Source organism: Pseudoalteromonas sp. SCQQ13 (assembly GCF_015864415.1).
Lineage (GTDB): Bacteria > Pseudomonadota > Gammaproteobacteria > Enterobacterales > Alteromonadaceae > Pseudoalteromonas > Pseudoalteromonas nigrifaciens.
The window spans coordinates 115,344-230,686 of sequence record NZ_JADYXG010000001.1 but is presented as its reverse complement, the minus strand read 5'-3'; the positions used below and the strand labels follow the sequence as shown (position 1 = coordinate 230,686).

Genomic DNA, 115,343 nt, shown 5'->3' with positions numbered 1-115,343 from the left:
CTATGAAACTCAACCAGCTACAAATATTAGACGCCATTGTACAAAGCGCAAGCTTAAGTGCAGCGGCACTTAAGCTACACAAAACGCAGCCAGCGCTTACGTTAGCAATTAAAAGTTTAGAGACAAAAATAGGCTTTGCGCTACTCGACCGTTCGCAATACCGTTTACAATTAACCGAAAAAGGGCGGATTTTTCATCGCCAAGCTAAGCAACTACTCAATAACAACGAAGAGCTTGCACAACTTGCAAAAGAGCTAGCACTGGGCAATGAAGCGCAATTTAGAATTTGTTATGAACAAATATGCCATGTGCAAAGCTACAATGAGATCATAAGTAATACTTTTAGAGTATTTAATAGCACTGAGTTTAGTTTAACCAGTGGTAAACGTTTTATTTCGTTGGAGCAGGTTAATAATGGCCAAGCAGAGCTTGGCATAGGCCCTTGGTTTGACTTGTTTCATGCTACCGGCGATTTAGAAAGCTTGCCCATAGGCAAGCTCGACATTGGTATTGTTAGCGCAAAAAATATTATACCCAACATACTTAGCTACAGTGAATTACAGTCGTACCCGTGTTTAGCCATGTTTGAAAGCGGCCTGAGTATAGACAGTGATAGGCTGTCTTATTCTAAAGGCCCAGCAATGATGAAAATTGACGATATATCGAGCTTAAAATCGTTTTTATTATCGGGCGCTGGTTGGGCTATGATCAGCTTAGAGCATTGCGCTGAAGAAATTAAATCGGGGTTATTACAAAAAGTCACCATAACTGATCGCGAGCATGAATTTAGCACGCAAATTCGTGTTTTTAGGCAGCACTCTAGCCATCATGGGCCAGTAGCACGTACTATTTGGCAGCAGTTTACTCAACTTAGCCAGGCGTATTTGAAAAAACATGGAAATTGATAAAGAAACGCTTATTTATACCGTTATTGGTAGTATTCCTAAAGGGCAAGTTGCAAGTTATGGGCAAGTAGCCGCTATTGCGGGGTATCCGCAAAATGCGCGTTTAGTGGGGCGGTTATTAAAGCTAATGCCCAACGACTCAACAATACCTTGGCATAGAGTAGTAAACAGCCAAGGTAAAATATCGTTTCCTATAGGCAGTAATAAATACCAAGAGCAGCGACAAAAGCTGTTATTAGAAGGCATTGCATTTAAAAATGAGCGAGTGAATATGCGTGTGTACCAATGGCAGTAATATAACAAGTTTAATCTGCCTGCTGTTTACTTAGCCACTTGCTTAATGAGTGCGCTGTTAAAATAGTGCTAGCGTTAAAGTGTTTATAACTAAGTGCTTAACGCAATAAAAAGGGCAAGTTAAATGCTTGCCCTAGTTTGCGTGTAAAGTGCATGCTTTACACTAAGTTTTTGCCTTTTTGTTTCGCATTTTTAAGATCTTTAATAAGTGAGCAAAGTAAAATAACAAATACACCAAATGCAATCACAGGCCAAATTAATACATAAATAGTAAGTAATGTTGTAGACATAATTTTTCCTTATTTATTGTCACTAAATTCAACAACACGTTGCTTAATTAAAGCAAAATCAAACGCGCTTTTGTTGCTGGTTAAGGTAAGCACTACACAAATAATAGCGCTGGCACCGTAAGCGGTCAGTGAGCTTAGCAATACAATATAGTCGCGTAAAAAACCTAAAGTAAAAAACAGTAGTATTACGGCTGTTATTGCGCCCAAAATTAACCCCGCAGTGCGGCCAAAAAAGCCAAAACACATTAAGCCAATAACAACACCGCCGCCTACGCTTGCTATTACCTCAAAAAATAACGCGACAGCGCCAGTTAATTCCAGCCACTCAAAGCGTGCTATAATAAAGAGTAAAAACGCGCCGGTTACCGCGGCAGTAAACGCCAGATTTGTCACCTTATTCCAATATAAGCTAGAAATAACCGGAAACACAATTGCGCCCCACAGTGCGCCAACAAAAATTAGCATAGAGAGAATATCGAGTTTAAGGCTTGCAAATATAACGCCTAACATGGTGGCAACAACCATGGTAAAGCGGCCAACCCAAAGCATTTTTTTAGGGTTAGGATTGTTTTTACTTAAATGTTTACCGTATACGTCGGTCATTATAATTGCCGATAAGGCTGACAAGTCAGAATCGGCGGTGGATGAAAGCGAGCCAATAATCATCACAAATAATACTAACACCATAATAGGCGACAGGTAGGTTGCAGCCATCTGTGGAATGAGGTTATTTAAATCACCGTCTATAGGTTGCACGCCGGCTAGTAACGCCAGTAAACCCAGCATACCTAAGCCTATAACAATAGAGCCATAACCTATGGTTGCGGTAATAAAGCTCGGTTTTATTAAGTCTTCGCGTACAGCAAATAAGCGTTGGGCAATAGTTTGATTACCAATAGCGTATGCAAGAACTGCAACAAAAAAAGGCGCGCCTTGCTCTAAAATGGCAGTAGTAGAGAAAAAGTCAGCTTGTTCTATTGTTAAATTACTCATGCCTTGAGTAAATAAGTCGGGGCCGTCGAGCTCAAAAAATAGCATAGGAATAATAACCACAGCGGCGAGCATCATAGCCATTAACTGGCCAAAATCGGTAAAAACCGAGGAGCGAAACCCCGACCAAAAAGTGTATATAAGCACGCCAGAGCCTGCAATTAATACCCCTTCGGTAAAGTTCAGTGGTGATAAAATATCTACTAGCGCACCGGCTGCAGTAAAGTTAACCATTAAACTAATTATACTGCCGACTATGTTTGAGGAGGCTAAAATCATTTGGCTAGCACTGCCATGCCGCGCATGCATAATTTCGGCTAAGGTACGCGCATTTGGCGCAAGCTCTCTAAAGCGCTTACCAAAGGGGTAAATAAATAAAATCATCAGTGCGCCCCAAAAACCGTAATGGATTGCCCCCGATAAACCATATTTGTACCCCGAGCTTGCAGCAGCATAAAACGATGCTGCCCATATCCATGTGGCTGTCATACTCGCTGCAGACATGCTAAATCCAACGGATCCGTTGGAAACCATATAGCCATCGGCATTTTCTTGTTTTTTGCCAATACTTAGCGTGAATAAAAAGGTTAAACCATAAAAAGCAAATAAAACCAGCAGTATAGTGCTGGTACTAAACTGAAACATTTTGACTCCTTCGCCGCGTCACTCGTCATTACAATAGAGGTAATAAGGTGACGGTTATTATTTATTTTACGCAGTTAAAAACGCACGTAAATAATTAGAGGGCTACTAAAAACTTTATAAAATAGCTTAATAAAACTAGTAGCAAAAAATAGCTGATACGATCATCAGTAAAGAATAATGTAAGCAAAAACGCCCACATAAGAAATTAATGTTAACACAAATGGAGGATGTTATGTGATTTAGCTTGGTTTACAGTATTAAATGCTGAAATTGGTGCTGCTCAATATTTAATATAAATCAATTTTCCGCTAACGAATAACAACCAACAGGACGGCTATTTAATGTAATTACACAGCCAGTTTTCAGTGTTTGGTTAATACAGCAATAGCAACTTAAGCCTTATCGTTACCCTAAAAGGAAGTAAAATGTCGCTCTACCCATTTAAAAAATATTCAGCCACAGTGCCCACCCAGTGGGTTGATTTTAACGGCCATATGAATACAAAATATTATGGTTTAGTTATTTACGATGCGCATATAGATTTTACCGAACATCTGGATTTAGGTGAGCGATACCGTTATGCAAATAACTGCAGCAAAGCATTAGTAGAGAGCCATTGTATTTTTGAAAGGGAGTTGTGCGAAGGCGATGAAATTGAGGTTGTGTCTTGGCTGTTGTACGTTGATGAAAAACGTATTCATACATTTCATGAAATATATTGCACCAATAAAGGGTATCGCGCCGCTGCGGGCGAGCACTTAGATTTGCATATTGATTTAGCAACCAGGCGAGTATCTCCATTTCCAAGTGAGGTGCTAGAGCGTTTAAAGGTAATAGAGCAGCAATTTTGCCAACTACCCAAGCCCGTTAAAGTAGGCAGTACAATTAAAATACCCAGCATAACTTGAACTATGGATAACAAATCTATCTCAAGCAGCTATTTTCGGCGCTAACTACGTTAAAATTACTTGCAATAGGCTAGCTATTGGCGCGTTAATTCGCCTTGTTTTCACTGAAAATCTCTTAATCAGAGTTCATGTTATATATTTCACGTTGATTTTATTTTAGCGGCAGGTAGAGCATAAGCTGCCGCTAAAGCGAAACACAAAGCGGTTAATTTTTAGCGTTATTTATTTTTAACTGTTCTTTTTCTAAATATGTTTGGCTGCCAACCCCAATGCAGCGCGCCCAAACGTAAAAATACGGTAATAAACAAGGAGCCTAAAATACACCATATATAAGACACTCCGAGTAAAAACAACGCTGCATAAGTTAAACCGCCCGACAGACACGCAGTAGAATACAGCTCTTCGCGCATTACTAGCGGAATTTCTCTGCAAATTACATCGCGCATTAGCCCGCCAAATATACCGGTAGTCATACCCATGGTAATGGCAACTATCATGGTAGTGCCTTCAATTAACGACTTTTCAATGCCGACAATGTTAAATATAGCCATGCCTAATACATCAACTAGCAGCATGTAATAATTAGATACGTGCGGTAAATGGCGAATAAACACCACCGCAATAAATATTGCGCCATAGGTGGCGTATAAATAATCGGGCTCTGCAATCCAAAACACTGGCTGATTTAATAATATATCACGCAGTGTACCGCCGCCAAGCGCAGTAACTGAGCCAACAACTACAACACCAAAACCCCCAATGTTTTTTTCGTGGCCTAATAAAGTGCCCGATATAGCAAAAAAGGCCACCCCAATTAAACTCATAAAATGAAAGTATTCAAACGCCATGGTGTGGTTTCCTTACCATAATTAGGAGAGGTAGAATTAATAAACAGTGTAGCGTATTTAAAATTTATTATTGCTGAACACACCCCCACAACAATAGCTTTAATATGAAATTACGTAGGTTGGTTTAGGCGCAGTGAACCCAACGAAAAAAGGCAGCATCAATTAATCTAGGCGTTTTGCATTATCGATTGGCTTAAATAATTGGCTAAACTAAGCATCAATTTAATAAATAAAATAAACCTTATTCACGATTTTATCGGCTTTATCAGAGGACGCTTTCCCTTCAATACACATAACGACTAATGCCCACATAGTGGCAAACGCAGCCGGCAATAACAAATAAGTGCCAAATGGCGTGGCTAAATTGGGTGTTTTTGGCGCTGTAAAATACTGTGCCTAGGCTGTAAAAAATGCCGCCGGCGAGTAGCCAATATAATGCGTTTACATTAATAACTAAGTAAAGCGGATAAATAATGGCGAGTGCAAACCATCCCATGATTAAGTAGGTGGCAAGGGAGACTTTTTTATTACCATTGTGAACTAAAACTTTATACGCTACGCCAGCAAGTGCCACCGACCAAATAAAGGTGAGGGTTGCCCAAGACCAAACACCTGTTAACGACAGGTGTAAAAAGGGAGTGTAAGTACCGGCAATAAGAATATAAATAGCGCAGTGGTCGCACTTTTTATAAAATGCCCTGAGCCTAGGTTGTACACTGGCGTGATATAAAGTAGATGATAAAAACAAAATAAAGATGCTGGCGCTATAAATCGTTGCACTTATATAGGCTTTAGTGCTACTTGATTGATTAAACAGATCCCACATTACCCAGAAAGCAAATAACACACCTATTGCATGGCTAATTACATTGAGCTGTTCTTCTTTACGCGAATAGGGCGCATTCGATGACATAACTGATCCTACCACTTTTAATTGTTTTCAGTGTACGTGTGTACGCTGAATCTTTCAATTATTATAAGCAAACATAAGGGCAAACTTTCGCTTGCTTTAAAGGCTCATTAATTCAATATGTTTTACTACAAAATAGGCTGAACACTCAACTGTTACTTAAAGGAAAATTATGCAAAAAAGCTTTAAAGCAGCATTACTTAGCGCTTTAATTTACCCAGGTGCTGGGCACTTTGCGTTAAAAAAGCATCTAATAGGCGCTATTTTTGCGGGAGTATTTTCGGTTTTACTACTGTTAACTTTACAAGAGGTGTATGCAATGGCGCAATGCATAGCTAATGACATAGTAAACACAAGGGGCGGTGCTAGCTTTGATGGTATTTTGGCTGCAGTAAAGCACCCATCAGCGCACTGTGCAGCATTAGGGCAATACCAGTATATTTACTTAATGTTGGTTATTTGGTTTTTGAGCATAGTAGATGCTTACAGGTTAGGTAGAAAGGTGGTTAAATAAACAGCGGTATTGGCGCATAAATACAGCGTGTTATATTAACTAAAATTTAGCTGAAAAGTTAAATTAATTAGTTATATTAACCAACGCTGAATTTCATTTTCGGCTACTACTATTTAAATATATTTTATAAACAATGGGTTATATTTTTAATTTAATGTGGCACATCCCTTGAGTATGTAATTGAGTCGAAACAATACACAAACAAGGAAATCCATTATGAAACATTCAATTAAAATCGCTATGGCAAGTTTATTAGTATTAGGTTCGTTGCAAGCAAACGCAACCGAAGTTGACCTTGATGTAACTGATATCCTCACACAAACAATTACCAGCTATATATCGCAAACCACCATAGAGCTTGAAAACTCAATAAAAGACACGCTTACTTTTAATACCGAAACTATGCTTAATAGCTGGTTAAGTGAGCCATTAATTACCGATATTCAAGCTGGAATTAAAACCGAAAATACCGTTAAACCAGTGCAATAATATACGTCAATTATAAGGAATAACCCTATGAGCAGTGAATTTGGATTATTTGCTTTAATGCTGGCGCCTGTTGTAAGTATGATCAGCGCTTATTATTCGGTGCAATTACTTAAAAGTATGGGAGCGTGGTTTAATATTTAACATTGGTTTAATAAAAGCTGATCGACTTAGTTAAAGCGCACGTAAATGAATGCAGAATGTTTTAAACAAGTAGACTTTATGAAACGTGCGATTTTTCCATTACCCTTATTTATCCTCCCTGACGGTTATACGCGTTTGCGCATATTTGAACCTCGCTATTTAAATATGGTTAAAAGCGCATTAAAAGAAAACATTGGATTTGTGCTTTGTAGTTTTGAGCACGACACGCCATTTAATATCAGCGCCCAAGGTTGCCTAATGAACATTATTGACTTTGATCAAGATGATAATGGCATGCTACTTATAGATGTATGTGCTACTCAAAGTGTGCAAATAAACGATGTGTTTCAAGACGAGCAAGAACTGCGCTACGGTTTAATGTCGAACTGTAATACGCCTTATTGGTACACAGAGGCAAACAATAATATTGGCGAGCATAAACGCCTACAAGATACGCTGCGTGAAGTGTTCACTAATAACCCAGAGCTTAGTTCGTTATATAAACAAACCTATTTTGACAAGCTTACTTGGGTTGCTGCTCGATGGCTTGAGCTGTTACCTATATCTATTGAGAAAAAACAGCAACTTGCGTTTGAAACTAACTTTGATAACTTACTAAGTTTCCTCCATACTGTGATTAATAACGAATTTGCCTAATTTAATTTGATCCTTATTTAATTATTGCCCGTATTTACATGTATTAAAGCAATAACGGGATAAATTACTATGGTAAGTCAACAACAATCATTACGTTGTGAACCTAATACAGGTAAGTACACTGCCATGCCAGAAACGCCAAGTAAGGAATTGATGCAAGCATTAATTGATGTTGCACAAAGCCGCGATAAAAAAGCATTTGCTTATTTATTTGAATATTTTTCGCCAAAAATTAAACGTTTTGGTATCAAGCAATTTGGTATTGAAGCTCAAGCAATGGAGTTAGTGCAAGAAACACTAACATCGGTTTGGCGTAAAGCACATTTGTACAATAGTGACAAAGGGGCTGCGACTACTTGGGTTTACACGGTAATGCGAAATGCTTCGTTTGATATGCTGCGCAAAATGAAAAGCAATAAAGAAGAAAACATCAGCGAAGATATTTGGCCGTTATTGAACGAATCGCAAAATACGCATCACGAATACACAGATCATTTAGAAGATAAACAAATTAAACGCTACCTTGAAAAGCTACCAGTAGCTCAGCGGGAAGTAGTAAGAGGTGTTTATTTTCAAGATATGTCGCAAGAACAACTTGCACAACAACTTAATATTCCAGTAGGCACGGTAAAATCACGGTTACGTTTAGCCTTGCAAAAATTACGTAATGAAATGGGAGATCAGCATGATTAAACATCACCCGAGTGATACTTTACTGACACAATATTGCAGTGCATCACTTAGCGCATCGTTAAGTTTAGCTGTGTCTATACACGTAGATATGTGCCCAGTATGCCAAGAAAAAGTAACAAAGCTTGAAGCTGATAATGCAGCTGAAGTGTTTAACGATGCATTACCTTCAGAGGCTAAGGATGATACTAGTGGTTATTTTGAGCAAGAAAGCTCAAGCTTATTTGATTTAATAACCAGCGATACCAGTATTGATGAAGTATACGAAGTTGAACCAATTGCTGTTGAAATAAACCAGCAAAACTATCAACTGCCGCGTGCTTTAACACGTATTTCGCACAGCAAATTTACTCAAGTTGGCAAACTAGCCCGCTCGCGCGTTGCCCTAGATGATGGCCCATTACGTACCAGCTTATTGCACATTGCTGCGGGTGGAGAAATACCAGAGCATACTCATACCGGATTTGAGATTACTTTGTTACTAAACGGCGAGTTTAGCGACGAAGAGGGTAGCTACGTACCGGGTGATTTTATTTGGCAAGATGGCAGCCATCTGCACACACCGGTAACAAAAGAAGGCTGTTTATGCTTTACAGTAGTCAGTAGTGCGCTACATTTTAATAAAGGGCTGAGTAAGTTACTTAACCCAATTGGTAATTTAATTTACTAATATAAACAGTTTATTAGGGATATTATGCAAGCTGATACAATTAAAATAGGCATTAGTGCATGCCTAGCAGGCGAAAAAGTGCGTTTTGACACAGGCCATAAACGCTCAAACTTTTGTATGGATGAGTTTGCAAAGCATGTTGAATATACGCGCTTTTGCCCAGAGGTGGCGGTGGGTTTACCTATTCCAAGGCCAACTATTCGCCAAGTACGAGTAGGCGATACAATAAAAGTGTGTCGCCCTGATGGTTCTGGCGACGTTGGACCACAACTTACTGCTTACGGTATTAAAGTAGCTACCGAACAAGCGAAAGAGTTAAGCGGCTTTGTGTTTTGTGCTAAAAGCCCAAGCTGTGGCATGGAGCGCATTAAAATATACAACGAAGCGGGCACTGGTAACACATCAGAAGGTGTTGGTTTTTTTGCAGAGCAAATAATGAAGCACAATCCATTATTACCGTGCGAAGAAAATGGCCGTTTAAACGACATGCACTTGCGTGAAAACTTTGTAATGCGAGTGTATACGTTTAAAAATTGGCAAAAATTAATACAACAGCCATTGAACGTTCATCGCTTAACCCAGTTTCATGCGCAATATAAATACTTGTTAATGGCGCATAATTACCAAGCTTACCGCGATCTAGGTCATTTGTTAGGCACGTTTTTAGGTGATGACGTAACCGAGCTTGCTGATAAGTACATTTTAGGTTTGATGAATGGACTTAAAAAGCCAGCCTCACGCAAAAATAATTGTAATACCTTAATGCATTTACAGGGCTACTTTAAAAAAGATTTATCGTCAGTCGAAAAACAAGAAATGCGAGAAGCAATTGATGAATACAGCGATGGTTTAGTGCCTCTTTACGTGCCACTTACTTTGCTAAAGCATCATTTAAAGGTGCACCCAAACGAGTATCTTGAAAAACAAGTATTTTTTAATCCTTATCCTAATGAATTAAAACTACGCTACGGTATTTAATGAACACATTATTTTGGTTTAGGCGCGATTTGCGCCTTTTTTCTAATGAGGCGCTAATTCAAGCGCTTAATAATGGCGCTAACCACGCTATTTTTTTTATCTGCGAAAAACAATGGCAGCAGCATCAAGCAGCGCCAATACAAATTGACTTACTTAAACGTCGCATTACTTACCTGCACCAGCAACTTGCTGAGCACGGCATTACCTTACACATTATTGATGCGCCATACTTTGCTGATTGCGAAACTCAACTCATTGATTTTTGTAAGGCTAATAATGTTAAGCATGTAATTGCCAATACCGAGTATGAACTAAACGAAGTAAACCGCGATAAAGCCATTTTAGCAAAGTGCGATGAGCTTTCTATTACGTTTACCTTGTACGAAGGCGATTTAATTGCCCCGGTAGGCAGCGTTAAAAACCAAAGCAACGAAATGTACAAAGTATTTACGCCATTTAAACGCGCTTGGTTAAAGCAGTACATTGAGGTGCATTTTTCTTTGCCGCAGTGGCCTGTAGAGCACGTTAGCGGCGGTGCGCAGTTAAGCAAAAACGAAACAAATTTACTCAAAGGCGATAGCAGCTCTGAAAAATGGCCCGTTGATGATAAAACATTGGCCACTGTGGTCGATAACTTTATTTGCGATAAACTAACAAGTTACGACGATCACCGTGATATTCCCAGTATTAAAGGCACCTCAGGCCTTAGCCCTTATTTAGCGCTAGGTATTATTAGTACTAAGCAATTATTAATAAATATACAACAGCGCTACCCGGATATTTTAAGCACTTCAAAAAGCAAAACCTTTACTTGGGTTAATGAGCTTATTTGGCGTGAATTTTATCGGCATTTAATCGCGCAATTTCCAAAGCTTTCGCGTGGCGATAATTTTAACGAAAAGTATAACGCGGTAGTTTGGCGTAGCAGCGATGACGAATTTAAAGCATGGTGCGAAGGCCGCACAGGTTACCCGCTTGTTGACGCTGCGATGAGGCAACTATTGCAAACCGGGTGGATGCATAACCGTTTACGCATGGTGGTTGCTAGCTTTTTAACTAAACACCTACTTATAGATTGGCGCAAAGGCGAGCGCTTTTTTATGCAACACCTTATAGATGGCGATTTGGCCTCTAATAATGGTGGTTGGCAGTGGGCGGCAAGTACGGGGTGTGATGCACAGCCTTACTTTAGAGTTTTTAATCCTATAAGACAAAGTGAACGCTTTGATCCAAACGGCGAATTTATTCGTAAATACATACCAGAGCTTGAAAACGTGCCAGATAAACACATTCACTTTCCACATAGTTATTTAGCCTCATTGGGGCAAAGTGATTCGTGTTATTGGCCAGCAATTGTTGATCATAAAACGGCGCGAGAGCGTGCCCTAGCAGCATTTAAGGTATGATATGGATAACCAGTTACCAGTAGATAAGTTTGTAGATATATATCAAAAACTTAATAATAGTAACCTTGATTTATTAAGTGAAATTTACTGCGACGATATACAATTTACCGACCCAATGCACAACATTAATGGCATTGTTGAGCTGCGCAAATACTTTGCTAATTTGTATAGCAATGTTACGCATTGCCAGTTTGATATAACCGACTCATTTAGTGTTGCCAATAACGCCTTTGTGTATTGGAGTATGCATTATGTGCATCCTAAATTAGCCTCAGGAAACACCATTACTGTGCAGGGGCACAGTAAGCTTACATTTAACGGTGACAAAATAATTGAGCACCGCGACTATTTTAACGTAGGCGAGCTACTGTATAAGCATATTCCTTTATTAGGCCGTATTATTAAGCTTATAGATAAAAGGGCGGGTTAATTATGATCACACTTATTACCGGTGCTACCTCAGGTATTGGCGAACAATTAGCAATAAAATATGCCGAGCAAGGCGATACTGTTATTGCTTGCGGTCGTAACAGCGAAAAGTTAGCTGAGCTTGCTAAGCATAACAACATTCAAACCTGCCAATTTGATGCCACAAATTTACAACAAATAAAATCTGCTACCATTGGCTTTGCTCATTTTGATCGGGTCATACTCAATGCTGGTAACTGCGAATACGTTGACGATGCACGAAATTTTGACAGCGCCTTATTTGAGCGAGTCATTAGCGTTAATTTACTGGCTATGGGGTATTGCTTAGAAGCTTTATTACCTAAAATAAATAGTGGTGGCCAGCTGGTGTTAGTCAGCTCAAGTGTAACCTATTTAGCACTACCGCGCTCAGAGGCGTATGGCGCTTCTAAAGCGGGTGTAAGCTACTTGGCTAAAAGCTTAGCAATTGATTTAAATGACGTTGATGTAACCTTAGTGCATCCTGGTTTTGTTAAAACCCCTCTAACTAATAAAAATGACTTTCCTATGCCTATGGCCGTTACAGCGCAAAAAGCGGCAGACTACATGATAAAAGGCATACACAAGCGTCGTAAAGAAGTGCATTTTCCGTATCGTTTTACACTAATATTAAAAGCACTGCGCATATTACCATTGCCGCTGTGGCTCAAAATTGCAAAAGGACTAGCGCGTTGAAAAAAATAGCTATAATTGGCACTGGCGTTTCAGGTTTAACCTGTGGGCATTTATTGCATAAGCACTATGATGTAACGCTATTTGAAAAAAACAATTACATTGGTGGCCACACGGCTACGGTTGATGTGCAAGTTGATGGTATTGAACACGCTATTGATACTGGTTTTATTGTATTTAATAACAGAACCTACCCTTATTTTGAAAAGTTATTAGCGCGTATTGGCGTTGATAAGCAAGAAACAGAAATGAGTTTTAGTGTGCATAACGATGCAACAGGTTTTGAATACAACGGCCATACCTTTACGAGTTTATTTGCACAGCGTCGTAATATTTTTAGACCAAAGTTTTGGCGTTTACTGTACGACATAGTTAGGTTTAATAAATTATGTAAAACAATACACGAGCAAGGCAGCTATAAAGCCGATCACTCATTAGGTGAGCTACTAAGTGAGCATAATTTTAACGACTTTTTTAAATATCATTATATTTTACCTATGGGCGCTGCTATTTGGTCTACCAGCATTAAAGAAATGCAAAATGTAGGCGTTGAATTTTTTGTTAAATTCTTTTTTAATCATGGCTTATTAGATGTAGTAAACAGGCCGCAATGGTATGTAATACCCGGTGGTTCTCGTCAATATATTAACCCGCTAATTAGAGGCTTTGCCGACAAAATTAAACTCAATACAGATATTAAATCAGTAACTAGAGCTGCCGATAAAGTAACCATAGTGTTTGCTAATGGTGAGCAAAGCGAGTTTGATAAAGTGATATTTGCTTGTCATTCAAATCAGGCGTTAGCGTTATTGGGCGATGCCAGCGAGCAAGAAAAGTCAGTGTTGGGCGCTATTCCTTATACCGAAAATTCAGTGGTGCTTCATACCGATACTAATTTATTACCCGACAGAAAAGCAGCCTGGGCTAGTTGGAATTATTTACTCAATAATAATACCGATAAAGCGGCTGTTGTTACGTATCAAATGAATATACTTCAAGGGTTACAGTCAGATACGCAGTTTTGTGTAACATTGAACCATCTACAAGGAATAGAAAAGAGTAAGATATTACGTGAATTTACTTACCATCACCCAGTATTTAACCAAGAATCGATAGCCGCGCAGCAACAAAAGCATAGCATTGACGGGAAAAATAATAGCTATTTTTGTGGTGCGTATTGGTATAACGGTTTTCACGAAGATGGGGTACATAGTGGCGTAGACGTTGCCAAACAGCTTGGGGTTGAATTTGACTAGCGCTGTATATTTAGGCGATGTAAAACATCGCCGTTTTGCGGTTAAAAGCCATAGCTTTAGTTACCCTTTGTACATGATGTGGGTTGATTTAAATAACCCACAGCAATTAAACGGTGTGCATAGCCAATTGGGCAGTTCAGGTTTTAAAGCTCTTAAATTTAACCAAGCAGACTATCTAAATAAAGACCCGCAATTAAATACCTTTTCGTTAGTAGAGCGCGCGCGCAAACACCTTGCAAAGCTAGGTGTTAAACAAACCTTTAGCCATGTTTATATGCTGGGGCAATTACGCTGTTTAGGTATTTACTTTAGCCCAGTAAATTTTTATTTTTTTGGCGATAACGATACAAAATTTAGTTACATGATCGCAGAGGTTAGCAACACACCTTGGAATGAACGCCACTATTATTTAGTTCCGTTAGAAAAAAAAGTGAACTTTAAGAAAACCTTTTCCGTATCACCTTTTATGGACTTGGACATGAACTACCACTGGCATATTCGACAAACGCAGGATAAAGCATTAATACAGATTAAAAATATACGCGACGAGCAGGTATTATTCGACGCTACACTAAGGTTAAAACGCCACGAATTAACTGAGCAACAAGTAAGTAGGTTGCTTAAACGTTTTCCGGCGATGACTTGGTCAATTTTTAAGGGTATTTATTATCAAGCATTAAAGTTGTTTATTAAAAGAGTGCCTTTTTTAGGCCACTCAGGTAAGCCATAAAGCAAGTTGTTATGTTGTTTAAGAGTAATAATATAGGTGATTTTATGGAAAAAGCGACGCATTTACGTTGTCAAAATAATCGAAGCTGGCTTACTAATTTATATAAAAAAATAGTATTTAAAGCCTTTTCATCGATTCAAACAGGGCAAATAACGTTAGTTGATAATAACGAACGCAGTACTTTTGGCGATTTATCGTCAGCTGCAAAAGTAACGATTACTGTTAATAATAAAGCAATGTACAAAGCATTTTGTTTGTCGGGTAGTGTGGGCGCAGGCGAGTCTTATATTTTAGGACAATGGTCTTGCGATAACTTAACTCAGCTGATCGAAATATTTGCGATTAATCAAAATCAATTAGATGCTTTTGAAAAAAAATTTTCTTTTTTCAGTAATATTGTCAATCGCTTAAATCACTTAAAAAACAAAAACTCAGAATCGGGTTCGAAAAAAAATATTATTGCTCATTATGATTTAGGGAATGATTTATACGAATCGTTTTTAAGCAAAGAAATGCTCTATTCGTGTGCAGTCTATCCCGAAAAAGAAGCAACCTTAGAGCAAGCTCAACAATATAAGTTACAACGAATTTGTGAACAAGTTGAACTACAAAAAGGCGACTCGGTAATAGAGATAGGCACCGGATGGGGGGCATTCGCAATTTATGCAGCTACTCATTACGACTGCTATGTTACTACCACGACTATATCTGATGAGCAGCACGACTATGTTGAACAAAAAGTGAAGCAACTTGGGCTTGAACATAAAATAACTTTGCTTAAATTAGACTACCGTTCACTTAAAGGGCAATACGATAAACTGGTTTCAATTGAGATGATTGAAGCGGTAGGGCACGATTACCTACCAAGCTTTTTTACTCAATGTAGTGCGTTATTAAAAGATGATGGCGCTATGCTTATTCAGGCGATTACTATTGGCGATCAGCGTTATAAACATTATTTAAAAAACTCAGATTTTATTCAGCAATATATTTTTCCTGGTGGTTGTTTGCCATCGTTAAATGAAATGAGTGAACAAATTAAAAATAATACCGATATGGTTATTCATACCGTAAACGATATTGGTGCCCATTATGCACGTACACTTGCCGATTGGCGTACGCGCTTTATACAAAGCTGGCCAGACTTAGACAGCTCTAAATTTGATGAGCGCTTTTATCGTTTGTGGTTATTTTACTTTGCTTACTGCGAAGGTGCATTTAGAGCACGTGCAACTAGTACCGTGCATTTAATGGCGCGTAAACCACGTTTTATCAGTACTGATGATGAAATTGCACTCGGTTATTAATTTTGTGTTATTTCAAGCAGTGTGGTTTTTATCCTTACTGCTTGAATCAAGCTCTGTTGTGTTTAGTAGCGCTATTATTGCGTTGATGTTTTATTTATCAAAACAAAAGAAGCACGACGCATTACTGGTTTTAGTGGCTTTGCCCTTGGCTTTATTGAGCGAGTTTATTGCCGTTAAAAGTGGCTTATTAGAGTTTAAAGTATCCCCATTTCCTGTTTGGCTTGCCTTATTGTGGTTTGCATTACTGCTTAGCATAAACACCTCAATGCGCTTTTTAATCTCACTAAAACTTTGGCAAGTATTTATTATTTGCCTTGTGTTTTCCCCTGCAAGTTACTGGGCCGGCGCGCGCTTTGAAGTGCTAAATTTAGGCCTGCCACTATTGGAGTTTTGGCTGGTATACGGTGCTCTTTGGGCTGCTGTATTTACTTTAATTATTTTAGCTAATTTAAAACTTAAATTACTTATTACTCGCTGATCCTCGCCCTTGCCGCTCCCGTATGATTATTCACTTACCTGAAGGGATTTACCATGAACGCTATATTTAAAGTACTGTGTATTTGTTTACTCACAACGAGTTGTGTTGCTGTGGCACAAATTAGCTTAACGAAGGTAGGGGATGCGCGGATGGAGTATTTATTTTGGGATGTATACGACGCTACATTATTTACTACAACAGGAGAGTATAAGCTAGGCGATAATCCGATTAAATTTAAGCTGACTTATTTGCGTGACTTTGCTGCTAAAGACATAGTAAAAGCGACCAACGAGCAGTGGCAACATTTAGGTAAAAAACAGCTAACAACGCAATATAGCGATAAATTATTAGCGATGTGGCCAAATATAAAAAAAGGCGAGTCGTTAACGCTCGTAACAGACAAGCAAGGGCTTAGTGTTTTTTATCATAATGATAAACACATTGGTGAAATTAATGAGCCTGGCTTTGCCGCTGACTTTTTGGCGATTTGGCTGAGCGAAAATACCTCTGAGCCCGCACTTCGAAAGCAATTATTAGGAAATTAATATGACGATTTTAAATTATGCAAAAGTAACCTTTGCCGCTATATGTGCGCTGTTATTGGTAAGTTGCTCTGCCCCCAATGTCGAACATTACAATAACACCTCTCCAGAATTTGACTTTAAAACGTTTTTTAGCGGAAATTTAAAAGCCTATGGCGTTGTACAAGACTATAAAGGTGAATTAACCCGCAAGCTCGTGGTTGACATGCATGCAAGCTGGGAGGGCAACCAAGGCGTTATAGAAGAAGATTTTATTTATGATGATGGTGAAACTCAAAAACGTATTTGGAAAGTAACACTCAATGATGACAAGAGTTTAACCGGCACTGCAGATGATGTTTTAGGCACAGCTAAAGGGAAAAGTGATGGCAGTGTATTTCATTGGAATTACGATGTTGAACTGCCGTACGATGGCAGCACTTTAACGGTAAACTTTGATGATTGGATGTACTTGGTAACACAAACTCGCTTGATAAACCGTACGTCTATTGTTAAGTTTGGTATCGAAGTTGGGGAAGTTACCTTGGTTATCGAAAAAATATAGCTTATGACTTTGTGGCTTAACTTGCGTTAAAATTGCACTTAAATTAAGTCTTTGTTAACTCAACACGCTGTATTTTACCGATAATTATTTTAATTTTACGCATTTTATAAGATTTTAAGCAAAAAATGCAATTTGCTGTTGCTAACTCTTCAAAAATGCATAAAGATAGGTTTTGCGAAGGCAAAATAATAACGAATAGGAATCAAATAATGAATAAAGCTCAATTAGTTGAAAAAATTGCTACTGATGCAGAAATCTCTAAAGCCGCTGCTACACGCGCTCTTGACGCGTTTACTGGCGCTGTAACTTCTTCTTTAAAAGAAGGTGATTCAGTAGCGTTAGTTGGTTTTGGTACTTTTTCAGTTAAAGAACGTGCAGCACGTACTGGCCGTAACCCACAAACGGGTGCTGAGATCCAAATCGCAGCGGCAACTATCCCAAGCTTTAAAGCAGGTAAAGGTCTTAAAGATCAAGTAAACCTTTAATTGTAGGTTTATCTAATTAAATGAAAAGAGGGCCTTTTAGCCCTTTTTTTTATGCCTAAAATATTTGCCAACCTTGATAACATTATAATTACATTTAATAATTGTAATAAAGTTAATCCACCTTTATTAAGGTGGATTAACTTTTTAGTTATTTATTTGGCTTTTAGGGCTTTATCGCCACGGCCAATGCCAACTGCCCCAGAGCGCACTACCTCAATAATGTCGGTTTCGTGGCGTAGCGTATCTAAAAATGATTCAATTTTATCTGTGCTACTCACTAACTGTAGGCTATAACTTAGCCGGCCCATATCTAAAATAGTCCCTTGGAATACATCTGCTACGCGGGTAACCGCTGCGCGTGTTGTTTCGTCTTGGGCAAATACTTTAACCAATAATAGTTCACGCTCAATATGACTCATTTCGGTTAAATCAATAATTTTTAGTACATCAACAAGCTTGTTTACCTGTTTGGTAATTTGCTCTACTACACGGTCATCACCCATAGTGGTAATAGTAATGCGCGATAAAGACTGATCATCCGTTGTGCCAACTGTTAGGCTGTCGATGTTATAAGCACGCTGCGAAAATAATCCTACAATACGCGACAGTGCTCCTGGTTCGTTTTCTAATAATATAGATAAAATACGACGCATTATGCTTTTACTCCTTTACGTAGCCACATCTCATCAATGCCACCAAACTTAATTTGCATTGGGTATACATGTTCTTTTTCGTCTACAAGAATGTCTAAAAATACTAAACGATCGTTAATCGACATGGCTTTGTCGATAGCCGGTTGTAACTCATCTAGGGTGTTTACTTTAATACCTACATGGCCGTAGCTTTCTACTAATTTAACAAAATCAGGCAAAGACTCCATGTAAGATGATGAATGACGCCCGCCATACACCATATCTTGCCATTGGCGTACCATGCCTAAAGAGCGGTTATTTAATGACACGACTTTTACCGCTAAGTTATATTGTAAACACGTAGCTAGCTCTTGAATATTCATTTGAATAGAGCCGTCGCCAGTAATACATACCGATTCTTTATCCGGAAAAGCAAGTTTTACACCCATGGCAGCCGGTAAGCCAAAGCCCATAGTGCCAAGGCCGCCTGAGTTGATCCACTGACGCGGATGTTTAAACGGGTAATACTGGGCTGCAAACATTTGATGTTGGCCAACATCAGAGCTTACATAAGCGTCGCCATTGGTTGCTTTATAAACTGCTTCAATAACGGCTTGCGGTTTAATTGCATCACCATCGGTGTTATAGCTTAAGCACTTTTGTTCGCGCCAGCTGATAATTTGACGCCACCAATCTTCTTGGGCGCTGCGATCAATTTGAATAGGGCTCTTGTCAATACCAGCTTGTAGCTGCTCTAGTACGGTTGCAAGACAGCCAACTACCGGAATGTGAGCTTTAATTGTTTTAGAAATAGACGTTGGATCAACATCTACATGCACTATAGTGGCGTTGGGACAAAATTTTTGCACATTATTGGTGACCCGATCATCAAAACGCGCCCCTAATGCTAATATTACATCGGCATTAGCCATGGCTTTATTGGCTTCAAGGGTGCCATGCATACCTAGCATGCCTACAAAGTTTGGATGCACACCTGAAATGCCACCTAGCCCCATAAGGGTATTGGTAATTGGCGCATTTAGTGACTCTACCAAGTGAGTTAATTGCTCAGAAGTGTTTGAAATTACAATTCCGCCGCCAGAGTACACTACCAGTTTTTTTGCTTCTAGTATGGCGGTAACGGCTTTGCGTATTTGTTTTGAGTGGCCTTTAGTGTTTGGGTTGTAAGTTCTTAAATCGGTAGATTTAGGAAATTCATAATCAAACTTTATCTCAGGGTTTAGCATGTCTTTTGGCAGCTCTACTACCACTGGGCCTGGGCGGCCTGTGCTGGCAATATAAAAAGCTTTAGCTAAAATAGTTGGGATATCTTTTGCGCTTCTGCAGTTAAAGCTGTGCTTTACTATAGGGCGCGAGCAACCAACGATATCAGTTTCTTGAAAAGCATCATCACCAATCAAGTTGGTAGGTACTTGTCCTGATAGCACGACCATTGGAATGGAGTCCATATAGGCTGTAGCAATGCCGGTAATACAGTTTGTAGCACCTGGGCCTGATGTTGCCAGTACTACGCCTACATCGCCAGTAGCACGCGCATAACCATCGGCCATATGTGTGGCGGCTTGCTCATGACGAACTAAAATATGTTCAATGTCGTCTTGCTGGAAAAGCGCATCGTATAAATCTAATACTGACCCCCCAGGGTAGCCAAATATGTATTTAACCTTTAATTCTTTTAATGCCTGAACAACTAGTTCAGAACCATTATATTGTTGTTTGCTCATCCTCATTCCTCTGCCGTTATTTTTATGCATAAAAAAACCCCCGCATGGGGCGGGGGTTTTTAAAAAGCAGTATCACCTTTCAATACATCCCCGCTGGGCTTATAACTAAGACCAGTACGAGTACGACTAATAGGCGAATTGTAGTATTCATAATTAATTACTCTATTACAAAGCGTTAATACTGCTTTAAACTAAAATTGTGTATGTGGTTATTTTTAAGGGTTTTGAGGGAGTATGTCAACCGCGAAATGGCTTTTTTGCATTGTTTTTTCTCATCATGCTATTTTTGTGCTGGAATTAGTTGTTTTTTGAAGTTTGAAAGTGGATAAAAGGAGGTTTTATGCAGTTTTATAAGTTGGAATATTAAAAAGCCAGCAATTGCTGGCTTTTTATATCAGTACGCTTACAAGTACTTATGTATGTACTTTATACTTTATATTACAAACGGTCGATAACAGCTTGAGTAAAGTCTGTTGTACCGTGGCTGCCGCCTAAATCGCGAGTAGTACGATCGCCTGACTTAATCACATCAGCAACTGCACTTCTAATGCGCTCTGCGGTGTCGCCCATGTTTAAATGCTCAAGCATTTGAATAGACGCTAAAATTACAGAAGTAGGGTTAGCTAGGTTTTTACCTGCAATATCAGGCGCACTGCCGTGTACTGCTTCAAAAATTGCAGTATCTTCGCCAATGTTAGCACCTGGTGCCATGCCTAAGCCGCCAACTAAACCAGCACATAGGTCTGATAAAATATCACCAAATAAGTTTGTGGTTACTATTACGTCAAACTCTTCTGGCGTCATTACTAGTTTCATACAGGTTGCATCAACAATCATTTCGGTTGATTCAATTTCTGGGAAACGTTCTGCAACTTCACGCGCTACTTTTAAAAATAGGCCTGATGTAGATTTTAAAATATTTGCTTTATGTACCGCTGTTACTTTTTTACGGCCTTCACGTACTGCTAGCTCGTAAGCAAACGTTACGATTTTTTCTGCGCCTTCGCGAGTAATAACAGATTTTGCTTCTGCTTCGTTACCATCTTCACTTACAATTTGACCAGCGCCAGAGTACATACCTTGGGTGTTTTCACGAATAGTGATGATATCAATATCATCATAACGTGCTTTTGTGCCTACAAACGATTTAACAGGACGTACGTTTGCGTACAAACCAAATTGCTTACGTAGTGTTACGTTTATAGAAGTAAAGCCTTCACCAACCGGCGTTGTTAAAGGACCTTTTAAGGTGATTTTGTTTTTAGCGATAGTATCGATTGTGTCTTGCGGAAGTAACTCACCTGTTTTTTCAAGTGCAGCTAGGCCAGCATCAACAAATTCATAATCAAAATCGCATCCTGCGGCTTTTAGTATTTCAAGTGCTGAGTCGATAATGCTAGGGCCGATGCCGTCGCCTTTGATCACTGTTATGGTTTGTTTGGCCATTAACTTATCCTTTAAAGAGTTTGATTTGCACATAAATTGTGGCTCCGAGGGAGCAACTGCTTGTTAGAAAATTTATGTGAACGAGCTTGAGAATTCAAGGGCGCATTTATACCAATTATTAAGTCATTTTGCCAGTTTATACTATTAATACTGGGTATAACCGCTGTTTATAGTTAAAATAAGTAGCTTAGATACTATCAAACAAAGCTAATGTTTGAAGTTTGTCATAAAAATCGGCTTGATTGTCCCAGCCCTGGGCTATTAATTGCTGCTTAAGTGTTTGCTGTTGCCAAGGTGTTAATGCTGTTTTTGGCTTAAACACGCTTTGCGCCACGACTTTAAATGCTACCCATAACTTACTTTGCTCAGTGAGTTCGTTTTTAGCTACTTGTTCGGCATCTAATAATGCAAAGGTCCATGGGTTATCACTTAAAAGCGCTGATAACTGCTGATTTAAATGCTTACTATCCATGCTTTCTATGCCAAAAAATGCGCACATAGGTGTATCGGATGATTTATTGGGGGCGTGCGCTATAGGCGTCTTTCTTGAAAGTTGCGTACTACAATGTATTAATAAGTAATGCGCGTAAGCATATAAAGGCAAACAAATATGCTCAAACTGATATTGCTTATTGTTATAGACCAATAGCCTCATTATATCGACCATACATTTGAGTCGATTAACTAAAAAAGCATGTAAAGGATGCGGAATAGCAAAAACTAGTTGCTCAAACACCACGCGCTGTATAATAGCTGGGGCATTATTGTAGCCAACCATAGACAAACTATGCGTTAAATTTTTAGCGGCTTGATGCTCTTTGTTATACGGTTTAACTGCTTGGCATAAGCTTTTAATAACATTAGGGTGTGGGGCTAATAAAGTATTTATATTGTTAAAGCTATACTCTTGTTGCAGTTTAATAAGCCCAATTAGATCATATAATGTGTTTTGGGTACTGGGAGTTGCGGCTTTTATATTTACATATTCAGTATCCCACACTTTATAAAGTATACGTTTATCAGCGCATAGCCATTGTACTGCGTTATCGTTAAGCGTTGCTTTTACCCTGTACCAAACTATTTTGTTCTTTAAGCTTTTAATAAGTATGTGGCGCTGCTCGGCGTCGGTTGCTAAATAAATCATTGCTTGTTCGGCATATAAAACTCGGCTCCCGGGGAGCAAAGGACCAATATGCGCAATTAATGATTTTAAGAGCCGCTGAGCAAATAAATTTGGGGTTCGCAAATATAAGTCGCCTATCGCTTTATAAAAATTTATTTGCTGATTTGCTGCATTACACGTGAGGTTAACTGCCAAAATATTAGCTAACGCCACAATTATTGTGCCGCCATCGTATAACATTATTTTAGGGGTGCTTACTAAAGCGTGTTTATATTTACTCAGTTTAGCTAATACTTGAGTAATACTATGAGCAGGTTGCTTTGCGGTTAGTAATACGCGCGCTGCAAGTTTGTGGCGTAATTGCCATATTTGGCTTTCGGTACTGGTAAACGCTATTTGTTTGGACAGTTTATTAAGTTGAGCGCCTACGCACAAGTGCTCAATTAATGACGCACTAATATACAGCTCACTTAGTTCGTCATCGTAATTTTGGCTTACGCACAGTGCGGTTGTTAAAATACATTGGTTAATTACAAGGTTGGTAGCAAAGTCGTACTGAGTTTTATAAAGCATAAGTTGCGCTTGTAGAGCACTCGGGTTTTGCTTATAAAGGGTTCGGTATTGCTCTGCAAGTTTGCACACTAGCGGATAAAAGGTAGGCCATTGTTTTTTATTATTGTATGAAGCTAAAAATAGCTGCGTATGCTCAAGCAACCTTTTTAGCTTTATTGATACAGGCTCATCCATTATGCCGTTTCCCTAACCTGGTTTTAGATATTGATCGTAAGCACTGGAACCCCATAAAATGAGCTGCCCGTTTTTAAATAATAAGCCGGTACATTCATCTATAGTAGTAATGCCGTCAGATGTTTTATGCTGGGTACGATAAAAAACAATTTGCCATACTTGGTCCTCATCACGCTTAGCAAAGGTAAGATCTGGGCTACCTAAATATTCGAGTACACTATTGAGGGTTGCAGTGTCTTCTATTTTTAGCTTTTCGATATAGCGTTTATTATAGGCTTCTCTGTCTTGCCAAATCATAGCTTGTGGATCATCTTTATAAAAAACGATCACTAACGTGGCTATTAGCGCATACAGCCCTAAACCTAAAATTAAATATCTAAAAAACTTTTTGAACATTACTTACTCTACTAACCATCACTGCTAATAGTATACGTATTGTCGTACGGCAGTGCTATTAACTTGCGACTAATTAAGCCTTAACTGCTTTAAACTAAAGCCTAAGTTTATATCGGTGCGTAAACTAACCAGTTGCTTTGAAATAACATACATATCCATATTCTCAGTTAGCTTTTTACGTAAGCTGGCACTAAGAGCATCGTCATTGAGTGCATCCTCGACAGAGCTATAGTTATTAACTAGTAGCTGCGCCGATTTAGTGCCTATGCCTTTTACGCCCGGAATATCATTGGTTTTATCGCCAGCAAATGCCCAAAACTCTACTAGTTTTTTTTGCTCAACGCCAAAGCGTTGCTTAATACTATCTTGATCTAAATAATGTTTTTTAAAATAATCATACACAGCTATATGCTCATTTAAAAAAGGTAAAAAGCCTTTATCAGTTGAGACAATCACACTGCTGATGTTGTTATGTGATGCCTTATTTGCAAGAGTTGCAATAATATCATCAGCTTCATCGTTTATTGGTTCAAACACTACAATACCAGTTTCTTCAATGGCGGCTTTAAATTGCACTAATGCATCTTTAAGTATTTGTGGCATAGGAGCACGGGAGTGTTTGTAATCTTTATAAAAATGATAGCGCCAACTTTTATCGCCATCAAATACGGCAATGGCATGGGTTGCTTTAGTGCTGCTTAAAAGTTTTGAGCAGGCATGCGCTACACGTGCGCAGCTTGCTTTAAGCATCTGCTCATCACTGTGATGTTTTTGATTCGCGTCAACCGCGTAAATGCGCCTAATTAAATTAAGCGCATCAATAAGTAATAAATGGGGTTTCAATACAGAACTCACGCCTTGATTGTGTAGCAGGGGACATATTTACTGCCGGGTAGTTTCATTCTTCCCTCGTCAACATAAGCTTGTAATAACTTATCCATTGCTTTCATTAAACTAGGCTCGCCACTTAAAATATAAGGCCCATGTTGTTTAATTGCTTTTACGCCTTCTTCTTTAACATTACCGGCAACAATGCCCGAAAATGCGCGGCGTAAATTTGCAGCTAATAACTGTTTTGGTTGTTCTAGGTGCAAGTCTAGGTTCGCCATTTGTTCATGTGATGGTATAAACGGCTGTTGAAAGTCATTTTCTATTTTTAATGTCCAGTTAAAATAGTATGCATCGCCTTGGCTTTTACGATAGTCGCGAACATTAGCCATGGTCGACTTTAATTTTTGCGCTACTAATTGTGGGTCATCTATAATAACTTCAAATTTACTGAGCGCTTCTACACCCAGTGTCATTTCAATAAAGTGGCACAGCTCTTTAAAGTAGGCTTCACTTTGTTTGGGTCCTGTTAAAATAACCGGTAGGCACTGCTTGTCATTTTCTGGGTGTAATAATATCCCTAATAAATAAAGAAACTCTTCAGCAGTACCAGCGCCACCAGGAAAAATAATGATAGCGTGAGCTGTGCGTATAAAGGCTTCTAAACGTTTTTCTATGTCGGGTAAAATGACTAATTCATTTACAATTGGGTTAGGCGGCTCTGCTGCAATAATGCTGGGCTCGGTTAATCCTAAATAACGATTGTTTTTAATGCGCTGCTTAGCGTGGCCAATAGTAGCGCCTTTCATTGGACCTTTCATAGCGCCAGGGCCACAGCCGGTACAAATGTTTAAGCCGCGCAGGCCCAGCTCATAGCCTACTTGTTTGGTATATTTATACTCAACTTCACTAATAGAATGCCCACCCCAACATACAATCATGCTTGGTTCGCTGTTTACTTTTAGTGCATCGGCATTTCTGAGCATATCAAAAACCATGTGGGTAATGGCTTTTTGTTCTTTAAGATCTTTTTCGTATTTTTGACATATAAATAAAATATCGCGGATCACAGAAAATATATGTTCGTGAATACCGGTAATAATTTCACCATCAACAAATGCGGTATCAGGTGCGTTAATTAGTTCTATTTTTATGCCGCGCTCACGGCTAACTAAACGAATATCAAAGTCTTGGTATTTATCGTAGATGTCGCTACTTTCATCTGTATGGCTGCCTACATTGAGGACGGCAAGCGCGCAGTTTCTAAATAATCGATAGCGTTCACTAGCGGAAGATTGCTCTAATAAATCAACTTCTAATTGCGACAGTAAATCTAAAACCCCAGTAGGGTTTAACTGTATTAACATCGGCATTCTCCTTGCTGCTTAATACCAATTGAATACAAGCGTTGATTGCTCTAGCAGGTTAAACTCATTTTGGGCACTTGAACTTATATAAGTAATATATAAGGCGCCGTACTTTTTTAGAGCGGTTGCTATAATTAACGACTCATTTAATACAATTGGTATAAAATGTAAAAAACTAGCTAGTTATAAAACTCAAAACAATTGAGCTATATAACATTATTTACGTATACACAGACGATCCCGACCTGCGTTTTTGGCTTCGTATAAAGCATCGTCTGCTCTATCAAATGCCTTTAATAATGTGTCACCTTGTTTAAACTGAGTTGCACCAAGTGACACTGTAATTTCTATTTGCTTATCTTTAAACTTAAACGGGATCTTTTTTATATTCTTTTTAAGCTTTTCGAGTTGGGGAATGGCATGCTGTAAAGAAGTACCTGGCATTAATAGTACAAATTCTTCGCCGCCATAACGCGCTATAAAGTCAGTTTTTTCTATCGACTTTTGCAAGGCTTTAGCAATAACTTGTAGCGTAATATCTCCAGCAGTATGACCAAACCTGTCGTTTATTGACTTAAAATAATCTACGTCAATTACCACCAGAGTAACATCGGATGCTTGCACATTAAATAAGTGCATTTCGTGGTTATAGCGCTCATCGAAGGCGGCCCGGTTTGGCAGTTTGGTTAGGCTATCGAGCAGGCTTTTGAAACGTTGATCGTTAAGGCGTTTTTTATATTTAGTGAGTTTATTTTCTAAGCTACCAATACGATTATTTATTTTATCAAAGCTGGTTATAAGTACTTTGCGATCTTTGCGTTCAAGTTCTTCTTTGGCAATAAAATCTTCACCGAGGGATTTTAATTCATGATCAACCAATTTTCTTAACGATGAAATTGAAGTGGTACTCTTAGTTTGTTCATTAAGATTATTAATTTTAGTTTTAATACGTTTATTTAATACGTCAAACTCAATTCCCATAGATTCGGAATGTTTACTGGTCGAAAAAATCGAATGGTGTAACTCTTCTAAGGTTTTATTTAAAGACACTAAAAAGCTTTGCGCTGATTGGCGCTCGTTATTAATGTTTTTTACAATAATACTAATAATTTCAATCGCGGCAGCGAGTAAGTCATCTACTGTATTACTTTGTAAAATAGTGGTTCTTATCGATTGAATTTGCTCAGCTGCTTCATCTTCAAGTACCAGCTGGTGGGCAAGTTCTAACAACTTTTTAGCAATTGCTGGAGTATCGGTATGTTGTTCTGCGGGTAATGCATTAAATTTAGTGTGCAACGCTTGGTTATAAATAGTAATTAATTGATTTAATAGCGGTATAAAACCATGGGTTGACTGAACGGCATCAAGTTCATTATCTAACAAGTTACGCAGTGTTCTGCGTGTGTTGTCAGGTAAACCATTGGTTTTTTGTAATTGTTTACCTGCATTTTTTACACTTGTGCGTAAATCGCGTTGATGAGCGAGTTGAATGGCTTCTTGGTTTTTTAAAAGTACTAAAATATCATTAATTAACGGCGATAAGTGCTCAAAGCTAACTCCTTTATTAAGTGCGCTTCTAAATTTGGCTAGGCGATTATCTAATTCAATATCAAGACCCTTACAGCTTAAAGATAATTTAGCTGCAAAATTTGACAGAGTATCTACTTGAGTTTTCCTTGCGCTCTCAATTACTATTCGTTGTTCAATAGCTTGTTTGAGTTTTTTGTCCATAGGATTAGATTTATCAGGCACCTAAACATACCGCCATTGTGTTAATTAGTATCAGTTAAGTTTACAACAAATTTATATTAAGTGTAGTTATCTCATTAAAAACTTTGTGTTTTTAATGGGATATTGCCAATAAACGTATCTAAAAGTCTATTTATCGCTTTTAATTCACTTTTAAATAGCGCCTTGTTAGTCTTCTTTACACACTAAGTTATCTTTATGAGCCATTATGAAAAAGCTATTAGCGCTGTCTATTTTAGCCGCATGTTCTGCCCCTACGTTTGCTGATGTAAATTATTCATTAAACATTTCTCAGCCACAGCACCACTTAGGTAATGTTACGGTAGAGTTTCCCAAAACGGCACAAGCGCATTTAGACATTAAATTACCTGCATGGCGCACTGGGCGTTACGAAATATTAAATTTAGCCAATGGGGTGCGTTACTTTGATGCAAAAGACAGTACGGGTAACCCCCTAAAGTGGGAAAAAATTGATCACAGCACCTGGCGTGTACATTTAAATAAGCCAACTAAAGTTAACTTAGCATATCAAGTATACGCAAATGAGCTTGGAAAACGTGCGCGCCATATTGATGACAGCCATGCATTTATTGATGCATCAGGCTTTTTTATGTTTAGTGACTCATTTCGCCAAGAACCCGTTACGGTTAATTTAGAGGTGCCTAAACAGTGGCGCTCTGTTTCTGGAATGCAGAATAACAAAGGTAAAAATACATTTAAGGCGGCAGATTATGACGTACTTGTAGATTCACCAATCGAGACAGGTATTAACCAATTACACACCTTTAAAGTTGATGGCCGTGAATACGATTTAGTTATATGGGGTGACGGTAATTATGATGTAGAGCTCATGCTAACGGATCTAAAAAAATTAGTGGCTACTGGCAATGTAATTTGGGATGGCTACCCGTATGAGCGTTATGTATTTATGGTGCATGCAACATCGGGAGCGGGTGGTGCTACTGAGCATTTAAATTCGACTATTATTCAGCGCCCGCGAGACCGATTTGCGAAGCGCGAAGATTACTTAGCCTTTATAAGCACTGCGGCACATGAATTTATTCATACTTGGAACGTTAAAGCATACCGCCCAGCGGGCCTTACACCTTACGATTACACCAATATGAATTACTCTAAATTACTTTGGATAGCAGAGGGCTCAACCAGCTATTTTGAAGATCATTTATTAGTGCGTTCAGGCATTCAAAGCACTGATGAGTTTTTTAACCTAATGAGTAAAACAATTAATCGTCATCTACAAACACCTGGTCGCGAAGTACAAAGCGCCAGCGAAACCAGCTTTGATAAGTGGATAAACCAAGGCGGGGACCACGCGCGTAATTACTCTACTAACATTTATTCAGAAGGCTCATTGTTATCACTTGCTTTAGATATTGATTTACTAGAAAAAAGCCAAGGTAAAATAAGTTATCGCGATGTACACAAGGCACTTTATAAGCAACATAAATTACCTGCAGGTTTTACTTCTTTAGATGTACTCAATATTTTAAAAGACCTAACCGGGCGTGATTACAACACTTGGTGGCAAACTAATGTCGACTCGCCAGCTTCACTAAATTTTGACGAGTTACTCAATAAAGTAGGTTTAACATTTGAGCGTCCAGAAAAAGCGAAAGCCTTAGCTAGTATAGATGCTGTGGCAAAAAATACCGGCCAACTTCTTACGCTTTCGCATGTTAAACGCGGTGGCAGTGCATGGCAGGCAGGCTTAACAACAGATGATAAAATTGTTGCTATTAATAAGCATCACGTTGGTAAGGATTTAACCAGCAGCCTAGAAATGTATAAAGCAGGGGATAAAATTACAATTGATTATATTCGCCGCGATGCACTTGCTAGCACCAGTTTAGTTTTATCAGAAGATTTTGATAAACCTAAAAAGGTGATTGCTAATAAGCAAGCATCGAGTGAACAAAAGGCGTTGTTCAAAGCATGGATAGGTGTTGAGCATCCTAATAACGCTAAAAAAGATTAACATTAATGAGTTAAAAACTAATAACTAAAAGGAGCAACGGCTCCTTTTTATTTTTACACTCTTATATTGCCGCATTACCTAAAAGCATTTATTCGCTCCTTTAAGTGTTAATTTAATTATTTCGTTCTATTATAAATATTAAGTATTATTTATTAATTGATCAGAATGAAATCTAAAAATAATATACATACTTTAGCTCACCAATATGTTGTTAATGACCCATTACATCAATTATTTGATGCTGTGAATGCTATTTCTGTGCAGGGGTATGATGAACAACGCCGTGTTATTTATTGGAATAAAGGCAGCGAAGTGCTTTATGGTTATACGAATGTTGAAGCAACAGGTAAAAAGCTTGAAGACTTAATTATACCAAGTGATTTACGAGAGGCCGTGGTTGCTGGCCACGGAAATTGGATTAATAATGGCATAGAAATTCCTGCAGCAGAGCTAACTCTTCGTGATAAAAATAATAATGATGTTTCGGTGTTTTCAAGCCATGTAATGTTTATAAATCAATATGGCATTAAACAAATGTATTGTATTGATATTGACTTAACCGATGTTAAACAGGCGCAAGAACAGGCTATGTTCAGAGAGAAAATGTTGGAAACAATATTTGAGGCTATTCCTGATCTATTTTTTGTAATGCAAGAAGATGGCAAAATCCTTGATTATCAAGCCAGTAGCAGTAGTAGCAGTAATCTTTATGCTTTACCTCAGCAATTTATTGGTAGCAGTATGTTTGATTTATTACCAGACGATGTTAGCAGTAAGTTTAGAAAGAATATTTCCCAAGCCTTAAGCCAAAAACAGATGGTGAGCTTTCAATATGAACTAACCATGCCATTGGGAGTTGTGTACTTTGAGGCAAGAATTAACCATGTTTCTCAATATCAGCAAGTTATGGTTATTATTCGAGATATTACCGAGCAGCACAAGGCAGAAGAGCTGATCCGTAAACAAGCTTATTATGATAATTTAACCTCATTACCTAACCGCTTTTTAGCACTTGACCGACTATCGCATATGCTTTTTGAAGCACAAAGAAACAAGGGGCATGTGGCTGTACTTTTTATTGATTTAGATAACTTTAAAAAAGTAAATGACTCGTTTGGCCATGAACTAGGCGATAAGCTACTGGTTAAATCAGCTGCAAGATTACAGCAAGTCATTCGCAAAGAAGACACCATAGGGCGTTTAGGAGGAGATGAATTTATTGTACTATTGCGGGGTATTAATAGTCATTATAACGCAATAGATATTGCAGAAAAGCTACTGAAAAGTTTTACCTCGCCATTTAAAATTGAAGGGAGAGAACTTGTACTCACCATGAGTATTGGGGTTGCTATGTACCCCGAAAATGGCGATACAGCGTCTGATCTTTTACGCAATGCAGATACGGCAATGTATCAAGCAAAAGCCTTGGGACGTAACAGTTACTCGTTTTTTACTCCACAAATGAATGTAGTAATTCAGCGCCGCCTTGCGATAGAGGAGCAGATGCAAGGTGCGTTACAGCGTAATGAATTTGAACTATATTACCAACCGCAGTTAGATGTTAAAAATAAACATGTTACCGGCGCGGAAGCTTTGCTACGTTGGTATAACCCAGTGCTGGGGAATATACCGCCCGATGAATTTATTCCAATAGCCGAGCATAATGGGTTGATTATCCCCATTGGGAAGTTTGTTATTAAGCAAGCCTTACAGCTTTTAAAAAAATGGCAAAATAAGCAGCTAAATAAAGGGCAACACCATAAATATACTATGGCTGTTAATTTATCCCCAAGTCAATTTAGAGACACAGCGCTACTTAGTTTTATAAAAGACACTCTTAGCGAGCTAGATGTAAAGGCTAAATATTTAGAGTTAGAAATTACCGAAGGGGTGTTAATGAATGCTAAATTGAATATAAACGACACTTTGCAAGAAATAACTAAATTGGGCATAAAGCTATCAATGGATGACTTTGGTACTGGGTATTCATCATTAAGCTATTTAAGGCAGTACCCATTTAAGGTTTTAAAAATAGATCGCATGTTTATTAATGGCATTACATCCAAAAAAGAAGACTGTAATTTAGTCAAAGCAACTATAGCCATGTCGCATAGCTTAGGGTTAACCGTGGTTGCAGAGGGAGTGGAAACGAAAGAGCAGCTTGTTTTACTTGGTGAGTTAAATTGTGATTTTGTTCAAGGTTACTATTTTAGTAAGCCATTACCTGAGGAGTTGTTATTGGATTTTTCACCAAGGTTTTTATAAATAATCACATATTATATAAAGTAGTTATAAGTAAATACAAAATATAGCTGCCACAGTTTGCTATTAACGCTATATATGAGGGTTTATAGGGCACATTGTAACAATTTATTACCACGGTATTGACCTGCATAATACTTCACGAGTAACCTGTTATAGAAACAATAAAAAGGACTCTATAATGCGTTTAACACCTCTTGTCGCTACAATAGCATCAACTTTAGCAATTACACTCTCAAGCACTGCAATTGCAGATGAAGGCATGTGGCAACCACATCAGCTTCCAGAATTAGAATCAATATTAAAAGCCAAAGGGCTTGAAATAGATGCTAAATCTATTTCAAAATTAACCGAATTCCCGATGAATGCGGTAATTAGCCTAGGTGGTTGTACGGCATCATTTGTATCGCCAAAAGGTTTGGTGGTAACAAACCATCACTGTGCTTATGGCTCTATTCAATACAACTCAACAACCGATAATAATATTTTAGAAAATGGCTTTTTAGCTAAAACTCCAGCGCAAGATTTACCCGCAGCTCCTGGCTCTCGTGTTTATGTTACTAAAACCGTAACTAACGTTACCGACAAAGTAATTAAAGACACTCAAAAGTTAAGTGCTAAAGCACGCTACGATGCCCTTGAAAAAAATGAAAAAGCACTGGTGGCTCAGTGTGAAGCCGATGAGAGCTATCGTTGTAATGTGTATTCGTTTCATGGTGGCTTAGAGTATTACCTCATTAAGTCGCTAGAAATAAAAGATGTACGCCTAGCATACGCTCCGGCTATGGGCGTAGGTAAATATGGCGGTGATATAGACAACTGGATGTGGCCGCGCCATACCGGCGACTTTGGTTTTTACCGTGCGTATGTAGGAAAAGATGGTAAACCAGCACAGTACAGCGAAGATAACGTACCTTATGAACCCGATTCTTACTTAAGTGTAAGTGCTAAAGGTGTGCAAGAGGGCGACTTTGTAATGGTAACAGGCTATCCAGGGCGTACTAACCGTTACCGTATTGCTGCAGAAGTAGATAACGTATTTAACGACAGCTATCCTAAAGCGCGTGAACATAATTCAAAATATGTAGCACTTATTGAAGAAAACGCAGAGGACGGCAGTAAAGCGCGTATAGCTTACGAAAGCACTATTGCAGGTTACAATAATTACATTAAAAACTATGGCTCAATGATAGAAAGCTTTAAAAAAGGCACCATGTTTGAGCGCAAAAAACAGTTTGAGCAAGAACTAACTCAATGGATTAATAGTGATAAAACACGCAAGCAGCAATATGGCGATGTTTTAAATGAGCTATCGGCATTAGTAGCGCAATCGCAACTGCATAGCGAGCGCGATCGTATGTTAGGTTATGTACACAGATCACAAATGATCAGTACCGCTCGCAGCTTATACCGTTTAGCGTATGAGCAACAAAAGCCAAATGCAGAGCGAGAGTCTGGATACCAAGAGCGTGACTTACCGCGCATTAAAGCTGGGCTTGAGCGTATGACGCGTCGCTTTGATGCCAATGTAGATAAAGCTATTTTACTGCACTTTTTAGAGCTTTATGCCGCACTTCCGAAAGAAGAGCGCTTTAGCGAGGTTGATAAGGCATTTAAACTACAAAATGGTTTTGATAAAGCGAAACAAAGTGCATTGCTTGAGCAAATGTATACTAAATCAACACTAGATAACGAAGTTGTACGCAATTCATTGTTTGAGCAATCGTTTAGCCAGCTAAACCAAAGCCAAGACCCATTTGTGCAATACGCTAAAGCAATATTTAAAGTAATGAAAGCTGAGGAAGATAAATCAAAAGCACTTGCAGGCAAGTTACAAGCTGCTCGCCCGCAGTTAATGAGCGCTATTATTGCCTTTAATAAAGCACAAAATAAGGCCGTATATGCAGATGCAAACAGCACATTACGAGTAACTTACGGCACGGTAGGTGGCTACTCACCTCAAGATGGCTTGGTAGCAACACCCTTTACATCGCTTGAAGGGTTACTAGCTAAAAACACCGATGTTGACCCATTTAATGCACCTAAAAAGTTACAAGAGCAAATTAAAGCCAAGCTTTATGGTGATTACACCGGCGGCATGAACACAGTACCTGTTAACTTTTTATCAAACGTAGATACAACCGGCGGTAACTCAGGCTCGCCAACACTCAATGGTAAAGCCGAGCTGGTGGGTTTATTGTTTGATGGCGTATATGAAAGCATCATTGGCGATTGGGATTATAACCCAGAACTAAACCGCTCAATTCACGTAGATTCTCGTTACATGCTATGGGTAATGGACAAGGTAGATAATGCCCAAAATTTATTAGATGAAATGAAAATAGTAAAATAAGTTAAGCGTAAAAATAAAGCCGAACCTTTATTTTAGCTGAACTTTATAGCAAATAATAAAATGCCACTTGTTATTAACAGGTGGCATTTTTATATTAAAGAATGAGAAAGGAGATTGAATTGTGAGCTATAATTTAAGCACAACACTTTTTATACTTTTTACCACTACCGCATAAACAAGGAGAGTTACGCTCAGGGACTTTATCGAATACTTGCGGTGTAGACTTAACCAGCGCGAATTCAAGCTCTCTTATATCTTCATCACTTTGAGTATTAAGCTCTACTGTAGCAAATAACTTATGTTCTTGTACTATTGCTTCTACTTCTAACTTGCGCTGTGGTGAGTTAACCACTAACGATAATGGATGAAGCTCGCTGCCCACTTTTTCATTGCGTTTAGGACTAAAACCGTTACTGTTATTTTTACCCATTATATCGGGCTTACCCATAAAGAAAAATTTAGACGGCGTATCCTAACAGCTTAGACATAATATAACTAAGATGTACGCACTATTAGCCAATTTAAATAGTGAAGTTAAAAGTTGCGTCAATAAGCATAACGACCTTTCAAGCAATCAATATTAAACAAAACACTTAAATTTCAAGTGAGCATATCCATGGAAAGCTTAGAAATTGGATTATTAATATCGGCAAGTATTATTATACTTATTGGTTATTTGCGCATTATTACAGATGAAAAAGGTAAAATAAATTTAAATAATTATAGGCTAACAGGGGGAGTATTATTGGTGTGCAAAGGGATATATAAAGGCACGTGCGACTTGATTGCAGGTGAAATATCACAAAATATGCAATCTGCATGTACTATTTATTTAGGTGTAATACTCTTTATTATTGGCTTTAGTTTATAGCTCAACTGGTTATTGCTTTAAAAGTTAACAGTGGTTGTTTTTAAAGGTTAAAAATTTCAATCGCCATTAGTATATTTCAAGTGCACTTAGTAGCATATAAGTGCTAATTTAACGCTAAGTAAATTAATAACAGGGAATATACTAATGAAACTAGAATCTTTAGCGCTGCATCATGGCTACGAATCAGAATCAACCACAAAGTCTGCAGCAGTGCCAATTTATAATACGTCATCTTATACGTTTGATAACACCCAGCATGGTGCTGATTTATTTGATTTAAAAGTACCTGGTAATATTTACACCCGTATTATGAACCCAACTAACGCAGTATTAGAGCAGCGTATCGCCGCTATGGAAGGGGGCGTAGGCGCACTAGCTGTAGCCTCTGGCATGGCAGCAATTACTTACGCAATTCAATGTTTATGTGAAGTTGGCACCAACATTGTTAGTACTAGCCAAGTATATGGCGGCACTTACAACTTATTTGCACATTCATTACCACGCCAAGGTATTGAAGCACGGATGATCAAAGCAGATGACTTTGAGGCCTTTGAAAACGCAATAGATGATAATACTCGAGCAGTATTTTGTGAATCAATTGGCAACCCTGCAGGTAATATTGTTGATATTGCCCGATTAGCCAAAATAGCACACAGTAAAGGTGTGCCCCTTATTGTTGATAACACAGTAGCAACGCCGTACTTATGCCGCCCATTCGAGCTGGGTGCCGATATAGTGGTGCATTCATTAACTAAATACATAAATGGGCACGGTACTGCCATTGGCGGCATGATTGTTGACTCAGGTAAATTTGATTGGAAAGCAAATGCTACGCGTTTTGCCATGATGAACGAGCCCGATCCGTCTTATCATAATGTTGTTTATACCGAAGCCTTTGCAGAAGCTGCGTTTATTGGCCGTTGTAGAGTGGTCCCGCTTAGAAATACCGGTGCGGCACTTGCACCAAAAAATGCATCAGACATTCTAATTGGCCTTGAAACCTTAGGTTTGCGAATGGAACGTCACTGCGAAAATGCACAAAAGGTGGCTGAGTATTTACAAAAGCACCCTAAAGTTTCATGGGTTAACTATGCAGGCTTAGCGTCAAGTCCATACAACGCAATGTGTAAAAAAACAACTAATGGTAAAGCATCGGGTATATTAAGTTTTGGTATTGTAGGTGGCTTGGAAGCAGGCACTCGTTTTATCGACGCACTCAATATGATACTGCGTTTGGTAAACATCGGTGATGCTAAGTCGCTAGCGTGTCATCCTGCATCAACCACGCATCGTCAGCTTAATGATGAAGAACTCGCTAATGCAGGTGTGAGCCGTGATTTAGTGCGTTTATCGATTGGTATTGAAAATATCGACGATATTATTGCAGATGTAAGTCAAGCGCTCGATAAAGCGTAAGCTATTTATAAGTAATAACATCGTTTAAAATGCCTCTATACACTGAGGCATTTGTATTTATTGACTCATTGAAAAGCATATAATTAAGTATCTAACTTGATAAGTAAACGGTCTAAGCAAGCCAGAATAGTATAAATAATTATCAATAAGGTTATATTTATCTAGCAAAATAGCTTAAAAGTGGCTAACCGCAATTATAATTGTTATGTTACGTGTAACATAATAAATTAATTACCTGTGATGAAAAAAAATAAACGCTCTTCACTTCAAAATATAGCAGATGCAGTTGGGGTCACTAAAATGACGGTAAGTCGTTATTTACGTAACCCAGAGAAAGTATCAGCAACAACTCAAATCAAAATTAAAGCAGCTATAGATTCACTTGGCTATATTGCCAATAAAGCCCCAGATTTATTATCTAATGCCAAAAGCTACTCTATTGGTGTGCTTGTCCCATCGCTAACTAATCAAGTGTTTTCGCAAGTTATTCGCGGAATTGAAGATATTACTGAGCCTGCAGGGTATCAAACAATGCTCGCGCATTATGGCTATAGCCCCGAAATTGAAGAAAAGAGAGTTGAATATTTATTATCATATCATGTAGATGGGCTAATTTTATCGGAAACAACGCATACCGACAGAACCCGAAAAATGATTGCTATGGCGGGTATTCCTGTGGTTGAAATAATGGATATTCATCACACTCCAATACACCAAGCGGTTGGCTTTGATAATGCTAAAGCTGCTTTTGAGATGACCAATGCGCTTTTAGATAAAGGCTACCGGAATATTGTTTACCTTGGTGCAAGGTTAGATATGCGCACACAATTGAAGTTTCAAGGCTATAGCGACGCAATGTTACTAAGGGGGTTTACTCCTAAAAGTGTGATGACAAATGAAGCTTCGTCGTTTAGTTTGGGCGCTGAATTATTGCAAAAAACACGTACTGAACACCCAGATACTGACTGTATATTTTGTACTAATGATGATTTGGCTATTGGTGCTATTTTTGATTGTCAAAGAAATAATATTTCTGTTCCTCAGCATATGGGGGTTGCAGGCTTTCATGGCCATGATATTGGTCAATCTATGGTGCCTCAGCTAGCCAGTGTGATCACGCCGCGTTATCAGATTGGTAACCTTGCGGGGGCTAAATTACTCAGTCGTATTAGTTCAACAACAGATCTTGAAGCACCCGATGAGCAAATATGTGATACCGGTTATGTGATTCATTTAGGCGAAAGTGTTTGATTAACTATGTCACTCATAAAGCAACCAAATATTAAACCTAGAATATTGAGTTGTAAGTGAAATATGGTGCTTGCCTCCATCAGACAGTAAAAGCTATAACACTCGAAGTAAACACCGATGCTGCTATTTAAGCACAGCATCGGACATATTCAGGGTTTTATGAATAAAAATAATTTATAAAAAGAGGGAAATAATCATAGCTACAATAGCACCCGTTGTACCAATAATGGTCTCCATCACCGTCCATGTTTTCAGCGTTTGCATTTCAGTAAGGCCAAGGTAGCGATTAGCTAACCAAAAGCCAGAGTCATTTACATGCGATAAAACGATTGAGCCTCCACCAATGGCGATAGTAACCGCAGCAAGCTGAGCGCCATCTAGTCCAAGGGGCTCTAACATAGGTATAATTAAACCGCATGCTGTAAGCATAGCAACAGTTGCAGAGCCTTGAATTACGCGTACTGCGGCTGCTAATATAAAAGCTAACATAACAATCGGTAAGCCAGATCCCGCAAGCATATTACCAAGCGCTTCCCCTACACCCGAATCAACCAATACTTGTTTAAATACTCCCCCAGCGCCTGTTACCAAAATGATAACGCCAGCAGGTTGTAAGGCACTACTGCAAATTTCCATAATACGATCTTGAGGCACACCACGTTTTACACCCAGTAAATAAAATGCCATTAAACAAGCTGCAAGAATTGCAGTAAATGGGTGACCGATAAACTCTAACCAATGATGTAAGTTAGATTGTTGCTCAACAAAACGAGAGCCAATCGTATTTAAGGCAATCATTAATAATGGCAGTGCAATTAAACCTATAGCTAAGCCAAAACTAGGCTCGCCCTCACCGTCTCTAGTATTATCATTGTTTTGGGCGTGTTCAGGTAGTTCAACATGAATTGACTTAGCAATTAGCGATCCCCAAAGAGGGCCGCCAATGATCATAGCTGGAATAGCAGCAAGTAAACCAAATAAAATCATATAACCGTAATCGGCACCAAGTTGAGATGCCACTAAAATAGGGCCTGGCGCAGGGATAAGAAATGCCTGACAAGCAGCAATACCAGCAAGCAATGCGATACCTATTTTAATAACACTACCACCGCCTTTACGTACCACTGCAAATGCAATACCAATTAAAAGTACCACAGCAACATCAAAAAATAGTGGTAAAGCACATATAAAACCAGTAAAGGTGAGCGCCCAGTTAGCGTTTTTCTCGCCAAAACGATGTAATAACGTATGAGCAATACGGTCAAGCGCTCCAGTCTCTTCCATTACTTTGCCAAACATAGCACCTAATGCAACCACTACAGCAACAAAGCCTAAAGTGCCGCCCATTCCTTTTTGGATAGTTTCTGCGATCATTTGTGGGCTCATTCCAGAGAATAGTCCGGCTATCATCGAAACTAAAATTAAAGCAACAACCGCGTGTAGCCTTACTTTCATGACTAAAAAAAGTAACAGTAGAATAGAGCCTACCGCGGTTAGTATTAAAGATAAATCTGACATATATTTCCTACTTAAATCCAACTCAAATTATGACGGTTAACTTGTGTTTAATTTCATATTATATTAAGTTACGCGTAACATGTTACCAGTAACTTAATATAAAAATTCATTCAAAGCTAATGAATTTTTAAAAAATAGAGTGAGATTAGCTAAATGAGCCAAATAAACGCGGGTCGAATATTTATTATTATGGGTGTATCAAGCACCGGAAAGTCGAGTATTGGTTATGCGCTTGCGAAAAAGATGGACGCTAAATTTATTGATGGCGATGATTTACACCCCAAAGCAAATATTTTGAAAATGTCATCAGGGCAACCTCTAAATGACGAAGATCGTGTGCCGTGGTTAGAAAGAATTCGTGACGCTGCGTTTAGTATTGAGCAAAAAAATGAAGTGGCCGTTATTGTTTGTTCAGCCTTAAAGAAAAAATACCGAGAGCAAATATGCGAAGGAAATGTGAATATTACTTTTTTACATTTACAGGGAAATTTTGAATTAGTTAAGCAGCGAATGCAAGATAGAAGAGGCCATTTTATGCCTACTGAGCTATTAAAAAGTCAATTCAAGACATTGGAAATCCCCCAAGCAGATGAGTTAAATGTAATTAGTATCGACATTAATAAATCATTTAAGCAGGTTGTAAGCGCTTGTTTTCAAGCTACGCAAACCGATATAAATTTAGCTAGCGGGTAACCTATAAGGTATAAATACAAAAATAATGAGTAATAAAGTAGATGCCATTTATTTCAAACGTTCAATAACAGGCTAAATTTAACAACAGTTAGTTTTAGTCTATTATTGAAGTTAAAGTTTTATAACCCAGATGGTTAGCTTACCTATTAAAACCCCAGCTATTCATTGATTAATCGGCTCGTGGGGTTGCTAAAATCACCTTTTTTTCATCTTCAGATAAAATAATCCACTCAAAAATTTCATCGTTGGTACGTCCGCAGCCAGTACATAGGCCACTGCGCCGCTGGCAAACTCCAATACAATCGGTTTTAAGTTTAGTCTTGCTAGTTTTTGTTTGAAAACCCATAAAACCCTATAAAAAATTATTGTTTAGTAGCTACTGATTTGCCAATTTCTAATGAGGTAGACCACGATTTTAAACTAGATAACGTTTTACCGGTGTAGATTGAAATAACAGGGGTGTTTTCATCAAGTACGAAAGTAGTACGAATCGAGTTTTTTGACTCTTTTTGGCTTTCATGCCAATTGCTTTCAAGCAAACATTGGCGAGTAAAAGCCACTGCTTTTTGATGATCTGTTACAGCAGCTACTTGCTCTTTGTAACTATTTTGACAGCGGTAAATAACATTATCATGATCAAATGCAGTAATTTGGCACTGTTGACCCACTAAATGATAGTTAGTACTCCAGCTATCCATAAATTTTGTGGTTACTTTGGTTGTTTTTAGCGATTCAAAACGGGTATCGTATGCACCAAGTAAGGTTTGAATTTTATTACATGGTGTAAGTTGATCTATAGCGGCTGTTTGCTCAGTAACAACGCTAGAACAACCTGAAATTACCAAGCTAGTAAATACGACAGAGGCTAACTTCTTCATTCAATATTATCCTTTTAATTAATGAATTTAGTGCGCTATGTGCTAAAGCACACTAAATAATTTAAGCGTGCTTTTATAAAAGTTGTTGGTATTAAAGTTACAACTTACTTGTGGCGACCTATTAAGCATTTAACTACGTCTTCAAGGGCTAAGCCTTGGCGTTGTAATAGCACTGTAAGGTGATAAATTAAATCAGCAGACTCGTTTGTTAGCTCATCGTTATCGTGTTTCATTGCAGCAAGGGCAACTTCTACGCCTTCCTCGCCTACTTTTTGACAACTACGGCTTAAATCTTCTGCAAACAAAGACGCTGTATAGCTTTTAGCTGGGTCGTCGTTTTTACGCGCTACAATAACATCTTCAAGTTGCGCTAAAAAGCTTAGGCTTGGTTTTGCATCATCGCCAAAACAGCTTTGTGTGCCTAAGTGGCACGTTGGGCCTTCTGGGTTGGCAAGTACTAAAATAGAATCGTTGTCACAATCGGTGTGTACTGACACGACATTTAAATAGTTTTGAGATGACTCACCTTTGGTCCACAAACGCGATTTTGAGCGCGAGTAAAACGTTACCTTGTTACTTTCAAGTGTCACCTTTAGTGCTTCGCTGTTCATGAAGCCTTGCATTAAAATAACACCAGAACGTGCATCTTGAATAATAGCAGGGATCATTTCACTTTTAGTGAAATCAACTTGAGTTTGGTTGTCGAGTGTTAATATCATAATCTTGCTGCCACTTGGTTATTAGTTAAAAATTGTTTTAGTTCACTAATGTTAATCACATTTTTATGAAAAACACTGGCTGCAAGTGCGCCATCAACTTCACTTTGTTTAAACACATCTACAAAATCTTGCATAGATCCAGCACCGCCTGAGGCGATAAGAGGAATATTACACAGTTCGCGTATTTTACTTAATTGCTCAATATCATAACCGTTACGTACGCCGTCTTGGTTCATACAGTTTAATACTATTTCGCCTGCTCCTAAGTCTTGTACGCGTTTAACCCATTCTTGTGTTTTATAACGGGTACGGCTTGACGCATTAGGATCGCCAGTAAGTTGGTACACTAAGTATTCACCGGTCACTTCATCGTAAAAGCTATCTATACCGACCACTACGCATTGCTTACCAAACTCATCGTGCAGCTCTTTTATTAGCTCAGGGCGAGCAATAGCAGGGCTGTTAATGCTGATTTTGTCTGCGCCGCGTTCAAGTACGCGAGCGGCATCGGCAACCGACTTAATTCCGCCAGCCACACAAAAAGGAATATCAATATGACGGGCAATACTCTCTACCCAATTTACATCGAGTAAGCGTTTCTCAACACTGGCACTAATTTCGTAAAAAACAAGTTCATCTGCACCGGCCTCGCTGTAAGCTTTTGCCATAGTTAAAATATCACCAACTACTTCATGGCCTTTAAATTTTACGCCTTTGACTACTTGGCCGTCTTTAACGTCGAGACATGGAATTATGCGTTTTGATAACATGGGAAAGTCTCGCAGGTAGTGTGTTTATTTTTGAAAGTCATAGCTACTATTCTTTTCGTTAATATTTTGCATTAATAACAACAACACTAAAAACATTATTGTCAGCAAAAAGTCATATTAATAATTACCTACAGTATATATATATCTAAGCGTTATTTATAGGCGAAATATCTTATAGTTAATTACTTTTAAAGCTATTCAGAGGATTGTATAAATAACAAAAAGTGAGAACTTACGGATGCTAATTCCATGCTGTATTAATGTGTTAAATTATAACAAATGGGCAATAAGCAGCCGCTAACTTAGCGCTTTTTAGGATATACATAGTGAAGCTGTAGGAATATTTGAGTTTTTCAGTTCAGTTCATTTAAGTTATGTATTGTTAAAATTAAATGCTCAACTTAAATTGACTTGTGGTTGGCTGTTATTAGCATGATCATGCTTTTTACTTTTATGTTCATACATTCTTTTATCCGCTTTGTTAAGTAATTCATCTAAGTCTGCTGCTTCGTCGGGATATATAGCATAGCCAATGCTTACTGTAACTAAGAGTTCGTTGTGCTGCAAAACAATAGGTAACTCAATCGCACTTAAGTATCTGGTTATTTGTTTTTCTATTTGGTTTAGGCTTTCAATGTTGGTGCTTATAACAACGAATTCATCCCCGCCAATACGGGCGATACAGTCAGTTTTACGGGTTATATCTTTTAAGCGGTCGGCTATTACGGTTAATACACAGTCGCCAACTATATGGCCGTGAGTATCGTTTATTGGCTTAAGCTTATCTAAGTCAAAATATAAGCATGCCACTTTACTGTTTTCTTGTTTAGCTTTTCTAAACTCACATTCAGCAAACTTTGTCAGGGTGTTGCGGTTTGCAAGCCCGGTTAAATAATCGGTTTGAGCTAGTTTTAGTACTTCTTTTTCAGCGATAATACGCTTTGAAATATCAAAATTAATACCGACTATGCTATCACCATATACTCGCCCATCGGCGTTTATATAACGTATTGCTCCACAGGGCAGTATAATTTTAAACTCAGCATGAAACTTTTCATTGGTTGCTATTGCTTTGGTCAGCCTATTGGTAACATCATCATAATCATCGGGATGAATTGTTTTTGACCACTGAGCATAGTTACAAGAAAAAGTACCCTTTTTAATGCCATAAAGTGTGTGCATCCAGTCATCCCAAATAAGCACATCGGTTTTAAAATTCCATTCCCATATGCCAATATTAGCCGCATCTGCTGCTAATGCTATTCGATGATGCAAGTTATCTAGCTCAATTCTAGCTTCTCTGAGCTCAGTAATATCTTCAGAAATCCCGAGTAAAAACTTAGCCTTACCCATATTATCTTTTATAATCACTTTGTGAGTACGTAAATAGCGAGTTGCTCCATTTATGGTAACTGGCTCTTCGTTAATTGTTATCGAATTGTTTGAGTTCAATACTTTGCGATCTGCTTTTGCAAAAAATTTTGCTTGCTCTGCTGGGAATATATCAAAGTCATTTAATCCTATAAGTTGCTCTTGTGATTTGCCAAGTAATTTTTCAGCTGATTTATTTACATGGCTATAACTTAGATGCTTAGCTTCTTTAATAAACAAAATGTTAGGTAGGGTATCAAATATGGTTTGTGTAAAGGCTTCTTGATTTTGAATATCGGTTAAATCTTTAATAGTAGCTACTAAAGGGGCGTTAGTTAGCTCACTTATAGGGTTGATTGCGATTGTTATAGGAAACTCTTGCCCACAATTTTTGCATCCCTGTAATAATTGGCTTTTTCCAAAGTTGGATTGATCTTTATTAAATGAATGATAAAATTTTGCATGCTTTTTTGGCAGCAATATAGCAATGTTTTTGCCAATTAACGCTTGTTGATCAAAACCAAATACTTTAGTGGTTGGAGGGTTAGCAAATTCGATAATGCCTTGGCGATCAAAACATATCACTACGTCTTGTACTGTATTTAGTACTGCTTTTAATTTTGCCGATAACAAGCTTCTGGCGCGTAATTCAATACTGCCTACTAAAAATAAGCTCAATACTAGCACTACAAATATAATCACTTGGGCAAGTTGTGCACTGTTGTCATTTGCAAGGTAGGTTGTATGGCTAGATTCAAATACATACATAGAGAGCATACCAATATAATGCATACCTGAAATAGCACTGCCCATTACCAGCGCTGCTAAGAAGTTAACCCGCTTTTGTTTATTTTGCGTTGTTTGGCGTAATTCATTTATTTTTAAAGCTAAGCCCGAAAGTGCTACGGCAATAAATACAGAGAACGTAAACAGAGTGGGCTCATAAGCCATATGCGCTGGCATTATCATGGCTATCATACCTACGTAATGCATACTGCCAATACCTAAGCCCATAAGTACACTTCTAAACCATAAGTGTTTAAAACGCTCTAAATTAGGGGATATAACAAAATAACTAGCAAATATACTGGGTAAAATTGAAACTAGTGTTATAGGTATATTGTATCTTACAGGAATAGGGAGTTGGTAGGCTAACATGCCAACAAAATGCATTGCCCAAATACCTGCACCTAAAAAGCAAGATGACAGTAGGGTCCTAAAAAGCTTTTCGTTTTTAAGTTGCGCGCCTTTAATACGAGCAGAAAGTAAAAATGAAATATAAGATGCAAATACCGCTGTAAATACAGACGCTAAAACAAGTATGGGGTCATATTTGGCTGTGATCACCGCTGCTTTGAGCATTTCTGGCGTTACAAAATGCAGCGTTAAATGATTAGTCAATGCGGTCCCTCACCTTGATTATAAGCTCTAAGGGCCTATTTATGAATAACTTAAGTATAGTATACAAATATAGTGTTGACCATTAAATGCTTAACTGAAAAATATTACTTTGGGTTATTTTAGTACCGTTAGTATGAGGGCTTTTAGAGGTTTTATAACGGGGGAATAGAGTTAAGCAAGTTGGTTATGTTAAGTAAGTTGCGATATAAAATGAGTTTGTTGGATTAACTATGGTGTTAGCTTTAACGTATTGATAATTAAAGGTATGAAGTAACATTATTTTAATACTTCAGAGGTAAGCACTTTTTAAGTGCATCAGTACTTACAGCGAGTGGGCCATGGTGCTAATAGCGAGGCAGTTGTTAACGCTCGCCATAGAAGAGATATTAATTATGCTGCCATAATCGCTATTTTTCATGTGAGGAGCCACTAATTGACAAAGTCGGCACATGGTAAACACATTCATATCAAATACGCGTTTAAATTGGCTACTTTAATGTCGCAAGGGTTTTATTTACCTGTACCATCGCCGCCAACAGTGTTAACAAGTACGCCGATGGGCACTTTATTAAAGTTATGAAGCTAGTTATTTATCAACAGCATAGAGCGATATTTTATGTTGTGGGTTGGGTATAAAAAAGCATGCGGCCAGATAATATTTTACATTAGCTGGCCGTATATTTTATTTACTTTGCAATATTTAGTTTATTACCTTAGGCATTAACTGGTGTGCGTTCATCTTTTTTAACGCCCATAAAAATAGCGTAAAGCACAGGTATAACAATTAAGGTTAGTAATGTAGCAAAGAGTAGGCCAAATACTAATACAACCGCCATTGATTGGAAAAACGCATCAAAATAAAGCGGTATTACCCCAAGTACTGTTGTTAGTGTTCCCATCATTACTGGTCTTACTCGGCTATTAGCCGAATCGACAATGGCATCATAACGTGGTTTACCTTGCTTAATTTCCATATCCATTTGATCAACCAATACAATGGCATTTTTAATGAGTAGACCAGATAAAGAGAGCAATCCTAATATCCCCATAAACTCAAGTGGAGTTTGTGTTGTTACTAAGCCAAATACCACGCCTATAAGAGCCAGCGGTACCACAAGCCAAATAATAATAGGTTGTTTTAAAGCATTGAATAACACCACTACAATTAGCACCATAGCTAAAAGGCCAAGTGGTAGTGTTGATGCAAGCATTTCATTTGACTCTTTTGATTGCCCATACTCACCATCCCATTCCAATGTGTAACCGGCAGGTAAGTCAATCGCTTCTATTTGTGGCCTTACTCGATTAAATAATTCAGATGCAAGCTGCCCAGGAAGTGGATCGGCTTGAGCCTTAATTGTCCACATTCTATCTTCGCGCTTTAAAATACCATCACGCCATACGGTTTTAAATCCATTAGTAACTTGCTCTAATGGGATTGTTTTACCTGTGATTTGGCTAGGAATTTGAATGTTGCCTATATCATTAACATTCGAGCGCTCTTTTAGGGGAGCTCTAACAATAATAGGAATTAACTCTTCACCTTCTCTATATTGGCCAACCGTTTTACCAGAAAAGTTTTGTTGTAACGCTTCAGCAATTGCTTTGCGTGTTACACCTGCACGCTGGGCATTAATTGGCGAGTATTGCGGTTCAATAACCCTAACTTGCTGGCGCCAAGTATCTTTAATTGAGAGTGCACCGCCGTCATCAATCATGATTGCTTTCGCTTTATCGGCTAATTCACGAATTACTGCGGGTTCTGGCCCTTTAAATGTTGCCTCAATTTTAGAACCACCTCCGGGTCCCATTACAAAGCGCCATACTTTGCCTTGCGCTTCTGGGAAGGTGTCATCTATATACGCTTGTACTTTAGGGATCATAGTATCAAGCACTTTATAGTCATCTACTTTAGCTAATATTTGGCCGTAAGAACTGTTTGGTGATTCTGCTCCATAAATAAGCATAAATCGTAAACCGCCACCACCAATTAAGGTTTGTACGCCCTCAATACTCTCTTGCTGCTGAATAAAGGATTCAAGCTTGATCATATCTTTTTTGGTTTTTTCGATATCAGTTCCTTGCGGTAACCAAAAATCTACTACCATTTGTGGTGTTGTAGAGGCTGGGAAAAACCCAGATTTTACAAACTGAAATCCCCACATTGATGCACTAAAAGTAAATATCACTACAGCAACTGTTAACCAGCGATGATTAAGCGAGCTAACAACAATGGATTGATAAGCCGCCATAATCATATTAGGCTTAGCTGTTGTAGAGGTGTCTTTATCTTGTTCTTTAAACAAGCAAAAACAAAATAGTGGCGTTAGGGTAATTGCAAATAACCAACTGTAAAGTAAAGAAATTAAAATAACCCAAAATAAATGCCCAGTAAATTCGGCAGTATCACCCGGTGCTAAACCTATAGGTGCAAAGGCCACAATACCTACCAAAGTGCCGCCTAATAAAGGCCACCTTGTTTGCTTTACAACTTCAGATGCTATTTCTAGCTTTTTGCGCCCTTGTTTAGTACCAACCAGTATTCCCTCGGTGACAACAATGGCATTATCAACCATCATCCCTAAAGCAATAATTAATGCCCCAAGTGAAATTCGGTGCATGGGTATGCCGCTAAAGTCCATGGTTGCTAGTGTGGCAAAAATAGTCAGTAGTAATACTGCGCCAATAACAAGCCCAGAGCGCAGCCCCATAAATACAAGTAAAGTAACAACAACAATAATTAATGCCACAATTACATTTACTACAAAGTTATCTACCGATGCCTGAACAACCTTACCTTGATGATAATATTCATGCACTGTTATACCAATGGGTCTCACGTTTTCAGCTTGTTTAACGCGCTCATCTACGCGCTCAAACACTTTAACAACGTTAGTACCAAGCACACTGGCAACCCCTAAAGAAATTGCCGGTTGCCCGTTGTAACGTACAAGTTTAGTTGCTGGGCTTTGAAAACCACGATATACATTAGCAATATCTTTTAAATATATAGCTTTACCGTCATTGGTGGCGCTCACTAATAGGTTTTGTATTGTTTCAATAGAATTAATAGAGCCGGTGGGATCTATAAAAATACGTTGATCACCAATTTGCGTATTACCGGCACTTATTACTGTATTTTGCTTATCTAAAATTGAATAAATATTACTGATTGAGCTACCTAAAGTGGCCAAATCTTCACGGGCTATTTCAACAAAAATACCTTCTTGCTGAACACCGGTCATAGCTACTTTAGCAACGCCTTTAACCTGTAAAATATCACTTTGTAGGTTTTTAGCGTAGGCATGCAGCTCATCAGGAGAGTAACCCTCGGCTGTAATTAAATAGCTTAAACCATATACATCACCAAAATCGTCAAATATTTGTGGCGTACCTGTACCTGGTGGAAGGGAAGGGCGAGCATCATTAATTTTATTTCTTAGTTTGGTCCATATAATCTGTAGCTCAGACTTTGTCGGCGAAAACTCCGATTTAATCTCAACTTTTATCTCAGACATACCCGATGAAGAGGTAGACGATATGGTATCAATTTCCTGCAATTCTTGAATAGCACGTTCTAAAGGCTCAGTTACTTCTCGGGCTACCTCTAAAGGGCTCGCACCAGAGTAAGGAACAAACACTTGTGCGGTACGAATTATAAATTCAGGGTCTTCAAATCGTGCCATGTTTTTATATGAAGAGAAGCCAAAGCCTAACGTCAGTATAATAATTATGGTACTAATGAGTTTGTTATTAATAGTCCACTTTGCTAAATCCATTACTCAAGCTCCTATGACTTAGTCCAAGCGCGTACTTTCATACCATCGGTTACATAATTTGCACCGGCACCAACAATTACATCGCCGGCTTTTATACCACTGGTAACAACTAGTTCTTCACCAATACCGTTTACTAAGGTGACAACCGTTTTACTCACGATCATAGATTCACTTACTGTCCATACATAGTGCTGGCCATTTTCTTCAAAAATAGCAAATGTAGGCAGAGTAATTTCATTTGTAGTCGACTTATTATCAAATTCGATACGTAAACTGGCATTCATGCCGGGTAAAATATTTAGGTTTTGCGGTACAGCAAATGAAAACCTAACTTCATAAGTTTGGCTAGACGTATCAGCTTCTAAATTAGCGCGACGAAATGTAGCAGGAATAGGAGTATTAGCAGCTGATTCTAAAAGTACAAAGGCACGGCTGCCTGTACGCGAGTCAACGGTGGCAACAATAGAAGATGGAATATTAACAACCACTTCCATTTCGCCTTTACCAAATAAAGTAACTATATGCTGGCCTGCATTTACATTCTCAAGCGCCTCTACTGGTACAGCGGCTACAATTGCATCATAAGGGGCAACTAAAGTACTGTCTGTCAGTGCTTTTTTTGCTGAGTCATAGCGAGATTGAGCAACTTCTTTTTTCGATTTTAGCTGCTCTATATCTCTAGCCGAAATTACGCCATCTTTAGAGAGCTTAATTCCGCGATTAAAGTCATTATTAGCTGTTTCATACTGTATTTTTGTAGAGTTTACTTCGTTAATAAAGTTACGTTTTTCTAACGATGCCAGTTCGTCACCTTTTAATACGGATTGCGCTGCAATAACATTTAGTTTGTCTATTTTACCGCCAACTTGAAATGCCAACTTTGCGCTTTTTATCGCATCGACAGTAGCAGGATAAGTAAGAATGTTTGATTGCGCAGTATCTTTAATGGTAATTAATTTAACAGGCTTTGGGGCCTTTTCAATTTTTGTATCGACCTCAGGCTCAGAGCAGCCCGACAGTAGTACTGCTAATGCAATGCTTAGCGTATATCGATTTTTTACTACGTGTTTTATATTCATATTTTATGCCTTTTATAAAAATCAGGTACGCTTAAACTATATAAACCGGTAAACCTACAACAAACTGTGTAACTATTAATAAGCTTGATAACCTTATTACTTATAAGGAGTATCACCATTGCTTTTATTAACTTTCCCAACGACTTATGAATAATTATACCAAATCGATTGAGTGTAATTCTGTATTGTTATGTTGTTATTAGAAGTAAACGCTATAAAGCCAAATACTGCAATTATAATTGTTATTATAATGTTAATTTAATATTTGTTATACAAAGAGTATACTTTAGCGCATATTATTAAGAATATCATTGTAAATTCAATGCGTTAATATATCTGTGCGTTAATGTTTTTGTTTGTGCGATTGTGTAACTCAGTGATACAGGTAAGTATATTATGTTGCAAAATTGCGAGTTTGAAAGAGCTTACTATATTGCTAGGGCTACTTTAAGTACTGTATGAGGCTAGGTTAAGGACTTTACCTGAGGTGTTGCTTAATAATTAAGTTAATGAATAAAAGCACAGTATAGGTACTGTGCTTTTTTGTATATATATTAGATTCTTAGCGTGTTACTGCTAGTGCTTCTTCCACACTAAAGGCGCCATCGAGCAGTGATTTACCTAAAATAATACCGCCAATACCCAACTCTTTGAGCTTTTTAATGTCATCAAGTGAGCTTACGCCACCAGATGCTTGTACTTTAATAGTTGAGTTATGCTTAATTAAATCCTCGTACAGCGCGAACGATGGGCCGGTCATGGTGCCATCCTTACTGATGTCCGTACATAAAAAATCGATAACACCTAAGTTAGCATAAAAATCTACTAGCTCAAGTAAACCAAACTCAGATTCAGTTAGCCAACCATGGGTTGCCGGAGCCCAGCCAGTGGCTGTTTTATTTACATCAAGGGCAATAACAAAGTGCTCTGCGCCAAACTGCTCAATCCAGGCTTTAACTTGTTCGCGTTTTTCAACCGCCATTGAGCCAATAACCACTTGGTTTGCGCCGGCTTTTAGCCAATCACTTACATCTTGCTCACAGCGAATGCCACCGCCAACTTGATACGGCACATTAAGTGCTTTTGTAGCCGCTTGAATGTGTTGCCACTGTTTTTTACTTGGATCGCGGGCACCTTCTAAATCAACTAAGTGAAGTTTACCTGCGCCGCTGTCGGCGTATTCTTTTAAACGCGCGCCTAACTCGAATGGGTAAAACTGTACAGTCTCGTATTTGCCTTGGTATAAGCGCACAATTTGATTTTGTAATACGTCTAATGCTGGAATAATCACAGTGTGTCTCTTTATTAATAGATGAGGGGCAGCCTACAACTGCCAATCAACAAAATTTTGTAATAAACGCGCGCCTATTTTAGCGCTGCGCTCTGGGTGAAACTGCATGCCGGCATAGTTATCTTTGGCCACTATGGCCGAAAAACGTTGTCCGTACTCGCCACTTACTAATGTGGCGTTGTTTACCGTGTGCGCAAAGCTGTGTACAAAGTACACTTGCTCGTCGGGTGTTAGTCCTTTTGTTAAGGCATGCTCTTTATTTATGGTTAAATTGTTCCAGCCCATATGCGGTGACGTAAGTTGACCTACATCAAGCGCTTTTACATGCCCAGGTATTTTACCTAAGCACTGCACGTTACCTTCTTCGGTGCTTTCGCACAGTAACTGCATACCTAAGCAAATACCCATTAGCGGGCGCTGGTATTCGTTTATAGCGTGTTGCCAACCGTTATCTACTAAGCGTTTCATGGCAACCGAAGCATGGCCAACACCGGGTAATATAGCGCGCTCAAAACCCGCTAACTGCTCTGGAGAGGTAATTACAGTTGGCGTTTGTCCTAAACGTTCAAAGGCAAAACGCACTGAGTTTATATTAGCGCACCCGGTATTTATTATCGCAATCATAAACACCCTTTAGAGCTAGCAGTTTGCTGGCTAATATCTTGCGCTATTGCCATGCGCAGTGCGCGAGAAAATGCTTTAAATAACCCCTCTACTTGATGATGGCAGTTACCGTCGCTTACCGATAAAATTAGGCTAATTGCGGCGTTATCGCTTAAGCTTTTGAAAAAATGCTCAACCATTTGTACATCTAAATCGCCTGCTTTTTCGCGGCTAAAATTAGCGTTAAGTACAAACGAAGCACGCCCCGATAAATCAATTTGTGCTTCGGCTTTACATTCATCCATTGGCAGGGCAAAACCATAGCGAGCAATTTGCGATTTAGTGCCTAAGGCTTGTTTAAGTGCAACACCTAGAGCAATACCTATGTCTTCAACAAGGTGGTGCTCGTCTATGTGCAAATCGCCTTTGGCTTTAATGTTTAAACCAATGTTGGCGTGGGTGCGAATTTGATCAAGCATATGATCAAAAAAGCCAAGGCCGGTATCTATACTGCCGTTTTTAGTTTGATCTAAGTTTATTGCTACATCTATTTGAGTTTCTTTGGTATTACGTGTAACGCGGCCCTCGCGGTTTGCGGTAGTTAGTTTAGTAACTATTGCACTCCAATCGCCATCGTACAAAATACCTTCGCAACATAAATTTTGCGCCAGGCCTATATCAGTTTCACGGTCGCCAATTACAAAAGAGCGCGCTAAATCTACTTTGCCTGAGCGCATTAGCTCGGTAAGTAAACCTGTTTTAGGTTTACGGCAATCGCAGTTTTGCTCGTCAAAGTGTGGGCAAATTAATACCTCGTCAAAGTTAATGCCTTGGCTTTGTAGTATGTCCATCATTTTGTCTTGGGCTAGATCAAAATCCTGTGTAGGAAAGCTGTCGGTGCCTAAACCATCTTGGTTAGATACCATTACTAAGCGATAGCCTGCTGCTTGTAATTGTAATAATGCGGGCATTACACCGGGTAAAAACGCCAGCTTTTCAAGGCTGTCTACCTGTTTATCGGTAATTGGCTCTTCAATTATGGTGCCGTCGCGGTCAATAAATAAATAGGGGTTACTCATGATACTTCCTGTTGTGCTGAAATTGCTGAGGCTGTTGGCAATGCTAGGCCATCAAGCCAAATTTTTACTTGTTTAAGTTCTTGTTCGCTACCAATTGAAATGCGTAGCCAGTCGCTTTCACCATATAAGGTAAAAGCGCGCATAACCAAACCTTGCTCAAGTGCGATTTTAAAATAGTTTTTATCGGCTAACTTTAAAGTAACAAAGTTACCTTCACCAGTGAGAATTTTTAATACAGCAGGCGATTCACTTAGCCACTGTACAAGTTTAGCTTTTAAAGCGTTTAAAATAATCACTTGGCGGCGCATTGAGGTAATTGCATCGGGAGCAATTGCTTGCGCTGCAATACTTGCTACTACGCCAGATACCGGATACGGCGCTATTACTTTACGAATTGGCGCAAGAGTTGCTGCTTGTGCAAGCGTAAAACCGGTTCTAAGGCCTGCCAGTGCAAATGCTTTTGAAAGGGTACGTAGCACCACTACATTACTAAATTGGTTTATTAATTTTGTAGCGCTTTGCTCTGGGCAAAATTCTATATAGGCTTCATCAACAATAACCAATGCTTTACCCGTTAGTGCTGTTGCAATTGCGGTCACTTTATCAAGTGGGGTTAAGCTGCCTGTGGGGTTATTTGGGTTACAAATAAATACCAATTTTGAGCTGCCAACCGCATCTACTATTTCATCAACACTGCCATTTAATAATACCGCTTGTGTTAGTGCGTTAATGGCGACATTGTGTGTATCGGCAGTGACTTTATACATGCCGTAAGTTGGCAAAAATAGCGCAATGCTGTCTTTTGCGCTTTCGCAGTATGTTCGCACTAAAAGCTCTATGCCTTCGTCGGCACCACGGGTCATTAGCACGTTTTCGCTTTCAAGCTCTGCATACGCCGCGTAGCGATCAATAACCAGTTGTGGTTGTGGATCTGGATAGCGGTTTAAATCTTCAACACTCAGCTGGATGGTTTTAGCATACGGACTTTCGTTGGCATTTAACCAAGTTGTGCCGCTTAACTTTTCACTTTTAGCTGAGCTGTAAGCAGCAAGCGCTGCAATATTTGCTGGTAATAAGTTATTAGCTTGCGTGCTCTCATTGCTCATTTTTAATTGCCTCTAAGCGAATTGAAACCGCATTTGCGTGAGCATCAAGGCCCTCGGCATTTGCAAGGGGTAAAATAGCTTTTGAAAGCTGGGTTAAACCACTTTTAGTAATTGTTTGCACTGTGTAGGTGCGAAAAAAATCAAGTAAGTTCAAGCTAGAATAGCTTGCGCTATAACCATAGGTTGGCAATACGTGATTAGTACCTGATGCATAATCGCCTGCCGATTCAGGCGTATAATCGCCCACAAATACTGAGCCCGCATTTTTAACTTTATCTAGGTAGGGTGTGGAGTCTGCTAGTTGCAAAATTAAGTGCTCAGGGCCGTACTGCGCTGATACGTCAAACGCTTGTGCGACTGAGTCAACTAAAATAAGTGACGAGTTAGCCAATGCTTGCTCGGCGGTTTCTTTGCGGCTTAATTTAGCAAGTTGGCGAGTAAGCGCCTGCTGAGTTTGCTCTATAATACTTTCGCTGTTACATAATAAAATAACTTGCGAGTCAGCACCGTGCTCTGCTTGTGAGAGTAAATCGGCGGCTATAAATTCTGGGTTTGCACGTTCATCTGCAATAACTAATACTTCAGATGGGCCTGCAGGCATATCAATGGCCATGCCAGGTACAGTTTGCGCCACAAGTTGCTTAGCCATAGTGACAAAGCTATTACCTGGGCCAAAAATTTTATTTACTTTAGGCACTGACTCTGTGCCATAAGCCATTGCTGCAATTGCGCCTGCGCCACCACTTTCTATTAGCGTGGTAATGCCGCATAATTTTGCTGCGTATAAAATAGCGGGGTTAATGGCTTTATCGCCTTGTACGGGGGTAGCAAGTACAACGGTTTTTGCACCGCTTAATTGGGCTAATACACCTTGCATAATAACCGATGATGGCAGCGGTGCACTGCCACCGGGTACATATATACCTACAGCTTCGATGGCTTGATATTTCAGTTCACACACAACGCCCGGTTGGGTCGATAATTTAATATCTTCAGGTAATTGCGCTTCATGAAAACATTTTACATTTGCATAAGCGGTATCAATGGCATACTTAAGCTCTGCACTGAGCGCCTGCTCAGATGCGTTTATTTCATCAAGCGGCACACGTAAACGTGGATTCGCTCTATTATCAAACTCTTTAGCCATGTCTAGCAAAGCCTCGTCGCCTTGCTCTTTTACTTTAGCTAAAATAGTTTTACATATAGCTTCAACCTTAGCGCTGGCCGAAACCGCAGGGCGTGTTAGCGCCGCTGCTTGTGCTTGTGAAGATTCCTCATTCCAACGAAGCATGTTACTTACTCCATCATTTTTTCAATAGGCATAACTAAAATTGAGTTAGCACCTAGGGCTTTTAGCTGCTCCATGGTTTCCCAAAATAAAGTTTCGCTGCTTACCATGTGCAGTGCTACATAATCATCACTACCGGCAAGGGCAAGTAGGGTAGGTTGACCAGAGCCAGGCAAAATTTCGCAAATTTCTTCAAGCTTATTTTTTGGCGCGTGTAGCATAATGTATTTGCTTTCTTTAGCTTGTCTAACACCACGTAGGCGCGGCATAAGCTTATTAATAAGTGCTAATTTATCGGTATCTTGTAGGTCTTTATTTTGAATTAAACAAGCGTTTGATTCTAAAATAGTATCGCCTTGCATTAATCCATTCGCTTCAAGCGTTGCGCCAGTAGAAACCAAGTCACAAATTGCATCAGCAAGGCCTGCACGTGGCGCTACTTCAACCGAGCCGGTAAGCATAACCGTGCTGGCGTTAATGCCTTCGCGTTTTAAGTACTGTTTTAAAATTTCAGGGTAGGTTGTAGCAATGCGCTTGCCTTCAAACCAGCTCTTGTCTTGCTTACCAAGCTCTTGTGGCCACGCTAGTGCTAGGCGGCAGTAGCCAAAGTCTAGTTTAGACAGTTTAGTTACTTCGCTTGGGATACCTTGGCGTAAACGCTCAGCTTGCACTTCTACTAGTACGTTTTCACCCACTATACCTAAATCACATACGCCTTCCATTACTAAGCCCGGAATATCGTCATCGCGCACACGTAATACATCAATTGGCATATTAGTTGAGTGTGCAATTAAGCGTTGTTCACGAAGGTTAAGTTTGATACCTAGCTGTTTAAGTAGCTCTTGGCAATCTTTTGAAAGGCGGCCGCCCTTTTGGATGGCGATACGTAGACGATTACTGTTGTTCATTATTCATTTTCCTTTAATTTAAAAACTAAAAACCCCGAGGCGGAACCTCAGGGCGAAAATGAATCAATTTTTTATGACTCGCCAGAGGTTCCTTTTAGGAATAACCTCTCAGCGAAAGACCTGACAGGTTATTCCGATGAATGGTGGTGATGTACTGATGTCAGGTTTAAGCGCATTTTATTGTCCTATTTAACAAACGTTTATATAGTTAACGTGTGTTGTTATGTATCTCGATTTGTGCGTATTATAAAAACATAAAGCAGCATAATATGGCAAGCCTTTTTTTGCATAATTAAAGAATATGTTATAACCGCCGATATAAACTAGGATTAATGTATATTAACTTAAGCTTTAAAAGCTCATACCATAAATTGATTTTGGTATTGAAGGAGGATGTATGGATATTATGATCCCCTACTTAGGGCCAATTACGCGTTTAGCGCTCGAGCCTAAAGGGGCTTTTTATATTGCGGGCGTAAAACAAGGTGCGAGTACTGACAAAGTCGCATTAGACGAGCGTAAAAAACGTGAGTTAGAAAAAAAACAAAAGCTTTCACTTATCAACGAAAACACCGATAACTCGGGTATTAAAAAAGATGAAGACGGTACGCCGCACCTAGATACATGGGCATAAGTTGTTAAGCTGCGTTATTAAGCGCAGCTACAAAACAGATCAAATACGCCCCAAAGTAGGCGCTATTTGATCATGTATATAACCAGTTAACCGCAGCAAAGTAATAGCTTAATTAGCCGTTTTTTTAGTTTGCTCTGCAGATGCAATACTGCTGTGAATAAGTGGTGAAATAGTTAAACCTTGAATAATAATTGAAAAAATCACCACTACATAGGTCACAATTACAATTAGGTTATGTAAATCAGAGCCGCCAATAAAAACTTCTTCACGGGGTATGGCCGCTGCCATGGCTAATGCTAAGCCACCTCTTAATCCGCCCCAGGTTAATATTTTAACGCTATGCTTGTCGTAACTTCTAAATTGTTTAAACAATACAAAAGGGGCACCTACACTAATAAAACGGGCTATAAGCACAGCAGGTATCATCAGCAAGCCTACGCCAATTTCACTTAGCGTAATGGGCATGGTCACTATGAGCATGCCAATAATTAAAAACAGTAGCGCATTTAAAAAGCTGTCCGTGGCATGCCAAAAGTCTTTTACATAACGGGTATCATCGGGCCCGGTGCGTTCAGTGGCTTTAGAGCGAGTAATATTACCTAACAAAATACCGCTGGTTACCATAGCAAGCGCGCCCGATATTTCCCATAAATTAGCCGCTGCAAATCCTGCGCTTGGGATAGTGAGAGTAATAAGCAAGCGAATATTTACGTCGCGACTATTAATAATTAAAAAGTGGCCAACCAGTGCAATAGCCAAGCCAAACGCTATACCACCAAGGGCATCAACAAAAAACAGCTCGGCTATATCTTTAAAGTTTGCATCGGTACCATAAAAGGCTACTGAAAAAATAGTGGTAAATATAACTAAACCAATCCCATCGTTAAAAAGCGATTCGCCCTCAACTTGTACCGAAATACCCTCAGGTGCACGCATTTGCTTAATGATAGCCAGTACTGCAATTGGGTCGGTGGGGCTAATTAATGCACCAAATAATAAACAGTATATAAAAGGCACTGGCCAGCCAAAGGCTGCAAATAAGTAAAAACTTAAATAGCCAACTATAAAAGTAGAAACCAAGGTAGAAAACAAGACTAAAACGGTTATTTCCCAGCGTTGTTTTTTAAGAGCTTGCAGGTTAATTTCCAGTGCGCCGGCAAACAACAAAAAGCCTAGCATGCCTTTAAGAAGTAACTCATTAAAGTTAATACTCGAGACAATTTGGGTCATAGCTAACGCGTTTTGATCGCCCAAAAGCTTAACGGCAATGATCAACAATAATGAAATGACAACCGAGCCTGTGGTAATGGCAATAGTGGTTTGCATTTTAAGAATATATTGATTTGCAAATGCAATAAAAATAGCAAGTGCAGAAAGAAAGCAAATGAGGTACCAAGCATTCATCGATTAACCTTAATTAATTATAAGCGACACACAAAAAGCGAGTTTCAAGGCTGCTATGGTACTCCTGTCATATTATAGTGTCACAATATTTATAGGCGAATTAGGCGTTTAATTTAACTTTACTATCGCAACTGGTTAATAGTAAATGAGCCATTGTTAATAGTGTTGTCATAACTTTAAAGCTAAGTTAGTAATAACGTGTCTTGGTAATTTAGGATGAATAATTAAAATGAAGATTTTATTTTATAAATAGCGTCATAAAAGTAAAACTACTTTGTAATTACTTGCCCTTGGTGGTTAGCTTACGTAAAATCGCGCTATTATTTATTGTAAAGTGATTGGTATTATCAAACAGCTGTTTAGTGCAACCGGGCCTTTGGCGTTATCTTTAGATGGGTATACACCACGACAGCCACAAATAGATATGGCCGTTGCCGTTGCTGATGCGTTAAAAAATAGCTCACAACTAGTAGTTGAAGCCGGTACGGGCACAGGAAAAACCTTTGCCTATTTAGCCCCCGCGCTTAAATCAAAAGGTAAAACCATCATATCTACGGGCTCTAAAGCCCTGCAAGAGCAGTTATATCATCGCGACTTACCTCAACTCGTAAAAGCGTTAAGTGCTTCTAAAAAAACGGCATTATTAAAAGGCAGAGCAAACTACTTATGTACTTATCGACTTAATCAGCATGTGGCTCATGTACCTACCGACGATTCTGATGTAATGCACCAATTAGCTATGGTGGCTAAGTTTGCCAGCGAAACACAGTCAGGCGACTTAGCCGACTGTGTTGGTATAGAAGACGATGCAAAAGTATTACCTTATGTAAACTCCACCGCAGACAACTGTTTAGGCAAAGAATGCCCCGACTTTCAGGCTTGTTATATAAGAAAAGCACGCTTAAATGCGGCTGATGCCGATATAGTGGTAATTAACCATCATTTATTTTTTGCTGATATGGCGGTAAAAGACAGTGGTTTTGCAGAGCTGATGCCCACAGCAGATGCTTATATATTTGACGAAGCACACCAATTAAGCGAAATTGCTAGTGATTACTTTGGCGAAAGCGTTAGCACTAAAAAGCTGGTGGATTTAATAAACGATTTACGCGCCATTTATCGAGCCGAAATCCCTGACATGCTGCAGCTAGGTAAAAGCTTAAATAAACTCGAAACCAGTGTTGCCGATTTACGCCTGCAGTTTGGCGTTGATGGCAGCCGTGGTGATTGGCGCGCCAAGCTCAGCGATAAGCAAATTTGCGCCGCGTTGCATCGGGTTATTAGCGACCTAGACTTTGTTTATCAGGTATTAAAACTTTGCTTAGACAGAAGCGATAAAATAGAGCACCCGTTTGAACGTGCACTGGCATTTAAAGGCCAGTTGGAGCGGGTATTCGATACTACACAAACAGGTTTTAGTTATTGGTATGAAACCACCCGCCGTTATTTAACTATTAATATAACGCCATTAAATGTATCAGTTAAATTTGCTAAAATGATGGCCGATACAGGCGCAGGGTTTGTATTTACCTCGGCTACATTGTCCGTCGATAATCAGCTTAGCCACTTTAACGCCAGCCTTGGACTAACACCCAAACAAAGCATGATGGTAGATAGCCCGTTTGATTATCCAAACCAAGCACTGCTGTGTTTGCCGCGTTACTTACCTGAGTCGCACGCAGACAATATGCCCCACGCAATTGTAAAATTAACGCTGGAACTGATTAAGTCGGCTAAAGGACGCTGTTTTGTGCTTTTTACAAGTTACCGTATGATGCATTTAGTAGCCGAAGGGCTTACTACGCAAATAGACTACCCAGTTTATATGCAAGGACAAATGTCGAAACGTATTATTTTAGAAAAGTTTACCCGTCATGGTAATGCAGTGCTATTAGGGACGGCTTCATTTTGGGAAGGGGTTGATGTACGCGGCAGTACGCTAAGCTGTGTTATTATTGATAAGCTTCCATTTGCCGCACCAGATGACCCTTTACTACAAGCTAAAATGCAAGACTGCCAAATGCAAGGAAAAGATCCCTTTGCACATATACAATTACCACAAGCAGTTATTGCGCTTAAGCAAGGAGTAGGGCGGTTAATACGCGACAGTAAAGACAAAGGCGTACTTGTAATATGCGATAATCGCTTAGTTACACGCCAGTACGGGCAAGTATTTTTAAAGAGCTTACCGCCAATGCGCCGCACGCGAAGCTTAGAAGATGCCAATAAATTTTTACAACAAATTAATTAGAGTAATAAAATGATCAAAAGTAATATTCTTGCCCTTGATGCGTCTACCGAAGCGCTATCAATTGTTTTACATTTTAAGGGGCAAACATTTCATCATTTTGAAGAATGCCCGCAGCAGCATAGTCAAAAAATACTGCCATTAATAGATCAGCTATTAACCAGCGCAAACTGTAAATTAAAAGACTTAGACGTAATTGGCTTTGGTCAAGGTCCTGGTAGTTTTACGGGAGTACGTATTAGTGTAGCTATTGCACAAGGCCTTGCATATTCAACTAAATTGCCACTTGTAGGGGTATCTACGTTAGCTATTATGGCGCAACAAGCGTTTGAGCAACACGGCCATGAAAGTGTTTATCCCAGTATTGACGCCCGCATGGGAGAGATTTACTTTGCGCATTACCAAGTACAAAACGGCTTAATGCAATTAGTTAATCAAGAATGCGTAATTAAACCTGAGTTGTTAAATCAAGATTATATAGCCAATAGTGCACCACAATCGGTTGCTGTAGGTACAGGGTTTAAAACATACCCTGATGCGTTGAATGATTTTGATAACGTAACTATTAATAGCGAGATCACACTGCCTGATGCACGCTACATGCTAGCATTTGTAGAGGTAGGCTTTTTAGCGGGTAACGTTGTAAAAGCAAGCGATGCACAGCCTAAATATGTACGCGATACTGTTACTTGGAAAAAGCTTCCAGGTCGAGAGTGAAAATTAAATAACGAGTATTTGCAAATTGGTTGTTTTTAAATCATAATTTTAAATAGATTAAGATTGGAGACGCGTAATGACGCTGCCTATTGGTTCAGGTTTTTTTACCGGAGATATTCCGGGTAGAGTTAGCTCTACTAAAGTAGTTACTAATAAACCACAAGGTTTGTTAGAGCATACTGCTGCGCCAAAAACGAATACCGATTATGTTAAAAACAGTCGTGAAGGCGTAGAGTTAGCCAATCAGTTTTTTAAAGCGAACGCCGCAAATACACAATATAATCAAACTATTTACGACCAACCCTCAGCACAAGTAAGCAAGGCTATTTCCACTTATACCGAATTTGCAAATTTAGAACGACGTGCTGAAGTGCAAGATTTAATTGGTGTAGACATTTACGCTTAAATTACTCAAATATAAAATTTAAAAATAAAAAGCCCGAACATATTAGATGCTCGGGCTTTTTGTTTGTTACATATTCATTGTTTCTAATACGTTATTTTTCTATAAATGCAATTAGCTTATCGGCAATGTCAGTATTGTTTTGTGAGCCCGTAAATTGCTCGCTACCTTTACCATAGGCAAATACTTGTACATCAACTGCTGTGTGGCCACCAGTTGTCCAGCCAGTAAAGCTGGCATCGTTAATAATACTTTTAATGGCTAAATTTAAAGGCTTTTTACCCATTTTTTTAGCTTGCTCAAGTTTAATTTGGTGCTCAGCACTAAACTCAATATTAGTATTAGCCGACCAAACTGTTTTTAAATCACTGGCATCCATTAATAGCGAGGTTAATTTACCAGCCGAGGCTTTAACGCCTTTAACTATTTCGGTATCCCACTTGTATTGTCCGTGGGCACCAAGTGTTAAACCACCTGTTGAGTGATCTGCGGTAACAATTAAAATCGTGTCTTGGTTTTTATCAACGTATGCTTTTGCTTTTTCGACCGATTTAGCAAAATCGTCCATTTCTGCCATAGCACAGGCTATATCGTTAGCATGGCCACACCAGTCAATTTGGCTACCTTCAATCATCACAAAAAAGCCTTCTTTGTTTTGGCCATCTAATAAATCAAGTGTTTTAGTGGTTAATCGTGCAAGGCGATTGGGGTGCTCATCAATTGCGTATGGAAGGCCTTTTTCGGCGTATAAACCAATGGCAGGGAGCTGCGTAATTTGGCCTAGGTTATTAATGTCGTCGGAGTATTGATAACCAGCGGCTTTAAATTCTTCAATTAAGTTACGGTCCTCACGAATAAAATATTTAGTCCCTCCACCTAGCATTAAATCAACGGGTAGCTTGCCCGCAATTTTATTGTCAATGTAATCATTAGCAATTTCATCGTAGTTACCGCGAGATTCATTATGAGCTGCAAAGCTTGCCGGTGTGGCGTGGTTAATTTGCAAAGTAGCGACAAGTGCCGTGGTCATACCGCGCTCTTTTGCAATTTCTAACATCGTTTTAACGGGCTTTTTATTGGTATCTACGCCAATAGCACCGTTATAGCTTTTATGGCCGCTGCTTAACGCTGTAGCGCTTGCTGCGCTGTCGGTAACATAAGTATGATCGTCTGGGTAGGTGTGTGCCATGCCAGTTAAAATAGTATCGAATACAGTGCTTTCAATTGCTTTAGTGTTCGAATCGTCTTTAAAGTAGCGATAAGCAGTTGTATAAGCTGGGCCCATACCATCGCCAATCATATAAATAATATTTTTTGGTGCCGAATCTGCATAAGCACCTGTTGCGCTGCATAAAAGCGCCAATAAACTGAGCTGTTTTTTCATGTTTGTACCTTTTAAATGTACTTAATTTAATAGCTTGGAGTTATTGTATACAGTTAATATGATAAATAAATTAATATCGATGAACGACTAAAGCAAAGTGTTAAAGTTATATTGCGCTTAAGCTTTATTAAATCAGGATCACATAAACTAACTTACTTGCTTAGTTATAATTACTCCTTTGTTTTAAATTAGTTGGTAGCAAATACCTATCATTAAAGGTTACATTGTCTATAACTACTGAAGGATAGATTTAAAAACACCTTTTAAAACACGTTAGAGCTAACAGTTATAAATAATCATTAATAAAATTAATAGGGGTGTGCTGTGGAACCATTTAATATTCAAATCAATAATTTAAATATTCATGGTTTAAAAACGGGGAGTGGAGATGAAGTTGTAATTGCGCTACATGGCTGGCTTGATAATAGTGCAAGTTATATCCCTATGTTAGCAAATGCCAAAGTGCAGCAAACGTGGTATTGCCTTGATTTTGCCGGACACGGATTGTCGTCATGGCGTAGCGACGACGCACACTATTATTTTGTAGATTATATTGATGATATATATCAGTTTATAAATACTCTAGGGGTAAAAAAAATACATTTAGTAGGGCACTCTATGGGAGCTATGGTGGCGGGTGTGTTTGCAAGCTGCTTTAGTGACTATGTAACGTCTGTAACATTTATAGAAGGAATAGGGTGCGTAACAACCCCAAGTGAAGAAGTAACGCAACAACTTAAAAGTGCTATTTTAAACCGAGACAGGCTAAAAAATAAAAAGCCAAGAGTGTATCAATCGAAAGAGCAAATACACCAAGCACGTGCGCAAACAACAGACTTAAGTAGCCAGCTTATTGAGGTATTAATGGCGCGCAATATTAAAACAATTAAAAATGGATTTGCATTAACAACCGACCCAAAGCTTAAAAATCATTCAGGTTTTAGGTTTGATGAGGCGCAATGTATTGGTGCAATAAAAAATTTAATTGCGCCATGTCAGTTAATACTAGGGGATACAGGCTACACTTTTGTAAAACAAAATTTAGAAAACTATGCTAAATATTACAATAGCTTAAATGTAATAACTGTAGAGGGCGGGCATCACTGTCATATGCAAAGTAGTGCGCACTGTTTTGAACAGATTCAAGCATTTATGGTGCAAAGTAGCGTGTGTTAATTGTATATTAGCGTTAAATGTGGGATTATTCTTCATTAGAGTATTTGCTCAATTGTCAAAGTGCCTTACTTAGATTAAGGTTAATAAAAATATAACTATAAACAGGGGCTAAGAGTGGAAAAAATTTGGCTTAAGCGCTACCCAGAAGGTATGCCTGAAACTATCGATCCTGAGCACTATGCCTCATTACTCGAAGTGTTTGAAAAAAGTTTTACCGACTACAAAGATTTACCCGCATTTACAAATATGGGTAAAACCTTGTCTTATGATGAAATTGATACTGCAACTAAAAAAGTTGCGTCTTATATTCAAAATGATTTAGGCCTTAAAAAATGTGACAAAGTGGCAGTTATGATGCCTAATTTGTTACAAACGCCCATTGCTATTTTAGGTATTTTACGTGCAGGCTGTGTTGTTGTTAATGTAAACCCACTCTACACAGTGCGTGAACTTGAGCACCAACTTAAAGATTCTGATACTTCAGCAATTTTTATATTGGCTAATTTTGCCGATACACTCGAAAAGGCATTACCCCATACCGATGTTAAACATATTGTTGTTACCCAAGTAGGTGACATGATGGGTGGCATTAAAAAGCATGTTGTAAACTTTGTTGTTAAGTACATTAAAAAGATGGTGCCAAGCTACACTTTGCCAAATACCATTAATTTTTGCGACTTACTTAAAGCCGACGAAAATGCCTATGTACGCCCAGAGGTTAACTTAAGTGATTTAGCTTTTTTACAATATACCGGCGGAACAACGGGTGTATCTAAAGGCGCAATGTTAAGCCACGGTAATATGGTAGGTAATCTTGAGCAAGTTTCAGGATGTTTAGACCCAGTGCTTGAGCGCGGTAAAGAAGTGGTAATAACTGCGTTACCGCTTTACCATATTTTTGCATTAACGGCTAACTGCTTAACATTTATGAAGTACGGCGGATTAAATGTACTTATAACTAACCCACGCGACATGCCTGGTTTTATTAAAGAATTAAGTAAAGCTAAATTTACTGCTATTACGGGTGTAAATACTTTATTTAATGGTTTGTTAAACACGCCAGGATTTGCCGAACTTGATTTTAGTCACTTAAAAATGTCATTAGGCGGCGGTATGGCTGTACAACGCCCAGTTGCTGAAAAATGGCAAACAGTTACAAAATCTAAATTAATGGAAGGGTATGGTTTAACCGAGTGTTCTCCTTTAGTTACCGTTAGTCCTTATGACTTAACGGCATATAATGGCTCAATTGGTTTACCGGCTCCAAGTACCGAAATCAAATTAATTCTTGATAATGGCCAAGAAGCAGCAAAAGGTGAACCAGGAGAGCTTTGGGTTAAAGGCCCGCAAGTTATGCTTGGTTACTACAAACGCCCAGATGCAACCGCTGAGAGCTTACAAGATGGCTGGTTTGCTACCGGTGACATAGCAACTTATGACGACGAAGGTTTCTTTTATATAGTCGATCGTAAAAAAGATATGATTATTGTCTCGGGCTTTAATGTATTCCCTAACGAAATTGAAGAAGTTGTTGCCATGCACGACGGGGTGCTTGAAGTAGCAGCTATTGGTATCCCTCACGATACGAGTGGTGAACAAGTTAAAGTTTTTGTTGTAAAAAAAGACCCTTCTTTAACTGAAAAAGATATAATAAAACACTGTCGTGATAATTTAACTAATTATAAGGTGCCTAAGCTTGTTGAGTTTAGGGATGAGTTACCTAAAACTAACGTAGGTAAAATACTCAGAAGAGCCTTGAAAGATTAGCAACCATTAAAAAAGCCGACATATGTCGGCTTTTTTATTGTAGGAGACTAAGTGCACTACCAATTAATTGAAACCCAAAATCAGCTTAATACTTTTGTTGAGCAAATTAAAAACAAGCCCGTTTTAGCCATAGACACAGAGTTTATGCGTCGCCGTACTTTGTACCCAGAAGTTGCACTTATTCAAGTTTATGATGGCGAGCATTTAGCACTTATAGATCCACTGGCAGAACTGTCATTATTCGATTTTTGGCAAATTTTAAAAGATCCTGCTGTTTTAAAAGTATTTCACTCTCCTTCAGAAGACATAGAAGTTTTTCAAAAGTACGCTGGGTTTGTTCCTACGCCGTTATTCGATACTCAATTTGCACTGCAAATTTTAGGCGAAGGAAACTGCATGGGCTTTGCCCTTATGGTAAAAACCTTACTGGATATTGAAATAGATAAAAGTGAATCACGTACAAATTGGTTGCAACGGCCATTAACAAATAAACAATTAGAGTACGCTGCTGCCGATGCCTATCATTTATTACCCTGTTTTAATCTTATTATTGACAGTGTAAAAGCCGCCGATTTATTTAATATTGTTATTAGCGAAAGTGAGTTAGTGGCTAATAAGCGTGAATTTCAAACCCCAGATGAACTGCTCTATAAAGACATTAAAAATGCGTGGCAACTAAGGCCACATGAACTTGCAATATTAAGAGAGCTGGCTGTTTGGCGTCGAAATAAAGCAATTCGTAAAAATTTAGCACTTAACTTTGTATTAAAAGAACATAATATGACAGAAATTGCTAAACGAGGCCCTGCAAGTTTAAATGCATTAAGGCAAATTCCGGGCGTTGAGGCGATAGAAGTGAACCGCTCGGGAGTCGAAATACTAAAGTGTATTGAACAAGCAAAAGCATTACCTGAGGAGCAACACCCAGCAATTTTAAAGCGTTTAATAGACTTTCCTAGTTACAAAAAAGTAGCGAAAGAGATAAAACAAAAAATTAATAAAGTTGCCAAAGAACATAATATTCCAGAGGATGTAATGGCTTCTAAAAAGCAGGTTAATCAACTAATTAGTTGGAATTGGAAATTATCTGCAGCACAAAAAGGGCAGCATATTAAACCAGATTTGCTTAGTTCTTGGCGCTATTCTTTTGTAAAAGATACGCTAAAAGAATGGGATGTTTGATCGTATTTAAGTCTCTAAGGTTAGCTTACATAGATAACTTACTTAATAGTGTATTGAGCTAACAGGTATAAATACTAAGCTATTATAAGTGCACCTATTATTGGGAGGCAGTTATAATAGCTTTATTAATTTATTTGCTATTCATTTAGTGGTGTTTTTTATATACCACTGTTATTAAAGTGCTTTTTATGAAAGTTGAAACAATAAAACGTAAACTATTAGAACTATGTAAACCAGCTTGGATATTAGCTATTTTGGTTGCTTTTAATGGTTACTGGCTAATTAAACCTGTTGTTGCACGTATGCTCGAAATGCTACCGGGTGTATTAAACTGGTCGCTCGATTGGTTAAATTTAATTGATAAAATAGGAATAACAGAACTACCGCGCTTTATTTTAGGTGCAGGCTTAATAATAATGTCGGTTGGCTTAGCTTTAAAAGCACGTTTAGCGTGGGCTTTTTCACTGATACTATTAATAGTGGTCGCGGTTATTAGTATTTCATCGTCAAGCTCTGGGCTAATATTATTGTCTTACACTATGGTTGTGAGCATGTTATTACTCGTATACTGGAAAAGCTTTGATGGCTCTAGTATTACCGCTGGTAGTTTGTTTGCTCTAACCAGTACAGGCGCATTAATGCTTTATGCTGTGTTTGGCACTTTGTATTTAGGCAGCGAGTTTAGTACCCCTATTACCGATTTACCCACTGCATTTTACTTTTCTATTGTGAGCATGTCGACGGTAGGCTATGGCGATCTTTACCCTGTAACGTCTACAGCGCGATTATTTACCGCATCAATTATTGTTATGGGTATTACCGTTTTTGCTACTTCGATCAGTGCTATTATAGGCCCTGTGATTGGTGGTAATCTTAAAAAAATTGTTAAAGGTAGGATTTCGAACGTAATGAGAAAAAATCATTTTATTATTTTAGGTATTTCACCCACCGCACACAGTGTTTATGCCGGTTTGGTAGAGCGTGGCGATGCAGTTACTTTAGTGTGCCCAACAGGGTCTGAACACGAATATCCGGTAGATGCAGACATTGTTTATGGCGACTCAAGCTCAGCCGATATCTTAATCGAAGCGGGCGCTAAAAAGGCAAATTATATTTTAGCGTTACGCAATGATGATGCTGAAAATGCGTTTAGTATTTTAGCGGCTAAAGAAGTTGCTGGCGAGGACACCAAAACAATTGCTTTGGTTAATTCAAGTAAACATATTCCGCAAATTAAGCGCGTAAAACCTGACGTAGTATTTTCATTGCAACTACTCGGTAGTGAGCTGTTAGTGAGAACGCTAAAGGGTGAAACCATTGATAATAAACTGATCACTAAATTGTTCTTTGGTGATGCAGAATAAGCGCTTTAAATACTCAGTAAAATGATTAAATAGCATAACTAAAAAAGTATTGTGACCCAATAAAGTACCTTTTTACATTGGCTTGTGGGTCACAATATTTTCCTTTTCTAGCGCGGTTATAATGCCATTTCCTGTAAAATCATATCAAGGTTAGCTTTAGATTTAGCAACACTTTGCATTGGCGTTAAACCATGCGGGTATTCTTCTTGCTCTAATACCAGCCATTGAGTACCGCCGTGCTGAATTAATGACTTTATCAGTGACTGCCAAGAATAACTATTTTCACCAATAATAGGACTTAGACCATCATTTTTATGGGTACGAATTTTTAAATGGGTTGATATTGTACGTTGCGGATAATTTTTCACGTAAGTGAGTGGGTTCTTCCCTGCATAATTAACCCAACCAATATCGAGTTGCAGTGGCATATTAGCCGGTGTTTGGGTCGCAATGTAATCCCAATAAGTAGCGCCTTTATAATGGTTAAACTCTTGATCATGATTATGAAAGCCAATCTGCATATCGTAACGTTGGGCTATATTATTTACTGCAATTAGTTGCTTGGTTAAAGCAATTACACCAGTAGGGTGCCATGCGCGTTCATCCCATGGTACAAATAATAACGATACGCCTAAGGTTTTATAAAATAGAAGGGTGTCTGAAATGCTCTCATTCGTTAGTACTTCAAAGCCAATATGCGCACTGCTAGCAACTAAATTTAAATCACTGAGTTTGCGTTTTAGCTTGCTCGGATCATTGCGGTAACTACCAAAATCACCGGCAAACTCTACACCTTGAAAACCCATATCTGAGAGAGATTGTAATGTACCTTCAAAGTCTGCTTTTAATGCATCTTTAACCGACCAAAGCTGTACACTTACAGGCGGGAGTGCTTTTGCTGTTTTAGCACTCACTTGCAACGCACTGCAGCTTAGCGTTACAACACCAATAAACAGCAACGTTTTTAGTTGCCAAAATTTTGTATTAAACATCACAAAATACCTATTAAATAAGCAAAGAGGTTGTTTGCTCTTTGCTTTCGTTTCTTTTATGTAGCCATCGTTAGATTAATAGCATTAATTTAAATCAGTCTTTATAAGCGTATTCGCTTAAGCCTAGTTCTGCTAACACATGTTCTAAATGTGCTTTGGCTTCATCGCTAGGGCCAGGGTAATCACCAGCAATAGGTACATTACCTAAGTAACCGATATCTTTACAGCCTTGTGGCGTGCAAAAGTAAGCACCTAGCACCAAGTTTTTAAAGCGTAAAAAAGCATCACTTATACGTTGAAACTGAGCGGGTATATCTTCACTAACATAGGCAATATCATTTAATATAGCGGTTTGTTGCTCACTATTTAATTGCACAAAATTAGTTTTAAAACGAAGTGCTGCCTCATCGTCAATCCACGCTAATCCATGCAGGATAGCGACTCTATCTTTTTGCTGGCCGTTATAAGGTGCGCTTACCCATTCATTAATTACACTTGGTACCTGTACTTGTGAAGCACTTGGATTATTACCCTCTTGCGGTACTATGTAATCTGCAAGTACAGCGACGAGTGTCAGCTGGGCATTCGTTAAGGTGAGCGGCCAAGGCGATTCTGGTGGGAGCACCATATTTGGATCTGTACCATAACCTTTACCTGCTACTGGGGCTATGTCTATATCAGGCCAATGGCCAGCTTTGCTCATAGAACCATCGAGTGCTTTAGTGCAACCAGCACTTAGTGACACGGCCGATCCTGCGGCGAGTAGCCCAAGCCATTTTAATGATTCACGACGTGACATTCCTGAAGCGTATTTGTTAGAGTTGATGCGATCTTGTGTATCCATGTTATAGCACCCCTTTTTCAATTTGTTTTGCAAGCCACGTTGAGTTACGCATTGCGAGTGTCATTATTGTTAAAGTACAATTTTTATGTGGATTTGATGCAAATACACCGGCATCCATAATAAATAGGTTTTCGCATTCCCAGGTCTGACCCCATTGATTAGTAACAGACTCTTTTGGCGAGCTACCCATTCTGGTAGTACCTACTTCATGAATAATTTCACCACCTTTAGAAATTGCTTTTTCTGCAGACGGTAATTTACCGACCTTAGCTCCCATATTTTCTAAAATTTGTTTTGCTGTTTTTAAGCCGTGTTCAATTTGCTTAAGCTCTCGGTCTGACCATCTAAAATGGAATTTAGAAACGGGGATCCCCCATTTATCTTTAACGGTTTCGTCAATTTCCATGTAAGTGTCTTTGTTTGGGAGCATCTCGCCACGCAGCGCAAAGCCAACATAAGAGCCATATGCATCACGAACTTGTTGCTTAAGGGCAGGCCCATAGCCTTGTTTATCACCCGACACACCTGAACCTGGCTGATTAAAGCCGCTACTTATTTCAAAGTGGTAGCCACGTGGAAAGTCAAGCTCACCTTTGGCATGTGCTTTGTGTCCCCACCAAGGAATAAACAAGTGGTTGCCAGTATGGCCATCTTCGTTATAACGCGGGCGTCCTTTTAAAGCAGGAATTTGCGCGCCTAACCAAGCACCAGTAGAGTCCATCAAGTTACGGCCTACCTGATCGCTCGAGTTAGCTAAACCTTTAGGGTGCTTGGCTGTTTTAGAGTTCAGCAAAATACGCGCTGATTCACATGCACTGGCAGCAAGAATTACCACATCAGCTGAGAGAGTATGCTCAGTTACAGATTTTTTCTCAACATAGGTCACACCCGTTACTTTACCAGCGTCATTTACCGCGACAGATTTAACCATAGCGTCGGTAACAATTTTTAAATTACCGGTCGCCATTGCCATAGGTAGTAGGGAAGTTGTGGTTTGAAAAGCAGCACCAATAGAGCAGCCGCTACCACAAGGTGTCGCATAAAAACACGCCATGCGATCATCTTTATTACGTGTAAGTACGGCTCTGTGCATAGGGACTGCAGCAATACCTAATTTTTTAGCACTGGCTGCAATTAGTAACTCCGGCACTCTGGGTGTTGGTGGCGGCTGTAAAACACCGGGTGCAGAAGGAGGCATATCGTCTAAACCTGTATTAGTTCCACAAATACCAACGAGTTCTTCAGTTTTGTCATACCAAGGTGCAATATCTTCATACACAAACGGCCAATCGGCGCCTTGGCCGTCTTGACTCTTACCTTTAAAGTCGTGTTCACTAAAGCGCAACGAATAGCGTCCCCAGTGATTGGTTCGCCCACCGAGCATACGTGCTCGCCACCAATAAAAATCGGTACCTTTGGCATTTGTGTAGGGCTCGTCTGGTACTTGCCAACCACCATCTACGGTAGCATCGTAAAAACCAAAGCTTTTATCTTTAGTGCCTGCTCCCATTAGAGGGGCTTCGCTATTGCGGCGAAACATTGGGCTTTCCGTTTTCGGATCGTAGTCTCTACCAGCTTCTAATAATAAAACTTTATGGCCTAGTTTAGTTAATGTATAAGCGGCCATTGCACCGCCAGCACCCGAACCAACAACCAGTACTTTATGATCGAATTTAGACATAGTTATAGCTCCTTAATTTTTATATTTTTAAACCAAACTTTATCACCATGATCTTGCAGACCAATATGCCCTTGCTCAGCCGTTGCAAAGTTTTCCCACGTAGCAAATTTACTATTGGCCACTAAGGTGTTCCAGGTAGTACTGCCAATTACAATACTGGTAGTACTGATACCGTTTTGCCATACCTGTAAGTGCATATCCTGCATGCGAATACGTACATGGTTCCAGTTATTTGCAAGTTTATGAGCTGCTTTTGGTGCTGCAAAAAGATCGTAAATAGAGCCAGATAAATGAGAATCTATTTTATTATCTGAGTGTTCTACATTATCTAAAATTTGAATTTCTGGCGCATGGGAATAGATCATACTGCCAGTTTCGTCGGCTAATACAAAAATACCGCTGTTGCCTTTTGTAGAGATCTTCCAATCCATTTGTAATTCGTAGTCGCGGTACATTTTTTTAGTGAGAATATCGCCGCCACCTTGCGTTAGGGTCATGGCGTTATCTTCAATTTTCCATGCTGAGTTAACCGTGTCACTTTTAAAGTTACGCCACATAGACATATCTTTACCATTAAAAAGTGATTGCCAGCCGGCTTTTTGCTCTTCTATGGTTAGTTGGTTATCTGGTGTATGGGCAAAAGCACAGCTACTAAAAGCCAGTGCAAGTGACAACATTTTGAATGATTTAAGCATAATGTAACCTCGTTTATTTATTTTTAATGATTGCTAGACGCGTTTTTTAGCGTTTTATTTTTATTCATAACCAGATGAAACCCAGCAAAAACCACAATTAATATAATAGGGAAAATAAGCAGGTTTCCTAACACTGTTTGCCCTGCTAATACTTGAGTTTGCTGCACCGTTAAGTTTGCCGCTTCGGCTTCTTTACTTGCGGCATCAATCCAATGACCGATTACCGGGTTCCACATGCTAACTGCAAACATGCCGGCACCGCCCATTAATGACATACCCAAAGCGCCTGTTTTAGGGGCGAATTCTGCAACGCAGCCAAGCATGGTGGGCCAAAAGTAAGTGACGCCAACGGCAAACATTGCTGCTGCAAAGTAAATAGCGTTACCTTGCACTTGGCTCATTAAAAATATTCCTGCGGTGGCAAAGATTGCTGATCCAAGCAGTACCCCAGTTGGGCTAAAACGATGAACAATTGGGCCTGCAAAAAATCTGCCTGTAGCCATAAGGCCAGTTATAAGCGCTAAAATCACCATAGGTGAAGCACCCGAAGAGCCTAAAATCTTTTCTATCCATTGTTGTGTGCCAAACTCGGTAATGGCAGTCACTGTCATACAAACAATCAGGAATAAATACACAGGTGATAGTAGATTTTTTAGGTTTTTGCTGGTTGAGTTTACTTGCATATCAAACTGTGGAAACTGTGATTTGAGTATCATCACACCATATATAATGGTTGGAATAAGAATTAATGCCACTTGCCATTGCCAGTTTAATCCTACAGCAGTCATAGCGCTTGAAGCCAAAGCTCCAATTACGATGCCACCTGGAAACCAAACGTGGAAACGATTGAGCATAGTGGTGGTATTTTTTGGAAACATTTGAGCAATTAGTGGGTTACAGCCAGCTTCAACAGAGCCATTAGCAAAACCAATTAAAAAGGTAGAGACTAACAATCCCCAAAATCCGTCTGCGGTAATGGTTAAAATGAGCCCAGCAAAGTGACAAACAAAAGCCAGTGCTACAAGTCGTTTAGCTCCAATAGCATTATATATAAAGCCGCCGACCATGGTGGCAACCGGGAAACCTAAAAAGGCCATGGCGTTAACCCACCCTAGCTGAGTGCTAGTAAGACCAAACTGTTCACCTAGTTGGCCTAATATTCCGGCGCGGATCGCAAATGTCATTGAGGTAACAATTAATGCAATACAGCAGAGCCTAAATACTAGGCGGTTGTTATTATTATCATTCATTAGCGATATCCTATTTAATACCTAAAATGCGATTGTTACGTTGGCTATCTGTTTCAGCTCGACTAAAATCGTCGAATGCCTTATCAGTTGGGCGGATCAGATGGTGTTTAATAAATTCAGCCCCTTCTTTTGCGCCATTCTCGGGATGTTTAATACAACATTCCCACTCTAAAACAGCCCAGCCATCAAAGCCGTACTGAGTTAATTTGCTAAAAATACTTTTAAAGTCAATTTGCCCATCACCTAAAGAGCGAAACCTTCCTGGGCGGTCTTGCCAGTTTTGATAGCCGCCATATACACCAGAGCGACCGTTAGGAGTAAATTCGGCATCTTTAACATGAAATGCTTTTATCCGTTCATGGTAAATGTCTATAAATGCAAGGTAATCAAGTTGTTGAAGTACAAAATGACTAGGATCATAAAGAATATTTACGCGCGGATGATTATTGGTTGCCGCTAAAAAGCGTTCAAACGAAATACCGTCATGTAAATCTTCACCAGGGTGAAGTTCAAAGCACACGTCCACACCCATTTCGTCAAAGCAATCTAGTATAGGCAGCCAACGTTTAGCTAATTCTGCAAACCCTTGTTCAACCAGTCCTTGCGGACGTTGCGGCCAAGGATAAAAAGTATGCCAAAGTAATGCCCCAGAAAAAGTTGCATGGGTTTTTAATCCCAACTTTTGGCTTGCTTTGGCTGCTAGCATTAATTGCTCTTTTGCCCATACGGTTCTTGCTGCGGGGTTACCTTTAACTGCTTGCGGCGCAAAATTATCGAACATTTCATCGTATGCCGGATGTACTGCGACTAACTGCCCTTGCAAGTGAGTCGACAGCTCTGAAATTGTAAGCCCTGCGTCTGCTGCAATACCAGTTACTTCATCGCAGTATTGCTGGCTTTGAGCTGCTTTTTCTAAATCAAATAGGTCAGAATTTGAAGTGGGCAGTTGAATTGCCTTATAACCTAAGTTACTCGCCCAGTGGCAAATGTCTTTAAAATTATTAAATGGCGGTTTATCTGAGATAAATTGTGCTAAAAATATCGCCGGTCCTTTTATTTCTTTCATTATTATTTTATCCAATTTTAAAAGTATGCCATTTGGTATCTTGTGCTGATGCAGACACCGCATTTTCAATAAATGCCATGCCACGAATTGCTTCATGAATACCGGGTACATCAAACTCGCTGTTTACTGTTGTCAGCCCTGATTTACTGGCTTGAACTTGCTTCGCAAAATTTACATAAATATTAGCGAACGCTTCAAGGTATCCCTCAGGGTGGCCTGCTGGAGTGCGTAATGCATTTGTGGCAGCGTTACAAAGTGGGCCAACACCAGCGCGTAACAAAGTAGCTGGAGCGTTATGGCTTCTTAACCACAAGCTATTAGGCTCCATTTGTGACCATTCAATACTGGCCTTATCGCCATATATACGCAGGGTAAGGTTGTTTTCTTCGCCCAAGGCAATTTGGCTGGCAATTAACACACCTTTACTGTGATTGTTAAAGCGTAGCAATACAGTGCCGTCATCATCGAGAGTTCTACCGGGGACAACGTGATTTAAATCAGCGCATAGTTCAGTAATTTCTAGGCCACTTACATATTCGGTTAAGTTGGCTGCATGGACCCCAATATCTCCCATGCAACAACTAATACCTGATTTGCTAGCATCTAAACGCCATTGTGCTTGCTTAGATGTTTCGTCATTGCTATTGGCTAACCAACCTTGGTTATATTCAACAATTATTTTACGAATATTGCCAAGCTCGCCATTGGCAATACGATGGCGAGCTTCTTTAACCATAGGGTAACCTGTGTAGGTGTGGGTAAGCCCGTATACAACATGACTACTATCTAGCTGTTTTTTTAGTGCTAACGCTTGTTCTAAATTAAGAGTAGCGGGCTTATCGGAAAGTATATGAAAACCATATTGAATAGCGAGTTGTGCAATAGGAAAATGTAAATGGTTTGGCGTTACAATAGCGACAAAATCGATACGTTGATCTGCTGGTAATAATGACTCTGCCTCAAACATGGCTTGATAACTTGCGTAGCAGCGAGCGGGATCTAAGCCAAGCATTTGTCCTGCAGCCATGCTCCGTGCTGAGTCTGAACTAAAGGCACCGGCCACTAACTCTATTAATCCATCTAAACGTGCTGCAATACGATGTACAGCCCCTATAAAAGCACCTTCGCCGCCGCCCACCATGCCCATACGTATTTTGTTACTATTCATGGAAAAGTTCCTTTTAGTAAATAAGATTACTAAAGTAAGTTAAAAACATGTTATTTATAATAGGGAAATGAAATGTTAAGTGATAATAGTAATTCGGTTAACAATGAGACAAAATCGGCGTTTGCAAGATATAAATAAATACGCGTAGGGGCGCTAAATAGCACAATGGATGAAGATAAAATTATAACTAAAGCGGGTATACACCAATTAATAGCCGCATTTGACTTACTACCTGATATTTTGTTTTGGGTTAAAGATACGCAAAGTAGAATTTTACATTGCAATCAACATTTTATAGAGCACCAAGGATTTAAGTCACTTGATCAAATTTTACTAAAAACTGATTTTGACTTTTCCCCAAAGCATTTGGCTTTTCAATATGTAAATGATGATAAACGGGTTATGCAGGGCCATGTTGTTACCGACAGACTTGAACTTAATCAAACACTAAGTGGTGAATTAGCGTGGTTTTCTACTTCTAAACAGGTACTTAGAGGGGATAATGATACTATTTTAGGCACCTATGGCGTAACTCGTCACTTAGAAAAAACATCTAAAGCATTATCTCATGTTAGGGTAATTGAAGAGCCCGTTGAATACATCAGAAAATACTATCATCGTACAATAACTATTGATGAACTCGCTACATTAGCGCACCTTTCAGTAAGTGCATTAGAGCGGCGTTTTAAAAAACATTTAGCTAAAACGCCGAATCAATTTATTAACGAAATCCGCCTTGAAAATGCACGTAAGCTGTTAGTTGAAACACGCTTACCTATTTCACAAATTGCCTATCAATGTGGTTTTTCGGAGCCGAGTTATTTTAGTAAGCAATTTAGGCGGTTGTTCGGTGAAATACCGTCTCAATTACGTAATAAAATAGAAGATTAAAGTATTTTATGGTTGTGTTTTGCTAATTGAATTGCACCTTGCTCAGGAGTCGATTTAGCTTTGCTAAGGTACTGTTGTGTTTGTGCAGTTAACCAAGGCGTAATTTTTACTGCTGTACCACCGATTAAAGAAACCCTGGGGTAACCCATACTCACTAGGTGATCTACATAGCGGGTTATAAATTTAGCGGCATATTGTAAAAGTGATTTAGCATAGGGATCATCAGGCATAGAAAACACTAAAGGAGCAAAACTGGCAAAGTAAGCAGGCTTTGCTTTAAGTGCTATTTGAGTGATGTCGCTACTAGAGGTACAGTTGATTTGTGCTAAAAGCGCATTAATTAATGGGCTTATTGGTAACAAACCATCGGTTACTTCTAACGCATAGCGAAATAAGTTTAATCCTAACCATCCGCCACTTGCACCATCGCTTAACAGTAAGCCATAGCCACCAAAGTCTATGCATTTATTAGATTTTTTAGCTCCTGCACAAAATCCAGTACCTAAAATAATTACGGCTCCAGGTTCATTAAAATGAGCCCCTTGGCAGGCAATATCTATGTCTGTGGTTAAGCTCAGTTCGGCAAATGGATGTTGCCAATCGCGCATTACTAGCATAGCGCTTTTTATATTTGCTCCAGCAAGTCCAGCGCAAGCCACAATGGATGATATTGCGGTGGTAGGTAAGTTTGCTTTGCTTAATACTGTATGTGTTGCTGCAATAATTGACTTTTGCGCCACCTCAATAGAAGTGGCAATATTTGCAGGCCCACTTATAGCTTCAGCTAATAGTTTACCTTGGGCATTTTCGAGCCTAACTTTACACTTTGTACCGCCACCGTCAATGCCTAAAAATAGCGCAGTAGATGTATTATCGTTCATTCTTTTTCCTATTATTTCAGCAAGAGTGCGCACTGCTAAAGGATCTAAATACCCATCTTGTTTATATACAGCAGAGTGCACATGCAGCGAAACTTGATTATTGTTATGTGTTGCTATTTGCCACAGTTTAGCTGCATTACTGCAAGTAACTCCACCACCAATAACGACCTCTATTCGATTGTCAGCAAAGTTTATTAGCGTTTTTAAGTGTTGTATATTTTGTATTACGCTAGTGTTACTAAGCCACTTTGTTCCGTTAGTTAATACACGACTAATACCAAGTTCTATGAATAAATTGAGAGCGTCTTGCCAGTTTTCAATACAATCGAATGCGCGATGAAAAGTAACACTGAGGTGATATTTTTGTGCATGTTTTACCAGTGTTCTAGTGGTTTTAATATCGAGTTTACCGTGACTAATAGCACCAAATACAACTCCTGTTGCACCTAACTTAGCCGCACTTTCAATTTGTTCTAACATAGTAGATAGCAGTGCTCTATCGACTTCAAATAAATTGCTAATAGGTCTTATCATTACTAACAAGTCACCGTCATGTGGCATATTTTCACGGGCAACCTTAATCGCTGCAATGCTAGGAGTTAGGCCATCAAGATGCATGGCACTACACAGTTCTACTCTGCTTGCACCACAGGTAAATGCAATGTGAATATTACTAGCTAACTTATCAAGTTCATCTGCGCTTAAGCAGATTTCCAAATTATTACGCATTGTTGAGCCTATCATTTCTTTAAAAAATCCGATTAGCAAATAAATCGAAAAGTGAATGCTTATCAAAAATTGTAATATAAGACATTTAAATCAAAGTATTATGATTTAAATAGGTGTCGCTCAAAATAACAAACAGAGCATGGATACTATAAACCAGGTTGAGATTAATAAAATCTATTTATTAGTAAACGCCGATTTTTTACTAGTGTTCACCGAAATACTATTATCACTTTTTGTACTGTATCCCTATCCTGAAACGCAGCTTAACAAAGTGTTAACTCGTACAAAGCAAAGCTGTGGAAGTATATAACCTAAGCGTTAATTGCTGGCGAACACTATTTGACAACACTTATAATACTACTGGAGATAATAATGGTTAATAATAACAGTGGAAAAATAATAAAAAACGCCTCAGGATTTAAAAAACAGAGAACACACCGCTCTCCTGCATCTTTATTCAAAGCATCATTAATTAGTTGCGCTGTTTTAGGCGTGCTTACCTCTAATGTGTATGCAGAAACGACTGATGAAGAAATTGAAGTAATCCAAGTAAGAGGAATTTACTCGAGTACAGCTAAAAACTTATTGCTTAAGCGTACTTCAAATTCTGTTGTTGATGCTATTACCGCTGAAGATGTGGGTAAGTTTCCAGATAAAAACATTGCAGATTCTCTTCAACGTGTATCAGGGGTAATGATTGACCGAAGTGGCGGTGAGGGAAACCGCGTTAGTATTCGTGGTACCTCATCAGACTGGACGTTAACTCAATTAAATGGCAACTATATTGCCTCGTCAGATTCTGGCGTGCCATCGCGCAGTTTTAACTATGCTTTATTACCAGCAAATATGATTAGCAGTGTTGAGGTTTATAAAAGCCCCGAAGCACGAATAGATGAAGGCGGAATTGGTGGTACAGTCATTTTACACACGCGAAAACCGTTAGAAATGGAAGCTAATGAAGGCGTTGTTAGTGCCGAATTTACTTATGCGGATGTTACTGAGAAAACAGAACCACAACTTAACTTACTGTATTCATGGAAAAATCAAGAATCAACATTTGGTGTTCTTGCTGGATTTACACGACAAGATAGAACAGTAAAAACGATTTCGAATGATGCAATGGGATGGCGCCTACATTCCGATACAGATGAAAAAGCAGATCGTCCTGCAATAGTGGATCAGGCTACCGGGGAGGTTTACAATGATGTTTGGGCGCCTAGCGGCATGTATATTAACAACTCAACTCAAGATCGTACTCGTGATGGTTATCAGCTAGCAGTGCAGTGGACCCCGAGTGCAAATTTAGAGTTAAACCTAAATTATTTTGGTGCTAAAGTGGGCTACGATGATATAGGACAGGCAATTACTTTTGCTGAGTGGAATGATAACCATAATCCATATTTTGGTGTGGAATTAGACGGCGATACTGTTATTGGTTACGGCAATGCAGATAATGGCCTGCTCAATGATCAAAACTGGGGAGATGCCGATGTTAATAATGGCGTTGCTATACGCCGTGGTTTATTGTCGCCGCAATTAACAGGTCGTGAAAAAATTGGTGAATCAAAGTCAGATACCTTTGATTTTGAAGGGATCTACCATGGCGACACTTTTACAGCATCTTTTAAAGTAGGTCGCACCCAAGCCGAGGGTGGTACTTCAAAAGAAACATACGCCAATATAGATGCCAGACAAGGCTCAGTAAATAGCTGGCATTGGTCAACGGTTGGTGGCAAACCCAGTTACGACATTTCAACAGATCTTGCCTCGGATAAAAAAGCATACCAATACTATGATTGGTTTGATTCTTACTCATCAGAAAATAAAGACACTGAAGATTACGCACAAACAGATATTAAGTTTGATGTAGACAGCAGTATATTCACCACTATTTTTACAGGTGTTAAATATCGAGATCATCAAATTGAAGGCTCAAGAAATGACTTCCGATGGGATGATGGTATAGCTGATAACGGTGGTTATCGTGGCTATTTACCAGGCACAGAATGGTTTCATAACCCTGACTTTCACCCAGATCCTGAGTCACTCGTTAGCGATAATGTAGTTGATAACAGTGCGGGTAATACAGGAGCGTTTAATTATTTGGCCTTCGATTTTGCTGCATTAGATGCATATATACAGGATAACTTCACCCAAACAGTAGTTCCTACTTTAGCGGGTACTTATACGTTAGAAGAAAAAATATGGTCTGCTTATGTGCAGTCTAATTTTGAATGGCAAGATTTTAGAGGGAATATAGGTGTAAGGTACGTTAAAACAGATTTATCAACTCTTACTTACGATGATGTAATTGGTCAAGATGACGATAGTATTACACCTAATAACCGTAGCAGTAATAACAGTGAATTTTTACCTAGCTTTAACTTAGCATGGGATGCGAGTACTGATATTGTGGTTCGATTTGCTGCTGCACGTACCATGTCGCGAGTAAGTTATGCTGATTTGAGCCAAGCAGAATCTTATGGCCCGCCTGTTAATATTAACTCACCAGACTCATGGACAGGTAGCGGTTTTGGAACAGCAGCTAATACTGGTTTAGAGCCTATGATATCGGATCAGTTTGATCTAGGACTCGAGTGGTATTACGGTGAGGGTTCGGCGCTAGGAGCCACTTTATTTACCAAAGATATTGCTAATTTACCGATTTCTAGTGTGGAAATTGTACAGCGCGAACATGATTGTTGTAATGGACCATTTGATGTTGAAATGAGCACCAAAGTTGGCGGCGGTGATGCAAGTTCTGACGGGGTAGAACTTTTCTTCCAGCACTCATTTGAAAGTGGCTTTGGTGTACTTGGAAACTATACATATACAGAAACCAGCAGTAGTAAAGTATCAACTGACGGCCAAATAACTGAAGCTGAAATACCGGGTACGGCTAAGCATCAATATAATCTTTCAGTTTACTTTGAAAATGATGACTTTAGTGTACGAGCATCTTATAACTGGAAGGACGACAGGGCTAATGGCATACATAAAGGTTATAATATGTATACCAAAGCATACGGTCAATTAGATGTTAACGCTGGTTATAATATTAATGAAAGCCTTTCAATCACGGCCTCTATTGTTAATTTAACTGAAGAGCTTGAAGAAGGCTATTGGAAACAAAGTAACCGCTTTACTTATAATAAATATTCAGGCCGACGCTTTTACTTAGGTGCAAACTATAAGTTTTAATTAAATTAGCTTAATAATATACTTTTAACAAGAGAGGGCCGTAATGGCTCTTTCCCTTTTTAATTATGTGCTCATTCAAACTTATTAAGTAGCTTAACGGCGTTAAAAATAAGTTATAGTTGACTGCAGGACAATGCAGCAGCAACTACCAATACGATAATATCTAAGATCTCTCCCTCCTTTATACAATTGTATCCCTTTTATTTATTAAATAGCCTTACTGTTAAAATTATAACTTATATAAGAACGCTGATTTATTACTAGTCTTAACCGAATTATTAATATCACCTTTCCCGCTGTAACTCTATGCTAAATCATCATTAACACAATGTTAACCATTGTTATGGGTTAACGCTATGTTAATAAAATCCCTAATTCTCATTTTGATAACTATGACAACACAATACTGGAGATAGGCATGGCCATTAATAACAGTCCAGAATCTATAAGAGTTTCACGACAGTTTAAAAAAACGGCATTAGTATTAGCCCTAATGACGACATGTAACTGGGCATACGCACAACAAGAGAAAATTGAAAAAGTAAACGAAAATGACCTAGAGGTGATTGAGGTACGTGGTATACGGGCTTCTATGGCTGAGAATTTAGCTATAAAACGTCTTTCTAATTCTATCGTGGATGCTATAACCGCAGAGGATATAGGTAAGTTTCCCGATAAGAATGTAGCTGATTCACTACAACGTGTTCCTGGTGTGGTGATATCGCGAAGTGGTGGTGAAGGCGAAAATGTAAGCATTCGTGGTTTGTCGTCAGATTTAACACTCACTCAACTCAATGGTAACTTTATAGCATCTTCACCTGGCTCGCCATCTCGCTCTTTTAGCTATTCTTTACTACCTTCGACAATGGTGAAATCAGTTGAAGTATTTAAATCATCTGAAGCTCGTTTAGATGAAGGGGGCGTAGGCGGTACGGTAATTCTAAACAGCCGCACCCCTTTAGATATGGATGCAAACTCAGGTGCCTTTAATATTGAATACACTTACGCTGATGTTACTAAAGAGTATGAACCTAATTTTAGTGGTGTGTACTCATGGAAAAATGATGATGAAGATTTTGGTTTTTTACTCGGTTATACAAAACAAGATCGGACTAACCGAAGCTTAACTGGTGATATGTCTGCTGGCGGTGGTTGGCGCTGGGCTACTGGAAGCGATTTACCAGCAACCGATACTAATGGTAATGAAATTACTGATAGTACACGGCGCTTTGGTGCATTAGAAGATGCTTACGGTAATACCTACGATGGAGTGTGGGCACCGCAAGTTGCAGGTGTAAGTATTACGGAAGAAAAAAGGGAACGAGTTGGTATACAGGCAACACTACAATGGAGGCCAACAGATAATTTAGAACTTACATTCAATCATTTTCATTTTGAGTTAGGTCAAGATCGTACCACATCACAGCTACAGATCCCTGAATGGAAATACAATCCCGACTATTTAACGGGTGTGCAACTTGATGACACGGGCACTATTGTGACGGGAATGGACTTCACTAGTGGTGCTGGTGGGAGTGAGGGAAATTTAGAGTTCCCGTGGATAATTGGCAGTTACACAGAAGAAAAAGATACTTCTGATACCTATGATTTTGCATTTGAATATGCAGGTAGCATTTTTGATTTGAAAGGTAAATTTGGTCGTACTAAAGCCAGTGGTGGCCCATCAGAATCATTTAATGCAGCCTATAAAAGTGGTCAGCCAGGCAGTCGCAGTGACTCAGGGAATAACGAGAATGCGGCAGCGTTTGCAGGTTGGCGTTTAGGCGATCGAGTTTCTCTATACGCCGATCCTGCTTTGCTAACTAATTTACAGGCAGGTATTGCGGGTGATCCAGATCCAGGCTCAACAGGTTCTAGTTTTATCGTCAGTGATTTAAAAGAAGAATATGGTCAACTTGATTTAGATTATCATGTTGCTTATGGCATTTTAGACACTTTGCGAATGGGGGTTAAGCACCGTAAAGCCACCTTACACCGAGAAACGAATAACACTTTTTTTATAACTCAAGACGGTGCTAATCGTATTGCTAATGGTGAGCTTGACCCATTTAGTCAAGGTGCGATTGACGAAGTTGCTTATCAATGGATTGGTGGTATGCCTAATCTAGAGGATGTGCTTAATCGTGAGTCAGAACAGAATATTGCAGGTGGTTTTGAAATCAATACTATGCCGACCATAAATTGGCAGCAATATCGTGATGCAGTTACTGATGAATACGTAAAATACACTCGTCGCGAGCCTGATTTTGTTTTTGATATTGAAGAAAAAATTACCGCTGCTTATCTTCAAGCTGATTTTTCGTTTGGCGATTTCCGCGGTAACGTAGGAGTACGCTATGTCGAAACCGAAACGCAAATCATGTCATCAGATAAAATAAATTACTTTTTAGATGATATTGAAGATGCAACAGGTGAAGATATTCTTGGCAATGAACGATTGGTTGATGTAGAAACGACAACGCTGCGAACCGTTAAAGATGACCGCTTTTTACCTAGCTTAAATTTAGTATGGGAAGCGAGTGACTCATTGGTTATTCGAGCTGCAGCGGCTAAAACAATGTCTCGCGCTCCTTTTAATGATTTAGGTGCACCTGAACAACTGACTTTTATATCTCAAGAATGGGCCGACGATAGGCTTGAATTTAGAGGAAATCCAGTTGATCAAGGTTGGAGTGGGTCTGGAGGTAATAAAGCATTACAGCCATTTGAATCGGTACAACTCGACTTATCGGCTGAATATTACTATGGGACAGGCTCTGCTGTGGGGATTGCATTATTTAATAAGGATGTTGATAATTTTATCGTACCGTTGATCATTACCTCTGAACGTCCATTCGATGGCTTTACAAATCCTTATACAGGGGTTGAAATTGTCACCGCAGGAAACATCAAAGTCACACCCTTTACCACTACAGCGAATGGTACAAATGCTACATCTCGAGGAGTAGAGTTGTTTGCTCAACATGCTTTTGATAATGGTTTCGGTATTAATGCAAATTACACGCTTAATGATACGAATCAAGCCGATGTTAGTGTTAATGGTGAAAAAGTAGGCGAATCTGCCTTAGTAGGTAGCGCTAATGATCAGTTTAACTTTTCAGCCTATTTTGAAGAGGATAATTACAGTGTTCGAGCGTCGTATAACCGCCGTGGCGAAATGGCCTTAGGCTTAGCTGATGGGTTAACGGTATCCCAAGAGCCTTACCAACAAGTAGATTTAAATGCGTCATATAGCTTAATGGAAAATTTAGTAATTTCGGCTTCCGTGATCAATTTAACAAAAGAAGAGTCACGAACATTTTATGGTGATGATAGTAAAGCGAGGCTTCGTAGCAGTAGTTATAGTGGGCGCCGTTATTATGCTGGGCTGACTTATCGGTTTTAGCTGTTAGTAATAATCAATAAATTATATCAATGCGTTGACAATCAATCTGCATATTTTTTATAGAGTCGTTTAACGATCCTAGTAAAAAGCAGCGACCGTTTAATCAATTACAATTAATCAATACGGTAAGTCGCGTGTTATCAACACCTGATTTTAAAAGGCAAAATTATGAATAGACTAAATAGATTTAAGCTTGCAGGGACATCGCTATTCGCAGCAAGCCTACTTAGTGCATGCGGTGGTTCAAACAATGACCCTCAGGCAAACAATGTCTCAGTAACGCCTGACGTTACACATGCTGAAATTGCAGGAACCGTGGTCAAAGGTATTTTAGCAAATGCTGATATTTCGATTTCTGCATTAAATGGCAGTAACTTAACGATGCGCGCGGCACACGCGACAGATCAAGATGGGCATTTTTTTTTAGAGTTAACCAGTGATGCTGGTTTTGGTATTAATACCACAGTGAAATTGAGTGTTACCACAACGGATAGCTCAACAATGTTATGTGATGCCTTGCGCTGTGGAGATGCAGACTTTGCTCAGCAAACTAGTAGTTCAGTCATTGCTGGCAGTATATTTTCAACTTTAGGGCAATTAAAGGTGCCTTATGGTAATGCTGCTGACGGTATTGAAGACACGAAGTTACAAGTTAATGCTCTAACAACGTTAGCTACACAGTTAGTAGAGCAGCAAATTGCTGAAGGTCGCAATGTATCAACACCAGAGCTTATGGCATTGGCACAAGCACAAATGTCGGCATTGTTGTTACGCACTATCGGATGGCAAACCGGTAATACGAATGTGTTTACCATGGCTGTGATAAGCCCAGATAAACTTGAAAACTTTATTATTGGAGAAAATTGCGAAGAAAATGCTGATGCAGAGCAAATCTGTTCTGTACAATATGCAGACGAAACTACCGTTAAATTATCGCTTTTAAATGCGTCTTTCGCACAGTTTAGTGAGACTGAGAATTTAAGATCTATTATGGAGAATGCGCAGCAGAATATCACCGCTGCTCTTGCTGATGACAATGATGCCCTAACTGTGTTTCGCCAACGTATTTATGATGCCATTAGTGTACATCCTTTAACGGCTGAGTTTGGATTAACTGCCGATAGTGTCGTTGATTTATCGCTACCATTATTTGAGGTCGCATTATCAACAGGTCCACTACAAGAAATAACAACAGTTGAAAACCTAACTGGCGCAGTATTGACTGCTCGCAACGCGATAAGTGATGCAGAAAGTGCTTCAAAAGCATTTGATAATAATCTCGATACAAAATGGTTAGATCATAATGACTGGTTAGGTGCACCGAGCGAAGAATCACCGTCATGGATACAAGTTGATTTTGCTCAGCCTCAGGCCGTTAGTAGTATTTTTATTACTAGTGCGAATGATGCTCCAGAGCGAGATCCTGAAAACTTTACTGTACTAGGATCAAATGATGGGGGAGCAAGTTGGTCAGAGCTTGCAAATATTATTGGCGCGACATTTGACGAACGCCTTTCTCGTCAACAGTTTAGCTTTGTTAATGGACAAAAATACTTGAGTTATCGACTCAATATTAAAAAGAATAAAAATAATGATGGTTTAGTACAACTATCGGAAATTCAGTTTGTTGGGCCAGTTTTTAAGAGTATTGATCACACAGATGTGAATAGAGGGACAGCCAGTGCCAGTAATAGTATTGGAGAAGCAGAAAATCACGATAAAGCATTTGATAATGACCCAACAACTAAATGGCTAGATCATAATGATTGGCAAGGAGGGCCAAGTGAAGAAACGCCATCTTGGATCCAAATGGATTTTACTGATCCAGTTGCAGTGGATCAATTAGTAATAGTTAGTGCAAATGATGCGCCAGAACGTGATCCTGAAAACTTTGCAGTGTTAGCCTCAAATGATGATGGAGCGACATGGCAGAAAATGGCAAGTTGGGTTGGTGAGTCTTTTGACTCGAGAGCGCAACGCAGAGCTTTTTCTTTTCAGAATCAACTCGCTTTTAACAGTTATCGTTTAGAAGTAAGTAAAAATAATGATGGTTTATTACAAATCGCCGACATTGATTTGATTGGTCCTGAATTACCTGGCTCTGAACACAGTAAAATGACGGGAGCGAGCTACACCGCACGGTTTAGTATCAGCGATAGTGAAGGGGCTGCGCAAGCTTTTGATAATGACGTAAATACCAAATGGCTAGATCATAATGATTGGCAAGGGCCTCCTACAGCTGATGATCCAGCTTGGGTGCAAGTTACTTTGCCGGCGCCTAAAGCCGTTAATACATTAACTCTTACCAGTGCAAGTGATGCTCCTGAGCGTGATCCGGATTCGTTTGCATTATTAGCCTCAAATGATGGTGAAACTTGGCGAAACTTAGGCTCTTGGGTCGGGGAAAGCTTTGCTGAACGACTTGAAAAAAGAATGTTTTCAGTTGCGAATACTTTAGCGTATAGCCACTATCGACTTTCAGTATCCAAAAATGCTAATAATGATGGCTTAATGCAAATAGCTGAAGTTGGCATGATTGGCCCTGAGTATTCCTTTAAAGATTTGACAGCATTGGTCGCTACTGTGTTTACAGCACGCTTTAGTATTGGTGATGCTGAGAGTGCAGATAAAGCTTTCGATGATGATAATAGTACTAAATGGCTTGATCACAATGATTGGAAAGGCGCACCAACAGAGGAAAATCCAGCATGGATACAAGTGGATTTTATTGATGCACAAACAGTGGGCGGACTTGCGATAACTAGTGCTAATGATGCACCAGAGCGAGATCCTGAAAACTTTAGCTTATTAGGTTCAAATGATGGGGGGCAAACTTGGACAGTTGTGGCCACATGGATAGGTGAAAGCTGGGAGGATCGCTTACAAAGACGCTCATTTAAATTTAATAATGGTTTCTCTTTTGGAAGTTATCGTCTGAGCATTAGTAAAAATGCGAATAATGATGGCTTATTGCAAATTGCTGATATTGAATTACTCGGATTAGAAAAATAGTTTTAGCACTGTAAAGGCCAGACGCACATACTCTGGCCTTTTCATTAGCGCTACTAAGTTATTTGGCTGATACATCAATAGCATCTATAGCACTTTTTAGTAGAGCAACGGCTAATAAAATATTAATTAAAGAGCAGGGTTTAGCCATGAATAGTAAAAGACACTTTTTAAAACAGTCGTTAACCACTTTATTTGCTCTAGGTACAGCTGCATTTACAGTAAAGACTATGGCTCATAAGCAAAACATCAACAAAGTAGCCAGTATGACACCGCGTAAACCTATTGTTGTATCAACTTGGCAGCACGGGATCGCAGCCAATAAAGCAGCTTGGCAAGTACTGATTGATAATGGTAAAGCCATTGACGCGGTCGAAGCTGGAGTTCGCATCCCTGAGGCCGATCCAGATGTGATGACAGTTGGGTATGGCGGTTACCCTGATAGGGAAGGTAAAGTTACTTTAGATGCTTGTATCATGGATGAAAACCAAAATTGTGGTGCAGTCGCTTTTTTACAAAATATTAAACACCCAATTTCGGTAGCTCGTCTAGTGATGGATAAAACCCCACATGTGATGCTAGTGGGTGAAGGTGCACAGCAGTTCGCAAAGTCGCAGGGGTTTCTTGAAGAACACCTGTTAACCGCTAAAGCTAAAAAGGCGTGGCAAGATTGGCTAATAGAATCAAAATATGCACCGGTGATCAATATCGAAAATCACGACACAATTGGTATGTTAGCACTTGATAATAATGGTAATTTATCAGGAGCATGCACTACCAGTGGTGCTGCATTTAAAATGTCAGGCCGAGTAGGCGACTCGCCAATAATAGGTGCTGGATTGTATGTTGATAACGATATTGGCGCTGCAACAGCTACGGGTATGGGGGAGTTAATGATAAAAACGGTTGGTTGTCATTTAGTGGTTGAAATGATGCGCCAAGGCATGACACCCACACAAGCTTGCAAAGCCGCTGTTGAGCGTATAGCCAATAAACTTGGGGATTACAAACAGTTTCAAGTAGGATTTTTAGCCTTGAGTAAATCGGGGGAGTACGGTTCATTTTGTATTCAATCAGGTTTTAACTATGCGGTAACGGACCACAAAGGCAGTAAATTATTAGATGCTGAAAGCCTTATAAAAATATAAGATGAATGCAAAACAAAAACGAGTTTATATTATTATAGACCCAGTGCCTTTATTGACTTCTGGCTCCAAGATTATAATGAGTGCTAAGAGGTAATAAAAAAGCCGTTCATTTTAATGAACGGCTTTTTTGCGAGCAGTAATTTAATGCTTAATTACTGCCTTATACTTTTGGCTCTTCGTCAGGCAAGGTTACGTTTAGCTCAAGCACGGCTAAGTCATCTTCGTTCTGATCAAATTGAACTTGGACTGCATCACTGCTCACGTTAACGTATTTACGGATCACATCTAAAATATCTTGTTTTAATTGTGGTAAGTAATCCGGCGTTCCTCGTTGAGAACGTTCGTGCGCGACTATGATCTGCAATCGCTCTTTTGCTAATGACGCACTGTTTTTCTTTTCTGAGCGGAAGTAGTCAAGTAAAGACACGTTAACCTCCAAATATCCGTTTGAATAAACCTTTTTTCTCTACATCTAAGAAGCGAAAGTCGACAGTCTCACCTAGTAAGCGGCTAATCGCATCTGCATAAGCTTGTCCTGCATCAGACTCACTGTCTAAAATAACAGGTTGGCCAGAGTTAGATGCGCTTAATACTGCTTGAGACTCAGGAATAACGCCTAATAAATCAATCGCTAAAATATCCTGAATATCTTCAACCGATAACATTTCACCTTTAGAAACACGATCTGGATTGTAGCGAGTAATTAATAGATGTTCTTTTATGTTTTCTAAACCTTCTTCAGCGCGCTTAGACTTACTGTGTAAAATACCTAAAATACGGTCTGAATCTCGCACTGACGATACTTCAGGGTTTGTTGTTACAATTGCTTCATCGGCAAAGTACATAGCCATCATAGCGCCAGCTTCAATACCCGCTGGTGAATCACAAACAATGTAATCAAAGTCTTCTTTTAATTCGTTAAGCACGCGCTCAACACCTTCGCGTGTTAGGGCGTCTTTATCACGAGTTTGTGATGCAGGGAGTAAAAATAGTTTATCAACGCGCTTATCTTTAATAAGTGCTTGATTTAAATTTGCTTCACCATTAATTACGTTTACAAAGTCGTACACTACACGACGTTCACAACCCATAATTAAATCTAAATTACGTAAGCCAATATCGAAATCGATAATAACTGTTTTGTAGCCTTTTAATGCTAAGCCTGTACCAATTGCGGCACTTGACGTTGTTTTACCAACACCACCTTTACCCGAGGTAACGACAATAACTTTTGCCATGAGATTTATCCTTTAACCAAAGCTGAAATTTCTAATGATTCATTTTTTTGTTGTATCTGCACAGCGCTACCCCAGTGTTCACCTTGCAGTGAATCACTGATCCAGTAATTGCCATTAATAGAAACAAGTTCTGCTTCTAAGCGATTACAAAATATATGTGCGTTTTTAAACCCTTTTGCGCCAGCGATTGCTCTACCACGCAGGGTTCCGTATATATGTACGTTGCCATCTGCAATAACTTCTGCGCCATGGCTTACAGCACCTAGTACCACTAAATCGCGATCTTTTGCATAAACTTGCTGACCAGAGCGTACCGTGCCATTAATTATTTGTGCAGGCAAGTGCACTGTTTTTTCAACAATAGACGTATTGGGTTCTTTTTTAACAGATTCACTCTTAACGTCTTGTGAATAATTTAATACAGAGAGACCAGCTGCTTTGGCTTGCGTATGTTGCTCGTCTGAGCCATTACACACACCAACCGCATTAAAGCTCATACGCTCAAGTAATGATTTTAAATGAACAAAATCGAGAGAGTTATTTTTTATCTCAATTAAGTTAACAACAATAGGCGCACCTTCAAAAAACTTGGGCGCTTGGGCTATTTTTATATACAGTTGCTCTGCTAAAAGGTTTATATCAGTACTGTAAAGATGTAAAACTGATAACGTAAAAAGATTCCCTTTTAGCTCAAAAATTTGTTCTGACATACACGCTCAATTGAATTATCTGATCAGAGATTAAATTTAGATAAACGCAGGCTGAATAAGGCCTTTATTGAAATTTTCAATCTAATTATTCTAACTTATTATTGCTCTCATGTTATAGTGTGAATCATTGTTAAGCAAGAATTTATAGGGCCATAATGCTCACTGCGGTATATAAAAGTAAGAAAAAAGCGGATAGCTTCTTATTTGTTGAAAAAAGAGATGATTTTACTAAAGTTCCGGAACCTTTAATGGCTATGTTTGGTCAACCTAAATATGTGATGCTGATAAACCTAGCAAAACGTGCGATGTTAGGCACAGCTGATTTAGAAACCGTAAAAGCAGCATTGACAGAAAAAGGGTATTATTTACAAATACCGCCTCCGCAGGAGAATCTGTTAAGCCAATTACGAAAAGAAAACGGAGCCGATAATGATTAAAAAATTAGCCATGATTTTATGTGGAGTATGTTTAAGCACATCTGTAATGGCAAAAACACAAGCTGAATTTCAAACATATTTAGACGCTTTAAAGCAAGAAGCAATTGCAAAGGGTTACGACAGCCAGCTTATTGATCAAGCCTTTGCTGGTGCAAGCTATAAAGAAAAAATAGTATCTGCAGATAAAAATCAGCCAGAAGTTAAAGAAACGCTCGAAACCTATTTACCTAAACGCGTACCGCAATGGAAAATTGATCGCGCCCGTAAATTATACGCCGAAAACCAAGACGTGCTAGAAAAAGTAGCTAAAGACTTTGGCGTGCAAGCGCGCTTTATTGTGGCTATTTGGGGCCTTGAAAGTAACTTTGGTGCTATACAAGGTGGCCATAATGTAATTTCATCGCTCGTTACGCTCGCATTCGATGGTCGTCGCGAAACCATGTATAAAAAACAGCTTTGGGCTGCGCTTGATATTTTAAAGTCAGGGCACATTACCCTTGATAAGTTTAAAGGCTCTTGGGCAGGTGCTATGGGGCAAACGCAATTTATGCCTACCTCATTTAACGCTTACGCGGTTGACTATAATAACGATGGTCGCAAAGATATTTGGACTACCAAAGAAGATGCATTCGCCTCTATTGCTAATTACTTAAAGCAAGAAGGCTGGAACGACTCGCTTACATGGGGTCGTCAGGTTAAGTTACCAGAAAACTTTGATAGTAAATACGTGCTAGTGCGCGGTACTAAAACGCGTAAACAATGGTTAGAGTTTTGGAATGACTCAGAGCGCTCATTAGCTGAATGGCAAGCACTAGGTGTACGCCGTGCAGATGGTAGTGATCTGCCAAATGTAGATGTACGAGCAGCGTTGGTAATGCCAGATGATATAAATGGTCGTATGTACTTAGCCTACGATAACTATAAAGTATTTATGCACTGGAATCGCTCGTATTACTTTGCTACCAGTGTAGGTTATTTATCAGACAGAATTGGCTATCCAAAAATATAATACAGATTAAATAAGTATCTAAAAAAAGCCGCAATTGCGGCTTTTTTTGAATTTTGGGTTTTACTTACTCTTTTTTAAATATTTTATCTTTTAAATCAATTACCTTACCGATACCAGATCCTAACTTCATTAGCTTATTAAGCTGCTCAGGGGTTAAACGCTGTAATTCAGATGACCATTTAGTCACTGTTTCAAGCAGGTTATGAATTTCGCCCATTTGTTTTTGTGCGTAAAGTTCATCTTCGTTGCTTGCAGTATCTAATAGATTATCGCGCAGTAAGCTTAGAGTAGGCTCTACTTCGCGTTTTTTACGTTCTTCGAACACCCGGTTAGCCATATCCCAAATATCACCCGCAGGGGCATAATATTCTTTTCTGTCGCCAGGAATATGTTGTACTTTAATAAGCTGCCACGATTGCAGCTCTTTAATGCCCATACTAACATTGCCGCGTGAAATACTGAGGGATTCTGCAATTTGGTTCGCGGTCATCGGATTTTTAGTAATAATCAATAAGCCACACATTTGTCCAATAGTACGATTGAATCCCCAGCGGCTACCCATTTCACCACAGTGCATTACAAAGGAAAAATTTTTGTCGGATAAACTCATAACTTCTTAATTTTTAGTAATTTCAGAAACTAATGCTAGCACGCTTATTGAGTATGGCAAGATTTTACAGCGAGTTAAGTAATTACTGTCAGACTAAAGTTTGATTTAGATTAATAATTACTCAGCTATATTGGTTTAAGTTGTAACGGGTATAAAGCAATGAAGTTTATTTTTAATACACATTAATACTTATTTTATAGGTATTACTTAAACGATGGAATGATTATGAAAGCTGCAATTAATAATGAATTTAAAGGTAAATTACAAATAATAGACATGCCTATCCCAGAGGTTGGCATAAATGATGTATTGGTAAAAATAGCGGCCTGTGGGGTGTGTCATACCGATTTACATGCATGTCATGGCGATTGGCCTGTTGCGCCTAAAATGCCTTTAGTGCCAGGCCACGAAGGCGTAGGTGTAATTGAAAAGGTCGGTAGCAATATTAAACACCTAGAAGTAGGCGATCGCGTTGGTGTGCCTTGGCTTTACAGTGCCTGTGGGCATTGTGAGTTTTGCTTAGATGGCAGAGAAACCCTGTGTTTGTCACAGCATAATACCGGCTACTCTATAGATGGTAGTTACGCCGAATATTGTTTAGCACACGGTGACTACGTGGTAAAAATACCCGAAGGGCTTGGCTTTTCAGAAGCCGCGCCATTATTTTGCGCTGGAGTAACCACGTATAAAGCACTTAAAGTATCGGGAGCTAAACCCGGGCAATGGGTGGCTATTGTGGGAGTGGGCGGTCTTGGGCACTTAGCTGTACAGTATGCTAAAGCAATGGGGTTTAATGTTATAGCGGTTGATACCGGCAAAGAAAAACTCGCGCTGGCCAAAGAGCTTGGCGCAGATATTACCCTCGACTTTAAAGAAGTGGTTCCAAGCGAAGCCATTTTTGAACAAGTAGGCGGCGCGCATGCAGTTGTATGTACTGCAGTTTCAAAGCCTGGTTTTGAGCAAGCTTATAAAAGTGTACGTCGTGGTGGTAAGTGTGTGTTAGTGGGTTTACCGCCAGAGGATATGCCATTACCTATTTTTGACACAGTATTAAATGGTGTGTCAGTTGTGGGCTCTATTGTAGGTACTCGAAAAGATTTACAAGAGTGCTTAGAATTTGCAGCACAAGGTAAAGTAAAAGCAATTATTGAAGAAAAACGCTTAGAGGATATTAACGAAATTTTTGATGATATGCTCAAAGGCGAAATTAACGGTCGTATAGTTGTTACTATCTGATCTAAATTAAGCATTCATTAAACACAAAAAAGCACGGTTTCTAAATTAGAAAACCGTGCTTTTTAAGTATTTAACTAGTTAAAGTGTGTAGCTAAAGCTTAATTTAGCATTGCGCTCTTGCCCAGGCATACCGCCTAAAAACATGGCTTTAGAGTAATAACGCTTATTAAATAAATTATTAAGATTTAGCTGCATATGCCATTTATCAGTTGTGTACGAAATGGCAGTGTCATAAATTGTATAGCTAGGTACATAACCATCCGGAATCGAAAACGAGCTAGAGTTAGTGCTGCGGTTATCTACAAAAGTAATACCGCCGCTAATATTCACCGCCTCTGGTAAATTAAACATGTTTGCGTAGTAAGTTACCCAAGTGCTGGCAGTTACATAGGGCACGCCTTTTTGGCGAGTATCGTAACTGCTGCTATTAGGATTACTTTGATCACGTGCATCTTGGTATACGCCGTTGACGTTTATTTTCCATTTATCGTTTAAGTAAGCGTTTAAATCAAGCTCCACACCTTTGGTTTCTTCTTTACCATTATAAAAGCTTTCAACTACACCCTCTGCAGATACACCCGCTTCATAAAGAGGATTAGCATACTCTAAATTAGTTCGCGCGCTTTCAAATACCACAATAGACGCTAATAACTGATCGTCAAAGGCCTTAAAGCGAAATCCTAAATCGTTACTTAACGATTCAGAATCTTCTCTGTCGGCTTCGTTACCACTTACAGAGCCTAAAACACTGTAGGCTGTACGCCCTTTAGAATGATTAACAAATATCGAGAAATCTTCAGTTGGTTGATAAGTTGCACCTAAATTATAGGTTAAACCACTGTCTGATGTATTTGCCTCAGGGGTTGGGTTTGCACGGCTTGAACTGTAGCGCTCATCTACACCTAAATGCTCGTAACTTTGTTTAATACGGTTATAGGCAACCCCAATACGTGTAGTAAGGGCTTCATTTATATAGCTTACATGTTGAATACCTAACCCCCAAGCTTGTACTTTTTTATTGTAGTCGCTGGTTTTAAGTGGGTCGTAATCGGCAAAGTTACCGGTTGGCCAGTTAGGCTCTCGTATATCGTAAATGTAGGGCAGTGTGCCTTGGTAAAGTAAGTTACCGTCGCTATCGTTGATCACTTTATCGGCATCATAAATAGAATATTGTTTAAAGCCAATATCTCTATCTTCATAATTAGCGTTTACTAATAACTCGTTGTCTATATCGGCTACTGAAAAGTCGTAACGCAAATCGGCAAAGTACTGCCATGACTTTTCGTCGGCCTCCACTTGGCGATACTCTTGGCGGCGTGCTGCAAACGGGTAAAGTACCCCGTCTTCAACTAGTGGCGCGCGCGGATCTTGGTTTATTACTCCACTGCGAGTTGAATACACGTAATTATAAGCCCCGGTTTGACGAGCAAAGCTTGAGGTGTAATTACGATACTGCAATTGTTGATTCAAAAATAAATCATCGGTAATAAAGTAGTTGTGGGTTAATTTAAAACGCAGCTCCTCACCTTCGTTATCTTTAGCCATAGGTGAAATAATACCATTAGTACCAAAGCTGTAAGGCGTTAAACCATCTGAAGACGATAATGAATTTGCAAGCTCAATGCGCTGCGCTTCAGATAATTGCAAGCCATTGCCAGACGGATCATTTACTAAATCAGCACCGGTTACTTGATCTGACGTTAGTCCATTTACCGAATTTGCATCGTAAATACGAATAGGGTGACCAATTGAATCCACTGCAATGGCATCTTTAATGTAGGCCGCGGAGAGCATAATATTTTGTTTGTTATCGAATACATATTTAAGTGAGGTATAAATTTCGTCGCGATCTTCTTTTAAGTCACGAAAGCCGGCACTTGAAGCTGTTTTAGCCATGACCCTGTAGGCTAAATTATCGGTTATAGCATTGGTGCTATCAATCGAAAGTGCATAACTATCCCACTGGCCAAGCTCTACGCCCACTTTATGTTTTTCGTTAAACTCAGGCTTTTTTTCAATTAGGTTTATTACGCCACCAGCGCTACCTATGCCATATAAACCAGTAGCAGGGCCTTTTAGTACTTCAACCGATTCAACATTAGTAAGTGAACGAGTCGGGTTAAAGGTATTACCTAGCCCAGCACCGCCATACATACCGTCGTAGGTGTAATTGGCATCTAAGCCGCGAATAACTAAATTATCGCCAATACCGTAGTTATTGCCGGCTTGAGTTAAACCACTTACGTTGCGTACTAAATCTTGCAGGCTATTAACCCCTTGTGATTCAATAAGTTCACGGTCAATAATAACCACAGGAGCTGGGGTTTCCATTAACGACATGTTTGACTTAGTAGCTAAGCCAGAGCTCATAACAACACGGTTTTGTTTTTCGTAAACGCTAATGCGCTCTATGTTGTCTTCAACTTTTATATCATTAGCAAAGGCTAATTGTGCATTTAAACAAGCAAGGGTAAGTAAAGAATATTTAAAGTTATGCATATAATGGTAAGTATTCGTATTTAACAAGTTGCGTGAATGATAATGGTTATCGTTATTAAAATAAATAAAAAGTTCAAAAAAAACTTTAATAACAATCTGTTTGCTGGTTTTTTAAGCGTGTTGAAATTGGTAAGCGTAACTTATGCTTTTTAAATGTACGATTAGCTTTTTCAGCCTAAGTTGGCCAAAGTTTCAGCTATAAATTGTTTAGACTTAAAATAAAGGCCCGCTATAAATTAAAAGCGGGCCTTATGTAGAGCTATCTAAAAAGAGTTACTAATTTTTGTAAACTACCCCTGCCTTCATTACAAAAGGAATGTGCTCAAGTGTTGCAATATTTTTAAGCGGATTGCCTTTTACTGCAATAATATCGGCTGCAAAGCCGGTTTTAAGTTGGCCTAACTGCTTATCCATTTTTAATAGCTTTGCGCTATTTACAGTAGATGCTTGAATTGCTTGCAGTTCAGTCATACCAAACTCAACCATGCGAGAAAACTGTTTAGCATTATCGCCATGCGGGTAAATAGCAGCATCGGTGCCAAATACCATGTTTACGCCGGCGTTCACTGCACGTTTAAAGCTATCACGCTGTACTTTAGATACTTGGCGTTCTTTATCTAGGTTTTCCTCATCTACGCCATTTTGTTCGCCAAAACTCAGTGTATATTCGGTATTGTAAATATCCATTGAAAGCCAAGTACCATGATCTTTAGCTAATTTAATTGCCTCGTCATCTAAATAACTGGCATGCTCTACGCTATCAACACCGGCTTTAATTGCGGTTTTTATACCATCTGTACCATGAGCATGCGCGGCTACTGGTAAGTCGCGAAGGTGCGCTTCATCTACAATGGCTTTCATTTCTTCAAACGAGTACTGCTGTGCACCCAATTTAGTTCCTTTTGAAAATACTCCCCCTGTGGCACAAAATTTAATGGCGTTGGCTCCGTATTTAATATTTTCGCGCACTTTAACGCGTACCGCCCATGGACCATCGGCAACGCCTTGCGAGGTATATTTAAGCTCAGGTGGTAAACGGTTGTTATCACAATGGCCGCCGGTAATACCTAAAGAGGGACCTGCTGCCCAAATACGAGGGCCAATTATATCGCCTGCATTAATTCCATCTCGTACTGCAATTACGCTGTAACCTTCTGCGCCTACGTTGCGCACGGTAGTAAACCCAGCTTCAAGGGTTTTTTTCGCAAAGTACGCTGCTTTTACAGCCATACGCGGTACCGATTGTCCTACACGCTCACTGCGAGGTACCGTTGGATCGCTGGTTAAATGCACGTGCATGTCCATTAATCCTGGCATAAGTGTCAGTTCAGGCAGCTTAATATGTTCATCTCCTTTATTAAGCTTAGGCGTTTTATTGCTATCAATAGCGGTGATCACGCCATTATCTATGGTAATAAGGGGTGACTGTATTAACTTACCACTTTGAACATCAAGCATTGCCTTAGCAGATACATAAGTAACAGCATAGGCATTCATACTGTTTAAACATAAAAGTGCGATAGAAGCAGACAGTAGTTGTTTTTTCATATTAGGGGGTCTTTTATTAGTATTTTAAATTAACTCGACTTTACCAAGCTAAGCACAAACTGCAAATAAATAGCGATGGCTGTTATCTATCGTAATTTCTTTATTTAGTTGATGTAACTACGCATACTCGATAAGTAAATTTTAACAAGGTATCAGCATGAAATTAATAAACTTGGCGGTTATAGCCAGTGGTGTACTGCTTGCTTTAAGTGGTTGCACTAATATAAATAAAAGTAAGCATGAAAGTAACACCACCAGTAGCCACGCGCAATTGAGCATGGCTAATACTGCCAAAGCAGTGGTGTCAGAGCTTTCAGCGCAGCAACAGCTTGATGTACTGGTAGCGCAATATTACGATGAATCGCTTATGTTTAGCCCTCTTAGTGCCACTTACAATGGCCGTAATGAGTTTAATAACCAATTTACGCCTGTTATTTCATCGGCTAGCCGTGATAAAAAAGCCGCTTTTTATAAAAAATATCAACAGCGCTTAACACTTATAGATAAAGAGCAGCTAGTAGGACAAGCATTATTAAGCTTTGAAGTATTAGCCCAAGACTTAGCGCTTAAGCTTGAAGGAATGCAATACCCAGATTATTTACTGCCAATTAATCAAATGGCAGGGGCACATAACACCTTTGCTGGTTTTGGCTCGGGACAAAGTGCACAACCTTTTAATACAGTTGAAGATTACAGCAACTTTTTAGCCCGAAGTGAGGGCTTTATTAATTGGCTTGTAAGTGTGCAAGAATCAATGGCGCAAGGCATAAAGATGGGCGTAGTATTACCAACGCCACTGGCTAAAAAGCTGCAACCACAATTTGCAGCCCATGTGGTAACTGACGCCGAAGACTCACTATTTTGGGCGCCAATTAAAAACTTCCCAGAGTCGTTTACAGCGCAGCAAAAGCAACAAATTACAGTACAATATAGAAAATTGATTATAGAGCGTTTAGTACCTGCATATAACAGCATGAGCGAGTTTTTAGCTAATCAATATATTCCTAATAGCCGAGAAAGTGTTGGTTATAGCGATTTACCTAACGGTAAAGCGTGGTACGAATACCAAATTAAAAAACACACTACGCTTAGTTTATCTGCCAACGAAATTCATGATATTGGTTTAAGTGAAGTAGCGCGTATTTTATCGCAAATGAAAAAAGTAAAAGAAACAGTTGGCTTTAAAGGTGACTTATCTACATTTTTTGACCACTTACGTGATTCGGACGAATTTTATTACAACACGCCGCAAGAGTTAATAGCGGCATACGAAAACGTAAAACAAAAAATTGATGCGCGTTTGCCACTGCTTTTTAACATAGCACCAAAAGCGCCATACGTTGTAAAAGCAGTAGAAGCTTACAGAGCACAGTCGGCTGCGGGCGCATCTTATGCGTCTCCAGCACCAGATGGTTCTCGCCCAGGTGTTTTTTATATTAATACCTATAACTTAAAGGCGCAGGCTAAGTTTTTACTCGAAACACTATCGATTCACGAAGCAGCGCCTGGGCATCACTTTCAAATAGCATTACAGCAAGAAATAGATGGCCTGCCAGATTTTCGTAAATTTGGTGGCTACACCGTATTTGCCGAAGGTTGGGCGTTGTACGCTGAAAGTTTAGGGAAAGAGCTTGGCTTATTTACCGACCCGTATATGTGGTATGGGCGTTTATCAGATGAGCAATTACGCGCTATGCGTTTAGTACTCGACACTGGTTTTCATGCAAAAGGCTGGACGCGTGAGCAAGGTATTGATTACATGCTAGCTAATTCGTCTATGGCTAAAAGTGATGTAATAGCCGAAGTTGAGCGTTACATAGCATGGCCAGGCCAAGCGCTGTCATATAAATTAGGAGAGTTTAAAATTAGTGAGCTGCGCGACTACGCACATAAACAGCTAGGTAATAAGTTTGATATTAAAGCGTTTCACACGCAAATACTCATAGATGGCGCATTACCTATGCCAATTTTAGAACAGAAAATAAAGCGCTGGGTTAAATCAGTACAATAATGCTTAGGCAAAGCCCTTACCTGCAAGGTATTGGCTTTGCGCCATTTGCAGCAATACGGTAGAATGCGCGCTCTTTAGGGGCGCGAGTACATTATGTTTGATCAACAATTAGCAAATACACAATTTTGGCTTGAAAAAAGCCTAAGCGACATGAACCAAAATGAATGGGAAGCCATTTGTGACGGCTGCGGGAAATGCTGCTTAAATACCTTTATTGATAGCGAAGATGAAGATGAATTTACCGCCACCGATCAGCTACGCGAAGGTGAGCAGTTAATATTTACTAATATTGTGTGTCAGTATCTCGATAATAATACCTGTGGTTGTAGCGAATACGAAAATCGTCAAACGCTGGTACCATCTTGTGTAAAACTTACCAAAGAAAACCTCAAAGATATCTTTTTTATGCCACAAAGTTGCAGCTATCGCCGTTTGCACGAAGGGCGAGGGTTGGCCTCGTGGCATCCGCTGTTAAATAATGGCGACAAAACAAAAATGCATCAGCAGGGCATTTCGGTAAAAGACAAAACCGTAAAAGATTGCGACGTTAAGCTCGATGACTTTGACCTATATATTGCAGAGTGGCCAACCAAGGATAGTGATTAATGAGCAAGCAACAGGCTGTTATTGGTTTATTAAATCCCAAAAGCCCAACTAATGTGGGCGGTGTATTACGTGCTGCAGGTTGCTACGACGCACAGCAGGTGTTTTTTACCGGAAACCGTTATTTAAATGCACAAAAGTTTCATACCGATACAAAAAATGTGGTTGAGCGAATTTCACTAACTGCCACCGATAATTTAGAAAAAGTAAAGCCACAAGGTGCCACGGTTGTGGTTATTGAGCTAATTGAAGGTGCAACGCCACTGCCTGAGTTTACCCACCCAGAAAACGCATTTTATGTGTTTGGCCCAGAGGATGGCTCAGTGTCTAAAGACGTTTTAAAGTGGGCCGACGAAGTCGTGTATATTCCTACTATTGGCTGCATGAACCTCGCCGCCACTTGTAACGTGGTGCTATACGACCGTTTAGCAAAACTAGGCGGCGTAGAGAGCAGCGATACTACAATTATCAATTCGCGCGACACCAATAATAAAATGAAATGGGAAAAAGCATAGCGCTTTAGTCGCTGTGCAGCGTATTTTAAAACGACATAAATCTCCCGCAGTTAAGCGCCAATCAGTAATAAGCCTCGCAAGGGGCTTGTATTTTTAAGTACACAATTTAAACAACACACCTTAATCTTCCCGATCCTTCTAAGTTCATGAATAATCATAATTAAGCCTTTATTACTGTTTTAGCTCTTTTGTTGCTCGTAAGCTTTAATAACTAAGACATTTAGTTAAATATTTGCTAAAACTGTAGGTGCTAATAATAACAATTAAAAAAGGGCACTTATGCTTGGCACGTTAAAATTTACCTCTAAGGTCACTATTGCTGCATCACTGGTATTAGTGTTGGTACTTGGTGTTTTTACAATTAATAACTATGTATCTATGCGTAATCAAACCGAGCAGCAACTTGCTCTTGTACTGCAACAAAGTTCAGAATCTGTTTCGCAAAACATTGCTAATTGGCTAAATGACAAACTGGCAATTGTTATTGCCATAGCAAAAACGCACCAATCTGGTGATAGCAAAGCGCTTACCCTTACACAGCTTAATACCGCTGAGTTGGCCGGAAACTTTAAAAATACCTATATTGGTAAATCCAATGGCGTGTTTATATTAAACGATCAAAGCGTAGTATTGCCCGCTGATTTTGATGCCACGTCTCGCCCTTGGTACAAGCTAGTAGAAAACAAAGAAAATACTGCCTTTACTACCCCTTATATAGATGTAACCAGCAATGAACTTACTATATCTGCGGTTGTGCCGATGCAGCAAAATGAGCAGTTTATTGGTGTAGCGGGCGCCGATATAGAAATGAGCATTATTACAAAAATTATTAACGATATAGATTTTTTAGGCTTAGGTTACGGCTTTTTAATTGACAGTAACGGCCAAGTGTTAAGCCACCCTAACAGAGCACTTAATTTAAAAAATACTACTGAGTTATTTGGTACCCACACTGCTTTGCAAAGCGAATTTACAGAGTATCAAGTGGCAGGGCAAAGTAAGCTTATATCGTATACAAAAATACGCGGTATAGAAAACGTTGACTGGTACTTAGGCGTGGTAATCGATAAAGATAAAGCCTTTGCTAGTGTATCGGCCTTTGGTAAAACGGCCGCTATATATATGCTTATTGGTATCGTTGTTATCATTATTATGATGCAACTATTATTGCGCTATTTAATGCGCCCAATGCAGCGATTAAACGACGCTATTAAAAACATTGCCCAAGGTGAAGGCGACCTAACGTGTAGATTAGAAGTTGAAAATGAAGACGAATTCGGCGAGTTAAGTCATTCTTTTAATTTATTCATTGAAAAAATACAGCACTCTATTGAGCAAGTAAAGCACACCACAGAGTCATTAGATGTGGCTATTTCGAGTTTAGTGGCGCAAACCGACTCAACATTATTAATGTACGAAGACCAAACTAAACGTACCGACAGTGTAGCTACCGCTATTAATCAGTTTTCTGCCACCGCAATGGAAATATCAAACAGTGCTGAGCGTGCCTCTAAGTTAGCTAAAAATGCCGATCAGCACTCAGCGCAAAACCAGCAAACACTCAGTAATAATGTGGCCAGTATTCATCAGTTATCAAAAAATATGGAACAGGCACAGCAAACTATTAATAGCTTAAACGTGCATACAGCCAGTATTGGCCAAGTGCTTGAGGTAATTAAAGGGGTAAGCGAGCAAACAAATTTACTGGCCCTTAACGCTGCAATAGAAGCTGCACGGGCTGGTGAAGCTGGGCGAGGTTTTGCTGTAGTTGCTGATGAAGTTCGTCAATTAGCGCACCGAACCCAGCAATCAACCCAAGAAATAGAAGACACCGTAAGCCAATTACAAAAAGGCTCTAATTTAGCGGTAGAACTAATGAAAACCAGTTTAAGCGACAGTGAAACAAGCGTGCAACAAGCCGATGCAGTAGGTGTTGTAATGCAGCAGATTATAGATGCAATACAAAAAATTAGCGATGCGAATCATGTTGTAGCTAGTGCAACCGATGAGCAAAATCAGGTTGTTAAATCCCTCGATTCAGACATTCATAATATTAGTGAGCTTTCAATACAGGGCAAAGCTAATTTAAACCGTACCTTGGATGAATGCACCAAGCTTAAACAACAATTTAGCGATTTAGAGCGTATGGTTAAAAAGTTTAAAGTTTAAAGTTTAAATTTTAAAAACAAACGCTAACAACAGTTTAGCTATTAATCATTATAGTATGTGTAAATGCTGGTGGCTTACATTAAGCACGAGCTGTTAATACGGAGGAGCAAATGGCTCAAAGTAAACTTGTTTATGTACACGACCCTATGTGCAGTTGGTGCTGGGGTTATGCGCCAAGCTGGCTTAAGTTAAAAGCCGCTCTTGAGAGTAAACTAGTAGTTGAATACAAAGTTGGAGGGCTTGCTCCTGACAGCCAAGATCCCATGCCACAAAACATGCAAGATATGCTACAAAACACCTGGCATAAAATAGCAGCGCAATTGGGCACTGAGTTTAATTTTGATTTTTGGCGCAACTGTAAACCAAGGCGCTCAACGTACCCGGCATGTAGAGCGGCGCTTATTGCGCGTAAAGCGGGCAAAGAAAGTGCAATGGTTGCAGCCATTCAGCAAGCTTACTATTTAAATGCTCAAAACCCCTCAGATGAAAGCACATTAATTAGCTTAGCCGAGCAAATAGGTTTAAATAAAGCGCAGTTTGCAAATAGGCTTCAATCAAAAGAGCTTAATGATGAGTTAATTGCAGAGCTTAATTATGTACATAGTTTGCCCATTCAGGGTTTTCCATCTTTAGTGCTTATTAATGACGATAAAATGCACCCAATAGCAATAAACTACACCGACTGGCAAAAAACATTTAATCAAATTAATGCTATTTTAAGTTAAATAGCCTGAACTCAGGTTAAGTATTGCTAAATTATGCGTGTTTGGCTGCCAAACACTCACTCCTCTTATAACACTTTTTACACATTAGACAGCACTCCTTACACAGCACTCTTTACACAGCCCCCTTAGACAGGCTATTTATTAACGCTGTCATAAAAGAGACTTCTTTGCGCAACATGCTTGTCATTTTTCATCTATACACTTTCGCTCATTGAAAATATTTAGTTTTTAATTGTTTGTATCAAACGTTTAAAGCTAACAAAAACAAACTAGCAAATCTGCTAACTAACGAGTAAAGGTGTATGCGATGAAAGGCGTTAAACCATTAATTATAGCTGGTATTGTGGCCGCAAGTGCCGCTGTACACGCAAACGATTTAAATAAGGTTATTGATAAAAGCAGTGAAATTACTAAATCGGCTGCGCAATCACAAACAAAAATAGACAAGATTGCAGATTCAATGCAAGGGCGTCTGCAACAGTTTAAAACCCTTAATAAAGAAATTGATGGTTTAGCTGTGTATAACGCTCAGCTTACAAAACAGTTAAATAACCAAATTGCAGAAATGCAATCGATGAATCTCTCTATGGATCAGGTTTCAATTATTGAGCGTCAAATTACGCCATTAATGATGCGTATGATCACCGGTCTTGAACAGTTTGTATTACTCGATGTGCCATTTTTAAAAGACGAACGTGAAAAGCGTTTAACCTCTTTAAAAGCCATGATGGAACGTGCCGATATTACCTCTAGCGAAAAGTTCCGCCGCGTACTCGAAGCATACCAAGTAGAAGTTGATTATGGCCGCACTATTGAAGCTTACAGCGCACTGCTTGAGGTAAATGGTAAAGAGCGCGAAGTGGATTTTTTACGCATTGGTCGCTTAGAGCTCATTTACTTAACCCGCGATAGTAAATTAGCTGGTAGCTGGGATACACAAACAAAAACGTTTGCAGCACTTCCAGACTCAACCATTAGCCAAATTAATAAAGGTTTACGCATTGCGCGTAAGCAACTTGCCCCAGATATGTTAACTCTGCCAGTTCACGCAGCACGATAAGAGGTCGAAAATGAAATTGTTTACTCAAATGACAAAAATGGCCGTACTTGCTGCAAGTATAAGTTTTACATGCGCAAATGTAGCAGCTGAGCCAATGGATTTAGATTCATTACTTAAAAACCTTGAACAAGGTAAATCTGCGCAAAGTGTGCAAAATACTCAGCGTGAACAACAATTTACTGCGCGTCAAAACGAGCAAGTACAAATGCTAAAAGACACGCAAGCAAAGCGTAGTCAAATGCTTAGTGAATCAGAGCGCTTAGAAACCCAGTTTGAAGAAAACGAAATTAAACTGGCTAATTTAACCGATACCCTATCAAAGCGTATGGGATCACTTAAAGAATTGTTTGGTGTGTTGCAACAAGTGGCAGGCGATTCAAGCAATAAGTTTGCTACCTCTGTGGTATCGGCAGAAATACTAGGGCGAAGTGTTTTTATGGACGATCTGGCACAAAAAATGGGATCTACTTCACAACTTGCTTCAATCGAAGATATTGAAAAAGTGTGGTACGAGCTACAACGTGAAATGACCGAGCAAGGCAAAGTGAGCCGCTTTAATACTCAGGTTATTATTGAAGGTGGTAACAAAGCAGAGCAAGAAGTTGTGCGTGTTGGTGCTTTTAACCTTATTTCCAACGGTAAATATTTAGAGTACAGCTCAAGTACAAATACGCTAAGTGAGCTTACTCGCCAGCCCGTATCGCGCTATACATCAACCGCAGGAGATTTACAGCAGGCTAAAAACGGTATTGTACAGTTTGCACTAGACCCAACCGGTGGCTCAATTTTAGGTTTACTAGTACAAGCCCCAGATACCGCTGAGCAAGTTCACCAAGGCGGCGCTGTGGGTTACGTTATTTTAGGTGTGGGTTTATTAGCACTGTTAATTGCAATTGAGCGTTTTGTATCTTTATTGCTAGTGGGTGGCAAAATTCGCCGTCAACTTAAAGACACGGTTGCTCGCGACGATAATCCACTAGGCCGTGTTATGAAAGTAAAAGACGACTACCCAAATGTAGCCTACGACACCCTAGAGCTTAAATTAAGCGAAGCTATACTGCGTGAAATGCCAAAAATAACCCGTAACTTAACCCTGATTAAAATTATTTCAGTAGTGGCTCCGCTGCTTGGTTTACTTGGTACAGTTACCGGGATGATCAATACCTTCCAAGCCATTACCTTGTTTGGCACCGGGGATCCTAAGCTCATGGCAGGCGGTATTTCTCAAGCGCTTGTAACAACAGTACTTGGCTTAGTTGTGGCAATACCCACAGTATTTATTTACACCATACTCAACACCCGAGCAAAAAGCTTACTGCTTATTTTACAAGAGCAAAGCGCGGGCATTATTGCAAAACGAAGTGAAAAAGGAGCATAAACCATGGTGCTATTGATTGATTCAATCAATGCTATCCGTGATTTTCTCGACACTGGTGGCCAAGTTCTCTTGGTCATTGGGGTGTTAATCTTCGCGATGTGGTTATTGATACTCGAGCGATTCATTTACTTTTTTAATGGTTTTCGTGGTTACAAAAAAGCCATCAAAAACAGTTGGCTTAAGCGCAACGAGCGTAATAGCTGGAATGCAGAACAAATTCGCCAAGCGATGATCTCACGCGCCAGTATGCGTCTTAACGCTAACTTAGCACTTATTAATGTGATGGTTGCATTGTGTCCGCTACTTGGCTTACTTGGCACAGTAACAGGAATGATTGAAGTGTTTGATGTTATGGCTATTACAGGTACAGGCAGTGCGCGCTCTATGGCGTCGGGCGTATCTAAAGCAACTATTCCAACTATGGCAGGCATGGTCGGTGCGTTATCTGGGGTATTTGCCTCAACGTACTTACAACGCCGGGCTAAACGTGAAGTAGCGCTACTTGAAGACAGCATGGTTTTAGACCATTAAGCAATTATTAATAAGTGGCTCTATCTATAGCCACTTATTTCAGGAGAATAAAAAATGAGAGCCCCATTAGGAAACCTATTTCAAGAAGACGAAGCAGAAGAAATAAACATGACCCCCATGCTAGATGTGGTATTTATCATGCTTATTTTCTTTATTGTGACCGCCTCATTCGTAAAAGAGTCGGGTATTGATGTTAACCGCCCCGAAGCCGCCACTGCGGTTAAAAAAGAACGCGCTAATATTTTGGTCGCTATTTCAGACACAGGTGAAATTTGGATTAATAAACGCCAAATAGATGTGCGTGCGGTGCAGGCAAATATTGAGCGTTTAAAAGCCGAAAACCCACAAGGGAGCGTGGTTATTCAAGCAGATAAAAAGTCGACCACGGATACTTTAATTAAAGTAATGGATGCAGCGCGCGCCGCGGGTGTGTTTGATGTGTCGATTGCGGCCCAAGAAGCCTAAGGGTTAGCCATGCGTTATTTAATAGCATTTGTAATAGCCATTTTAGTAACCTTTATGCTGTTTTTAGGCATGCAGGCACTTATTACTGGTGGTGAGGGCGCAATGAGCGAACCTGCAAAGGGGAACGTGCTTGACTTTGTACGGCTTAAAAAAGAAGAAAGCTTACAAACAAAACAGCGCAAACCACAAAAACCACCCACACCCAAAGAGCCGCCACCACCAATGGAGTCACCAAAAATGCAAAACAGCGATGCCAATGCAAAAGCTAATAATTTTGACTTTGCGGCCAATGTTGATGCCGAGGTGAATTTAGCCGGTGGTTTAGCCCTTGAATCAAGTGATGGTGAATACCTGCCCATTGTAAAAGTGGCGCCAGTGTACCCAAGGCGCGCACTGTCTCGTGGGATTGAAGGCTACGTTATTGTTGAGTTTACAGTAACCAAACAAGGCACTGTTCGCGACCCTCAGGTATTAAAGGCAGAGCCTGAATCGCTATTTGACCGAGCGGCGATGGATGCAGCCCTTAAATTTAAATATAAGCCCCGCGTAGTCAATGGTGAAGCCGTTGAAGTTGCGGGAGTGCAGAACAAAATATCTTTCCAGATAAGCGGTTAATTTTTGGATTAATTAATTCAACCTATTAATGGATAGAAAAGCGAGGCGATGATGAAATTACAACCAATAGCAGTTATTTTTAAATTAACACTTTTTTGCACCGTAACAATAAGCGCAAGTATTGTAACCCCCAGTGCACTTAGTTTATTACCAGGTGTGAGTGCTTTTACAGCGCAAGCCGCAGAGCAAAAAACCAAACGAGTACCGGCCCTGCGTGAAAAAGTATATAGCCAGTTAGCGCGAGCCCAAAAGCTTGCCGACGATGGCGATGTTAAAGCAGGCCTTGAAGCGCTTGATTCTATACAAGATCGCGCATCAAGCATGAACTCCTACGAAATTGCAATGATGCATAACTTTTATGGCTTTATTTATTACAATGAAAACGACTTACCCAAAGCAATAGCCGCGTTTGAAAAAGTAGTCGCTGAGGAGGGTATTCCAGAAACATTACGTTTAAGCACTACGTTTAGTTTGGCTCAATTGGCAATGGCTAACAGTGACTACAACAAAGTAATTACGTTTTTAGATCAATGGGATGCTATTAATACAAAAGATAAGCTAGAGAGCTACTATGTGTTAAGAGCGCAAACCTATTATCAGCTAAAAGACTACCAGCAAGGCCTTAACTATATAACGCAAGCTATTACACTAAGTGACAGCGAAGGCAAAGTACCAAAAGAGAACTGGCTAGTATTACAGCGTGCTATGTACTACTCACTTAATCAGTCCGATAAAGTGGTAAAGGTACTAGAGCGCATGGTTAAGCTGTATAACAAACCAGAATACTGGGTGCAGTTAGCAGGTATGTATGGTGAAACAGGTCAAGAAAAACAACAACTAGCAATTATTGAAGCGGCATATCAGCAAGGCTTTTTAACCTCCAAGTCAGATTTACGCCAATTAGCCCAGGTGTATTTATACAATGGCTTGGCTTATAAAGCAGCCATAGTGATGAGTAAAGCAATTGAGGCAGGAATAGCAGAGCAAACCGCTAAAAACTATGCCTTTGTAGCTGAAGCCATGATCCAAGCTAAAGAAGATGCGCAATCGATTAAATACTTTGTAAAAGCGGCGCAGTTATCAAGCAGTGGTAACTACGATCAGCGCTTAGCACAAGTGTATGTAAATACAGAGCAATATGAAGAAGCTGCCGACTCTGCGCGTAAAGCACTTGATAAAGGCAACCTTGATTTTGAATCAAATGCATTTGTAGCTTTGGGCATGGCACAGTTCAATTTACAAAACTTTGATGCCTCTATTTTAGCGTTTGAACAAGCGCAAATACATAAAAAATCGCAGCGCTTAGCCAAGCAATGGATTAAATATGTAAAGCGCGAAAAAATACATGCTGAAACCCTAAAAACAGCATTACTTTAATGTTTTACTTTTGCGCTAGGTGCTAAATTAATAGCGCATAAAAACAGTTTATAATCGCAACGCCAAACCGCACTAATATTAATTTAGTGCGGTTTTTTTATTTCTGTAAAGTTAACCATATGAATATATTTAATTTATTATTGTCACATAGTGTTTATTAAAATGTAACGGCACTGTCATATCTCTCCCGTATTGTACTCCTATTCGATAACTCAAGTGACCTTAATGCATGAGTGTCGTGCCTTAAAGTGACTTAAGTTATTACTTAATGCGCTAACAAAATAATTAAATACTTTAACGGAGTGAACAATGAAATTATCTGGCTTATTTAAGGTTAGTCTAGTGGCTACTGCAATGACTTTAGCAGGCTGTGGCGGCGATATCGAAATTACACCCACGGTGAACGATAACAGCACCAGTACTGATAACAGTGTTAATAATTCAAATAATAATAGCGGTGGCACTAACGATGATATTAGTTGTACCGAGTATCAAACTGATGCGGGCACGGTTGCCGGTATTTTTGATGGTAAAGACTGTTTATATAATGACTCGTTTGCCAGTAAAAACATTCAAATTACAGCTAACTTAACCTTTGAAGAATTACCAGATGGCGGTGTTCACTTATTCGAAGACGCATTATTAATTGGTACAGATGGCGACACGACTACTGATTTTAGCATTCCAACAAACGGCCCTACGTTAACAGTTAAGCCAGGGGCAACTCTTGCATTTAAATCGGGTGAGGCTATTGTGCGCATTGCCCGTGGTGCAAAAATTCAAGCTGTTGGCACTGCCGATAAACCGATTGTATTTACCTCTGCTAAGGCGTTTCCTCGTTTTGATGCCGAAGGTAAAGGCCCACTCTATGCAGATTGGGGCGGCATAATTATTAATGGTAATGGCATTACTGACCAATGTACTGACGCAGAGCGCGACGCGGCAACGTGTAATGTACCCTCAGAAGGGATCACCAGTTACTTTGGTGGTAATGATAATAGCGACTCTAGCGGTAATATTAAATGGACCAAAATTTGGTATGCCGGATCAGGTCCTAAAGTAGGCGGAGAAGGGGATGATTTAAACTCGTTAACCCTCAATGCGGTAGGCTCGGGTTCAGAGTTTGACTACATTCATATTCACCAAGGTTTTGATGATGGTATTGAAATATTTGGTGGCGCAACCACCATTAAGCATGTTGTTGTAACCGACACACAAGATGATTCGTTTGACTTTGATGCAGGTTGGCAGGGCAAAGCGCAGTTTTTGTTTGTTAAACACGGCACCGTAATTACCCGCGAAGGCACCACAGTATATATGGGTAATAACGGCTTTGAGTCAGACGGCGTAAAAGGTACATCAAGTGCGCAAGTGGCACCATCAAACCCAACCATTGCTAATGTCACTATCATCACCACCGATGGCCTATCGGTTCGCGATACTGACCCTTCAAATGCGTTTAAATTTGATGACTCATTTAATGCTAATTTTTATAACGTATTAATGACCAAAGACATAGCTTTGCAATCTAGCTGTATTAGCTTTTCAAGCGATGGCGAAAAACAAGCCGATAAAATTATTTTTAATAGCTCAGTAATGACCTGCGCCTCTGAATTTGACGATGCCGATGGCACCTTTAATAGTGGTAAAGAGCCTGCAGCATTAACGGCCACTACACTTACTGCCTGGTTTGATAATAACGGCAGTAATCAACGTATAGGCGAAGGGGCCGATGTATTTGCTAGCAATGGCTTTGCTACAAATACTGCCTCAACCGATATTACTGTTACCGCTAACGACTTAAGTGGCTTAGATGCGAGCTTTTTTGAAGCCGCTCCTTACATTGGTGCAGTGTCTGATCAAGACACCACATCACCTTGGTACAAGTGGGTAGAAACAGCACTCGCTGCATCAGCTCAAGACTAATACCTCAGTAACGCACATTAAATAGTTAGGGCGCCATTTGCAAAGTGCATTTTAGGCGCCCCTTTTTTAACTGATTAGGGATCTGTAAAGATGTTGAATCAAGCTAGATTGAATAAATTGTCATTGGCAATTAGTCTTTCGCTTTTAGCAAGTTCGCTTAATTTGAGCGCTGCACAAAGTGAGGAGAGCGAAATAGAAGAGGTTGTTGCTGTTGGCACTCGGCTACAAGGTAGCGCCGCTGCTGTAGTTGAGGAGCGTAAAAACCAAGCCTTTGTTGCCGATATTTTAGGTGCTGAACAACTTGCGCGAACCGGCGATAGCGATGCGGCTTCGGCGCTGCGCCGTGTAACGGGTTTAACCTTAGTAGATGGTAAGTTTATTTACGTACGTGGCTTAGGTGAGCGCTATTCTAGCGCGCGTTTAAATGGTGCTTATATTCCTAGCCCAGATTTAACGCGCAACGTAGTGCCGTTGGATATTTTTCCTGCCAGTATTATTCAAAGTATGGCGGTACAAAAAGCCTACTCTCCAGATATGCCAGCGGCGTTTGGCGGCGGTAATATCGATATTCGTACTAAATCAATTCCTGCAGAATTTACTGCCGGATTTGCGGTTGGTTTATCTAAAGATACATCGGCTAGCAGCGGTTTTACCTATAAAGGCAACGATGGCGATATACCCCAAATTTTAAATAACGCCATAGTGCAATACAAAGGCAATTTTGATGTGGGGAACATTATTGCTAAAGATAACTTGGTTGATAACAGCGATGCGTCACGCTCCGACCAAGCAATTGCCATTAACAATCAACTGTTAAAATCGTTACCACGCAATTTTGCTTTAAAAGATGAATCGCTAGACCCAAATTGGGATATTAAAGGCCATTTAGGCAATAGTTTTGATGAGTCCTTTTTAGGCGGTACTTTTGGCTTTTTATTCTCAGGTGAATACGATAAAAGCTGGGACTCGGCAAAAAGAAGAACCGCTGTTATAGCCCAAGATATTGGTAATGATTGTGCAACCACCCTTAATTCAGCGCAAGATGTAAGTACATCGTGTTTTAACACAGTTAAAGACTCAGTAACCACCACAGAAAACGAGCGTTATAACGCCACGCTAAATTTAGGTTATAGATTAAATACCCATAGTATTTCATTTATGAGCTTATATTTACGCGACAACGAGGATGAAACCGAGGTAGCCACGTCGCAAAGCCCCGCAGGCAGCTCGGTATTCACCATAGTAAATGATAACCGAGCTAATCGTACTCATGAGTTTAATTTAGAGCAGCGCACGCTTACGGTAAATCAGTTATTAGGCCAGCATACCTTTTTAGATTACTGGGGTATTGGCGCCGACTGGCAATATACTCGCTCTAAAGCCAGTACTGACATTCCAACTAATGTAGAGTTTAAATTTAGAGATAACTACGATAACAGCGGTAACTATAGCAACTCGCAAATTACCGGCGATGATAACCGCGCGCTGTTCTCGTATATAAATATGCAAGACAGAGTAAATTCATACGGCGGTAATTTAACACTTCCTTTAAGCTTTAATGCTGTTGAGGTAGAGTTAAAAACCGGCTTTGATATTGCCGACCGAGCGCGTATTTATAACACCTCTAGTTTTGCAGTAAATAACGGCACAGGCCTGGCGTTAACTGTGGCAGATAATCCACTCGATGCGGGCAATTATTTAACCGATGAATTTATTGACGGCGAACGTATTTTACTCGACTTTAATGAACCCTCAGCTCCCGATGCCGATGATTATATAGCTGGGCAAAAAATATCAGCTGCGTATGGCTCGTTTGATGTTATTTATGATGACTTATTGCGCTTAAGTGGTGGGGTGCGTTATGAAGAATTTAAACAAACCTCTATCGGCACCTCAAGCTTAATTTTTACTGCGGATGACTTAAATATTTACTATTCCCCAGAAAAAATAGCCGCAGGCAGTATTAATGAAGATGACTTTTTTTCGGCACTATCGCTTACATATTTAGGCGGCGAAAACTACCAAGTACGTTTAGGGTATGGCGAAACAGTCGTGCGCCCCGACTTACGTGAAGTAGTGCCAGTGTCGTATTTTGATCCGCTAACCGATATTCGTACTTTTGGCCGTGTGGGTTTGCAAAGTAGCCCAATTAAAAATTACGATTTACGCTATGAATATTATGGCAACACCGGAGATTCATTCTCTGTAGCAGCCTTTTATAAAGACATAGATAAACCGATTGAAACTGTATTACGCATTGGCGATGAAGATTACTCAGCCTCATTTGTAAATGGTAAAACTGCGCAGGTGTACGGTATAGAAACCGAATGGCTAAAAGATCTTACTTATTTAACCGAAGGGCTATTTACCAGCGGTAACATTACTTTAAGTGACTCAGAGGCAGATATCGATCCTGCACTTGCGAGTAACTTAACTAACCCGACTAAACGCATGACCGGGCATTCTAAATACGTGGTTAACTTACAGCTAAACTACGACTCTGTTGATGGCCAGCATAGTAGCTCGTTGGTGTATAACGTATTTGGCGAGCGTATATTGGCAGCCGGTATAGCCGGGCGTGATGATGCCTACGAGCAGCCTTTTCACTCACTCGATTTAATTTACACTTGGTATCCCGACTTTAACTCCAACGTTAAGTTTAAAGTAACAAACTTACTTGATGAAGAGCAGCAAGTTACGCAGTCAGATATTGTAGTACGCTCTAAAGAAGTGGGAATGACCTTTGATGTGAGCTACAGCTACACATTTTAGCCACGCTAGCGTAAAGGTAATTATTATAGCCCCATGCTTTTGTATGGGGCTTTTGGTTTTTTATGGCTTAGTATGAAATATATTTAAGTTGTAACTTATTAACTAGTTTTGTTAAACCACCAGTGTTAGCTTAAGCTTGATATGAAAATTAAATCTCACGCAATGAATTTTAATTTTTAATCTTTTC

General features: G+C 39.4%; 98 protein-coding genes and 1 pseudogene. 55 read left to right on the top strand and 44 right to left on the bottom strand.

Going from position 1 to position 115,343, the window contains the following annotated elements:
• Positions 1-2: 2 nt before the first annotated feature.
• Complete coding sequence (locus I6F41_RS00970) at positions 3-905, top strand: LysR family transcriptional regulator (protein WP_197107542.1); 903 nt, start codon at positions 3-5, stop codon at positions 903-905.
• Complete coding sequence (locus I6F41_RS00965; protein ID WP_011330066.1) at positions 895-1,200, top strand: MGMT family protein; 306 nt, start codon at positions 895-897, stop codon at positions 1,198-1,200. The genes I6F41_RS00970 and I6F41_RS00965 overlap by 11 nt, the downstream gene beginning before the upstream one ends.
• 157 nt (positions 1,201-1,357) lie before the next feature.
• On the opposite strand, the gene I6F41_RS17985 is transcribed toward I6F41_RS00965, so the two are convergent.
• Entirely contained in the window at positions 1,358-1,489 is a 132-nt protein-coding gene (locus I6F41_RS17985) for a putative transporter small subunit (protein WP_011330067.1), read from the bottom strand.
• Between the two features lie 9 nt (positions 1,490-1,498).
• Positions 1,499-3,124, bottom strand: coding sequence for a sodium:solute symporter family transporter (locus I6F41_RS00960; RefSeq protein ID WP_011330068.1), 1,626 nt, complete (start codon positions 3,122-3,124; stop codon positions 1,499-1,501).
• 425 nt (positions 3,125-3,549) lie between these two features.
• Here I6F41_RS00960 and I6F41_RS00955 point away from each other — a divergent pair, with 425 nt between their 5' ends.
• Positions 3,550-4,032: a thioesterase family protein gene (locus I6F41_RS00955; protein WP_011330069.1), complete on the top strand. Its 483-nt coding sequence runs from the start codon at positions 3,550-3,552 to the stop codon at positions 4,030-4,032.
• Positions 4,033-4,250: 218 nt separating this feature from the next.
• Here I6F41_RS00955 and I6F41_RS00950 read toward each other — a convergent pair whose 3' ends face one another.
• A complete protein-coding gene (locus I6F41_RS00950) occupies positions 4,251-4,880 on the bottom strand; it encodes a trimeric intracellular cation channel family protein (protein WP_011330070.1) in 630 nt (209 codons plus the stop codon).
• A 283-nt stretch (positions 4,881-5,163) separates the two neighbouring features.
• The gene (gene trhA, locus I6F41_RS00945) at positions 5,164-5,793 is read right to left on the bottom strand and encodes a PAQR family membrane homeostasis protein TrhA (protein ID WP_197107540.1); all 630 of its coding nucleotides are present in this window, start codon (positions 5,791-5,793) and stop codon (positions 5,164-5,166) included.
• Between the two features lie 169 nt (positions 5,794-5,962).
• Here trhA and I6F41_RS00940 point away from each other — a divergent pair, with 169 nt between their 5' ends.
• From I6F41_RS00940 to I6F41_RS00865, 16 genes are all read left to right on the top strand, one after another.
• Positions 5,963-6,304 carry a hypothetical protein gene (locus tag I6F41_RS00940; protein ID WP_197107534.1) on the top strand — a complete coding sequence of 114 codons (342 nt, stop codon included), beginning with the start codon at positions 5,963-5,965 and terminating at the stop codon, positions 6,302-6,304.
• A gap of 216 nt (positions 6,305-6,520) precedes the next feature.
• Complete coding sequence (locus tag I6F41_RS00935) at positions 6,521-6,793, top strand: hypothetical protein (RefSeq protein WP_197107533.1); 273 nt, start codon at positions 6,521-6,523, stop codon at positions 6,791-6,793.
• A 219-nt stretch (positions 6,794-7,012) separates the two neighbouring features.
• Positions 7,013-7,591, top strand: coding sequence for an LON peptidase substrate-binding domain-containing protein (locus I6F41_RS00930; protein WP_011330074.1), 579 nt, complete (start codon positions 7,013-7,015; stop codon positions 7,589-7,591).
• A gap of 69 nt (positions 7,592-7,660) precedes the next feature.
• On the top strand, positions 7,661-8,284 hold the full coding sequence (locus I6F41_RS00925) for a sigma-70 family RNA polymerase sigma factor (protein WP_011330075.1): 624 nt from the start codon (positions 7,661-7,663) through the stop codon (positions 8,282-8,284).
• The gene (locus I6F41_RS00920) at positions 8,277-8,951 is read left to right on the top strand and encodes a ChrR family anti-sigma-E factor (RefSeq protein ID WP_011330076.1); all 675 of its coding nucleotides are present in this window, start codon (positions 8,277-8,279) and stop codon (positions 8,949-8,951) included. The genes I6F41_RS00925 and I6F41_RS00920 overlap by 8 nt, the downstream gene beginning before the upstream one ends.
• Positions 8,952-8,975: 24 nt before the next feature.
• Complete coding sequence (locus I6F41_RS00915) at positions 8,976-9,929, top strand: YbgA family protein (RefSeq protein WP_011330077.1); 954 nt, start codon at positions 8,976-8,978, stop codon at positions 9,927-9,929.
• Positions 9,929-11,335, top strand: coding sequence for a deoxyribodipyrimidine photo-lyase (gene phrB, locus I6F41_RS00910; RefSeq protein WP_197107532.1), 1,407 nt, complete (start codon positions 9,929-9,931; stop codon positions 11,333-11,335). Before I6F41_RS00915 ends, phrB begins: the two co-directional genes overlap by 1 nt.
• 1 nt (position 11,336) lies before the next feature.
• The gene (locus I6F41_RS00905; RefSeq protein WP_011330079.1) at positions 11,337-11,765 is read left to right on the top strand and encodes a nuclear transport factor 2 family protein; all 429 of its coding nucleotides are present in this window, start codon (positions 11,337-11,339) and stop codon (positions 11,763-11,765) included.
• A gap of 2 nt (positions 11,766-11,767) precedes the next feature.
• Positions 11,768-12,478: an SDR family NAD(P)-dependent oxidoreductase gene (locus I6F41_RS00900; protein ID WP_011330080.1), complete on the top strand. Its 711-nt coding sequence runs from the start codon at positions 11,768-11,770 to the stop codon at positions 12,476-12,478.
• Positions 12,475-13,731, top strand: coding sequence for an NAD(P)/FAD-dependent oxidoreductase (locus I6F41_RS00895; RefSeq protein WP_011330081.1), 1,257 nt, complete (start codon positions 12,475-12,477; stop codon positions 13,729-13,731). The genes I6F41_RS00900 and I6F41_RS00895 overlap by 4 nt, the downstream gene beginning before the upstream one ends.
• Complete coding sequence (locus I6F41_RS00890) at positions 13,724-14,461, top strand: DUF1365 domain-containing protein (RefSeq protein WP_011330082.1); 738 nt, start codon at positions 13,724-13,726, stop codon at positions 14,459-14,461. The genes I6F41_RS00895 and I6F41_RS00890 overlap by 8 nt, the downstream gene beginning before the upstream one ends.
• A 44-nt stretch (positions 14,462-14,505) precedes the next feature.
• On the top strand, positions 14,506-15,768 hold the full coding sequence (locus tag I6F41_RS00885) for an SAM-dependent methyltransferase (RefSeq protein ID WP_011330083.1): 1,263 nt from the start codon (positions 14,506-14,508) through the stop codon (positions 15,766-15,768).
• On the top strand, positions 15,746-16,246 hold the full coding sequence (locus tag I6F41_RS00880) for a DUF2878 domain-containing protein (RefSeq protein ID WP_011330084.1): 501 nt from the start codon (positions 15,746-15,748) through the stop codon (positions 16,244-16,246). Before I6F41_RS00885 ends, I6F41_RS00880 begins: the two co-directional genes overlap by 23 nt.
• 53 nt (positions 16,247-16,299) lie before the next feature.
• Positions 16,300-16,791, top strand: a complete 492-nt coding sequence (locus tag I6F41_RS00875; protein ID WP_041454935.1) for a chalcone isomerase family protein — start codon at positions 16,300-16,302, stop codon at positions 16,789-16,791.
• Between the two features lies 1 nt (position 16,792).
• Entirely contained in the window at positions 16,793-17,332 is a 540-nt protein-coding gene (locus I6F41_RS00870; protein ID WP_011330086.1) for a DUF3833 domain-containing protein, read from the top strand.
• Between the two features lie 209 nt (positions 17,333-17,541).
• Positions 17,542-17,817 carry an HU family DNA-binding protein gene (locus I6F41_RS00865; RefSeq protein ID WP_008166804.1) on the top strand — a complete coding sequence of 92 codons (276 nt, stop codon included), beginning with the start codon at positions 17,542-17,544 and terminating at the stop codon, positions 17,815-17,817.
• A 152-nt stretch (positions 17,818-17,969) separates the two neighbouring features.
• Here I6F41_RS00865 and ilvN read toward each other — a convergent pair whose 3' ends face one another.
• The 8 genes from ilvN to I6F41_RS00825 form a co-directional block, all read right to left on the bottom strand.
• A complete protein-coding gene (ilvN, locus tag I6F41_RS00860) occupies positions 17,970-18,470 on the bottom strand; it encodes an acetolactate synthase small subunit (RefSeq protein ID WP_011330087.1) in 501 nt (166 codons plus the stop codon).
• Complete coding sequence (locus I6F41_RS00855; protein ID WP_011330088.1) at positions 18,470-20,194, bottom strand: acetolactate synthase 3 large subunit; 1,725 nt, start codon at positions 20,192-20,194, stop codon at positions 18,470-18,472. Before I6F41_RS00855 ends, ilvN begins: the two co-directional genes overlap by 1 nt.
• Positions 20,195-20,632: 438 nt before the next feature.
• Complete coding sequence (locus I6F41_RS00850) at positions 20,633-21,640, bottom strand: isocitrate dehydrogenase (RefSeq protein ID WP_011330089.1); 1,008 nt, start codon at positions 21,638-21,640, stop codon at positions 20,633-20,635.
• A 187-nt stretch (positions 21,641-21,827) separates the two neighbouring features.
• A complete protein-coding gene (locus tag I6F41_RS00845; protein ID WP_197107531.1) occupies positions 21,828-23,510 on the bottom strand; it encodes a hypothetical protein in 1,683 nt (560 codons plus the stop codon).
• Between the two features lie 12 nt (positions 23,511-23,522).
• Entirely contained in the window at positions 23,523-23,906 is a 384-nt protein-coding gene (locus tag I6F41_RS00840; protein WP_197107530.1) for a DUF3192 domain-containing protein, read from the bottom strand.
• Positions 23,907-23,975: 69 nt separating this feature from the next.
• Entirely contained in the window at positions 23,976-24,749 is a 774-nt protein-coding gene (xni, locus tag I6F41_RS00835; protein WP_011330092.1) for a flap endonuclease Xni, read from the bottom strand.
• 8 nt (positions 24,750-24,757) lie between these two features.
• Positions 24,758-26,101, bottom strand: a complete 1,344-nt coding sequence (gene ppnN / locus I6F41_RS00830) for a nucleotide 5'-monophosphate nucleosidase PpnN (RefSeq protein ID WP_197107528.1) — start codon at positions 26,099-26,101, stop codon at positions 24,758-24,760.
• 216 nt (positions 26,102-26,317) lie between these two features.
• Positions 26,318-27,832: a GGDEF domain-containing protein gene (locus I6F41_RS00825; protein WP_197107627.1), complete on the bottom strand. Its 1,515-nt coding sequence runs from the start codon at positions 27,830-27,832 to the stop codon at positions 26,318-26,320.
• Between the two features lie 226 nt (positions 27,833-28,058).
• Here I6F41_RS00825 and I6F41_RS00820 point away from each other — a divergent pair, with 226 nt between their 5' ends.
• From I6F41_RS00820 to I6F41_RS00810, 3 genes are all read left to right on the top strand, one after another.
• Positions 28,059-29,846, top strand: a complete 1,788-nt coding sequence (locus I6F41_RS00820) for a M61 family metallopeptidase (protein WP_197107526.1) — start codon at positions 28,059-28,061, stop codon at positions 29,844-29,846.
• A gap of 165 nt (positions 29,847-30,011) precedes the next feature.
• Complete coding sequence (locus I6F41_RS00815) at positions 30,012-32,111, top strand: sensor domain-containing protein (protein ID WP_197107525.1); 2,100 nt, start codon at positions 30,012-30,014, stop codon at positions 32,109-32,111.
• 178 nt (positions 32,112-32,289) lie between these two features.
• Positions 32,290-34,461, top strand: coding sequence for a S46 family peptidase (locus tag I6F41_RS00810; protein WP_197107523.1), 2,172 nt, complete (start codon positions 32,290-32,292; stop codon positions 34,459-34,461).
• 133 nt (positions 34,462-34,594) lie between these two features.
• Here I6F41_RS00810 and I6F41_RS00805 read toward each other — a convergent pair whose 3' ends face one another.
• Positions 34,595-34,909, bottom strand: coding sequence for a PBPRA1643 family SWIM/SEC-C metal-binding motif protein (locus tag I6F41_RS00805; protein WP_197107521.1), 315 nt, complete (start codon positions 34,907-34,909; stop codon positions 34,595-34,597).
• 168 nt (positions 34,910-35,077) lie between these two features.
• Between I6F41_RS00805 and I6F41_RS00800 the strand changes: the two genes are divergently transcribed.
• The 3 genes from I6F41_RS00800 (at position 35,078) to gntR (ending at position 37,999) form a co-directional block, all read left to right on the top strand.
• Positions 35,078-35,332 carry a MetJ regulator of methionine regulon gene (locus I6F41_RS00800; protein ID WP_197107519.1) on the top strand — a complete coding sequence of 85 codons (255 nt, stop codon included), beginning with the start codon at positions 35,078-35,080 and terminating at the stop codon, positions 35,330-35,332.
• Between the two features lie 144 nt (positions 35,333-35,476).
• Positions 35,477-36,748 (top strand): O-acetylhomoserine aminocarboxypropyltransferase/cysteine synthase family protein, encoded by a 1,272-nt coding sequence (locus tag I6F41_RS00795; RefSeq protein WP_086997553.1) that lies wholly within the window; start codon positions 35,477-35,479, stop codon positions 36,746-36,748.
• A 240-nt stretch (positions 36,749-36,988) separates the two neighbouring features.
• Positions 36,989-37,999, top strand: coding sequence for a gluconate operon transcriptional repressor GntR (gene gntR, locus I6F41_RS00790; protein ID WP_197107517.1), 1,011 nt, complete (start codon positions 36,989-36,991; stop codon positions 37,997-37,999).
• Between the two features lie 174 nt (positions 38,000-38,173).
• Here the strand turns inward: gntR and gntU are convergent, their stop codons facing one another.
• A complete protein-coding gene (gntU, locus tag I6F41_RS00785) occupies positions 38,174-39,517 on the bottom strand; it encodes a gluconate transporter (protein ID WP_086997545.1) in 1,344 nt (447 codons plus the stop codon).
• Between the two features lie 153 nt (positions 39,518-39,670).
• Here gntU and I6F41_RS00780 point away from each other — a divergent pair, with 153 nt between their 5' ends.
• Positions 39,671-40,210 (top strand): gluconokinase, encoded by a 540-nt coding sequence (locus tag I6F41_RS00780; protein WP_197107515.1) that lies wholly within the window; start codon positions 39,671-39,673, stop codon positions 40,208-40,210.
• A 169-nt stretch (positions 40,211-40,379) separates the two neighbouring features.
• On the opposite strand, the gene I6F41_RS00775 is transcribed toward I6F41_RS00780, so the two are convergent.
• The 14 genes and pseudogenes from I6F41_RS00775 to hisG form a co-directional block, all read right to left on the bottom strand.
• A complete protein-coding gene (locus I6F41_RS00775; RefSeq protein ID WP_065813981.1) occupies positions 40,380-40,556 on the bottom strand; it encodes a DUF1289 domain-containing protein in 177 nt (58 codons plus the stop codon).
• Positions 40,557-40,572: 16 nt separating this feature from the next.
• Positions 40,573-41,088: a hypothetical protein gene (locus tag I6F41_RS00770; protein WP_197107513.1), complete on the bottom strand. Its 516-nt coding sequence runs from the start codon at positions 41,086-41,088 to the stop codon at positions 40,573-40,575.
• Between the two features lie 104 nt (positions 41,089-41,192).
• Positions 41,193-41,807, bottom strand: a complete 615-nt coding sequence (hisIE, locus tag I6F41_RS00765; protein WP_011330106.1) for a bifunctional phosphoribosyl-AMP cyclohydrolase/phosphoribosyl-ATP diphosphatase HisIE — start codon at positions 41,805-41,807, stop codon at positions 41,193-41,195.
• Positions 41,804-42,577, bottom strand: a complete 774-nt coding sequence (hisF, locus tag I6F41_RS00760) for an imidazole glycerol phosphate synthase subunit HisF (protein ID WP_182683596.1) — start codon at positions 42,575-42,577, stop codon at positions 41,804-41,806. The genes hisIE and hisF overlap by 4 nt, the downstream gene beginning before the upstream one ends.
• Before the next feature lie 396 nt (positions 42,578-42,973).
• The gene (locus I6F41_RS00755) at positions 42,974-45,349 is read right to left on the bottom strand and encodes a diguanylate cyclase domain-containing protein (RefSeq protein WP_197107511.1); all 2,376 of its coding nucleotides are present in this window, start codon (positions 45,347-45,349) and stop codon (positions 42,974-42,976) included.
• Positions 45,350-45,671: 322 nt separating this feature from the next.
• Positions 45,672-45,827, bottom strand: a pseudogene (locus I6F41_RS18135) (SDR family NAD(P)-dependent oxidoreductase); the annotation flags it as partial.
• 235 nt (positions 45,828-46,062) lie between these two features.
• On the bottom strand, positions 46,063-49,128 hold the full coding sequence (locus I6F41_RS00745; protein ID WP_011330110.1) for an efflux RND transporter permease subunit: 3,066 nt from the start codon (positions 49,126-49,128) through the stop codon (positions 46,063-46,065).
• Positions 49,129-49,139: 11 nt separating this feature from the next.
• Entirely contained in the window at positions 49,140-50,207 is a 1,068-nt protein-coding gene (locus I6F41_RS00740) for an efflux RND transporter periplasmic adaptor subunit (protein WP_011330111.1), read from the bottom strand.
• A gap of 562 nt (positions 50,208-50,769) precedes the next feature.
• Positions 50,770-51,498: a 1-(5-phosphoribosyl)-5-[(5-phosphoribosylamino)methylideneamino] imidazole-4-carboxamide isomerase gene (locus I6F41_RS00735; RefSeq protein ID WP_011330113.1), complete on the bottom strand. Its 729-nt coding sequence runs from the start codon at positions 51,496-51,498 to the stop codon at positions 50,770-50,772.
• Positions 51,499-51,531: 33 nt separating this feature from the next.
• Positions 51,532-52,122, bottom strand: a complete 591-nt coding sequence (gene hisH / locus I6F41_RS00730; RefSeq protein WP_197107499.1) for an imidazole glycerol phosphate synthase subunit HisH — start codon at positions 52,120-52,122, stop codon at positions 51,532-51,534.
• A complete protein-coding gene (gene hisB / locus I6F41_RS00725; RefSeq protein WP_192531739.1) occupies positions 52,119-53,180 on the bottom strand; it encodes a bifunctional histidinol-phosphatase/imidazoleglycerol-phosphate dehydratase HisB in 1,062 nt (353 codons plus the stop codon). Before hisB ends, hisH begins: the two co-directional genes overlap by 4 nt.
• The gene (gene hisC / locus I6F41_RS00720; protein ID WP_197107497.1) at positions 53,177-54,286 is read right to left on the bottom strand and encodes a histidinol-phosphate transaminase; all 1,110 of its coding nucleotides are present in this window, start codon (positions 54,284-54,286) and stop codon (positions 53,177-53,179) included. The genes hisB and hisC overlap by 4 nt, the downstream gene beginning before the upstream one ends.
• The gene (gene hisD / locus I6F41_RS00715) at positions 54,276-55,577 is read right to left on the bottom strand and encodes a histidinol dehydrogenase (RefSeq protein WP_197107495.1); all 1,302 of its coding nucleotides are present in this window, start codon (positions 55,575-55,577) and stop codon (positions 54,276-54,278) included. The genes hisC and hisD overlap by 11 nt, the downstream gene beginning before the upstream one ends.
• A gap of 5 nt (positions 55,578-55,582) precedes the next feature.
• Positions 55,583-56,482 carry an ATP phosphoribosyltransferase gene (hisG, locus tag I6F41_RS00710; RefSeq protein ID WP_011330118.1) on the bottom strand — a complete coding sequence of 300 codons (900 nt, stop codon included), beginning with the start codon at positions 56,480-56,482 and terminating at the stop codon, positions 55,583-55,585.
• Between the two features lie 397 nt (positions 56,483-56,879).
• On the opposite strand from hisG, the gene I6F41_RS00705 reads away from it, so the two are divergent.
• A complete protein-coding gene (locus I6F41_RS00705) occupies positions 56,880-57,116 on the top strand; it encodes a hypothetical protein (protein WP_011330119.1) in 237 nt (78 codons plus the stop codon).
• 108 nt (positions 57,117-57,224) lie between these two features.
• Here the strand turns inward: I6F41_RS00705 and I6F41_RS00700 are convergent, their stop codons facing one another.
• Positions 57,225-58,520: a cation:proton antiporter gene (locus tag I6F41_RS00700; protein ID WP_086993462.1), complete on the bottom strand. Its 1,296-nt coding sequence runs from the start codon at positions 58,518-58,520 to the stop codon at positions 57,225-57,227.
• A gap of 334 nt (positions 58,521-58,854) precedes the next feature.
• On the opposite strand from I6F41_RS00700, the gene I6F41_RS00695 reads away from it, so the two are divergent.
• The 3 genes from I6F41_RS00695 (at position 58,855) to I6F41_RS00685 (ending at position 61,891) form a co-directional block, all read left to right on the top strand.
• Complete coding sequence (locus tag I6F41_RS00695; protein ID WP_197107493.1) at positions 58,855-60,771, top strand: ATP-dependent DNA helicase; 1,917 nt, start codon at positions 58,855-58,857, stop codon at positions 60,769-60,771.
• A gap of 9 nt (positions 60,772-60,780) precedes the next feature.
• On the top strand, positions 60,781-61,485 hold the full coding sequence (tsaB, locus tag I6F41_RS00690) for a tRNA (adenosine(37)-N6)-threonylcarbamoyltransferase complex dimerization subunit type 1 TsaB (RefSeq protein ID WP_197107491.1): 705 nt from the start codon (positions 60,781-60,783) through the stop codon (positions 61,483-61,485).
• A gap of 76 nt (positions 61,486-61,561) precedes the next feature.
• Positions 61,562-61,891 carry a hypothetical protein gene (locus tag I6F41_RS00685; protein WP_197107489.1) on the top strand — a complete coding sequence of 110 codons (330 nt, stop codon included), beginning with the start codon at positions 61,562-61,564 and terminating at the stop codon, positions 61,889-61,891.
• Positions 61,892-61,982: 91 nt separating this feature from the next.
• Here I6F41_RS00685 and I6F41_RS00680 read toward each other — a convergent pair whose 3' ends face one another.
• Positions 61,983-63,272, bottom strand: coding sequence for an alkaline phosphatase (locus tag I6F41_RS00680; RefSeq protein ID WP_011330124.1), 1,290 nt, complete (start codon positions 63,270-63,272; stop codon positions 61,983-61,985).
• A gap of 324 nt (positions 63,273-63,596) precedes the next feature.
• Here I6F41_RS00680 and I6F41_RS00675 point away from each other — a divergent pair, with 324 nt between their 5' ends.
• The 4 genes from I6F41_RS00675 (at position 63,597) to kch (ending at position 68,761) form a co-directional block, all read left to right on the top strand.
• On the top strand, positions 63,597-64,448 hold the full coding sequence (locus I6F41_RS00675) for an alpha/beta hydrolase (protein ID WP_011330125.1): 852 nt from the start codon (positions 63,597-63,599) through the stop codon (positions 64,446-64,448).
• 114 nt (positions 64,449-64,562) lie between these two features.
• Entirely contained in the window at positions 64,563-66,215 is a 1,653-nt protein-coding gene (gene fadD / locus I6F41_RS00670; protein WP_041454942.1) for a long-chain-fatty-acid--CoA ligase FadD, read from the top strand.
• 51 nt (positions 66,216-66,266) lie between these two features.
• The gene (gene rnd, locus I6F41_RS00665) at positions 66,267-67,397 is read left to right on the top strand and encodes a ribonuclease D (RefSeq protein WP_197107488.1); all 1,131 of its coding nucleotides are present in this window, start codon (positions 66,267-66,269) and stop codon (positions 67,395-67,397) included.
• Between the two features lie 188 nt (positions 67,398-67,585).
• Positions 67,586-68,761: a voltage-gated potassium channel protein gene (kch, locus tag I6F41_RS00660; protein ID WP_011330128.1), complete on the top strand. Its 1,176-nt coding sequence runs from the start codon at positions 67,586-67,588 to the stop codon at positions 68,759-68,761.
• 116 nt (positions 68,762-68,877) lie between these two features.
• Here kch and I6F41_RS00655 read toward each other — a convergent pair whose 3' ends face one another.
• The 7 genes from I6F41_RS00655 to I6F41_RS00625 form a co-directional block, all read right to left on the bottom strand.
• Positions 68,878-69,753 carry a sugar phosphate isomerase/epimerase family protein gene (locus I6F41_RS00655; protein ID WP_182683588.1) on the bottom strand — a complete coding sequence of 292 codons (876 nt, stop codon included), beginning with the start codon at positions 69,751-69,753 and terminating at the stop codon, positions 68,878-68,880.
• A 94-nt stretch (positions 69,754-69,847) separates the two neighbouring features.
• Positions 69,848-70,597: a gluconate 2-dehydrogenase subunit 3 family protein gene (locus I6F41_RS00650; protein ID WP_182683587.1), complete on the bottom strand. Its 750-nt coding sequence runs from the start codon at positions 70,595-70,597 to the stop codon at positions 69,848-69,850.
• Between the two features lies 1 nt (position 70,598).
• Complete coding sequence (locus I6F41_RS00645) at positions 70,599-72,278, bottom strand: GMC family oxidoreductase (protein ID WP_058375092.1); 1,680 nt, start codon at positions 72,276-72,278, stop codon at positions 70,599-70,601.
• Positions 72,279-72,280: 2 nt separating this feature from the next.
• Positions 72,281-72,973 (bottom strand): 3-keto-disaccharide hydrolase, encoded by a 693-nt coding sequence (locus tag I6F41_RS00640; RefSeq protein WP_182683586.1) that lies wholly within the window; start codon positions 72,971-72,973, stop codon positions 72,281-72,283.
• A 23-nt stretch (positions 72,974-72,996) separates the two neighbouring features.
• Entirely contained in the window at positions 72,997-74,223 is a 1,227-nt protein-coding gene (locus I6F41_RS00635; RefSeq protein WP_182683585.1) for an MFS transporter, read from the bottom strand.
• A gap of 10 nt (positions 74,224-74,233) precedes the next feature.
• A complete protein-coding gene (locus tag I6F41_RS00630) occupies positions 74,234-75,289 on the bottom strand; it encodes a sugar phosphate isomerase/epimerase family protein (RefSeq protein WP_182683584.1) in 1,056 nt (351 codons plus the stop codon).
• A gap of 7 nt (positions 75,290-75,296) precedes the next feature.
• On the bottom strand, positions 75,297-76,457 hold the full coding sequence (locus tag I6F41_RS00625) for a Gfo/Idh/MocA family protein (RefSeq protein WP_182683583.1): 1,161 nt from the start codon (positions 76,455-76,457) through the stop codon (positions 75,297-75,299).
• 165 nt (positions 76,458-76,622) lie between these two features.
• Between I6F41_RS00625 and I6F41_RS00620 the strand changes: the two genes are divergently transcribed.
• Positions 76,623-77,348 (top strand): AraC family transcriptional regulator, encoded by a 726-nt coding sequence (locus I6F41_RS00620; RefSeq protein ID WP_058375097.1) that lies wholly within the window; start codon positions 76,623-76,625, stop codon positions 77,346-77,348.
• Here I6F41_RS00620 and I6F41_RS00615 read toward each other — a convergent pair.
• Positions 77,345-78,958, bottom strand: a complete 1,614-nt coding sequence (locus I6F41_RS00615) for a copper homeostasis protein CutC (protein WP_197107487.1) — start codon at positions 78,956-78,958, stop codon at positions 77,345-77,347. The two genes, I6F41_RS00620 and I6F41_RS00615, sit on opposite strands and share 4 nt — an antisense overlap.
• A 372-nt stretch (positions 78,959-79,330) precedes the next feature.
• On the opposite strand from I6F41_RS00615, the gene I6F41_RS00610 reads away from it, so the two are divergent.
• From I6F41_RS00610 to I6F41_RS00595, 4 genes are all read left to right on the top strand, one after another.
• Entirely contained in the window at positions 79,331-82,159 is a 2,829-nt protein-coding gene (locus I6F41_RS00610) for a TonB-dependent receptor (RefSeq protein ID WP_182683580.1), read from the top strand.
• 418 nt (positions 82,160-82,577) lie between these two features.
• Positions 82,578-85,565: a TonB-dependent receptor gene (locus I6F41_RS00605; protein ID WP_182683579.1), complete on the top strand. Its 2,988-nt coding sequence runs from the start codon at positions 82,578-82,580 to the stop codon at positions 85,563-85,565.
• Positions 85,566-85,733: 168 nt separating this feature from the next.
• Positions 85,734-88,577, top strand: a complete 2,844-nt coding sequence (locus I6F41_RS00600) for a discoidin domain-containing protein (RefSeq protein WP_182683578.1) — start codon at positions 85,734-85,736, stop codon at positions 88,575-88,577.
• A 146-nt stretch (positions 88,578-88,723) separates the two neighbouring features.
• Positions 88,724-89,722: an isoaspartyl peptidase/L-asparaginase family protein gene (locus tag I6F41_RS00595; protein WP_197107486.1), complete on the top strand. Its 999-nt coding sequence runs from the start codon at positions 88,724-88,726 to the stop codon at positions 89,720-89,722.
• Between the two features lie 160 nt (positions 89,723-89,882).
• Here the strand turns inward: I6F41_RS00595 and minE are convergent, their stop codons facing one another.
• The 3 genes from minE to minC are packed head-to-tail and all read right to left on the bottom strand — an operon-like array spanning position 89,883 to position 91,670.
• Entirely contained in the window at positions 89,883-90,149 is a 267-nt protein-coding gene (minE, locus tag I6F41_RS00590; protein ID WP_024604840.1) for a cell division topological specificity factor MinE, read from the bottom strand.
• A 1-nt stretch (position 90,150) separates the two neighbouring features.
• Positions 90,151-90,960, bottom strand: coding sequence for a septum site-determining protein MinD (gene minD, locus I6F41_RS00585; protein WP_011330130.1), 810 nt, complete (start codon positions 90,958-90,960; stop codon positions 90,151-90,153).
• Positions 90,961-90,965: 5 nt separating this feature from the next.
• On the bottom strand, positions 90,966-91,670 hold the full coding sequence (minC, locus tag I6F41_RS00580; protein WP_011330131.1) for a septum site-determining protein MinC: 705 nt from the start codon (positions 91,668-91,670) through the stop codon (positions 90,966-90,968).
• 155 nt (positions 91,671-91,825) lie between these two features.
• Between minC and I6F41_RS00575 the strand changes: the two genes are divergently transcribed.
• Together I6F41_RS00575 and I6F41_RS00570 are read left to right on the top strand one after the other, a co-directional pair.
• Entirely contained in the window at positions 91,826-92,107 is a 282-nt protein-coding gene (locus I6F41_RS00575) for a YcgL domain-containing protein (protein WP_011330132.1), read from the top strand.
• The gene (locus tag I6F41_RS00570; RefSeq protein WP_011330133.1) at positions 92,100-93,116 is read left to right on the top strand and encodes a lytic murein transglycosylase; all 1,017 of its coding nucleotides are present in this window, start codon (positions 92,100-92,102) and stop codon (positions 93,114-93,116) included. The genes I6F41_RS00575 and I6F41_RS00570 overlap by 8 nt, the downstream gene beginning before the upstream one ends.
• A gap of 64 nt (positions 93,117-93,180) precedes the next feature.
• Here the strand turns inward: I6F41_RS00570 and I6F41_RS00565 are convergent, their stop codons facing one another.
• Entirely contained in the window at positions 93,181-93,726 is a 546-nt protein-coding gene (locus I6F41_RS00565) for a GbsR/MarR family transcriptional regulator (protein ID WP_011330134.1), read from the bottom strand.
• 225 nt (positions 93,727-93,951) lie between these two features.
• Here I6F41_RS00565 and adhP point away from each other — a divergent pair, with 225 nt between their 5' ends.
• The gene (gene adhP / locus I6F41_RS00560; RefSeq protein WP_011330135.1) at positions 93,952-94,962 is read left to right on the top strand and encodes an alcohol dehydrogenase AdhP; all 1,011 of its coding nucleotides are present in this window, start codon (positions 93,952-93,954) and stop codon (positions 94,960-94,962) included.
• A gap of 78 nt (positions 94,963-95,040) precedes the next feature.
• Here adhP and I6F41_RS00555 read toward each other — a convergent pair whose 3' ends face one another.
• Together I6F41_RS00555 and I6F41_RS00550 are read right to left on the bottom strand one after the other, a co-directional pair.
• A complete protein-coding gene (locus I6F41_RS00555) occupies positions 95,041-97,461 on the bottom strand; it encodes a TonB-dependent receptor (protein ID WP_011330136.1) in 2,421 nt (806 codons plus the stop codon).
• Positions 97,462-97,737: 276 nt separating this feature from the next.
• Positions 97,738-99,009, bottom strand: a complete 1,272-nt coding sequence (locus I6F41_RS00550) for a Xaa-Pro dipeptidase (protein ID WP_011330137.1) — start codon at positions 99,007-99,009, stop codon at positions 97,738-97,740.
• A 157-nt stretch (positions 99,010-99,166) separates the two neighbouring features.
• Between I6F41_RS00550 and I6F41_RS00545 the strand changes: the two genes are divergently transcribed.
• The 13 genes from I6F41_RS00545 (at position 99,167) to I6F41_RS00485 (ending at position 115,156) form a co-directional block, all read left to right on the top strand.
• Entirely contained in the window at positions 99,167-101,020 is a 1,854-nt protein-coding gene (locus I6F41_RS00545) for a DUF885 domain-containing protein (RefSeq protein ID WP_197107485.1), read from the top strand.
• 93 nt (positions 101,021-101,113) lie between these two features.
• Positions 101,114-101,626 (top strand): YcgN family cysteine cluster protein, encoded by a 513-nt coding sequence (locus I6F41_RS00540; protein WP_011330139.1) that lies wholly within the window; start codon positions 101,114-101,116, stop codon positions 101,624-101,626.
• Positions 101,626-102,138, top strand: coding sequence for an RNA methyltransferase (locus tag I6F41_RS00535; protein WP_011330140.1), 513 nt, complete (start codon positions 101,626-101,628; stop codon positions 102,136-102,138). The genes I6F41_RS00540 and I6F41_RS00535 overlap by 1 nt, the downstream gene beginning before the upstream one ends.
• Before the next feature lie 279 nt (positions 102,139-102,417).
• Entirely contained in the window at positions 102,418-104,307 is a 1,890-nt protein-coding gene (locus I6F41_RS00530; RefSeq protein WP_197107484.1) for a methyl-accepting chemotaxis protein, read from the top strand.
• A gap of 110 nt (positions 104,308-104,417) precedes the next feature.
• Positions 104,418-105,032 (top strand): DsbA family protein, encoded by a 615-nt coding sequence (locus I6F41_RS00525; protein ID WP_197107483.1) that lies wholly within the window; start codon positions 104,418-104,420, stop codon positions 105,030-105,032.
• A gap of 307 nt (positions 105,033-105,339) precedes the next feature.
• A complete protein-coding gene (locus tag I6F41_RS00520) occupies positions 105,340-106,092 on the top strand; it encodes a DUF3450 domain-containing protein (RefSeq protein ID WP_011330144.1) in 753 nt (250 codons plus the stop codon).
• A 10-nt stretch (positions 106,093-106,102) separates the two neighbouring features.
• A complete protein-coding gene (locus tag I6F41_RS00515) occupies positions 106,103-107,470 on the top strand; it encodes a MotA/TolQ/ExbB proton channel family protein (protein WP_197107481.1) in 1,368 nt (455 codons plus the stop codon).
• 3 nt (positions 107,471-107,473) lie between these two features.
• A complete protein-coding gene (locus I6F41_RS00510; RefSeq protein WP_011330146.1) occupies positions 107,474-108,001 on the top strand; it encodes a MotA/TolQ/ExbB proton channel family protein in 528 nt (175 codons plus the stop codon).
• A 54-nt stretch (positions 108,002-108,055) separates the two neighbouring features.
• Complete coding sequence (locus I6F41_RS00505) at positions 108,056-108,466, top strand: ExbD/TolR family protein (RefSeq protein ID WP_011330147.1); 411 nt, start codon at positions 108,056-108,058, stop codon at positions 108,464-108,466.
• Positions 108,467-108,475: 9 nt separating this feature from the next.
• Positions 108,476-109,081: an energy transducer TonB gene (locus I6F41_RS00500; RefSeq protein ID WP_011330148.1), complete on the top strand. Its 606-nt coding sequence runs from the start codon at positions 108,476-108,478 to the stop codon at positions 109,079-109,081.
• A gap of 51 nt (positions 109,082-109,132) precedes the next feature.
• Positions 109,133-110,458: a tetratricopeptide repeat protein gene (locus I6F41_RS00495; protein WP_197107626.1), complete on the top strand. Its 1,326-nt coding sequence runs from the start codon at positions 109,133-109,135 to the stop codon at positions 110,456-110,458.
• Positions 110,459-110,767: 309 nt separating this feature from the next.
• Positions 110,768-112,384, top strand: coding sequence for a hypothetical protein (locus I6F41_RS00490; protein ID WP_011330150.1), 1,617 nt, complete (start codon positions 110,768-110,770; stop codon positions 112,382-112,384).
• Positions 112,385-112,474: 90 nt separating this feature from the next.
• On the top strand, positions 112,475-115,156 hold the full coding sequence (locus I6F41_RS00485; protein WP_197107479.1) for a TonB-dependent receptor plug domain-containing protein: 2,682 nt from the start codon (positions 112,475-112,477) through the stop codon (positions 115,154-115,156).
• The last annotated feature ends 187 nt before the right edge of the window (positions 115,157-115,343 follow it).

What these genes read in the sequence shown, in the direction of transcription:
- hisD (WP_197107495.1), bottom strand. Translation starts at nt 55,577, where the DNA reads ATGCTTCGTTGGAATGAGGAATCTTCACAAGCACAAGCAGCGGCGCTA.
- I6F41_RS00520 (WP_011330144.1), top strand. Translation starts at nt 105,340, where the DNA reads ATGAAAGGCGTTAAACCATTAATTATAGCTGGTATTGTGGCCGCAAGT.
- ppnN (WP_197107528.1), bottom strand. Translation starts at nt 26,101, where the DNA reads ATGTTAATACAGTTAAACCCTACTGGGGTTTTAGATTTACTGTCGCAA.
- hisF (WP_182683596.1), bottom strand. Translation starts at nt 42,577, where the DNA reads ATGTTATCAAAACGCATAATTCCATGTCTCGACGTTAAAGACGGCCAA.
- kch (WP_011330128.1), top strand. Translation starts at nt 67,586, where the DNA reads ATGAAAGTTGAAACAATAAAACGTAAACTATTAGAACTATGTAAACCA.
- I6F41_RS00775 (WP_065813981.1), bottom strand. Translation starts at nt 40,556, where the DNA reads ATGGGTTTTCAAACAAAAACTAGCAAGACTAAACTTAAAACCGATTGT.
- trhA (WP_197107540.1), bottom strand. Translation starts at nt 5,793, where the DNA reads ATGTCATCGAATGCGCCCTATTCGCGTAAAGAAGAACAGCTCAATGTA.
- I6F41_RS00920 (WP_011330076.1), top strand. Translation starts at nt 8,277, where the DNA reads ATGATTAAACATCACCCGAGTGATACTTTACTGACACAATATTGCAGT.
- minD (WP_011330130.1), bottom strand. Translation starts at nt 90,960, where the DNA reads ATGGCAAAAGTTATTGTCGTTACCTCGGGTAAAGGTGGTGTTGGTAAA.
- I6F41_RS00885 (WP_011330083.1), top strand. Translation starts at nt 14,506, where the DNA reads ATGGAAAAAGCGACGCATTTACGTTGTCAAAATAATCGAAGCTGGCTT.
- I6F41_RS00845 (WP_197107531.1), bottom strand. Translation starts at nt 23,510, where the DNA reads ATGGATGAGCCTGTATCAATAAAGCTAAAAAGGTTGCTTGAGCATACG.
- I6F41_RS00950 (WP_011330070.1), bottom strand. Translation starts at nt 4,880, where the DNA reads ATGGCGTTTGAATACTTTCATTTTATGAGTTTAATTGGGGTGGCCTTT.
- I6F41_RS00500 (WP_011330148.1), top strand. Translation starts at nt 108,476, where the DNA reads ATGCGTTATTTAATAGCATTTGTAATAGCCATTTTAGTAACCTTTATG.
- I6F41_RS00650 (WP_182683587.1), bottom strand. Translation starts at nt 70,597, where the DNA reads ATGGATACACAAGATCGCATCAACTCTAACAAATACGCTTCAGGAATG.
- hisC (WP_197107497.1), bottom strand. Translation starts at nt 54,286, where the DNA reads ATGAGCAATGAGAGCACGCAAGCTAATAACTTATTACCAGCAAATATT.
- I6F41_RS00635 (WP_182683585.1), bottom strand. Translation starts at nt 74,223, where the DNA reads ATGAATGATAATAATAACAACCGCCTAGTATTTAGGCTCTGCTGTATT.
- I6F41_RS00485 (WP_197107479.1), top strand. Translation starts at nt 112,475, where the DNA reads ATGTTGAATCAAGCTAGATTGAATAAATTGTCATTGGCAATTAGTCTT.
- I6F41_RS00535 (WP_011330140.1), top strand. Translation starts at nt 101,626, where the DNA reads ATGAGCAAGCAACAGGCTGTTATTGGTTTATTAAATCCCAAAAGCCCA.
- I6F41_RS00745 (WP_011330110.1), bottom strand. Translation starts at nt 49,128, where the DNA reads ATGGATTTAGCAAAGTGGACTATTAATAACAAACTCATTAGTACCATA.
- I6F41_RS00880 (WP_011330084.1), top strand. Translation starts at nt 15,746, where the DNA reads ATGAAATTGCACTCGGTTATTAATTTTGTGTTATTTCAAGCAGTGTGG.
- I6F41_RS00640 (WP_182683586.1), bottom strand. Translation starts at nt 72,973, where the DNA reads ATGCTTAAATCATTCAAAATGTTGTCACTTGCACTGGCTTTTAGTAGC.
- I6F41_RS00935 (WP_197107533.1), top strand. Translation starts at nt 6,521, where the DNA reads ATGAAACATTCAATTAAAATCGCTATGGCAAGTTTATTAGTATTAGGT.
- I6F41_RS00620 (WP_058375097.1), top strand. Translation starts at nt 76,623, where the DNA reads ATGGATGAAGATAAAATTATAACTAAAGCGGGTATACACCAATTAATA.
- I6F41_RS00855 (WP_011330088.1), bottom strand. Translation starts at nt 20,194, where the DNA reads ATGAGCAAACAACAATATAATGGTTCTGAACTAGTTGTTCAGGCATTA.
- I6F41_RS00570 (WP_011330133.1), top strand. Translation starts at nt 92,100, where the DNA reads ATGATTAAAAAATTAGCCATGATTTTATGTGGAGTATGTTTAAGCACA.
- I6F41_RS00770 (WP_197107513.1), bottom strand. Translation starts at nt 41,088, where the DNA reads ATGAAGAAGTTAGCCTCTGTCGTATTTACTAGCTTGGTAATTTCAGGT.
- hisIE (WP_011330106.1), bottom strand. Translation starts at nt 41,807, where the DNA reads ATGATATTAACACTCGACAACCAAACTCAAGTTGATTTCACTAAAAGT.
- I6F41_RS00630 (WP_182683584.1), bottom strand. Translation starts at nt 75,289, where the DNA reads ATGAAAGAAATAAAAGGACCGGCGATATTTTTAGCACAATTTATCTCA.
- I6F41_RS00810 (WP_197107523.1), top strand. Translation starts at nt 32,290, where the DNA reads ATGCGTTTAACACCTCTTGTCGCTACAATAGCATCAACTTTAGCAATT.
- hisB (WP_192531739.1), bottom strand. Translation starts at nt 53,180, where the DNA reads ATGAGTAACCCCTATTTATTTATTGACCGCGACGGCACCATAATTGAA.
- I6F41_RS00680 (WP_011330124.1), bottom strand. Translation starts at nt 63,272, where the DNA reads ATGAAAAAACAGCTCAGTTTATTGGCGCTTTTATGCAGCGCAACAGGT.
- I6F41_RS00840 (WP_197107530.1), bottom strand. Translation starts at nt 23,906, where the DNA reads ATGTTCAAAAAGTTTTTTAGATATTTAATTTTAGGTTTAGGGCTGTAT.
- hisH (WP_197107499.1), bottom strand. Translation starts at nt 52,122, where the DNA reads ATGATTGCGATAATAAATACCGGGTGCGCTAATATAAACTCAGTGCGT.
- I6F41_RS00820 (WP_197107526.1), top strand. Translation starts at nt 28,059, where the DNA reads ATGAAAAAGCTATTAGCGCTGTCTATTTTAGCCGCATGTTCTGCCCCT.
- I6F41_RS00900 (WP_011330080.1), top strand. Translation starts at nt 11,768, where the DNA reads ATGATCACACTTATTACCGGTGCTACCTCAGGTATTGGCGAACAATTA.
- gntR (WP_197107517.1), top strand. Translation starts at nt 36,989, where the DNA reads ATGAAAAAAAATAAACGCTCTTCACTTCAAAATATAGCAGATGCAGTT.
- I6F41_RS00530 (WP_197107484.1), top strand. Translation starts at nt 102,418, where the DNA reads ATGCTTGGCACGTTAAAATTTACCTCTAAGGTCACTATTGCTGCATCA.
- I6F41_RS00850 (WP_011330089.1), bottom strand. Translation starts at nt 21,640, where the DNA reads ATGGCCAAACAAACCATAACAGTGATCAAAGGCGACGGCATCGGCCCT.
- I6F41_RS00870 (WP_011330086.1), top strand. Translation starts at nt 16,793, where the DNA reads ATGACGATTTTAAATTATGCAAAAGTAACCTTTGCCGCTATATGTGCG.
- I6F41_RS00705 (WP_011330119.1), top strand. Translation starts at nt 56,880, where the DNA reads ATGGATATTATGATCCCCTACTTAGGGCCAATTACGCGTTTAGCGCTC.
- I6F41_RS00865 (WP_008166804.1), top strand. Translation starts at nt 17,542, where the DNA reads ATGAATAAAGCTCAATTAGTTGAAAAAATTGCTACTGATGCAGAAATC.
- adhP (WP_011330135.1), top strand. Translation starts at nt 93,952, where the DNA reads ATGAAAGCTGCAATTAATAATGAATTTAAAGGTAAATTACAAATAATA.
- I6F41_RS00825 (WP_197107627.1), bottom strand. Translation starts at nt 27,832, where the DNA reads ATGGACAAAAAACTCAAACAAGCTATTGAACAACGAATAGTAATTGAG.
- I6F41_RS00525 (WP_197107483.1), top strand. Translation starts at nt 104,418, where the DNA reads ATGGCTCAAAGTAAACTTGTTTATGTACACGACCCTATGTGCAGTTGG.
- I6F41_RS00540 (WP_011330139.1), top strand. Translation starts at nt 101,114, where the DNA reads ATGTTTGATCAACAATTAGCAAATACACAATTTTGGCTTGAAAAAAGC.
- I6F41_RS00970 (WP_197107542.1), top strand. Translation starts at nt 3, where the DNA reads ATGAAACTCAACCAGCTACAAATATTAGACGCCATTGTACAAAGCGCA.
- I6F41_RS00555 (WP_011330136.1), bottom strand. Translation starts at nt 97,461, where the DNA reads ATGCATAACTTTAAATATTCTTTACTTACCCTTGCTTGTTTAAATGCA.
- I6F41_RS00505 (WP_011330147.1), top strand. Translation starts at nt 108,056, where the DNA reads ATGAGAGCCCCATTAGGAAACCTATTTCAAGAAGACGAAGCAGAAGAA.
- ilvN (WP_011330087.1), bottom strand. Translation starts at nt 18,470, where the DNA reads ATGCGTCGTATTTTATCTATATTATTAGAAAACGAACCAGGAGCACTG.
- I6F41_RS00625 (WP_182683583.1), bottom strand. Translation starts at nt 76,457, where the DNA reads ATGAATAGTAACAAAATACGTATGGGCATGGTGGGCGGCGGCGAAGGT.
- I6F41_RS00610 (WP_182683580.1), top strand. Translation starts at nt 79,331, where the DNA reads ATGGTTAATAATAACAGTGGAAAAATAATAAAAAACGCCTCAGGATTT.
- tsaB (WP_197107491.1), top strand. Translation starts at nt 60,781, where the DNA reads ATGATCAAAAGTAATATTCTTGCCCTTGATGCGTCTACCGAAGCGCTA.
- I6F41_RS00780 (WP_197107515.1), top strand. Translation starts at nt 39,671, where the DNA reads ATGAGCCAAATAAACGCGGGTCGAATATTTATTATTATGGGTGTATCA.
- I6F41_RS00685 (WP_197107489.1), top strand. Translation starts at nt 61,562, where the DNA reads ATGACGCTGCCTATTGGTTCAGGTTTTTTTACCGGAGATATTCCGGGT.
- I6F41_RS00600 (WP_182683578.1), top strand. Translation starts at nt 85,734, where the DNA reads ATGAATAGACTAAATAGATTTAAGCTTGCAGGGACATCGCTATTCGCA.
- I6F41_RS17985 (WP_011330067.1), bottom strand. Translation starts at nt 1,489, where the DNA reads ATGTCTACAACATTACTTACTATTTATGTATTAATTTGGCCTGTGATT.
- I6F41_RS00955 (WP_011330069.1), top strand. Translation starts at nt 3,550, where the DNA reads ATGTCGCTCTACCCATTTAAAAAATATTCAGCCACAGTGCCCACCCAG.
- minC (WP_011330131.1), bottom strand. Translation starts at nt 91,670, where the DNA reads ATGTCAGAACAAATTTTTGAGCTAAAAGGGAATCTTTTTACGTTATCA.
- I6F41_RS00930 (WP_011330074.1), top strand. Translation starts at nt 7,013, where the DNA reads ATGAAACGTGCGATTTTTCCATTACCCTTATTTATCCTCCCTGACGGT.
- I6F41_RS00575 (WP_011330132.1), top strand. Translation starts at nt 91,826, where the DNA reads ATGCTCACTGCGGTATATAAAAGTAAGAAAAAAGCGGATAGCTTCTTA.
- I6F41_RS00805 (WP_197107521.1), bottom strand. Translation starts at nt 34,909, where the DNA reads ATGGGTAAGCCCGATATAATGGGTAAAAATAACAGTAACGGTTTTAGT.
- I6F41_RS00940 (WP_197107534.1), top strand. Translation starts at nt 5,963, where the DNA reads ATGCAAAAAAGCTTTAAAGCAGCATTACTTAGCGCTTTAATTTACCCA.
- I6F41_RS00905 (WP_011330079.1), top strand. Translation starts at nt 11,337, where the DNA reads ATGGATAACCAGTTACCAGTAGATAAGTTTGTAGATATATATCAAAAA.
- I6F41_RS00700 (WP_086993462.1), bottom strand. Translation starts at nt 58,520, where the DNA reads ATGAATGCTTGGTACCTCATTTGCTTTCTTTCTGCACTTGCTATTTTT.
- I6F41_RS00960 (WP_011330068.1), bottom strand. Translation starts at nt 3,124, where the DNA reads ATGTTTCAGTTTAGTACCAGCACTATACTGCTGGTTTTATTTGCTTTT.
- phrB (WP_197107532.1), top strand. Translation starts at nt 9,929, where the DNA reads ATGAACACATTATTTTGGTTTAGGCGCGATTTGCGCCTTTTTTCTAAT.
- I6F41_RS00615 (WP_197107487.1), bottom strand. Translation starts at nt 78,958, where the DNA reads ATGCGTAATAATTTGGAAATCTGCTTAAGCGCAGATGAACTTGATAAG.
- I6F41_RS00965 (WP_011330066.1), top strand. Translation starts at nt 895, where the DNA reads ATGGAAATTGATAAAGAAACGCTTATTTATACCGTTATTGGTAGTATT.
- I6F41_RS00740 (WP_011330111.1), bottom strand. Translation starts at nt 50,207, where the DNA reads ATGAATATAAAACACGTAGTAAAAAATCGATATACGCTAAGCATTGCA.
- I6F41_RS00550 (WP_011330137.1), bottom strand. Translation starts at nt 99,009, where the DNA reads ATGAAAAAACAACTACTGTCTGCTTCTATCGCACTTTTATGTTTAAAC.
- gntU (WP_086997545.1), bottom strand. Translation starts at nt 39,517, where the DNA reads ATGTCAGATTTATCTTTAATACTAACCGCGGTAGGCTCTATTCTACTG.
- I6F41_RS00925 (WP_011330075.1), top strand. Translation starts at nt 7,661, where the DNA reads ATGGTAAGTCAACAACAATCATTACGTTGTGAACCTAATACAGGTAAG.
- I6F41_RS00605 (WP_182683579.1), top strand. Translation starts at nt 82,578, where the DNA reads ATGGCCATTAATAACAGTCCAGAATCTATAAGAGTTTCACGACAGTTT.
- I6F41_RS00655 (WP_182683588.1), bottom strand. Translation starts at nt 69,753, where the DNA reads ATGTTTAATACAAAATTTTGGCAACTAAAAACGTTGCTGTTTATTGGT.
- I6F41_RS00875 (WP_041454935.1), top strand. Translation starts at nt 16,300, where the DNA reads ATGAACGCTATATTTAAAGTACTGTGTATTTGTTTACTCACAACGAGT.
- I6F41_RS00490 (WP_011330150.1), top strand. Translation starts at nt 110,768, where the DNA reads ATGAAATTATCTGGCTTATTTAAGGTTAGTCTAGTGGCTACTGCAATG.
- I6F41_RS00510 (WP_011330146.1), top strand. Translation starts at nt 107,474, where the DNA reads ATGGTGCTATTGATTGATTCAATCAATGCTATCCGTGATTTTCTCGAC.
- I6F41_RS00515 (WP_197107481.1), top strand. Translation starts at nt 106,103, where the DNA reads ATGAAATTGTTTACTCAAATGACAAAAATGGCCGTACTTGCTGCAAGT.
- I6F41_RS00795 (WP_086997553.1), top strand. Translation starts at nt 35,477, where the DNA reads ATGAAACTAGAATCTTTAGCGCTGCATCATGGCTACGAATCAGAATCA.
- I6F41_RS00645 (WP_058375092.1), bottom strand. Translation starts at nt 72,278, where the DNA reads ATGTCTAAATTCGATCATAAAGTACTGGTTGTTGGTTCGGGTGCTGGC.
- I6F41_RS00565 (WP_011330134.1), bottom strand. Translation starts at nt 93,726, where the DNA reads ATGAGTTTATCCGACAAAAATTTTTCCTTTGTAATGCACTGTGGTGAA.
- I6F41_RS00915 (WP_011330077.1), top strand. Translation starts at nt 8,976, where the DNA reads ATGCAAGCTGATACAATTAAAATAGGCATTAGTGCATGCCTAGCAGGC.
- I6F41_RS00495 (WP_197107626.1), top strand. Translation starts at nt 109,133, where the DNA reads ATGAAATTACAACCAATAGCAGTTATTTTTAAATTAACACTTTTTTGC.
- hisG (WP_011330118.1), bottom strand. Translation starts at nt 56,482, where the DNA reads ATGAACAACAGTAATCGTCTACGTATCGCCATCCAAAAGGGCGGCCGC.
- I6F41_RS00545 (WP_197107485.1), top strand. Translation starts at nt 99,167, where the DNA reads ATGAAATTAATAAACTTGGCGGTTATAGCCAGTGGTGTACTGCTTGCT.
- I6F41_RS00815 (WP_197107525.1), top strand. Translation starts at nt 30,012, where the DNA reads ATGAAATCTAAAAATAATATACATACTTTAGCTCACCAATATGTTGTT.
- I6F41_RS00800 (WP_197107519.1), top strand. Translation starts at nt 35,078, where the DNA reads ATGGAAAGCTTAGAAATTGGATTATTAATATCGGCAAGTATTATTATA.
- I6F41_RS00595 (WP_197107486.1), top strand. Translation starts at nt 88,724, where the DNA reads ATGAATAGTAAAAGACACTTTTTAAAACAGTCGTTAACCACTTTATTT.